This window comes from Marinobacter sp. SS13-12 (assembly GCF_030227115.1).
GTDB lineage: Bacteria > Pseudomonadota > Gammaproteobacteria > Pseudomonadales > Oleiphilaceae > Marinobacter.
In genome coordinates, this window is record NZ_JASSUA010000002.1 from 453648 (window position 1) to 568990 (window position 115343).

Sequence of the window (115343 nt, forward strand, 5' to 3'; positions counted from 1 at the left end):
AGATTGACGACATGGGACTGCATATCACCGTGACCCCGAAAGGGGCAGAGCAGGGCGAAGACCGGGTGTTACCGGTAGATACCATTGTGATCTGTGCCGGTCAGGAGCCGCTGCGTGAGTTGCAGGGTGGTCTGGAAGCGGCAGGGGTGCAGGTTCATCTGATCGGTGGCGCCGATGTGGCCGCTGAACTGGACGCCAAGCGCGCTATTGATCAGGGGAGTCGTCTGGCAGCGGAGCTCTGACAGCCAGAACCGTGGTTCATGCCCCATGATCACAAAACGTTGCAGTTTCCCCCTGTCCAGCGGGTATTGAACCGCTAGACTATTATCCGGAAGTCTGTCAGTTTGAAACCGGCCCGTACTGACCGTGCGTGGCCGGTTTTTGGTATCTGACGGTAAAACGGAACGCCCTGGTGGTGTTCACCGTGTTGCTGTCAGGTTTTCGGAGAGCGGGGAGTCTGCAATGGGGTCTGCCGACCAGGCAAATGATGGTTATTCGGCGGTAATTTTCATGGATGGCAGCAATGTGTCACGGCAGATGCGTGCGTCGGAGTTCGGTGCCTTTCTGGATGGCTATGTAGGGCTGTCAGACCTGGCGGATACCGACGTCAAGGCGGTGTACGTGCTCCTGGGCAAGGACCTTCTGGTGCGCTCCCTGGTGTTTTTCCGCATCTATTTCGATGAGGAGGGCCGGGCTGACAGCCACTGGAACCTGCCGGTAGAGAAGCTGGCGAAAAAGGGGGCCAAGGGGCCTGATATGGGTGCCGGCCCGATTCGCCTGGTATGCCGCAGTCAGTGCCCCAAATCCGCTAATGCGGAGGAGCTCTGGGATCCGGATATGACGCCGGGAAGTAACCATTTTCAGGCCATTCGCCGCGCCCTGGAAGCCAATAGCCTGAAACTGCGGAAAGTGGAGCCAGCGGCCGAGGAAGACATTCCCGTGCTGGGTGAGGACGCCCGCTCCGCGGAAGACACGGAGGCGCTTAATGACCGCGCACGCCTGGCGCAGGTTATCCGTGAGCAACGGCTTCGCATCAAGACCCTGCAAAGTGTTCACCGGGATGCCCTGTCTGACATTCAGCGCGAAAATCGCCATGAGATGCAGGCATTACGTAATGAAATGGCTGAGCTTCAGCAGAAGTTCGAACGCCAGAAACTCAGCAATGAGCAGCTGAAAAAGCGTCTGGCCGAGCGCAATGAACAGTATTTGTCGATGCAGGAGCAGATTGCTGGCGGTGATGAGCGCAAGCAGCGTGAGGATGCCACATCCGATGCAGAGGTTGTGTTATTACGGGAGCAATTGGAGCGTCGTCAGCGGGAACTGGAAATCCGGGACGAGAAAATTGTGGCGCTCGAGCAGGAAAACCACGATCTGCGTCACCAGACACCCGCCGAAAATTCGGTCATGGAGCACTTGCAGAGCCAGTCGGTGTTTCTGGTGGCCTACCACCCCGGGGTTGGGCATATCACTCTGCCGTATAATGATATCGAAACCTATTTCCGCAACCCGGTGGCCTATGCCGCGGAACGTTGTGGTCTGAACGAACCTGCCTACAAGCAGTGGCTGGAGCATTACGAAAAACCCGTCTGTCACCATCAGGATGATGACGGAACCCCCTGTGACGAACCGGTAATGAGGGTCAGCCAGCCCGCCGACTTCCGGGCGGGAATCGATGACCGCTGTGAAAAGCACCAGCCGCAGGCTGAGAATTAACGCCGCATTACCTGCCCTGAACGGGATCTTTTTTCAGAATCTGGCCGTATTTCGTTACTATGGTCTCCCAGACGTTTCCGGGAGACCAGCGAGATCAATCCCGGCCCATACAGATATCCACAGGAAGCTACATGGATCAATTCAGAAACATTGGCGTGATTGGCCGCATGGGCAGTGTCAAGGTGGTCGAGTCGCTGCGTCAGCTCAAACAGTACCTGACGAATAATCACTACCACGTGATCATCGAAGAAGACACGGCCAGTATGTTGCCGGGCCATGGCCTGCAGGTGGCAAGCAAAAAGCTCCTTGGGGAAATCTGTGATCTGGTGATTGTGGTTGGCGGCGACGGTAGCCTGCTCGGTGCAGCCCGGGAACTGGCAAAATCGAAGATTCCACTGTTGGGGGTGAACCGTGGCCGCCTAGGCTTTCTGACCGACATCTCGCCGTCCGATCTGGAGGAGCGGCTGGGCAAGGTACTCCAGGGCGAGTACATCGAAGAGACACGTTTTCTTCTGGACGGGCATGTAGAGCGTAATGGCCAGCCCCTCGGCTTTGGAACCGCGCTGAATGACGTGGTGCTCCATCCCGGCAAATCCACCCGGATGATCGGGTTCGACCTGTATATTGACGGACATTTCGTATACAGCCAGCGTTCGGACGGGCTTATTGTGTCCACTCCTACCGGCTCAACGGCGTATTCGTTGTCGGCGGGCGGGCCTATCATGCACCCCAAGCTGGATGCAGTTGTGCTGGTACCCATGTTTCCGCACACCCTGAGCAGTCGGCCTATCGTGGTAGACGGCAAGAGCGAGATCAAACTGGTGATTGGTGAGACCAACGAAACCTATCCGCAGATCAGTTTCGACGGGCAGATGAACATTGCCTGCGCACCGGGCGATATCATCCGTATCACCAAAAAGCCCTTCAAGATCCGCCTTATTCATCCCGCGGACCACAATTTTTACGCCACGTGCCGGGACAAGCTGGGCTGGGCCAGTGAGATTTCAGCGAGTTAAAAACATGGTAGGACAGGCAAGATCCGCTAGCCGCGGCTACGACATTATCGGCGATATTCACGGATGCGCGCATACCCTGGAGCGGCTGCTGAAGCAGATGGGTTATCGCAAGGTGAACGGTGTATACGAGCATCCGCGGCGGCAGGCCATTTTCATCGGCGATATAATTGACCGGGGGCCCCGCATTCGTGAGTCCCTGCACCTGGTGCGGGACATGGTAGAACATGGCTCTGCCCGTATTGTGATGGGGAATCATGAGTACAATGCCCTCGGTTACTGTACCCGTGCCCGGCCAGGCAGCGGCAGGAAGTTTCTTCGTGAGCATAACGCCCGTCACGACCGGCTGATCCGTGAAACCCTCGAGCAGTTCGAGCACCACCCCCACGAGTGGAACGAGTTTCTCGAATGGTTCTATACCATCCCGCTGTTTATCGACGAGCCGGACTTCCGCGCGGTGCATGCCTGCTGGGACAGCGAGCTGATCAGCAAATTCAAGGAAAGTCAGGGTGGGGCCTGTATCGATGATGACTTTCTCCACGCCTCCGCTGCGATTGAATCCTTCGCCGGCCAGGTGATGGACACTCTCCTGCGCGGCACCGACCTGCGGTTGCCGCCGGGGGTGAAAATCACCGGCAAGGATGGCTATACCAGGGAGTTTTTCCGCACCAAGTTCTGGGCGGACAACCCGAAAACCTACGCCGATGTGGTGTTCCAACCGGACCCTTTGCCGGAAGAGGTCGCCTGTCGTGAGCTGACGGATGCCGAGCGCAGTCAGTTGATCAGCTATCCGAGCTCAGCCCCTCCGGTCTTCGTAGGTCATTACTGGATGGAGGGCGAGCCGGCGCCGCTCAAGCACAACGTTGCCTGTATCGACTTCAGTGCCGTCAAGTACGGCAAACTGGTGGCCTATCGGCTGGATGGCGAACGTACACTCTCCCGTGACAAGTTTGTGTGGGTGGATGTGGAGCGCCCGGAACAGCCGGAATATCCCACCAGTGAAGACAGCGTGGCGAGGTAGCCTGTGTACCGGATCAAACAGATTGACACGACAGTAGACCTGGCCGGGTTCAGTAATTGGCTGAAAGAACAGGGGGTGAGGCACCGGATTACGGAGGAGGGCGGCTACCAGGTGTTGTGGCTGGAGAACCCGGAGCATACAGAGCCGGTTCTGCAGGCCCTTGAGCGCTTCCTGAACGAGCCGGACATCCAGCAGGCCGTGAACACCACCGCCCGGTCGCCGGTGTTTGTGGGAGGGCGCTGGCAGCCATCGCCCCGCCATGCACCGATTGTACTGGGCATGATTCTGCTGGCGCTGCTGGTAGCCTGGGTGACCGCCATGGGGCAGAATCAGCTCTCCACCCTGCTGATGTTTGTGGACCCCCGGTTTTACGACTTCGGCTCTCTGGCTGAGCGCACCCAGGCGCTGTCGTCGACATTGGCGAGTGGTCAGGTCTGGCGCCTCATTACCCCGGATTTCCTGCATTTCAGCTGGTCCCACATCATCTTCAACTCCGTGATGTTGTGGTTCCTGGGCAGTCAGATTGAGTGGTTTGATGGTCGTGTCCGGTTACTGGTGCTGTTTTTGGTCACCAGTCTACTGTCCAACGGGTTGCAGTACATTGTCTCCGGCCCGTTGTTCGGAGGGCTGTCAGGCGTGGTCTACGGCATTCTCGGTTATTGCTGGCTCAGTCAGCGGCGTGTGCCAAGGTTCCAGTTCCCTCCTGCGCTGGTGACATTTGCCGTCGTCTGGATGGTTATAGGGTTTACGCCCTTTCCTGAAATTCTTGGGTTGGGGCGCATGGCGAACGAGGCTCATCTGGGTGGTTTTGTGGCTGGCCTGGCGCTGGCGGTGATTTTGCCGGCACCAAAAAAAGCCCCGCGAAATCGCGGGGCATAAAAAGAGCATTCAGCTCCTGATGAGAGAGACCAAATGAACACGACCTCGGTCATTTGGTGAGGTAATGATAATCATTATCGTTTATTATTGTCAACGGGTTTGCTCACATTTTTTTGCTGTAAAGCAACTGAATAGTGACTGGAGAGTGAAATGACATACGAAGAGCTGATCAAGCGGCTGGATCCGGCGGTCTACCAGAACCTCAAGCGCGCCCTGGAATTGGGCAAATGGCCAGACGGCCGCAAACTGAGCGACGAACAGCGCTCGATCTGCATGGAGGCGGTCATTTATTACGAAGATCACCACCAGGTCCCCAGGGAAGAGCGGGTCGGATATCTTGATCGCGGCAAAAAGGCCGGGACTGCTTGTGATCCCAGCGTGGCACGCACGGCAGGAAACTCTGCCAATGGCGCAGCAGACGCGGATCAGTTCTTCGAGGTGAAGTCTTGACGGCACTGGTTGATGTCACCGGCCGCCTCCGTAAAATGCCGGCAGAGCCGGGCAACCCCGTGCGTTATAGCATCCGGGTGGGGGATACACTGGTTCCTCTGAACGAGATGGTAGGCTATCCGTTACAGCTGGATTTTGACGGCGTCATACGCTGTATCCACTGCGACCGTAAAACCAACAAGAGCTTCAGCCAGGGTTATTGTTATCCGTGCTTTCGTAAACTGGCTGCCTGCGACAGTTGCATCATGAGTCCGGAAAAGTGCCACTATCATGAAGGCACCTGCCGCGAGCCGGAGTGGGGCGAAACCCACTGCATGATCGAGCATGTGGTTTACCTGGCCAACTCGTCCGGCCTGAAAGTCGGAATTACCCGCGGTTCGCAAGTGCCCACACGCTGGATTGATCAGGGGGCGGTCGATGCCATTCCCATGGTAAGGGTCGCCACCCGTCAGCTGGCGGGATTTGTTGAGGTAGCCTGCAAGAAACACGTTGCAGATCGCACAAACTGGCAGGCGATGCTGAAGGGCCAGGTGCCAGAGCTGAATCTTGTGGAAGAGCGCCGCCGCATACTGGGGCTGATAGCCGAGGATCTGGACGCGCTGAGGGCCACCTATGGCGACAGCGCCATCCGGGCAGTCGAGGAAGACAGCCTTGGCTTGAGTTATCCCGTTCAGGTGTGGCCCCAGAAGGTGAAAACCCATAATCTGGACAAATCACCGACAGCGGAAGGCGTGCTGCAGGGGATCAAGGGCCAGTACCTCATCCTCGACACCGGCGTGATCAACATCCGTAAGTATACCGGTTACGAAGTCCGCTTCCGGGTCTATCCGAATCACTGAAACAGACCCAACATATTCTGGAGATAGCGAATGCGTACCAGCCAGCCACAGACCATTTACCTGAAGGATTACCGCGTTCCCGTTTTTCTGGTGGACCACGTGGACCTTCGTTTTGAACTGTTTGAGGAAGGGGCACGGGTACACAGTGTCCTGTCCATGCGCCGCAACCCCGACAGCGACAGCGCGGACAAAAGCCTGGAACTGAACGGCGACACCCTGACCACCCTGGAGTCGCTGAGCCTCGACGGTCGTGTGTTGGCAGAAGATGCCTACGACGATCGTGTCGACAGACTGGTGATCCACGACGTGCCCGACCGTTTCGAACTTGGTGTGGTCACCTGGCTCGAACCACAGAACAATACCCGCCTGGAAGGGCTCTACCAATCTTCCGGCATGTTCTGTACCCAGTGCGAGGCCGAAGGCTTCCGCTGCATTACCTACTTCCCGGATCGCCCGGATGTGATGGCCCGCTTCCGCACCCGTATTGAAGCGGACAAGGCCAGCTTTCCCATTCTGTTGTCCAACGGCAACGATGTGGATAAAGGCGATCTGGAAAACGGCAGGCACTTTGTGACCTGGGAAGATCCGTTTCCGAAACCCAGCTACCTGTTTGCCCTGGTGGCCGGTGACCTGGTGGAAAAACGGGACAGCTTTCACACCATGTCCGGTCGCGATATCGACCTGCGCATGTACGTGGAGCCGCGCAATGCCGAGAAGTGCGATCACGCCATGGATTCGCTGAAGCGCTCCATGCGTTGGGATGAAGAGGTGTATGGCCGCGAATACGATCTCGATATCTTCATGATCGTGGCGGTGGACGATTTCAATATGGGCGCTATGGAGAACAAGGGGCTGAATATTTTCAACTCATCCTGTGTGCTTGCCAGCCAGGAAACTGCAACCGACCTGGCCTTCCAGCGTATCGAGTCCATCGTTGCCCATGAGTATTTCCACAACTGGTCCGGTAACCGGGTTACCTGTCGCGACTGGTTCCAGCTGAGCCTGAAAGAAGGGTTCACCGTGTTTCGGGATTCCCAGTTCTCGGCCGATATGGGTTCGCCCACGGTCAAGCGCATCGAAGATGCTACCATGCTGCGCACGGCCCAGTTCGCTGAGGACTCAGGCCCCATGGCCCATCCGGTGCGCCCCGAGTCCTATATGGAGATCACCAACTTCTACACCCTGACCATCTATGAGAAGGGTTGTGAAGTGGTTGGCATGATCCATACGCTGCTTGGCCCCGACCTGTTCCGCAAGGGCAGTGATCTCTACTTTGAGCGCCACGACGGCCAGGCCGTGACCACCGACGACTTCGTGCGGGCCATGGAAGATGCCAGTGGCCGTGACCTGTCACAGTTCCGCCTCTGGTACGAGCAGGCAGGTACACCTGCGCTGACAGTGCAGGACGAATATGATCAGGCGGCCGGGATCTATCGCCTGACAATTGCTCAGACCATTCCGGACACACCGGGCCAGGGCAACAAAAAGCCGCAGCATATTCCGTTTGCTGTCGGGCTTCTTGGAAAGGGCGGTGAGTCCCTGCCACTGAAACTGAACGCCAGTGACACCGATGCACCAACAGATCGGGTGCTTGAGCTGACAGAAGCCAGTCACACTTTTGAATTCCATGATGTGCCGGAGCGCCCGGTCCCGTCACTGCTGAGAAACTTCTCGGCCCCGGTCAGGGTTTACTATCCCTGGACACGCGATCAGTTGGTATTTCTCATGAGCCACGACCCGGACGGGTTCAATCGCTGGGATGCAGGCCAGCGGCTGGCCGTTGATGTGATCAACGGACTTGTGGGAAGTGCCGGTAGCGAAGCCGTTGATTCCGGATTGACGGACGCCTATCGCGGCCTGTTGACCGATACTTCCCTGGATCAGGCACTGGTTGCGAAAATGCTGCAGCTGCCCTCCGAAGCCTATCTGATCGAACTGGCAGACAAACCCAACGTGCCTGCCATCCACCAGGCCCGCGAAACGGTGCTTGGGCACCTTGCGACCGCTCTGCGGGATGATCTGCTTGCCTGTTACCAGCGCAACACCGTTGAGGGCCGCTACGAAGTAACGCCAGAGGCCGTTGCCCGCAGGAGCCTGCGGAATACCGCGCTTGCCTGGCTGCTTCACACAGACGATGAGGAAGGTCGGGCCCTGGCAGTAAGCCAGTTTGCAAGCGCAGACAACATGACCGACCGCATGGGTGCGTTGCGGGCACTGGTGAATTCCGGTTATGACCAGGAGCGTGAACGCACCCTGAAGGCTTTCTATGAACAGTGGAAAGACGACCCACAGGTGGTGGAGCAGTGGTTTGCCGTTCAGGCTGGCAGCAGCCGCACCGGCGGGTTGCCCGCGATTCGCGAGCTGTTAGCTCACCCCGCCTTCGACTGGAAAAATCCCAACAAGATCCGCTCGGTGGTTGGCGTTTTTGCAGGCCAGAACCTGCCGGCATTCCACGCCGAGGATGGCTCAGGCTATCGGTTCCTGGAAGAGCAGGTGCGCCGGTTGGACGACAGCAATCCGCAAATTGCCGCCAGGCTGGTGTCTCCCCTGACTCGCTGGCGCAAATTTGCACCGGTGCACGGTGAGCAGATGAAGACAGCGCTGGAGTCCATCAGGGACAAGTCCGGCCTGTCACGGGATGTCTATGAGGTGGTTCACAAGAGCCTCGCCGGCCAGTAAAGGAATGCGGTTGGAGCAGTATTCGCCCGGGCATTTACAAAACCTGCCGCGGGCGGATACAAAATCGCACTTTCGGTCGATAGACAATATCGGCCAATCGGCTAACCTGTCAGGAGCCGATATTCCATGACAACACAATAAGAAAAGCCTTATACAAGGCTTTCAGACAGGTTTAAGGGTAAACAATGAAGTACAAAAACAATGTAATTCTGGGCAGTTTGTTTGCGTTTTCTGTCTTCGCCATGCCACTCAGTGCTGGTGTTTCCCCAAGTGAAGCCGCTCGCCTCGGGCAGGACCTGACACCGTTCGGCTCTGTAAAGGCCGGTAATGAGGCTGGAACCATCCCCCCGTGGACCGGCGGGCTGACTGAAGCACCTGCCGGCTACGAAGGCAGTGGACAGCACCACATCAACCCGTTCCCTGATGACGAAGTGCTGTTTACCATCAATGCGTCAAACATGGATCAGTACGACGAGTACCTGACGGACGGCCTTCGCGCCATGCTCGATACCTATCCCACCACGTTCCGTATCCCAATCTACAAGAGCCGGCGTACCCATGCGGTACCGGACTGGGTTGCTGAAAACACCAGAGAGAACGCGGTTGAGGCAGAGGTTGTCGGTGAAGGCGAGGGCATTGACGGCGCCTTTGCCGGATATCCGTTCCCGATTCTGCACGGTAACAATGAAGAAAAGGCCTGGCAGGTTATCTGGAACCATCTGACCCGCTGGCGCGGGGTTTCCATAACCCGTCGTTCCAGTGAAGTTGCGGTGCAGACCGACGGGGATTATTCTCTGGTCACCTCGCAGCAGGAAGCCTTCTTCAATTACTACAACCCGGAAGGCAGTGAAGACGAGCTGGATAACGTCATTTTCTATTATCTGTCGTTCACCCAGTCTCCGCCCCGTCTTGCTGGCGGCGCCATCCTGATTCACGAAACCCTGAACCAGATTATCAATCCGCGTAACGGATGGGGTTATAATGCCGGCCAGCGTCGTGTTCGTCGTGCGCCCAACCTGGGCTATGATTCTCCGATCGCGGCAGCCGATAACCTCAGGACCGCCGACGATACCGATATCTTTAACGGTGCGCTGGACCGGTATAACTGGAACTACGAGGGAATGCGTGAAATCTACATTCCCTACAACAACTACCGTCTTGGCGAGAAGGGTACTCCCTATTCAGAAATTCTGGGTATTTCCCACCTGAACCCGGACCTGACCCGTTGGGAGTTGCACCGTGTGCACGTGGTGGAAGCAACCCTGAAAGACGGTGAGCGCCACATCTACGGCAAGCGCCGTTTTTACGTGGATGCGGACAGCTGGAACACCGTTCTGCTGGACCAGTATGATGGTCGCGGTGAGCTGTGGCGCGTGACCATGGGCATGGCAAAGAACTATTATGAATTGCCGGGCGTCTGGACCGTTCTGGATGTGTATCATGACCTGCAGGCACGTCGCTACCACGTACTGGGTCTTGATACGGAAGAACCCTCCACCCGTAAGTTTACCAACGATGTACCCAACCGCCGTTATTTCTCCCCGGCGTCCCTGCGTCGCAGGAGTGTGCGTTAACGACCGCGCTTGTTGGCAGGAAAAGACTTTCGCCAGAGACGGATGGCGACGAATATACCGGTGGCCGCAAGGCCACCGGTATATTCATAGTATCGGCCGGTATTACCGGTGGAATCAGAGTGACACAGTTCAACACAACATATAGGCAATCTGAATGGCTACAAGGTTGATGTGCAAGACTCTGGGAGCGGCCTGTCTTGGACTATCCATGGCAATGTCCGCACCCTCGGTGTTTGCGCTTGCAGATATCATCGAAACCCCTTCCCGGCCCACTACGCTTGCACCAGAGAGTCTGCTCAATGATGCCGATCGCGCGGGCGAACGTATCGTGGCGGCTGGTGAGCGTGGTCATATCATTTTTTCTGATGATCAGGGTGAGACCTGGGTGCAGGCTGAGGTTCCGGTCCGCGCGACCCTGACCGGCGTTGACTTTGGTACAGATACCCACGGCTGGGCAGTGGGGCACAGCGGTGTGGTTCTCCATTCTGACAACGCAGGTGAAAGCTGGGAGCTACAGCTAACCGGTGTCCGTGCCGCGGAGCTGGCCATCGAAAGCCGCCAGGAGCAGATCGAAGAGCTGGAGCAGCAGATCGAGGAGGCCCCGGAAGAGGAGAAAGCCGACCTGGAATGGGCTCTGGATGATCTGTTCTTCTCGATGGAAAACCTGGAATCCGATCTTGAAATCGGTCCGGTAAACCCGTTTCTCGATGTCTGGTTTGAAAACGAAGACCACGGTTTCGTGGTGGGTGCCTACGGCATGTTTCTGCGCACCACAGACGGTGGCGAAACCTGGAGTGACTGGGCGCCCAGGATCGACAACCCCACCGGATTCCACCTTAACGGTATTACCCGGATCACCGGCGGTGCACTGGTGATTGTGGGTGAGGCGGGCCAGATTTTTGTCTCCGTTGATGGCGGCGAAAGCTGGGAAAAACGTGAAAGTCCCTATGAAGGTTCACTGTTTGGGGCCATTGGCACCGGCCAGGTGAATGAGGTTCTGGCGTTTGGTCTGCGCGGTAACATGTTCCTCTCCACCGATCTGGGCAAGAACTGGAAAGTGGTTCCGAATGAGGCCGGTGCGACACTCAATGATGGTGCGGTTGCGGATGATGGCAGGATCACTCTGGTTGGTAATGGCGGCACGGTACTGATGAGCACCAACGGTGGCGAATCCTTCCGGCCCTATTCCAGGGATGATCGGGAAGGCGTAATGGACGTTGTCCCGCTCTCCGGAACCAATCTTCTGATCGTGGGCGAGGGTGGCGTGAAGCATACCGACGCCCGCGGCAAGAACCTTCAATAACGCCCTGATGCGGCACCAACAGATCGAAAACGAGAGGGGCTTTTGAATGTCGAACCCGAAGCATGACAAGGGCGAGCATTATCTGACTACACCGAAGGCAGAACCGTTTCTGGAGCGGCTGATCTTCAACAATCGGGCAATTATCCTGATTGCATTTTTCTTCCTGACGCTGTTTCTCGGCTACAACGCCGTCAAAATCCAGCCGGATGCCAGTTTCGAGCGGATGATTCCGCTTGAGCATCCATACATCGTCAACATGCTGGAGCATCGGAACGACCTGGAGAACCTGGGCAACTTTGTGCGTATCGCCGTGGAAGTGGAAGAAGGCGATATCTTCACCCAGGAATACATGGAGACCCTGAAGCAGATCACCGATGAGGTGTTCTACCTCAACGGGGTTGACCGTTCAGGGCTGAAATCACTCTGGACCTCAAACGTTCGCTGGGTGGAAGTCACTGAGCAGGGATTCCAGGGTGGTACGGTTATTCCGGATAACTACGATGGTTCCCGTGCCAGCCTGGAGCAGCTGCGCCAGAACGTACTCAGGTCAAACGAAGTGGGCCGTCTGATTTCGGACAACTTCCGTTCCACCATCGTGTACGCACCGCTTTACGAGAATAACCCGGAAACCGGCGAGCCACTGGACTACGGCGAGTTCTCGCGACAGCTGGAAGAAAAGATAAGGGACAAGTACGAAGCCCAGAACCCGAACATTGATATCCACATTGTCGGTTTCGCCAAAAAAGTCGGCGACCTGATTGAAGGTATCGGCTCCATTGCATGGTTTGCCGGCATTACCATCATTCTGACCACGCTGCTGCTCTACGGTTATTCCCGCTGTATTACCGGAACACTGGTGCCGGTATTTACCTCCATCATTGCTGTGTTCCTGCAATTGGGAACCTTGCGCCTGCTGGGATATGGGCTGGATCCGTACTCGGTACTGGTTCCGTTCCTGGTGTTTGCCATTGGTATCAGTCACGGCGTTCAGATCGTCAACGCCATGGCAGTGGAAGCAGCGAAAGGGTTTGATTCCGTCACCGCTGCCCGCCTGGCCTTCCGGGCTCTCTACATTCCGGGCATGCTGGCTCTGATTTCCGACGCCTTCGGCTTCCTGACCCTGTTCTTTATCGAGATTGATGTTATCCGGGATCTCGCGGTTGCAGCCGGCATTGGTGTGGCGTTCGTTATCCTGACCAACCTGGTACTGCATGTACTGATCATGTCCTACCTGGGTATTTCCAAAGGTGGCGTTCGTCATGTGCAGAACCACGGCGAGAAGCAGGACCGCAAGTGGCGCATCATGTCTTACTTTGCGCACCCGGGTGTAGCTCCGATTTCGCTGCTGATTGCGGTGATTGGTCTTGGGCTTGGCCTGTATTACAAGCAGGACCTGAAGGTTGGTGACCTGGATCAGGGCGCGCCGGAGCTGAGGGCAGACTCGCGTTACAACAAGGACAATGCCTTCATCATCGACAACTACTCGACAAGTGCCGATGTCCTGGTGGTGATGGTAAAGACCGAAGAAGAGCAGTGTACCCAGTACAACACGCTCCGTGCCATGGACACGCTGCAGTGGGAGCTGCAGAACACCCCGGGCGTTCAGTCCTCCGCCTCGCTGGCGAATGTGTCCAAGCTGGTCACGAAGGCACTGAACGAAGGCAACTGGAAGTGGTATGAAATTTCCCGCAACCAGACCATCATCAATGCTTCCATTCGTGAGGCCCCGGCGGGTCTGATCAACACCAACTGTGACCTGACACCAGTGCTTGTGTTCCTTGAGGATCACAAGGCAGAAACGCTGAAGACGGTGACGGAGCGCGTGGAGGAGTTTGCCAGCAATAATAATAGCGATGAGCATACCTTCCTGCTGGGGGCCGGCAACGCGGGTGTGGAGGCTGCTACCAACGACGTCATCTCCAGCGCCAAGAACATGATGCTGATCTTCGTCTATGGTGTAGTAGCGTCGCTGTGCCTGCTGACCTTCCGGTCAATCCGGGCGGTATTGTGTATCCTGATCCCCCTGGGGCTCACGTCCATTCTGGCTGAGGCCATCATGGCGGTGTCCGGTATCGGCATCAAAGTGGCGACGTTGCCGGTTATCGCACTGGGTGTGGGTATCGGTGTCGACTACGGTATCTATATCTACAGCAAGCTCGAAAAATTCCTGCTTGAGGGCAAGACGCTCCAGGAGGCCTATTTCGAGACCCTCAGATCCACCGGCAAGGCGGTCATCTTTACCGGCGTCACCCTCGGTATTGGTGTGGTGACCTGGATCTTCTCTCCCATCAAGTTCCAGGCGGATATGGGGCTGTTGTTGTTCTTCATGTTCATCTGGAACATGGTCGGTTCCATCTGGCTGCTTCCGGCTCTGGCACGCTTCCTGCTGCGCCCGGACCGTATGGTTGCCAAGGCCCGCGCGAACAAATAAATTCGCAAACGCCTGATCAGAAAAGCCCGCATTGCGGGCTTTTTTGTTTTTCGCTCAAGTGGTTAGCGTGCTAATGCTGGCTTTATTTATGACCAGAATTGGTCTATGTTTTAAGGCGAACGTGGAAAGAGTCTGTGTGAATGCGCAGGCCAAAAAAAGCAATAACGAACACAAAAGGGAAAAGTCATGGCACTGAAACAGAAATTTTCCGCACTCGCGGTTGCAGCTGCAGTCAGCTTCGGAGCGACCTCTACAGCGGTAAGCGCCCAGGAGCAACAATTCGTCACCATCGGTACAGGTGGTGTAACCGGGGTTTACTATCCGGCGGGTGGTGCGATTTGCCGGCTGGTCAATATGGACCGTAAAGAACACGGTATCCGTTGTTCGGTAGAAAGCACCGGTGGCTCGGTCTATAACCTGAACGCGATTCGCCAGGGCGAGCTGGATCTGGCGGTTGCTCAGTCTGACTGGCAATACCATGCCTACAACGGCACCAGTGAGTTTGAAAAGGACGGCAAGAATGAGAAGCTCCGTGCCGTATTTTCGCTTCACCCTGAACCGTTTACCGTTGTAGCCAGCAAGGGCTCCGGCATCAAGACCTTTGAAGATCTCGAGGGTAAGCGGGTATCCGTTGGTAACCCGGGTTCTGGTCAGCGTGCCACTGCCGAGGTTCTGATGGATGAAATGGGCTGGACCATGGACAAGTTCTCCCTGGCGGCCGAGTTGAAGGCAGCTGAGCAATCCCAGGCCCTGTGTGACGGCAACATCGACGCCTTCTTCTATACCGTTGGTCACCCTTCTGGTGCCATCAAGGAAGCAACAACTTCCTGCGACAGCGTTATTGTCACTGTGGACAACGAGGCGACCAGAAAACTAATCGACGAGAACCCGTATTATCGGAAGGCCATTATCCCTGGCGGCATGTATCGGGGGAGCGACGATGACACCACCACCTTTGGTGTTGCTGCCACATTCGTGTCCTCAACAGACGTTTCGGAGAAAGTGGTGTATGAAGTGGTCAGTGCAGTATTCGAAAACTTTGACAGCTTCAAGCGCCTGCATCCTGCGTTCGGCGTCCTGAAAAAGGAAGAAATGGCATCTGACGCCCTGAGTGCGCCTCTGCATCCGGGCGCCGAGAAGTACTACAAAGAAGCCGGCCTGATCGACTGATCCTGTAACCGGTAAAAACAACACCGCAGGCATTCCAGCCTGCGGTGTTTTGATCTCCGACCCGCTATATTTTACAGGACCCAGCTATGGCCAATAGCGAACCGAGAGCCGGGGATAATATGGACAGCAAGAAGGTTGCAGAAGTTCTTCAGACCGAAACCGGTGGAAGAGCCGCAACTGGTATGGCTGCCAGGATACTTTTTGTTGTCCCCCTGTTCTGGTCACTTTTTCAGCTATGGATAGCATCACCGTTGCCTTATATCGTCGAGTTCGGCGTTTTTAATTCAACGGAATCGAGATCTATTCATCTTGCATTCGCTACCTTCCTGGCGTTTGCCGCTTACCCGATGATTCGGGGCAGGAATGTTGATCACGTTCCGTTCTATGACTGGATTCTTGCACTGGCCGCTGCTTTTGCAGCTTCCTATCTGTATTTTTTCTACGACGAGCTGTCTACCCGTCCGGGGTCACCGATAACCCAGGACCTGATTGTTGCCCTCGGCGGTATGGTGTTGCTGCTGGAAGCTACCCGTCGGGCGTTGGGTTTGCCGCTGACCATTGTCGCAGGCGTGTTTCTTGTCTATGCACTGGCTGGCCCCTATATGCCGGACGTTATCTCCCACAAGGGCGCAAGCTTCAGTAAGCTGTCGTCCCATATGTGGCTGGGTACGGAAGGTGTTTTCGGTGTTGCCCTGGGTGTTTCAACCAGCTTCGTCTTCCTGTTCGTCCTCTTTGGTGCACTGCTGGAGCGGGCAGGGGCGGGCAACTACTTCATCAAGGTTGCCTACGCCATGCTGGGCCACATGCGTGGCGGGCCGGCCAAGGCCGCCGTTGTATCCAGTGGCTTGAGTGGTGTCATTTCCGGCTCGTCCATTGCCAACGTGGTCACCACCGGTACGTTTACCATCCCGTTGATGAAACGGGTTGGCTTCCCGGCTACCAAGGCAGGTGCTGTTGAAGTGGCTGCCTCGACCAACGGCCAGCTGACCCCTCCCATTATGGGCGCTGCGGCGTTTCTGATGGTTGAGTATGTGGGGATTTCCTACCTGGAAGTTATCAAGCATGCAATATTGCCGGCGTTGATTTCCTATGTGGCGTTGATTTATATCGTTCACCTGGAAGCCTGTAAGCTGAAGATGAAGGGTATTGAGCGCCCGAATCGGCCGACTCTGGCTCAGCGTCTGTTGAACTGGGTTGTGATTCTGCTCGGCCTGAGTGCTCTTACCTTTGTCGTTTATTACGGTATTGGCTGGCTCAAGGTTGTGCTTGGTGAGTCAGCTATATGGGTTCTCGGGCCTTTGCTGCTTTTTGTCTACATAGGGCTGGTCTGGTACTCGACCCGCTTCCCGGAACTGGAACAGGACGATCCTGACTCTGCAATGGATACGCTTCCGGACGTCGCGCCGACGGTGAAGACTGGCCTCTATTTCCTTCTGCCGGTGGTGGTGCTGGTCTGGTGTCTGACGGTTGAGCGTTTTTCTCCCCAGTTGTCCGCCTTCTGGGCCACAGTATTCATGATTTTTATTGTTATCACCCAGCAGCCGCTGAAAGCCTTTTTTCACAAGAAGGGCAATTTCCTGACTGAAACAAAAACCGGCTTCGTCGACTTGTTGCATTCGTTGGTGACGGGCGCGCGGAACATGGTTGGTATCGGTGTGGCAACGGCGACCGCCGGCATAGTGGTAGGCACCGTGACACTGACCGGTATTGGTCTGGTGATGACTCAGTTCGTGGAGTTCATTTCGGGCGGTAACCTGCTACTGATGCTGATCTTTACCGCCATTATCAGCCTGGTCCTGGGCATGGGGCTGCCCACCACGGCCAACTATATTGTTGTTTCGACATTGATGGCGCCGGTGATCGTCACCCTGGGTGCTCAGAATGGCCTGTTGGTACCACTCATTGCGGTGCACCTGTTTGTGTTCTACTTTGGCATACTGGCGGATGATACGCCGCCCGTGGGGCTGGCCGCCTACGCGGCGGCTGCCATCTCGGGTGCCGACCCGATACGAACGGGTATCCAGGGTTTCACCTATGATATCCGGACGGCCATTCTTCCGTTCATGTTCATCTTCAATACCCAGTTATTGCTGATCGGGCTGACGGGATGGTTTGATCTGCTGGTCACCATAGCCAGTGCCGTAACTGCCATGCTGGTTTTCTCGGCGGCCACCCAGGGGTACTGGTTCACCAAGAGCTATAAATGGGAGTCCGCACTGTTGTTGCTGATCACCTTCACCCTGTTCCGCCCGGGCTACTGGTGGGATATGGTCTACCCGCCAACGGAGGATCGACCGGCAACTGAAGTGACGGAGCATGTCGAGAATGTGCCTGCGGGCGGGTCTATCGTCCTTCAGGCGTCTGGCATGTCCCTGAGTGGTGATGAGGTGTCGACCTACCTGAGCCTCGAGTTACCGGCCGGAGAGTCCCCGGAAGCAAGGCTCGCGAGCGCCGGCCTGGAACTGTCCCGTCAGGACGATGCCATGGTGGTGGACTTTGTCGGCTATGGCAGTGCGGCTGAGGATGCCGGTATCAGCTTCGGCTGGACTATTGACTCAGTGCAGGTTGAACTTGACCGCCCACCAAAAGAGCTGATGTTCATTCCCGCACTCATCCTCCTGGGGCTTGTTGCCTTTGGCCAGTTAAGGCGGCGAACGCCGGAAGAGGCCAGTGCCTACGGCTGATCATCACATGTGAAAACCCGGCATTAACCTGCCGGGTTTTTTTCTGTTAAACTCCTGCCCGCAACGGTCCGCGGTTTGTGTCGCGGCCAACCGTCAACATGTGGTCTTTGGTACGGATCACCTCTGGAACTCCAGGAGCTAATTATGCCAGTTGTAACCCTGCCTGATGGCAGTCACCGCAGTTTTGCCGAATCTGTAACCGTTCACGATGTCGCAGCAGACATCGGGGCCGGTCTTGCCAAGGCCGCTATCGCCGGCCGTGTTAACGGCAAGCTGGTTGATACCAGCTATCCCATTGACGAAGACGCCGATCTCGCCATTGTTACCGAGCGGGATGACGACGGCGTGGATATTATCCGCCATTCCACTGCCCACTTGCTGGCGATGGCTGTGAAGGAACTGTTTCCCTCTGCCCAGGTCACCATTGGCCCGGTTGTGGATAACGGGTTCTACTACGATTTCAAGTTCGACCGGCCGTTTACCAATGAAGACCTGAGCCGGATCGAAAAGCGCATGGAAGAGCTGGCGAAGCAGGACATTCCCGTTTCCCGCTCGGTCATGTCCCGTGATGAAGCCGTGCGTCTGTTCGATGAAATGGGCGAGGAGTACAAGGTTCGCATCATAGAAGACATTCCGGGTGATGAAGACCTGTCATTCTACCGCCAGGGTGACTTCATCGACCTGTGTCGCGGGCCCCACGTGCCCAGTACCGGCAAGCTCAAGGCCTTCAAGCTGACCAAAGTAGCCGGTGCCTACTGGCGCGGCGACACCAGCAACGAGCAGTTGCAGCGTGTGTACGGTACCGCCTGGGGCAACAAGAAAGACCTGAAAGCCTATCTCCACCGCCTGGAAGAGGCTGAGAAGCGGGATCACCGCAAGATCGGCAAGAAGCTGAGCCTGTTCCATATGCAGGAAGAAGCGCCGGGTATGGTGTTCTGGCATCCGGATGGCTGGTCCCTGTACCAGGAAATCGAACAGTACATGCGCCGCAAGCAGCATGACCACGGTTACCAGGAAATCAAGACGCCACAGGTGGTGTCACGGTCACTGTGGGAAAAGTCCGGGCACTGGGACAAGTTCAAGGACGACATGTTTACCACAGAGTCCGAGAAGCACGACTACGCCATCAAGCCTATGAACTGTCCATGCCACGTGCAGGTGTTCAATCAGGGCCTCAAGAGCTACAAGGATTTGCCCCTGCGCCTGGCGGAGTTTGGCTCCTGCCACCGCAACGAAGCCTCCGGTGCCCTGCACGGCCTGATGCGTGTGCGTGGATTCACCCAGGACGATGCGCACATTTTCTGCGAGGAAGATGCGATTCAGCAGGAGGTGTCGTCCTTTATAGAGATGCTTCACGAGATCTATGAGGACTTCGGATTTACTGAGATCCTGTACAAGCTCTCAACCCGGCCGGAAAAGCGTGTTGGCTCTGACGAAGTCTGGGACAAGGCGGAAGCGGCCCTGGAAGAGGCGCTGAATCGTGAGGGTGTAGACTGGGAGTTATTACCGGGCGAAGGCGCCTTTTATGGGCCGAAAATCGAATTTTCTCTGAAAGACTGCATCGGCCGGGTATGGCAATGTGGTACCATTCAGGTCGATTTTTCCATGCCGGGCCGCCTGGGTGCGCAATATGTGGCAGATAATTCAGAGCGCAAGACGCCTGTTATGCTGCACAGGGCGGTTTTGGGATCGTTCGAACGCTTCATCGGCATTCTTATTGAAGAATACGAAGGTGCTTTCCCGACCTGGCTGGCCCCGACGCAGATTGCGGTGCTGAATATTACCGATAATCAGCGTGATTATTGCCAGAATCTTGCAAAAAAATGGGATTCCCTTGGCTATAGGGTTAATGCCGACTTGAGAAACGAGAAGATCGGCTTTAAAATCCGCGAGCATACTATCAACAAAGTCCCTTTCCTTGTTGTTGTCGGCGACAAAGAAGTCGAGAACAACGCCGTTGCGGTGAGAACCCGCAAAGGCGAAGATTTGGGGACTTTATCGCTGGACGCGTTTGAGCAGCTAATGGCTGACGAAATCAATCGCAAAGGCAGAACCAAGACGGAGATCTGATTATTAAACAGCGAGCGAATCGGGGGCGTACACCAAAGGCGCCAATCAATGAGAATATTGACGCAACTGAAGTCCGTCTTATTGACGCAGAGGGCAACCAAGTCGGCGTAGTGTCGATCGAAGATGCAATCAAGCAGGCAGAAGAAGCGTCTCTTGACCTGGTTCAGGTTACGGATTCCGATCCGATCGTCTGTAAGATAATGGACTACGGCAAGAAAATCTTCGATGAGAAGAAGGCCAAGGCTGCTGCGAAGAAAAAGCAGAAGCAGACTCAGGTCAAAGAGCTTAAGTTCCGACCAGGAACTGAAGAAGGGGATTATCAGGTCAAACTACGCAACCTGGTACGTTTCCTTGAAAACGGGGACCGCGGCAAACTCACTATTCGCTTCCGTGGGCGTGAGATGGCACACCAGGAAATCGGTATGAAGCTCATGAACAGGATTGAAGAGGATATTGACGAGATTGCCCAGGTAGAACAGCGGCCGAAGATGGAAGGCCGCCAGATGACCATGGTTGTGGCTCCCCGCAAGAAGAAGTGAACCTGATCCGGTGAGATCCCCCGCGGTCGCGGGGGATTTGTCGTTCAGGGGCACATTGATATCACTTAAAAACAGAATGCGGAGTTTTAAAAAATGTCCAAGATGAAAACCAAAAGTGGGGCCACCAAGCGGTTCAAGAAAACCGCCACTGGCTTCAAGCACAAGCAGTCCTTCACCAGTCATATCTTGACCAAGAAGAGCCCCAAGCGTAAGCGTCAGCTCCGTGGTACCAAGCTGATCGCCAAGGCCGACGTGGCTTCCATCAAGCGTATGACAGCGTGCTGATTCAGCCGCTAACCATTCCTGCAAAGGTTTAAAGGTAGAAGGATTAAAGTATGGCTCGTGTAAAACGTGGCGTGGTAGCACGTCGTCGTCACAAAAAGATTCTCAGTCAGGCCAAGGGTTATTACGGAGCGCGCAGCCGCGTCTATCGTGTAGCCAAGCAGGCGGTTATCAAGGCCGGTCAGTATGCTTACCGTGACCGTCGTAACCGCAAGCGTTCATTCCGCGCACTGTGGATCGCCCGTATCAATGCTGGCGCCCGCGCCAACGGTCTGTCTTACAGCCGTCTGATTGCCGGTCTGAAAAAGGCCAATGTCGAGATTGATCGTAAAGTTCTGGCTGACCTGGCCATGAACGAGCAGCAGGCGTTTACTGCTGTTGTTGAGAAGGCAAAAGCGTCTCTGTGATCGCTTAGCTCTTTCATCGGTTACTGATCGATTCAGGCGTCCTCATGGGTTCATGACGACGCCTTCTGATAGGGGAAGGGCGCGCTCTTCCCCTATTTTTGTTTAGAGCGATTCCATTTCTGGATTGGAGCAGGGTCAATGGAAAACCTGGATCAACTCGTTCAGGACGGTCTGGCGGCAGTCGACAGCGCAGACAGCTTGCAGGCGCTGGACCAGATTCGTGTTGAATACCTTGGCAAGAAGGGTGTGATTACCCAACAGGCAAAAACACTGGGCAAACTGTCTGCGGAAGAGCGCCCGGCAGCCGGCCAGAAGATCAATGAAGCCAAGGGGCAGGTGGAGCAGGCAATTAACGCCCGCCGCACGGATCTTGAGCGAGCCGCCATAGAACTGAAGCTGGCCAGCGAATCCATTGATGTGACTCTGCCTGGCCGCGGCCAGGACCTGGGTGGTCTGCACCCGGTGACCAGAACCCTCCAGCGTATCGAACAGTTTTTCTCCCGTGCCGGCTATACCGTGGAGCAGGGACCGGAAATCGAAGACGACTATCACAACTTCGAGGCTCTGAATATTCCCGGCCACCACCCGGCCCGTGCCATGCACGATACTTTCTATTTCAATCCGGGCACCTTGCTGCGCACTCACACGTCTCCGGTACAGATCCGTACCATGGAAGCTGGCAAGCCGCCGTTCCGCATGATCTGCCCGGGCCGAGTGTATCGCTGCGACTCCGATATGACCCACACCCCGATGTTCCACCAGGTGGAAGGGTTGCTGGTCGAGAAAAACGTCAGCTTCGCCGACCTGAAGAGCACCGTGGAGGAATTCCTGAGGGTATTCTTCGAGCGGGACCTGGAAGTGCGTTTTCGCCCCTCTTATTTCCCGTTCACCGAGCCGTCCGCGGAAGTGGATATCGAGTGGGGGCGTGAAGAGGACGGCAGCATCAAGTGGCTGGAAGTGATGGGCTGCGGCATGGTCCACCCCAAAGTATTCGAGCATTGCGGTATCGACGCCGAGGAATACCGTGGTTTTGCGTTTGGTCTCGGTGTCGAGCGCCTGGCCATGCTTCGCTATGGCGTGAACGACCTGCGTATGTTCTTCGAGAACGACCTCCGCTTTCTGCGGCAATTCCGTTGAGCGCGTCATCAGGGCAGTTGAATTAACAGGCAAAACCGCATCAGGACAAGGCAGATACCATGAAATTCAGTGAGCAGTGGCTACGGGAATGGGTTAATCCGGCGAATGACACCCAGGCATTGATGGACCAGATCACCATGGCGGGTCTGGAAGTTGACGGATTCGAGCCGGTAGCCGGCAAGTTCAGTGGCATTGTGGTGGGTGAAGTGGTTTCCGTAGCGCCTCATCCGGATGCGGACAAGCTCCGGGTCTGTCAGGTTAGTGATGGCACCCAGACCGTACAGGTGGTTTGTGGCGCCCCCAATGTCCGTGATGGCCTAAAGGTGCCCTTTGCCGTTGTGGGCGCGGTGCTACCGGGCGATTTCAAGATCAAGAAGGCCAAACTTCGTGGGCAGCCGTCCGAAGGAATGCTGTGCTCGGAGGTCGAACTGGGCCTGTCTGAAAATCACGATGGCCTGATGGAATTGCCCGAAGATGCGCCGGTAGGCCAGGAGCTGGCTGAATTTCTCAAACTGAACGATGTCACTATCGATGTAGACCTGACGCCGAACCGCAGTGACTGCCTCTCGATTAAAGGCATCGCCCGTGAAGTGGGTGTGCTGAACAGTCTGGTGGTTGAAGGCCCGGAGATCGGTCCTGTGGAAGCGGTACACGCTGAGGTGCCGGAGATTACGGTCAAGGCCCCCGAAGGCTGCCCCAGATACCTGGGCCGTATTCTGCGCAACGTGGACCTGAGCGTTGAATCACCTCTGTGGATGCAGGAGAAGCTGCGCCGCTCCGGTATTCGCTCCATTGACGCGGCTGTGGATGTTACCAACTACGTCATGCTTGAGCTGGGCCAGCCCCTGCATGCGTTTGATCGCGACGAAATCGAAGGGGGGATTGTTGTTCGCATGGCGAAGCCGGGCGAAAAACTGGTACTGCTTGACGGACAGGAAGTGGAGCTGACCGTCGATACCCTGGTCATTGCCGATCACGCCAAACCCATTGCCATTGCAGGTGTGATGGGCGGAGAGCATTCGGGTGTGAGTGAGAAAACCCGTGACCTGATTCTGGAAGCGGCGTATTTCGATCCAATCACCCTGGCCGGCAAGGCCCGCCATTATGGCCTCCATACCGACGCCTCTCATCGCTTTGAGCGGGGCGTGGACTATGAGCTTGCCCGTGACGCCATGGAGCGGGCCACCGCATTGTTGATGTCGATCGTCGGCGGTGAACCCGGCGAAATTGTGGAGGTGGCCAGCAAGCAGGACCTTCCGGAAGACCGCACGGTGGATCTTCGTGAGCAGCGCGTTGCGGATGTTCTTGGGCTGGCAATTGACCGGACCACGGTTGAGGAAATCCTGACACGGCTTGGCCTGCATATCGACAAACTGCTGAAGAACGGCTGGCGCGTGCATGTACCCAGCTTCCGCCCCGATATCAGTATCGAAGAAGACCTGATTGAAGAGATTGGCCGAATCTACGGCTACAACAACCTGCCTGTAACAGAGCCGATCGGGGCCCTCGGCCTGCGACCTCGGGAAGAAGCCATTCGCCCGGTTTCCGCCATCCAGGATTACTTTGTTTCCTGTGGTTATCAGGAAGCGATCACCTACAGCTTCGTTGACCCGAAAGTCCAGACTCTGGTTGATCCGGAGCGGGAGGGTATCGCTCTGGCGAACCCGATTTCTTCCGACCTGTCGGTCATGCGTACCACCCTGTGGAGTGGGTTGCTGAAAACAGTGGCACACAACCAGAATCGACAGCAGCCACGCATCCGACTGTTCGAGACCGGCCTGAGGTTTGTAAAGGATGGCGACCAGATCGATCAGCAGCCAATGCTCGCTGGTGTGGTCGTTGGCAGTCAGCTACCCGAAAACTGGGCGAACGGTCGCAGAAATGCCGATTTCTTTGATGTAAAAGGAGAAATGGAAAGCCTTTTCCGACTTCTTGGGATCGAAGTGCAGTTTCTTGCCAGCCAGCACCCGGCTTTGCATCCAGGCCAGACGGCTGAATTGCTGCGGGATGGCGAACATGTAGGCTGGCTGGGCACGTTGCACCCACAAGTTCAGAAAAAACTGGAACTTAATGGCACGATTCTGATGTTTGAGCTATTCTTGAATTCGATCGTTTCTGGATATGTGCCTAATTTCAAAGATGTTTCAAAATTCCCTGAAGTTCGGCGTGATTTGGCTATTATTATCGGAAGCGATGTGGGGTTTGCAGATGTTGAGCGTGTGGCCAAAAAGCACGCTGGCGAGCACCTCACGGCTTTGCGTGCGTTTGATGTCTATGAAGGTGAAAGCCTGGGTGAAGGTAATCGCAGCCTTGCCCTCAGCCTGTTCTGGCAGCATCCTGAGCGCACACTAAATGAAGAAGAGGTGCATTCGCTCTTCAACGGTGTCATAGAGGCATTGCAGGAAGAGTTGGGGGCAACACTGAGGAGTTAACAGATGGCGGCTTTGACGAAAGCGGAAATGGCGGAGCGCTTGTACGAGGAATTGGGGCTTAACAAACGCGAAGCCAAGGAGATGGTAGAAGCTTTTTTCGACGAAATCAGGGGCGCTCTCAGCCATAATGAACAGGTCAAACTGTCAGGATTCGGCAACTTCGATCTGCGCGACAAGAAGCAGAGGCCGGGACGGAACCCGAAGACTGGTGAGGAAATCCCGATCAGTGCACGGCGAGTTGTTACGTTTCGACCGGGACAAAAACTAAAACAGAAAGTAGAAGCGTATGCTGGAACCCAGTCATAACAACGAACTACCCACAATACCGGGTAAACGTTACTTTACCATTGGTGAAGTCGCCGAACTCTGCGCGGTAAAAGCGCACGTTCTCAGGTATTGGGAGCAGGAGTTTCCTCAACTGTCGCCGGTCAAGCGTCGTGGTAATCGCCGTTATTACCAGCGTGCGGATGTGATTACCATTCGCCAGATCCGAAGCCTGCTTTACGATCAGGGCTATACCATTGGCGGGGCGAAACAGAAGCTCAGCAGCCACGAGGTAAAAGACGACACGTCCCAGTACAAGCAACTGATACGGCAGATGATCACCGAACTTGAGGAAGTTCTGGATGTGCTCAACACTCCGGTGAAGTGAACGCCCGCCCGGTTCAGACATCGAAAACCGAAGGTTCGCCTTCGGTTTTTTTGTTATCAGTGGCTATTTTCATGCAATGGCTCGTATAGCTATCTGCATCTATTATCAAACAGGAGACAAACAGCATGATCGGATACGTCACCATTGGTGTTAAGGACATGGCGAAAGCCAAGAAGTTTTACCTCGACCTGCTGGGTGATCTTGGCGCCAAAGAACTGCTGGATCTTGGTCGAATCGCCTTTATCGGTAAGGACATGAAGTCACCCATGTTGGCGGTTTGCACGCCGGCGGATGGCCAGGATGCGAACTGTGGTAACGGAAATATGTTCGCGATTCCGCCGGGTTCGAAAGCAGCGGTCGATGCCCATTACCAGCGCGCGATTGAGCTGGGGGGAACCAGTGACGGAGAACCGGGCCAGCGTATCCCTGACCAGTTCTACGGCGCCTACGTTCGCGACCCGGATGGCAACAAGCTGGCCTTTTTCCATTTCGGCTAGTCGCTCGTGAAACAGGGCGGGCAAGCAGATGACTCACAAGTACACCTTTACACTGGGAGCACGAACCTGGCACTTCAGGACCCTTGCGGACCTGTTGGCAAAGGCAACGCCGGCACGATCAGGTGACCGGCTCGCCGGTATTATGGCCGACTCCGCGGAAGAGCGTGTGGTTGCCCAGATGCGCCTGGCAGAGCTGCCACTCAGGGAGTTTCTCTCCGAGGCGCTGGTGCCTTATGAGCAGGATGAGGTCACGCGTCTGATACTGGATTCCCACGATCCGGTCGCATTCGCACCAGTAGCGCACCTCACCGTAGGGGACTTTCGTAACTGGTTGCTGAGCGATCACGCAACGCCGGAGTCCCTGGAAAAACTGCGCACCGGCCTGACTCCGGAAATGGTCGCGGCCGTAAGCAAGTTGATGCGGAACCAGGATCTCATCCTGGTAGCGAAGAAATGCCAGGTGACAACGGCCTTCCGGAACACCATCGGCCTGCCCGGCCATCTCTCAACCCGCCTGCAGCCGAATCATCCGACCGACGACGTTTCCGGCATTGCCGCGAGCATCCTGGACGGTCTTCTTTACGGAAATGGCGATGCGGTCATCGGCATCAACCCGGCCACAGACAACGTCAGCCAGGCCATCAAACTGATGGGCCTGGTGGATGATGTTATCCGGAAATACGACATTCCCACCCAGTCCTGTGTGCTTACCCATGTCACCAACACGCTTGAGGCAATAGAGCAGGGCGCACCGGTGGACCTGGTGTTCCAGTCCATCGGGGGTACGGAGGCCACCAACAGCAGCTTTGGCTTCAGTCTCTCGACACTTCAGGAGGCGCGGGAGGCGGCCCTGTCCCTGAAGCGGGGTACGGTCGGCAGCAACGTGATGTACTTCGAGACGGGGCAGGGCAGTGCCTTGTCTGCGAATGCCCACCACGGCATCGACCAGCAGACCTGTGAGGCGAGGGCCTACGCCGTGGCGCGGCGCTTCGACCCGCTGCTGGTCAACACGGTTGTTGGTTTCATCGGCCCGGAATACCTGTTCGACGGCAAGGAAATCATCCGCGCTGGCCTGGAGGATCACTTTTGCGGGAAGCTGCTCGGCCTGCCCATGGGGTGCGATATCTGTTACACCAACCATGCGGAAGCCGACCAGAACGATATGGACAACCTGCTTACCCTGCTGGGGGTCGCAGGCTGCACCTTCATCATGGGTATTCCCGGTTCCGACGACATCATGCTGAACTACCAGACCACCTCCTTCCACGACGCTCTTTACGCCCGCCGTGTCCTTGACCTGAAGCCTGCTCCCGAGTTCGAGGACTGGCTCGTTCGAATGCAGATCTTCGAAAACGACTCACGATACGAACCGAGCAGGCAGTTGCCTGACCGGTTCAGGGCGCCATTGAAAGCGTTGACCCGGGAGGTAGGCGATGAGTGAAGAGAAGCCGCTTGTTACCGGAAACGTCTGGCGAGTACTGCGCCAGTTTACCGATGCCCGGATTGGCCTCGGCCGGGCTGGCATCAGCCTGCCTACGCGCGAGCTCCTCAAGTTTCAGCTTGCCCATGCCCGGGCAAGGGATGCGGTTCACTTTCCGCTGGATGTGAAGCGCCTGGTGGAAAACCTGAGCGCATCACCAGCAGACTTGCCGGGCGACTCCCCGCTGTTGCTGAAAAGCCAGGCGCAAGACAGGCTGACCTACCTTCAGCGGCCGGATCTGGGGCGGGAGTTGTCGCAGGAGTCGCTAGAACAGCTTGTCAGGCATCGGGTCCGCGATCAGAGCGAGCCCGTGGTGGCCATTGTGATTGTCGATGGCCTGTCATCCTCCGCGATCCAGAACAATGCGGAGCCCATGGTCACGCAGCTTCTCAGGGATCTGAATGAAGAACCCGGGGGTTGGCGACTGGCGCCCGTGACCATTGTGGAGCAGGGGCGGGTGGCCATAGGTGACGAAATTGGCGAATGCCTGGGAGCCAGCGTGGTGGTTGTCCTGATCGGGGAACGCCCCGGCCTCAGCTCACCCGATAGCCTGGGGATGTATCTTACCTGGGGGCCGGAGAGGGGTTTGAGAGATGCTCGCCGCAATTGCATCTCGAATGTGCGGCCAGGCGGCCTGAGTTTTGAGCAAGCAAGCCAACGGCTTCGCTACCTGATGGAAGAGGCAAGACGACTCAGGATATCCGGAGTCAGTCTCAAAGATCGAACGGATGAGGTTGTGATCGAGACAACGGCTGACAGCACGACTTTCCTGACCGACTAAAAACAGCAAAGCCCGGACCTTCCGGCCCGGGCTTTGTGTAGGGAATTCTGGTCGGGACGGTAGGATTTGAACCTACGACCCCTTGCACCCCATGCAAGTGCGCTACCAAGCTGCGCTACGCCCCGATACTGCTATGGGCCAAAGAAACTTGAGATAAATCTCAGTGGCTTAGCGGGAGCGAAGTCTACACCAGCCCCCGCAAAAAATAAACATCCTTTCGGCAATTCCCCGGGTATTTCTATTGCAGCTTGGTTTCCCGGAGCTGACGGATAAATTCTGGTGGCTCAAAGCTGTTCGCCGTGGCGTCTGGCCAGTAAATATCGAATACCCGCTCACCGGTTTTTACCCCTGTCAAAAGGGCGCCGGGTTCGAGGAACGGAAACAGGTCCATATACGAATGGATTTCTGTTCTGGAGGTGCGGCGAATAATGTGCTCCGGCCCCAGTTCAGACGGATGACTGAGGCCCGAGGCCGCGAGCAGGTTCATGAGCGCATCCAGGGTGTTTCTGTGGTAGTTGTAAACCCGCTGGCTCTTGTCCCGCACATCGAGCTTGTTGCTGCGCCTGGGGTCCTGGGTGGCAACGCCGCTGGGGCATTTGCCGGTGTGGCAGTTCAGGGCCTGAATGCACCCCAGCGAAAACATATAACCGCGGGCTGCGTTGCACCAGTCGGCACCCAATGCCAGGGTTCTGGCAACGTTGAAGGCCGACGTGATTTTGCCGGCAGCGCCTATGGCGATGTCCTCTCTCAGATTGGTCCCCACCAGCGTGTTATGAACCAGCAACAAGGCTTCTTTCATGGGTGTTCCCAGCCGGTTAATAAACTCAAGGGGCGCCGCACCTGTGCCCCCTTCGCCACCATCAACAACGATAAAGTCCGGCTTCTTGCCTGTTTCGAGCATCGCCTTGACGATGGCAAACCACTCCCAGGGATGACCGATGGCCAGTTTGAAACCCACTGGCTTGCCACCGGACAGTTCACGTAGTCGCTCCAGGAATTCCAGTAACTCTATGGGGGTTGAGAAAGCTGAATGGCTGGCAGGGGAGACGACATCCTCCCCGGGTTTGACACCCCGCGCTTCGGCGATTTCCCGGGTTACTTTTTCTGCGGGCAAAATGCCACCGTGGCCGGGTTTTGCACCCTGAGATAGTTTGACCTCTATCATTTTTACCTGGTCAGTGGTGGCATTCTGGACAAACATTTCCTCATTGAACGTGCCGTCCTCGTGGCGACACCCGAAGTAGCCGGAACCGATTTCCCAAACCAGGTCCCCTCCCGGCTCCCGATGGTACCGGGAGATGGAGCCTTCGCCGGTATCATGATAGAAGCCGCCCAGTTTCGCGCCGGTATTCAGGCTCAGGATGGCATTGGCAGAGAGCGAACCGAAGCTCATCGCGGATATGTTGAAGACGCTGGCGTTATAGGGCTTGGCGCAGTGCTTGCCGATCACGATGCGAAAGTCGGAATTGGTCAGCTCCGCCGGCCTCAGCGAGTGGTTGATCCACTCGAAGCCCTCGTCATACATGCCCAGTTGGGAGCCGAAAGGGCGTTTGTCGAGAATATTTTTGGCTCGCTGGTAGATGATCGTTCGCTGTTCCCGGGAAAAGGGGCGCTCCTCAGTGTCTGACTGGATGAAGTACTGCCGTATTTCGGGGCCGATGGACTCGAGAAAGTACCGAAAATGGGCAAGGATCGGGTAATTGCGGCTGACTGTGCGCTTACGCTGCAACAGGTCCCAGGTGCCAAGCGCTGTGAAGGCAGCGAACACAAATGGCAGGGCAATAGTCCAGCCCTGGAGTAGAGCGCCCGCCAGCAGCGATAGCAGCAAGCCTGTCAGGCTCAGTACATAGACGGTGTAGCGGAAGGGGATGGTTCGGGTTTTTGCCATTGGATCCTCTGAGCGGAAAAGCGACGGGTTAGCTGGATGGTATCAATATTCAACCTGGGATTACGTATCGTGAGGTGAAATCACTTCAGATGGTTTTTTCTCGCGCTTATGAATATTGGTCTAAGCTTGGTTTTGGGGCGTACGTACGTGTTCTTTGATGTTTTGAGCTCAAAGCAATAAGATGGCGAGCTTGTAACGTTGGCATCCGAACATTGAATAGTTTTACTCAAACAGGAGGCTCAAAACGTGGGCGACGTTGTAAAAGACGAATACTCAACGGATTACGTCGCAGGCCAGGATAATGTAACTCCTTTTGGCCTCGATCTGCATGCGCCAGTATTCCCGATCACGGCGGTACTGGTGGTAGCGTTCGTTATAGGTACGCTGATCTTCCCGGCAGAAGCAAAAGAACTTCTTGACGGTGCAAAATGGTGGACAATCGCCCAATTTGACTGGTTCTTTCTGATCAGTGCCAATATTTTTGTGGTGGTTTCTCTCGCGCTGATTTTCATGCCTGTTGGCAAAATCCGCATAGGCGGCATGGACGCCAAACCGGACTTCTCGACGATGTCCTGGTTTGCGATGCTGTTCGCGGCAGGCATGGGTATCGGCCTCATGTTCTGGGCTGTTGCGGAACCGGTAGCCTACTACACTGGCTGGTATGAGACGCCTTTGGGTGTTGAGGCCAATACGCCGGAGGCCGCCAAGCTGGCCATGGGCGCCACCATGTATCACTGGGGCCTGCATCCCTGGGCAATCTATGCAATTGTGGCATTGTCACTGGCATTCTTCGCTTATAACAAGAATATGCCACTGACTATCCGCTCAGCCTTCTTCCCTTTGCTGAAAGACCGAGTGTGGGGCTGGCCCGGACACATCATCGATACCCTGGCGGTAGTGGCGACGATTTTCGGTCTTGCCACCTCCCTGGGTTTCGGTGCCCAGCAGGCCGCAGCCGGGCTGGATTACCTGTTCGGGATTTCGTCCGGCATAAACGTCCAGATGGCCATTATTACCGGCGTGACGGCCGCTGCCCTGATATCAGTGCTGCGTGGCCTGGACGGCGGTGTGAAGCTTCTGAGCAACATCAACATGTCGCTGGCGGCAATCCTGCTGTTTTTCATCATTTTTGCCGGCCCGACCATGACCATCTTCGAAACGTTCTGGGTCACATCGTCCAGCTACGTGGGTAATGCGTTGCAGTTGAGCAACCCCTTCGGGCGTGAGGACGAAGCCTGGTTCCACGGATGGACGGTCTTCTACTGGGCCTGGTGGATCTCCTGGTCACCGTTCGTCGGCATGTTCATCGCACGGGTTTCCCGGGGCCGTACAGTTCGTGAGTTTGTCACCGCGGTACTGATTGTTCCGACCGTTATTACCGTCGTCTGGATGAGTGCGTTTGGTGGCTCCGCACTGGAGCAAATCCAGCAAGGCATTGGCGCACTGGCCGAAGACGGTCTGACAGAGGTTCCCCTGGCTTCGTTCCAGATGTTGGCCAACCTGCCATTCGTGGCGATCAGCTCTTTCGTGGGTATCGTGCTGGTGCTGGTCTTCTTCGTGACCTCCTCAGATTCCGGCTCGCTGGTTGTCGACAGCATTACCGCCGGTGGTAAAACCGATGCGCCGACCGCGCAGCGTGTGTTCTGGGTGGTCATGGAGGGTGCGATTGCCGCAGCCCTGATCTTCGGTGGTGGTGGCGATGCCCTGGGTGCCATCCAGGCAGTTGCGATAACCGCAGGCCTGCCCTTTACAGCAGTGCTGCTGGTGATGACCTGGGGGCTGCTGAAAGGCCTCAGCCATGAGCGTAAGTTGTTGCTTGCGGAAGGCAAGCTCTGATCATGGCGCAATAAAAAAACCGGGGTGACTTCAAGTCACCCCGGTTTTTTTATGCCTGGATTTCGTGGCTCAGACTTTCGCGGTGAAGGTTTCCATCGCAAAAGCAGCCCGATCTTCCGGCGTAAAGTGTGGCTTGCGCAGGGCCTCGATCTGCCTGAGGCGTGGCAAAAGACCACGGCCATTGGCCATCTGGATAGCCAGGCCAGGGCGGGCATTCAGCTCAAGTAGCAGTGGGCCTTCGTTCACATCAACCACCAGATCAACCCCCATATAGCCCAGCCCGGTTGCCTCATAGCACCTTGAGGCCATGACCAGCATTTCCTGCCAGTCATCGATGGCGATGTCGTCCAGTGCCAGGCCCGTATCCGGGTGTAAAGTGATAGGACGGTTGAACTGCACCGCATTCAGGCTGCGGCCATTGGCAATGTTCAGCCCAACCCCAACAGCGCCCTGATGCAGGTTGGCCTTGCCATCAGAGGCTTTGGTGGCCAGCCGTAGCATCGCCATTACCGGATAACCCTGAAATACCACAATGCGGATATCCGGTACGCCCTGGAAAGAGTATCTGGCCAGTTCCGGAATGGATTCCACCAGATTTTCAACGATCGCAACGTCCGGTGTTCCGGCCAGTGAATAGAGGCCCGCAAGAATATTGGAGAGATGCCGCTCGAGGTAGGCCACCGATACCCGGGCACCAGAGGCCTTGACGTATTCGTCGCCATCGCGCCCGGTTATCACGGTAATGCCCTTGCCACCGGAACCCTTGGCGGGTTTTATGGCGAACCCGTTTAGATCTTCCGCCATTTGTCGGAAATGGGAAATCTCGTGCTGCTGGCGTACAACCTGGAGTAGCCTGGGTGTGCGGACATCGTACTCGGCCACCACCAGCTTGGTTTTAAGCTTGTTATCCACCAGCGGGTAGGACATACGGCTGTTGTACCGGGCAATGTAATCCACATTGCGCCGGTTCATGTTCAGCATTCCCAGCTGATTGAGCTTGAAGGGCGAAATCCAGCCCATCAGTCGTAGGCCTTCATGGGGTGAAACCGACGAAGCTCAGACAGTTTGTAGCCAGTGTACTGTCCCATCAGCAAGATTAGCCCCAGCACCACAAAGTGCAACTCGGGGAAATTAAACGTCAGGTGTTCGGCCAGGGGCGTACTCATCAACAGAAAAGCGCACACCGCCACAAACAGGCTGCCCGTGCTCTGCACCAGGACTTCACGGGCGCCTTCTTCCTCCCAGAGTATGGACATGCGTTCGATGGTCCAGGCAATAATTACCATCGGAAAGAAGGTCACTGTCATGCCGGTATTAAAGCCCATCTGGTAACCGACAATACTGAGACCGGCGGTGATGAAAATCACCAGAATAATGAGTGCTGATATTCGGGACACCAACAGCAGGTTCAGGCTGGAGAGATAGCCGCGCATCACCAGGCCGATGGCCACCACAGACACAAAGGCAATAAGCCCGGGAATCAGCGTCGTCTGCACGAATGCGACAGCGATCAGGATGGGCATGAAGGTGCCGGACGTCTTTATGCCCACCACGATACGCATGAAGGCAACAACAAGGGCCCCCAGCGGGAGCAGCAGAAGCATTCTGAACATACCCTGCTCTTCAATCGGGAGCTGGTACAGGCTGAGGAAGCCCAGGCCATTCTCGGAAGATTGGGACTGGGCCAGCTGCAGTGCCGGTACGGTTTGCCGCAGCATGGAAAAACTCACTTCCGAGTCATCCCCGCCGACCAAGTCAAGCAGGGAGGTAGCAGCCTGTCGCCACAGCAGTACGTTTTCCGGCAGCCCCTGTTCGGCGGTCCGGGGATCGAAGGTCAGCCAGCTGGTGCCGTCGTAGATCTGCAGGAATGGGCGAAGTTGTTGCCTGCGCCGCGCGTCTTCGAGGGCCAGCCCGTCAGCGATGCGTGCGGGAATGCCGGCGTGGTTGAGCATCCGGTTAAGCAGGTCAATGTAGTTGTCGTTGGAAACCAGCAAGGTTGTATTCTGTGCACCGCCGTCTGGCTGGAGCAGCTTGATCAGTTCCCGGGTCATACTCTCCGGTGTGCTTGAGCGGGCAGCAGCCTGTTGCAGCAGCTCTTCCACTGCCGTTGCCTGGGGCTCTTCCCAGAACACCGGTTCCGGTTTGGGCCGACGCCGGGGGTTGCCCGTTCGCACTCGTTCGTCGGGTACCAATTGCACCTTGAAATACAGGGTTTGAGGGCCGTTGATGTCACGCTTGGACCATTCTGCCCGGCGCTCACCGGAATCCTCCACAATGGAAAAGCCATAGCCCGGTGAGGCAGCCTGTTCGGAAATAATACGGAATCCGGGGGGCTGGTCCGGGATATTCATGCTCGCAAGCACCGGTTCACCGGTACCTGTAAAATCAATTCTCGCTTCTACCATCCATACCGGTTTCTGCTCGCCGGTAAACCAGGGGATGCCCAGTTCCACATGGCGCCAGACGGCGATCGAGATACCTGCCGCAATCAGCAGTAGAATGGCAACGAAAAAGGGTATACGGGAGCGGGAAGTCAAGACTCATCCCCATTGTCTTCTGCGGGTACGGATTCCGGCAGTTCAGTGGCGAATTCCTTGCCAACATCAATCAGCATCACATCTCTCAGTATGTTTCGCCCCACCAGCACGCTATGGGAAAGATGTTCGCGGTTTGTCAGGGTGAATTCAGCCTGTTGCCGATGATTACCAATCATGAATTGTAATTCGACTACCACACGCCTTTCTGACTCGTCTGTACTGGATTGTATGATCCTGACACGGCGGGAAATCTCCCGCTCAATGGTGACAAAATCATCGGTATCCGGCATGGGTACGTCAAACCGAACCCAGTTATTGCCGTCGCGTTCAAAACGGGTGATGTTCCTGGCATCCATTGACGAGGTTTCGGCGCCGCTGTCGATGCGGGCATCGTAAATCAGGCGGGGGCCGGCCAGGTAGAATTTTTCCACTTCGCCAACGATCACTTTGCCCTTGAGCCTGTCAGCGCGGCCATCACCGCTTTTATTCACTTCGCATGCGGGGACTTTGGGTGCCGGTGGACAGGCAGGCTTTTCCACCTGCTCTGTGATCGCTTGAAGAATGTTCTGGGTGGATTCCTCATTAAGGCGGGTCAATGCCTGAAAGCGCTCGCTGGTGCGGTCCTCAAGGGTGATGAGGTGCTCGCTCTGGTTGACCACCGATGAGTTCAGGGCGTCGAGGTCTTCCTTTTCCACCATAAGGTAGCGATTTGCGGTACAACCGGAAACAAAAATAAGAAAAACCACGGCCGCCGCCAGCTTTCCATAATCTGAACGCATAAAAAACATCCGAAACCTCTGAACCCGCGGCTTGAATTCTCGAATTCCGGAATGCCGCAATGGAAGTCGTTGCCCTTAAGGGCAAGCTATCTTATTCACAGGACGGAAGTATACAACAACATGACAGTTGTGAGGGTTTACAGATCATTAACGGCGGAATTATCTGTTTCAGGATGTCCGGGACAGGAAGTGGTTTTCGGCGAGCACTTCATCTGAGCGGAGGTATTCCTGAACAATGGGGGAGCAGTTGAGGTAAAAGAGCAATAGCTCCCTTTGAACATCCTGATCCTGAATGCGGGAGGCAAAATGGATCAGGTCGCGAATGGACTCATCGCCGCGGTTCTGAAAGCTCTTGCCATAACGTCCCTTCAGGATGCTGGTCAGTCGCTCCAGATGAAACTCCCCGGTGTGCGTCATGTGAGGCAGTATACGGAACTCGCCACGATTGCTTTGGGACCTGCAGTTATCGTGCAGTTCCGGCCAACCGGCAGGGGACAATTCAGATCCCAGTTTTCTCCAGAGCTCTTTAAGCATGATGAATTCCTGTCCTTTATACTGCCCAGAGACCGCGGCGCCGGATGTAACCTATCCACTATGACGGCAGACAACGTCTGTCTTCCGTTTTAGATGATATTACGCACCGAGTCCAGAGGCGGATGCATCAGGTTGAAATTTTTGCCAAGCAGTCGATAACCGAATGTGTAACAACAAGTATCCGACGGGGTGACGCGTCAAAAGGTTCCGCTAATACGGTAAACTGTTGCGGCATTGTCATTGTCGAGTAACCAGTCAAGGAGATCAGGGTGCCTGAGGCCGTTGTAGCTGTTATGGAAAATCAGCCGGAAATCATGGTATTTGCGGCAGTGCTGGCCCTGGTTCTGTGTCTGTTGGCTTTCCTTGTCGTAAAGGGGAACCGCGCTACCGAAAGCTGGCGCCAACGCGCCGCCTTACTGGATAACCAGGTTGCCGGGCTGGAGTCTGAGAGCCGATCTCGGCTGTCGCGCATTGAACAGCTGGAAGCTGAAAGAACAGTGCAACAACAGCGTGCCGATGAGCTTTCCAGGGAGGTCAGTGATGCAAAGGTTGCCCTGAGAGAGCAGGAAGTCACCCTGGCTAAGGAGCGCCGGGCAACCACGGAAAAACTGGAGCTGCTGGAGCGCAATCGTGATTCCCTGAAGCAGGAGTTCGAGAACCTTGCCAATCGTATTTTCGAACAGAAAAGCGAACGTTTCAGCCAGCAGACCCGCACCAGCATCGATACCCTGCTCAACCCGTTCCGGGATCAACTGCAGGATTTCCGCAAGCGGGTCGAAGATGTCTACACCAGCGAAACCCGTGATCGCCAGGCCCTGAGAAGCGAGATCAAGTCCCTGCAGGAGCTGAATCGCCAGATCACCGAAGAGGCCTCCAACCTCACAAAGGCGCTCAAGGGCGACAAGAAAATCCAGGGCAACTGGGGCGAACTGATTCTTGAGCGGGTGCTGGAACGCTCCGGTTTGCGCAAGGGCATCGAGTACGAAACCCAGGGTAGCTACCGCGACAGCGACAACCAGTTGTTACGGCCGGATGTGATCGTTCATCTGCCGGACCAGCGCAACCTGGTGGTGGATTCCAAGGTATCCCTGCTGGCTTATCAACAATGGGCAACCGAGGAAGATGACGCCGCCAGGGACGAAGCGCTGAAGCAGCACGTTGAAGCCGTGCGCAACCACATTCGCACATTGAGCGAGAAGGACTACAGCCAGCTTCACGGCTTGCACTCGCCGGACTTCGTGTTCCTGTTCATGCCCATAGAGCCGGCCTTCGTGGCCGCTTTTCAGCAGGACGAGAACCTATTCGCAGAAGCATTTGAGCGAAAGATTATTGTGGTTACACCAACCACCTTACTGGCCACATTGCGCACCATCGAGAACATCTGGCGATACGAGCGCCAGAGCCAGAACGCGCGGCGCATCGCAGACCGGGCCAGCGCGGTTTACGACAAGCTTCGAATATTTGTGGAGGCCATGGAAAAGCTTGGCAGCCAGCTGCACACCGCCCAGGGCACCTATGACTCGGCGATGAACACCCTGACCCGTGGCCGGGGGAATCTGATCTCCCAGGCCAATCGCTTTGTTGAGCTGGGCGTTCGTGTTAAAAAAGAACTTCCGAAAGCGATTATGGACCAGGCAGAAGTGGATGCCGAAGAAGACGCCGCCCGAGAAAACGAACAGGAGTAGATAAAATGGTGAAGATAACCCGAATCGGGCGCAGTTCAGTTTGCGGCCTTGTGTTGGCATCGCTGCTGGTGATCACCGGTCAGGCATACGCACTGGAACCAGAACATGAAATCCGCCGCTTGATGTTGGCCACTGAAGAGGCTGTTACCGGGGAAAACTGGGGCGAAGCGGGGGAATACCTGAACCGTCTTCAGCAACTGGAAGGTGAGAAACCGGCAGACTATTTCTATTTTCGTGGCCGGGTGATGATGGAATCTGGCCATTTCAATGAGTCGCGAGCGGCATTGGAAAAATACGTCAGCCAGGCCGGTGCCGAAGGCGAGCACTACAACGATGCACTCAAACTGATCACCAGCGTTGAAAAAGCCCGCAAGAAAGAGGGCGCCCTGGCCAGCAAGAACAGTCAGAACCAGAGTGAACCGGTTGCGATTATCGAGCCTGCGGGCGATGAATCGCTGGCGAAACTGAAGCAGCTTTACCTGGCGGAATCGGACGCACAGGCCCTGGTTATTCACGCCAATACCCTTCTCGAAGGCGCTGGGTGGCGGTCAGATCAGCGCATCGTAAGGCTTGATCAGCCGGCGGACATTTCCTACAAGGTCGACCGGCAGAACGACGAGATCAGTATTCAGGAGTCCCGCCGCGAGGACAATGGCCGGGTGGTGAAATCCACCGAGTCACTGGGTGTATTCGGCGTTAATCCGCAGATCGAGTGGAATTGCGAAAGTGCCACCGCCAGTTGCTGGATCTACGACCCGCGGGATGGTTCCCGGTTGATGAAACTGAGCCAGAACCGCGAACGGGCAGAAGAAATCGCCCGCACGCTTGGGCGCCTGATAAAGACCATGCAGGGCGTTGGTCAGCCCCGCAGCTGACCCCGTTCGCCCTCGCGGTAAGCCCCGGGGGTGACGCCCGTCCACTTCTTGAAGGCCCTATGGAACGTGGAAGGTTCGGTAAAGCCTACGCGGAATGCGATGTCGTTGATGGGCAGATCCGGGCGTGACAGGTAATAGATCGCCATATCCCGCCTCAGCAGATCCTTGATTTCCTGAAACGATGTATTTTCCTGCTTAAGCCGCCGCCTCAGGGTCTGGGGGCTGGTATGGAGCTCTGCGGCAATCCACTCAAAGTCGGGCAGGGAACGGGTAAAGTCCCGACCAATAAGCGCGCGGATGCGGCCAGTGAAGGTGTTGCTCTCATCCGGGCGCGACAGCAGATCCGCCGGTGAGGTTTTCAGGAACTGGCGCATTTCAGATTTGTCGCGAATCACCGGCGCCTGCAGAAAACGTTTTTCGAAGGTGAGCGCGGTCTCTTTGGCCTCAAACGACAGCGGGCAATGAAAGATGTGCCGGTACTCGTCGCCATGGGGCGGTCGGGGGTAGCTGAACTCTGCCTTGAGCAACTCCACCGGCTGCCCGATCAGCCAGCTGCCAAGCCGATGCCAGATCACCAGAATGCTTTCCCGCAAAAAGTACATCGGGTCGTCTATATCACCTTCTATCACCGTTACCAGCCGAGCAGCATCGTCATCAACTTCCAGCTTCATGGCCACCATGGGCTCGAAAAGCCGGCAGAACTCGAACGCCTGGCGGTAAACCGCTTCAAGGTTGGGGCAGTCGATCACCAGGGCACACATGGTGGCAAAAGTGCCGGTACGGCAGCGCCTCGGGCCCAGCCCCATGAACTCATCTTCCATCACATTCCACGTGGCCTGCATCAGCCGGCTGTACTGGGTACTGCTGACCCGGGCCATTTCGATCCTCAGCAAATCCGGTGAAATACCGGCTTCCTTGAGTATCTCGCGGGTATCCAGGCCGGCCTTCTCGGCGCCAGTCAGAGCGGCCTCTACGAAGTGCCTGGAAACAGTGAGTTCCGACATGTCATCCTTTATCCTTATTTGAATGAAGCCCATCATAAAACCCCCCGGTTACAATGCAACCATTGAGCCGCGCGCAAACTGGAAGAAATAGTCAATAGGAATGACGGAACCGGCGGTTGGCCCGGCGGGGAAAACAGGGCAGCATCAGGACTGAAAACACCACGATAGACGAATTACCACAGGAGAGCACCATGGCAGGTCCACTTACCTCATTGAAAGTCCTCGATTTCAGCACCCTGTTGCCAGGACCCTATGCCACCATGATGCTGGCGGATATGGGGGCGGAAGTACTGAGGGTGGAGGCACCGGACAGAGTGGATCTTACCAAGGTCATGCCACCGTTTGACGGCAAGATCAGTACGGCATTTTCCTACCTGACCCGGGGCAAGAAAACGCTGCCATTGAACCTTAAGCAAGCAGAGGCCATTGAGAAGGTAAAGCAGCTGGTTCAGGAGTACGACATCGTCGTCGAACAGTTCAGGCCGGGCGTGATGGATCGCCTTGGCATCGGCTACGAAACCCTGAAGGCCATTAATCCTCGGCTTATCTACTGCGCGATCACCGGTTACGGCCAGACCGGCCCCTACCGGAACCGCGCGGGCCACGACATCAACTACCTGTCGCTGGCGGGCGTCAGCAGCCACTGTGGTCGCGCAGACAGTGGACCGCCTCCGCTGGGCATTCAGGTGGCCGATGTGGCAGGTGGGTCCCACCATGCCGTTATGGGGGTTCTCGCCGCCGTTATCGAGCGACAGCAGACGGGGGCGGGTCAGTTTGTGGACATCAGCATGACCGACGCCGCTTTTGCGCTAAATGCCATGTCCGGTGCCGCCTGCCTGGCGGGTGGCCAGGAACAGGCGCCGGAAACCGCGCTGCTGAACGGCGGCTCCTTCTACGACTACTATCGAACCCAGGACAACCGCTGGCTGTCCATTGGGAGCCTTGAACCCCAGTTCTCCGCACGCCTGTGCGACACACTCGGTCTCGGCGATATGAAAAGCTTTGCCCTGAGCCAGAATCCAGAGCACCAAAAAGCTCTGAAGGCGGCGCTCAAGGAGAAGATATCAGAGAAGCCCTTGGCAGAGTGGCAGGAGGTATTCGCGGAACAGGATGCCTGTGTCGAGCCGGTATTGACCGTTTCCGAGGCGGCTGAACACCCTCAGTTGAAGGCGCGGGGAATGGTGGTTGAGGTTGATCGGGGGGATGGAGTGATGCAGAAGCAGATAGGTAGCCCGATAAAGCTAGGTTAGAATCCGAGATTAGTGCAGAGAAAGAAAAAACCCCGGCAATTGCCGGGGTTTTGGTTGGGTTGACCCTATTTTACTGGTCCTGATCCAGCGCTGAGTCCACCGTCGGGCTATCGCCTAGTACGCTGGAATTAACGACTGGGATTGCCTGTGATCTGATGTTGCCAATCACTTCAGCGGCCATTTCATTGAAAGCGTCACCAGTGCTCGAACCCTCTGGGCAAACCTGATCGTCCGGGTCAGCCGGTGTTGCAGGCGCGACAAACGTGCCGTGATTTGCTGTGGAGCAGGGTTGTGCACCGAAGAAGAACGACGCGGCGTTAGCGACAGAGGCAACCGGTGTCGGGTTGCTTGCGGAGATCAGAGAGCCAGAGGTCAATGGATCTACTCCGGCGCCCAGGTTAATCAGCGCCATCAGCGGCTCGGTTCCGGCCAGCGGCGCAGACAGGGCCTGGCCAAACGGTGCAACGTTAGCTTCATTAGGAACTGTCAGGTCACCGACCACCTCAGAGACCAGGATGCTGGTGGAGCCCTCTGCAGCGACACTGGCACCAAGGCTCTGGGAGTAGCTGACTGGATCCGTGGTATCGACCGCGGACTGCCATACGTAGAGGAACGTCTCCAAACTTGAGGTTCCCTGCACAACGGTTCCGCCGGTGGCAGCAGACAGGCCACCGAGGATTGCGCCCGAGAAAGCCGGGGAGTTCTCAGCCAATTTGCTCAGCTGAGAGCCGGTGTTCATCAGAGAGATAGAGCTGAGATTCGGGTAGCTCGCATCAATAGGTATCGCTGCGTAGGCGCCTCTCAGGGTTGCATTTTCGACCAGGCTGGCGAAGGTGGTGCCCGTGATCCCACCCAGCGAGTGTCCGACGAAGTGGAAGTTTGCGCCCTGTAGGCTGGTGTCGCCGTATGTAGCGTCGCCGTCGCCGTCAATGTCAAAGTTGCCTGATTTGATCGTGGCAGCGAGGTTTAGCAGGTCTACGACGCCTTGGCGAAGGGTATCTCGCGTTGTCTGGAGGCTGCCGACGTTGATGGCCAGGCTGCCTGACTCAACATCTGCAATATCAGCCTGCTGCTCCGGGGTAAGTGTTCCTGGAATTGCGGTGTAGTTAAAGTGCCGCTCTCCAACAAAGTCCGCATTCGGGAAGTCGGCTTCGTTCACATACGCGCCCAAAGGATTCAGGCCGGGGACCGTGCCCGCCGGGCTTCCACCCAGACCATGGAGAGGTTGGTCGATGGCAACTGTGGCAATACACTGACCAGGATCCGTAGCGTCGCCAATGTTTGCCGCCGGAGAGGCTTGGGCTGCAACTGTGATGGCGGGAATGGTTGCAACACTTCGGTCAACGGTAATGCCGTGCTGGAAAATGATGACGTCGTCGATTGACGTACAGCCAGAACCAGTATTCGGATAGAAAACAGTTACGGGCACTGCAACTTTGGCATTTTCCTGCGGGAACGGCATGTATTGAGTCAGATTAAGCGTGCCGTCAGTGTCTCGCGGAAATTCGAAGTTGGACAGTGAAGCATACTGTGGATCACCGCTGTCTCGGAATGCATCGATAGTAGCATTGAGCGTAGTCTCCAGTGTGGTGCTGCCGCGCCACATGCCTTCTACGAGTCCGGAACCATCGGTGCCCGGCAGCTCGGCGTAGTAAGGCAGCTCGATGGCGCCTTCAGTAACGTTCACCAAGGATGCTGCGGATTGAAGTTGGGCGTTACCCGATGCTTGAACTGCTGCCAGAGTATCTGCCGTGCGGGTAGTGTCACTGTAAAAAGCAGATGTCCTTGGCTGTGGGTAAGGCAGTCCGGGAATGGCTGATCCTACGACTTGCGGACCCAGATTGGGGTCAGTCTGGTAGGGAGCTACAGCAGCGCCAACTTTCTGTGCCAACTCAAGGTTTTCTGGCTCGGCACTGAGAGCGTCAGCCAAGGCCGCAAACACTTTGGAAGCAGTGGATCCAGCTGGCAGGTTGTCGCGAACAACTTGCAAAGCTGAATACAGAACGACCTCTTCACCCAGCTGCGTCAGGAAAGTGGCCGGTGAAGTAATGGCGTGCAGCGAAGTCTTGGTATTGGTAGTCGTCAGTGTGTAAGCCAGGGTGACATCGCTGTCGATGGAGTTGGCTGCCAACCAGGCCTCGGCCAGGCCTTGGCCGCCTTGAATTACGTCACGAATGGTTTGGAAGGCAGCGTTGCCGAGAGGGCCATCGCCGGCCATCTCAGAGTAGGGGACTGAGGGTGCGGTGGACTGTCCGTCTGCACCTTTCACTCCGTCCGTCACAATGACCAGGTACTTCGTTTGGTCTTCCAGCGGTTTCAGCGGAGTGATGCGAATAACATTGTCCGATCCACCGTCCAGTGAAATCACTTCTGTTCGGAAGTCCTGAGTAGCAAGTTTGGTGAGATCAAACGGATCTGACGTGTCAATGTAAGAAGGGTTGGCTGTCAGTTCAATGCTGGGCGTATTGGCTGAAACCGGCAGCATGTTGATCGGAACAAGGTGAACTGTCTGGCCAGCAACAACAGTGGAAGCTTTCAGAGATCCGTTGAAACGAACATTGATCTGGCCGGAGGTGGAGAAGCCGTCAAGGTCATTGATGGTATCGGAAGCCGGATCGGTGCCCGTGGTGAAGCCAGTAAAGTCGTAATTGGCACTTTGGCCCGCCCCAAGTAACAACACCAGATCAAAGTTTGCCGGAATGTCGAAATCGGGAGATGTAAGAATCGGATCGAAAATCGGACGCACCAAGCTCTGATCGATGGTTGTGTCAGTAATTTTATAGTCAGGATTCGCATTCTTAGACCCGGAACCGGCGCTGTCAAAGCACCCTGTTAGTCCAAGGGAGGACGCCACAGCAAGACTTATTAGAGTTTTCTTGAACATGGGTGTGAAACCTTTTCCTGTTGTTGTGTCGTTATTTTCGGCAGCTGACGGGGCCGGTCTGGTCCGGTAAACCCGTTGTCAGTGGCCTGTTCTGCTTATCTGTTGTCTGAATTTCTGGCCAGCGCTCTGTGCCAATTTTCTGTATCTCTGACTATAGCGACAGAAAGGCAACAGTTGATCCCTCTAAAGTGTGATTCTGGCCATTGGGAGCCTACCCGCACAGTCGGAGTTCGGCTTCATTGAAAAATAGTTGGCCCTGAGACGTTTGTCGAGTCCTTGGGGGCGCCAGTAACCCGCCTAACTGAAGTTTGAGAAGTCCGGCTTTCTTTTTTCCGTGAAGGCCTTAATGGCTTCGGCGTTCTCCGGGGATTTCAGGCGCTCAGCGAACAATTTACCCTCGGCCAGCATGGTGGTAGTCAGCGCTTCGCCGGTGGCCCTGTTCAGCAGTTCCCGGGTGGCGCGGATGGCGGCTGGGGGTTGGGCCGCAAGCCGGGCGCAGGCTTCAAGGGCTGTGGTTTCCGTTTGCGCAGGTTCGCACACTCTATTGATCAGGCCCATGCGCAGGGCGTCATCAGCGGTGAAGGCGTCGCCGAGCATCAGCAGTTCAGCCGCGCGTACCCGGCCAAACCAGGAGGGCAGCAGCAGGCTGGAGCCACCTTCCGGGCACAGGCCCAGAGTGGCAAAGGGCATCTGGAAGCGGGTGTTGTTACCGGCGAATACCAAATCACAGTGCAGCAGCATGGTGGTGCCGATGCCTACCGCCGGGCCGTTGACCGCGGCCACGATGGGCTTGTTCGTGGTGGCCAGCAGCAACAGGAAGCGGCCCACAGGGGTGTCTTCAAATTCGCCTGGAAGGCCGGCCGCGAAATCTCCCAGGTCGTTACCGGCAGTGAAGCAGTCGTCGCTGCCTGTATAAAGGACGCAGCGAATATCGTTGTCATCCCGGGCCTGTTCGATGGCATCGCCGAGGGCGGTGTACATAGCGTGGGTGAGGGCGTTCTTGCGGTCCAGGCGGTTAATGCGGACCGTTAGAATGTGATTGTTCTTTTCGGTGAGGACGAGGTCGGTCACGGTGTCTCCTGCGACAATCGAAGATAGCGACGATGTTACATTTTTTCGTGGCTGTTTAGCCAAGGTTCCCGTTAAAAACCTTCGCCGTCTGTCTGATCCCTCGTTTTCGGATTTTCTGGTAAACTTCGCGCTCCTGATTTTACAACCCCGATCTATAAACCAGACCTGATGAGACGCCTATGACCACCGTAATCCGCCAGGACGACCTGATTGAGAGCGTAGCGGACGCGCTGCAGTTCATTTCCTACTACCACCCGAAAGATTTTATTCAGGCAGTGTACGAGGCCTATCAGAGGGAAGAGTCCCAGGCGGCGAAGGATGCCATGGCGCAGATCCTGATCAACTCCCGCATGTGTGCCCAGGGCAAGCGGCCACTGTGCCAGGACACCGGCATCGTCACCGTGTTCGTTACTGTCGGCATGGACGTACAGTGGGATGCTGACATGGCGCTGGACGACATTATCAATGAAGGCGTCCGCCGGGCCTATATGCATCCGGATAACGTGCTGCGCGCCTCAATCCTCGCAGACCCGGACGGCAAGCGCACCAATACCAAGGACAACACCCCGGCGATCATCCACTACAAGATCGTGCCGGGCAATACGGTGGATGTGCATGTGGCCGCCAAGGGTGGTGGTTCTGAAGCCAAGTCCAAGTTTGCCATGCTGAACCCGTCGGACTCGGTGGTGGACTGGGTGCTGAAGATGGTGCCGCAGATGGGCGCTGGCTGGTGCCCGCCGGGTATGCTGGGAATCGGTATTGGCGGCACCGCCGAGAAGGCGATGGAACTGGCCAAGGAATCCCTGCTGGACCCGATTGATATCCACGACTTGCAGGACCGTGGCGCCTCCAATCGCGCTGAAGAGCTGCGCCTGGAGCTGTTCGAGAAGGTCAACGACCTGGGCATCGGCGCCCAGGGCCTGGGTGGCCTGACCACGGTTCTGGATGTGAAAGTGAAGGATTATCCGACGCACGCGGCCAACAAGCCGGTTGCCATCATTCCGAACTGCGCCGCCACCCGCCACGCGCACTTTGTGCTGGACGGCTCCGGCCCTTCACTACAAACCCCGCCTAGTCTGGAAGACTGGCCGGAGATCACCTGGGAAGTGGGTGACAGCGTTCGCCGTGTGAACCTGGATACGGTGACACCGGAAGACGTGAAAGACTGGAAACCGGGCGAAACCGTGCTGCTGTCCGGCAAGATGCTGACCGGCCGCGACGCTGCCCACAAGAAGATGGTGGACATGATCGAGCGCGGTGAGGAACTGCCGGTAGACCTGAAAGGCCGCTTTATCTATTACGTAGGCCCGGTCGACCCGGTCCGCGAGGAAGTGGTCGGCCCGGCCGGCCCCACCACGGCCACCCGCATGGACAAGTTCACCCGTACCATGCTGGAGAAAACCGGCCTCACCGGCATGATCGGCAAGGCCGAGCGTGGTCAGGTGGCCATCGATGCTATTCGCGAGTTCGGCGCTGTCTACCTGATGGCTGTGGGTGGTTCAGCCTATCTGGTGTCCAAGGCGATCAAGCACGCGGAAGTGGTTGCCTTCCCGGAGCTGGGTATGGAAGCCATCTACGAGTTTGAAGTGGAAGACATGCCGGTCACCGTGGCGGTAGATTCCAAAGGCTCCTCCGTCCACCAGACTGGCCCGGTGGAGTGGCACGACAAGATCATCGCTGCCAAAGCCGTCTGACGCTCCTGCCCGGAATTACGACGAACAACTGATGTTCAGGTGCTTCCCCCAGTCCGGGGGAGGCGCCGCGTATTCCTCGAATTCCGGCTGTTCATCGAACGGCTTTTTCAGCACCTTCAACAATTCCTTCATCGGTTTGTAGTCGCCGCCCTGCGCTTCCAGGATCACCTGCTGTGCCAGGTAGTTTCTCAGGATGTACTTCGGGTTCACCCTCCGCATCTGGAATTCCCGCTCGTCATGGGCTCGGGTTTCCGATTGCAGACGCTGTTCGTAGCGCTCCAGCCATTCGTCCGCCACGCTGCGATCCACAAACAGATCCCGAATCGGCGCAGAACCCTTCGAGGTGAGATTGGAGAGCCCACGGAAAAACAGGGTGTAGTCCACATGGTGCTCGTGCAGCATGCTGAAGGTATCCATGATCAGGCTCAGATCGGGCTCATCCTCCAGGCCCAGCCCCAGCTTGTCCCGCATGTTCTGCAAAAAACGCTCGTTGTAGGCCACCTCATAGCGCCGAAGCCCGCGCCGCACATCGTCTTCATTCATCACTGGAAGTAACGCATTGGCGAGATATTGGCAGTTCACGAAACCGATGTTGGGCTGGCGATTGTAGGCATAACGGCCACCCTGGTCGGTGTGGTTGCTGATGTAACCGGCATCAAAATCATCCAGGAAGGCGTAGGGCCCATAATCGAAGTTGTCGCCGATGATCGACATGTTGTCGCTGTTCATCACCCCATGGCAGAACCCCACTGCCTGCCAGTCAGCGATCATCCGAGCCGAACGCTCAACCACCTCCACAAACCAGCGCTGGTAACGCTCGTCTTCCGGCAGGTCGATCAGGTGAGGGAAGTGCAGTGAAATCACATGCTCTATCAGGGTTCGCAGGGCCTCCTCGCCCTCATGATGGGCCGCGAATTCGAAATGCCCGAAGCGGATGTGAGTTTCCGCCACCCGCATCAGCGCCGCCGCCGTTTCAATCGACTCCCGCCGCACCGGGTCCTTCGCACTCACCATGAACAGCGCCCGCGTCGTCCGAATCCCCAGCGCCGCCATCGCCTCACTGCACAGATACTCCCGAATGGTCGACCGCAGCACTGCCTTGCCATCGCCAAACCGGGAATAGGGCGTCATCCCCGCCCCCTTCAGGTGCCAGTCCCAACGCCGCCCGTCCGGACCAACCGTCTCCCACAACAACAACCCACGGCCATCTCCAAGGTCCGGGTTATACATCCCGAACTGATGCCCCGTGTACTTCATCGCCACCGGATCCATCCCCTCCAGCAGTTCCGTCCCGGCACCCACCCCGGTCCACTCTTCCGGATTCTGAGAATGAAACCCCATCTCCCGCGCCAGATCATGGTTAAAACACACCATCCGCGCGTCCTTCAACGGCGTTGGCTGCACCCGGGCATAGAAACTGTCCGGTAGCTCAAGATAACGATGTTCGACTTTAAAACTGTTGCTGCTCATATAACACCAGTGTCCCAGATAACTCCCAGCTCCCACAAACAAACCTAGCTCCTACCACCTATACTCCAATTGGTACAAAACCTGCAAAACCAAAAACAAACCAACAGGGAACCAACACAGTGTCCGCACCCGATCTGACTACCACCATCAAAACCCTGATCAACCAGGAATCCCTCCCCGATTCCTACGCCGACACCGTCAAAAAGACCATCCTCCCCCTGGCCCAACATATCCAGAGTCTCCGACAGGCCAGAGGCGAGCCAATCATCATCGGCATCCACGGCGCCCAGGGCACCGGCAAATCCACCCTCACCCTGTTCCTGAGGGAACTGCTGGCCACCCATTACCGCATACCCACCGCCAATTTCTCCCTGGACGACCTCTACCTCACCCGCGCCGAACGGGAAAAGCTGGCAGAAGACGTACACCCACTGTTTATCACCCGCGGCGTACCCGGCACCCACGACATCGCCCTGGGCCAGCAGGTTATAGAGCAACTGAAAGCCGCCGGCCCGGATACGGAAACCCCCATCCCCGCCTTCGACAAATCCCTTGATGACCGCTGCCCGCCTGACCTGTGGCCGGTATTCCGGGGCAGGGCGGACGTGATCCTGATCGAGGGCTGGTGCATCGGAGCAGTGCCGGCAGCCAGCGAGGCGGAACTGATGGAGCCGGTCAACGAACTGGAACGGTCGGAAGACCCGGAAGGTACCTGGCGCCAATACGTCAATCGCTGCCTCAAGGGCGAGTACGGTCAATTTTTCAACCAGGTGGACAGCCTGATCATGCTGCGGGCGCCGTCCATGGAATGCGTCCTGCAATGGCGCACCCTTCAAGAGCACAAGCTCCGGGATCGAACCAATGGCGCACCAAAAGAGGGCGGTAAGCACCGTGAGCCTGCGCAGCCATCGCGCATCATGAGTGACGAAGAGGTCGTCCGATTTATCATGCATTACGAGCGCATTACCCGCGCCAGCCTGGCGGAAATGCCGGCCCGTGCGGACTGCGTGATCAATGTTGGTGAAGACCACAGTTTCGGTGAACCGCTGATCCGTCAGCGCCAGTAGAGGACACAGCCATGCCCAAACCCCGCCTGATCCTGTTCTCAGACCTGGATGGCACCTTGCTGGATCATGACAGCTACGACTGGTCTCCCGCCAAGCCGGCACTGGCGAGGCTGGCAGCGGGCGAGATCCCGGTGGTGCTCAACTCCAGTAAAACCGCCGGCGAGATGCGCTCTATCAGGGAACAACTGGGCAACACCGCTCCCTTTATCGTGGAAAACGGCGCCGCAGTCATTATCCCCGCGAACTATTTTGGACCGGGCCCGGAGCAGGTGCAGAGTTTTGGGGCATCGCGGGATGAGGTGCTGGCGTTACTGGCGGAATGTCGGGCAGAGGGGTTCCGGTTCTGTAGTTTCACGGACATGAGCCCGGCTGAACTGGCAAGGCACTCCAGCCTCTCGGAGGCGGAAGCGGAACTGGCGAAAGACCGCGCCGGGACAGAGCCGCTTTTATGGGAGGGAGACGAGGAATCACTGGCCGAATTCCGCCAGAAACTGGGCGAGCACGACTGCCGCCTGGTGCAGGGCGGGCGCTTTCTCCACGCCATGGGCACCTTCGATAAAGCCGATGGGGTCCGGTTCTTGCTGGGCAAATACAGGGAACAACATCCCGTCGATAAAGTCATTGCCGTTGCATTGGGTGATAGCCCCAATGATCAGCACATGCTGGAAGAGGCGGATATAGCGGTGATTGTTCGGGGTGTGCAGTCCGAGAGCGTGTCCCTGCCGTCCCAGAGCCGGGCGATACGGTCTATCAAGACCGGCCCTGCCGGCTGGAACGAATGCGTGCTGAATCTGCTGATTGAGTACGGTTACTGAAACCGGGTTTTGAAACAACAGGAGAGCCGCCATGGGCGACTTTTATCAGAACGGCATCATCACAACCCTTCATAACCTTTGCCGGCGGCCGGTGGAGGAGCTGGAACAGGAGCTGATGAGCTTTCGCAAAGCCCGGCCCATGTCACTGGTATTGCCGTCGCTGTATTCGGAACTGGAAGGCCCGGCCCTGAAGAACATTGTGAAGGAACTGGTAAAGGTCCCGTACCTGGAACAGATCGTCATCGGCCTGGACCGCGCCAACGAACAGGAGTATCGCCACGCCCTGGAGTACTTCTCCGAGTTACCCCAGCATGTGCGGGTACTCTGGAATGATGGCCCGAGGCTGAGGGCCCTGGACCTCAAACTCCGGGAGCAGAACCTGGCGCCTACCGAAATGGGCAAGGGGCGGAACGTCTGGTATTGCTTCGGCTATGTGCTGGCCTCCGGAATGAGCAAATCGGTCGCTTTGCATGATTGCGATATCCTCACGTATTCCCGTGATCTGGTGGCGCGGCTGATTTATCCGGTGGCCAATCCCAACTTCAACTACATGTTCTGCAAAGGCTATTATGCACGGGTAGCGGACAGCAAAATGAACGGCCGGGTCAGTCGCCTGCTGGTGACGCCATTGATCCGAGCCCTCAAAAAGGTCTGCGGCCCCAGCGACTTCCTGGATTACCTGGACAGCTACCGTTACCCGCTGGCCGGGGAATTCTCCTTCCGTACCGACGTGATCAACGACCTGCGGATTCCCAGCGACTGGGGGCTCGAGGTGGGCGTGCTCTCGGAGATGAAGCGTAACTACGCTACCAATCGCCTGTGCCAGGTGGATATCGCCGACACCTACGACCACAAGCACCAGGAGCTGTCCCCGGAAGACGCCAGCCGCGGTCTTTCCAAGATGAGCACCGACATCAGCAAGGCCCTGTTCCGTAAGCTGGCCACCAACGGTGAGATTTTCTCCAATGAGAAGTTCCGCACCATCAAGGCCGCGTATTTCCGCATCGCCCTGGATTTTGTGGAGACCTACCAGAGCGATGCCGTGATCAACGGGCTGAGTTTTGACCGGCACAAGGAAGAGAAGGCGGTGGAACTGTTTGCCCAGAACGTGATGCGGGCAGGGGCCTATTTCCTGGACAACCCCATGGACACGCCGTTTATTCCAAGCTGGAATCGCGTCACCAGTGCCATTCCGGACATTAAGGAACAGCTGCTGGAAGCGGTGGAGCTGGATAACGAGGAGTATCGCTAGTGAGCAATACCCTGCACCACAAACTCGCCACCATGCTGGATGTGGTCTATCCGGCCATTGATACCGGTTTTCTGGCGGATAAGCTCCTTGAAACCATGGGGCTGGCGCCGGACACCCCCGCACCCCCGGCTCATCAGAATAACTGGGACGAAGCCGATGTCATGCTGATTACCTACGCGGATACGGTCCAGCGCAGCGACGAGAAGCCCCTCAAGACCCTGTTTCAATTCCTTGAAGACTGCCTGAAGGACACGGTCTCAGCGGTGCATATCCTGCCGTTCTTTCCCTACAGCTCGGACGACGGCTTCTCCGTGATGGACTATCTGGCCGTCAACGAATCCCACGGCGACTGGGAGGACATCGAACGCATCGCCGGCCACTACAAACTGATGGCGGACCTGGTGATCAACCACATGTCGGCCCGCAGCCGCTGGTTCGAGAACTTCAAGAAACGGGTTGATCCAGGCAAGGACTATTTCTTCGAGGCCCGGCCCACGGACGATCTCAGCGCCGTGGTCCGGCCCCGGACATCACCGCTGCTCAACGCAGTACAGACCGACGACGGTGAACGTTATGTATGGTGCACCTTCAGTGAGGACCAGGTCGACCTGAACTTCGCCAACCCCCAGGTGCTGAACGAGTTTGTCGGCATTATCCGTTATTACCTGGAGCGGGGCGTGAGCATCTTCCGGCTGGATGCGGTGGCCTTCCTGTGGAAAGAGGTGGGTACGCCCTCTATCCATCTGCAGCAGACCCATGAGCTGATCAAGATCCTGCGCCTGCTCATCGAGCATCACACCCCCCATGGCGTGGTCATTACCGAAACCAACGTTCCCAACCGGGAAAACCTGACCTACTTCGGCAACGCCAACGAAGCCCATGTGATCTACAACTTCTCATTGCCGCCGCTGCTGATCAACACGCTGGTCACCGGCAACTGCCGGCACCTGAAAACCTGGCTGATGAGCATGCCCCCGGCCCAGATGGGCACCACCTACCTCAACTTTATTGCCTCCCACGATGGGGTGGGTCTGCGCCCGACTGACGGCCTGCTTACCGAGGAGGAAAAGCAAAGGCTGATCAACACCATGGAATCCTTCGGGGGCAAGGTGTCCTACCGGCGCACGCCGGACGGCAAGGACCAGCCCTATGAAATGAACGTGGCGCTGTTCGATGCGCTGAAGGGAACAGCAGAGCGGGGTGCAGATCACTGGCAGCTGCACCGGTTTATCTGTGCCCACACCATTATGCTGGCCCTGGAAGGCATACCGGCATTCTACATCCACAGCCTGCTGGGCACGGAAAACGACCGCGAACGGGTAGAGCACACTGGTCGTTTGCGCTCCATCAACCGTGGCCAGTGGAACCTGGACAGCCTGGAGGCCGAGCTGGCGGACCCTTTGAGTCATCACCACAAAGTCTTCTCCGAGCTCAAGCGGCTGATCGCCATTCGCCGGCGGCAGACGGCGTTTCATCCCAACGCCACCCAGTTCACCCTGCATCTTGGGCTGCAGTTGTTCGGCTTCTGGCGCCAGAGCATGCGTCGGGATCAGTCCATCTTCTGCATCCACAACATTAGCGACGAGGTTCAGCAGGTCTCCCTGGGAGATATCAATCTGATTGGCACAGACCAGTGGCAGGATCTGATATCGGGCCTGAAAATCGATGACCTGTCCGGAAGCCTGACCCTCAAGCCCTACCAAAGTGTGTGGCTGTCCAACCGGGAATGATGGCAGAATGCGCGGATGTCATCGCACCTTCCATACCACCGGCCCCGCATCCTGCTTCTATCAGCTTACGACGCCGGCAGCCACCAGCGCTGGCGTGAACAACTGGTTGCCAGCCAGCCGGATTTTCACTGGGAGGTGCTGGCCCTGCCACCCCGGTTTTTCCGCTGGCGAATTCGCGGGAACGCGCTGACCTGGTTACAGGAGCCGGCGCTGAAAGCCGTTTATGACCTGCTGATCGTCACCTCCATGGTGGACCTGGCCTCGTTGAAAGGGTTTCATCCTCATCTTGCCCGCACGCCCACTATTCTCTACATGCATGAGAACCAGTTTGCCTACCCGGACTCCGGCCGGCAGCATTCCAGTGCCGAGCCGAAAATCGTCAACCTGTACAGTGCGGTTGCCGCGGATCAGGTGCTGTTTAACAGTGCCTGGAACCGTGACAGTTTTCTGGAGGGGGCTTACCGTTTTCTGGAGAAGATGCCGGATGGACTTCCCGACGGTCTGATCAGCAGTATTCGCGAAAAATCCCATGTGGTTCCTGTGCCCATTGAGGACCGGCTGTTTCTGGAGAGAAGAGAGTCCTGCAACGCACAATGCCCCCACCTGCTCTGGAACCATCGCTGGGAATACGACAAGGCACCGGACCGGTTGTCGCTGCTGCTGGACGCGTTGGTGAAAGCGGGCCAGGACTTCCGGCTAAGCGTGGTAGGTGAACAGTTCCGTAATCAGCCTGAAGCCTTTAACCTGATACACGAGCGGCATTGGGCTCGTATTGTGAACTGGGGATACCTCAAGAGCAGGGCGGACTATGACCGCCTGCTGGCAGAAGCGGATGTGGCGATTTCAACCGCCCTACATGATTTCCAGGGGCTGTCCGTGCTGGAAGCCATGGCGGCTGGCTGTATGGCGCTGGCTCCTGACCGCCTGGCTTATCCCGAGTATGTGCCGGCGACCCAGCGATACGCCAGCCATGCTGATGATCCGGCAACGGAAGCCGATGCGGCGGCCGGGCTGTTGCGCCAGTTGTTGCAGCGGCCGCCAGAGCCTTGCATGCCGCAAGCCTGGCGTCTCAGCGAACTGCAAAAGAAATATTACAAAGTGATCAGTGCAACCCTGGGCCAGCTGACGGTATCCTGAGCCTGACTTAACACATGGAGTAAGCGCAGATGATGAGAGCCATCAAGGTCAGTGGCGACACGTTGAGTTGGGAGGCGTATGACATCCCTTCCGAAGTGCCCGAAAATCATGTGGCTATTGATATTGCGTGGACCGCCATTAACCGTGCGGACCTGATGCAGCGGGCCGGCGTTTATCCGCCGCCACCCGGTGCTTCCGATATCCTGGGCCTGGAAGTCAGCGGAACCATCTCCGAAGTGGGTGAAGGCGTGGATCACCTCAAACCCGGTGATGAAGTGTGCGCCCTGCTCACCGGCGGTGGCTATGCCACTCATGTGGTGGTGCCGGCCGTTCAGGTATTGCCGATTCCGAAAGGGTACAGCCTGGAAGAAGCCGCGGCGATTCCTGAAGTGTTTGCCACCGCCTGGCTGAACCTCTATCACGAAGCTGCGCTCAAGCCCGGTGAAAAGGTGCTGGTTCACGCCGCTGCCAGTGGCCTGGGCACGGCGGTCATCCAGTTGGCAACGGCGCTGGGTAACCCGGTGTTCGCCACCGCCGGTGACAACGACAAGCTCGAAATCTGCAAAAAACTCGGCGCCAGTGGCGTCTGGAATCGCAAGGACGGTTCGTTCGTCGACGCCGTAAAGTCCTGGGGTGGTGTGGACATGGTGCTGGATCCGGTCGGTGGGAACTATATCGCTGACGACCAGAAAGTGCTGAACATGGATGGCCGGATCATACTCATCGGCCTGATGGGTGGCCGCATGGCGGAAGTAGATCTGGGGCTGATGCTGATGAAGCGCCATCGCCTGATTGGTTCGACCTTGCGGTCACGGCCAGTGGCCGACAAGGGCGACGTAATGAGCGCCCTGTACAAGCACGTCTGGCCGCTGCTCAGTGCCCGGCAGATTGATCCGGTGATCGACAGTTCCTGGCCCATCGAAAAGGCCGGTGAAGCCATGGCCTATGTGACGGAAAACCGCAATATCGGAAAGGTGTTGCTGCAGGTTGTCGGGTAAACCTCCTTCCCTGGAGGTTCAAGGCATCAGTCGGCGATGTGCACCAGCTGTTTGCCGAAGTTCTTGCCTTTGAGCATGCCTTTGAAGGCTTCCGGCGCGTTTTCCAGGCCTTCGGCGATGGTCTCGCGGTATTTGAGTTCACCGGAGGCGATGCGGTCCGTCAGGATATTGGTGATCTCCTGGTGCTTGTCCTGCCATTCCGTTACCAGGAAGAAGCGGTGCTCCGGCACCGGGTCCAGCGCTTTCAGCACGTGGAAGGGTGTTTCCACCGAGTTCATGTCTTCTGCGTTGTAGGCTGAGACAAAACCACAGATGGGTACCCGCGCGCCCGGGTTCAGCAGGGGCGCCACGGCCCGGGTTACGGCCCCGCCGACGTTCTCGAAGTAGATGTCGATGCCATCAGGGCAGGCGGCTTTCAGGTCGGCTTCCAGGTTGGCTGCCTTGTAATCCACACAGGCATCAAAGCCCAGTTCTTCCACCACGTAACGGCACTTCTCCGGACCACCGGCAACGCCGACTGCACGACAACCTTCTTTCTTGGCCGTTTGACCGACCACGGTTCCTACAGGGCCAGAAGCAGCGGAGACCACCACAGTTTCACCCGCTTTCGGCTTGCCCACGTACATCAGCCCGCAGTAGCCGGTACGGCCTGGCATGCCAGCCACACCCAGGTAGGTCTGCAGTGGCACATTGTCCTTCTGGTCAATCTTGTAGACCATTTCGGCATCGCCGGGGAACACTGCGTACTCCTGCCAACCGGAATAACAGGTGACCAGGTCGCCCACCTTGAGGTTGTCCGAGCGGGACTCGACAATCCGCGCAACACTCTCGCCGACGATCACCTCGCCAAGGCCGATGGGGTCCATGTAACCCTTGGCGTCGTTCATGCGTGGGCGCATGTAAGGATCCAGGGACAGCCACAGTACTTTGGCCAGGACTTCGCCATCCTCCAGCTCGCGGACCGGACGTTCTTCCAGCACCAGGTCGCCCTCCTGAATCTCGCCCTGGGGGCGCTGGTTAAGAATGATGGCTCGATTGGTATAGTTGCTCACAAATGATCTCCGGTTGCATAATGAAACCAGATTAGGGTGCAGCAGAATCGGTTTGAGGTCAACATCCCGGCTTGGCGAACGCGGGGTTACATTCTCCGGACTGATCGTTATAATCACCCAGGCTCAGGATGAGCCGTTTGTTGATTGACTCACATTCCAGACCTCTTCAGGGATCGAAGACATGCCCCAGGCAACCGGACTGCAGTTCACGGCCACCCTTGGCCAACTCCCCAAAGACCTGTTCGCGGTCGTCCGCTTTGAACTGACCGAAACCCTTTCGAAGCTGTGCCACTGCAAGCTGGAACTGGCCAGTACCTCGCCGACTATTGCCGCTGAGGAAGTGCTGGAACAGCCCGTGGAACTGGTGGTGTGGCAGGACGGCATCCCCCTGCGGCGCTTCCACGGCGTGGTCAACGAATTCGCCCGGGGCGACTCCGGCCATCGCCGCACCCGCTACGAAGTCATCGTCCAGCCCCCGCTGTGGCGCCTGGGCCTGATGCACAACAGCCGCATCTTCCAGACCCAGAGCACCGACGCCATCGTGCGCACCCTGCTGGAAGAGCGGGGCATCATCGATACCGTGTTTGACCTGAAACGTACCCCCGAAGAACGAGAATACTGCGTCCAGCACCGGGAAAGCGATCTGGACTTTATTGAACGACTGTCGGCCGAAGAAGGCTGGCACTACCGCTACAACCACGGAGATGTAGAAGGCAACGACCAACCCGCCCTGATCATCGCCGATCATCACGGAGACGCCCCCCGGCTCGACCCCGTCGAATACAACGGCAAGGCCGGTGGCAGCAGCCGCCAGAGCGCCGTCTTCCAGTTCAGCTACCGGGAACGCATCAGAGCCGCCTCCGTGGCCATGAAGGACTACACCTTCAAAAATCCGGCTTATGCCCTGATGCACGAACACCAGGCCGACAAGCTGGACGCCCAGCGCGAAGACTACCAGCATTACGACTACCCCGGCCGCTTCAAGGCCGACGCCAGCGGCCAGCCGTTCACCGAAAACCGCCTGGACGCCCTGCGAAACGACGCCATCACCGCCAACGGCCAGAGCAACCGCTCCGACTTCACCGTGGGCGCCAAAGTCGAACTCACCGAACACGACAACCAGAGCCTGAACCGGGAATGGCTGTTTACCAGCATCACCCACACCGGCCACCAGCCCCAGGCCCTGGAAGAGGAGAGCGGTAGTGGTGGCACCACCTACCACAACGCCTTCAATGCCATTCCCGCGGATCGCACCTGGCGGCCACAGATCAACCACCGCCCTCTAATGGACGGCCCCCAGATTGCCATTGTCACTGGCCCCGACGGGGAAGAGATTCACTGCGATGAACACGGCAGGGTAAAAGTGAGATTCCCCTGGGATCGCTACTCAAAGAATGATGAACATTCCAGCGCCTGGCTACGAGTCAGCCAGGGCTGGGCCGGCGGCCAGTATGGCTTCATGGCACTCCCGAGAATCGGCAACGAAGTCATCGTCTCCTTCCTGGACGGCGACCCGGACCAGCCCATTATTACCGGTAGAACCTATCACGCCACCAACACGCCGCCGTACGCGCTGCCGGAACACAAAACACGCACCACTCTGAAAACCCAGACCCACAAGGGCGAGGGCAGCAACGAACTGCGATTCGAGGACGAAGCGGACAAAGAACAGATCTTTATCCACGCCCAGAAAGACCTGGACCTGCTGACGGAAAACAACCGCACCGAGGTCATCAAAAATGACAGCCACCGAACGGTGGAGAACAACAACTTCAGTCACATCAAGGGCAACGATCACTGCACCGTAGATGGCGAGAAGCGCGAGTCCGTCGGCGGCGACTGCAGCCAGAACATCGGCGGCACCTTCCACCAGAAATCCGGCAAGGGCACCCTCAGTGAAGCCGGCACCGAAGTTCACCACAAGGCAGGCGCCAAGGTGGTGCTGGACGCCGGCGCCGAACTCACCATTTCCGCTGGCGGTAGCCTGCTGAAACTGGACCCGAGCGGCGTAACGCTGGCCGGCCCCGGCATAAAGATCAATTCAGGCGGTTCGCCGGGCAGTGGAAGTGGCCAACAATCTCGGCCCCCAGAAAAGCCGGAGGCCGTCGCTGCTAATGGTGGTAGAAGCGTGAGCGCTCCTGAACTAGCGGAAACTTCGATCAGACGCAATGCCGGTCCGGAATCTCGAGCTTTGCCAATGATTTGTAAGGAATGTTGGTTAAGAGCACTGAATCATGGATCACTTATGGTGAGTGGAGATTAGATGCATGATTGAGTGTGTGCCCAGAGAGTGGTTTGATAGCACAGATGAGAAACTGAATTTGTTCATGATTGTAGAACTTGGCTTCATCAAGCCGACCGAGCGTGCTGTAACTCTAGATCAGGTGGCAGGACAGATGTGGCCTCTCGTAAATGACGACTCACAGCTTCATTTGGTTAGCGAGGGGCCTTGGTTGATTCAGGTTGATTTAGATCGATGTGAACAGGCTGATATCAGTTCCTTGGCTGATGCCAGTCAGGCTTGGGTGGCCGCTTACTCTGAGGGGGAACAGCTTAGTCGCCAGTTAGCTCCGGCAATGTGTTGCATCTCTCCGACGCAAGAAGTGCGTTTGCTCAGGTTTTACTGCCCGGAGATTATCGAGATACTGAAAAACCAAGTGGAACACTCCTGGTTCGATGAGCTTTTCGCCAACTTGGAATCATGGCATTGGAGATCGGAGAGTGGAAAATTCCGAATGGCCTTTGAGTCTCCTCTGACTACGAAATCTGGCAATTCTGACGAATGGATACTAGAGGTGGATGAAAATTTGTGGTCTGAATTGGTCGGAAACCCAGAGGTAGATGTACTCATTAGCTGCCTTACCAAGGATGCACCCGAGGTGTTTGAGGGGTTGAATGGCTCAGTGAAACGGCAAAAGGTAAGGGATTATCTTGCCAAGGCTGACGAACTCGGTGTGATGGCAGCCGATGATCGAAAAATTTATGTGTACCTAGAGATGGCAACTGGTAATGGAGCCGAGTCGCCTGATGAAATTGCAGAGCTGGCAAAGCGCGCAGTTAGTATGCAGAAACCATTAGTCGAGTTACTTGAAAGTTATACAGAGCAGGGAAATCAATGATTGGCCGCTGGTTAATGAACAAGATTCTGGATCCACTGCCTGTTTGGCTTCAGGTGGCGATCGTTTTGGCCCTGTTTAGTCCGGTTGCATGGAACTATGTTTTTCCTTCCGAAGAAACCGCTTTTGTGTTGCACAATCATACAGAGCGACCTATTTCTGAGGCCGTCTTGGATGACATATGGGTTGGGAACTCACCAGCGTTTAATGGATATTCAACTGGAAGTGGGGTCATATGCTGCGCTGAGTTAAACAAGGAAAAGGTTGATGTTCGATGGAGGCTGAGTGTCACGCAAAATCAATACGACTCTGGGGTGAGGGGCGAGGATAGGGAAAAGGAAGTTCTTATCCCGGATCGCCGTGATGACGACTTCTATCTCCATGTTCATATTTACCCAGATAATGAAGTTCGGCTGGTTTGGAGCGAAACGAGGCAGTCTGAGTTACAGGTAATCAGAGGCAAGGAAGCACAAGATAATGTTATCGGGAAAAGCGGTTGACACCTGTCAGCGAATTCTAAGAGTTTCTAATGAAACAGCATGCGGTTCCGAGCTCAATCTGGGATTCTTTTTTGATGGGATAGCGTGCGAGCTTAATGGAACACAGTACGGCGACGCTCGCAGCAACATAGCGACGTTATGGACAGTATTTCGCAGCCCAGATGCGTCTAGCAGTTTGCAGCATTTTGATCGATTCTATTTTTCCGGACTGGGCACTGAGTTGAATGCATCCCTTGCCTCTGGCCTAGGGGGAAGTGCTCAACGCAGCCCTGAGGAGATTGCTGCTGGAGTTGAGGAGCAGTCGCGAGGGTCTGGAGTCGAGGCCGGCAAGGACACGCTAGCTAGCAAAGGCAGTAGCCCCTGGTACGAAACTTTTTCAAAAACCTTTAAAAATTCGTTTACAGACTGGAAAGGCTGGGTCAAAGAAATTCGCGATGGTGCGATTCGTGCTGGTGCTGAAGTCTTCGAGCCAATACGCGACAACTCTTTTGCCGCCCATCTATTGATGTCAGGTGCGCCTACCCGGCTTGATATGGCAGAGCAATCATTTCGCAATAAGGTAGAAGAAGTCGCATCAGTTGGAGGGGCACCATTACGCCTTATCAAAGTGTCAGTGTTCGGATTCGATTTTGGCGCAGCTATCGGTAAACGATTTATCCGGAACCTTTTGGAAGACGTCTGTACCCAGTCGAATGGGAAATTTTTATATAACGGTGTCGAAGTTGTTGTTGAGTTTGCGGGATTCTTTGATTGCGTTGATCGGACCCATCCTCAAATGGGGCCCCTTGATTGGATGCACCCATTGACGCCGGTGCTCGATGACGGAGGCGATTTGCACCCGGCTGTAGTGAAAGCACTCCATCTGGTGGCTGCTCATGAGCGCCGCTTTTATCGTCGTTCACGGACCTTGGGAGCATTGAATGACAATTGGCGTGAAGAACTCTTCCCCGGGATCAGTCCTGATGTTGGTGGCGGCCTGGAAGATGGCGATCAGAAGCCGAGCTCTGAGCTTTCCACGGTAGCTTTACATCGCATGTACAACTCCGCCTATCGAGCGGGGGTTCCAATTCCCCATATGGATGATCTTGCCCAAGCTGATCGTGGAATTGCTCAACAATTCGAGTTCCGTCATGTCGTAGGTCCACATACGATGTTCGGATTGGTTCGGCACTATGAGCGTTTCATGAGAGAGCATCGGTATCCGAGGGAAGCAGCATTCCGAGCACATATCATGCTGTACCTGTACTGGCAGTCCCAACGTTTTGCTGAGTACCGCCATGCGAAGAGTGTTCTTGAAGGCTCCCAGGAGGAATTGCCTGGGTGGGTGCAGAGTCGGGTTAGTGGCCTTGTTGCTGCGTTGACGGATTCTGACGAAGATCATTGGCATGCGGTAAAACAAGAGCGTGATAGATTGGACGCAGCAATAGAAGCGTTGGATGAGGCGTGGGGCTGGCTTAACCAGGTTGATGAAGAAGCAACGGATTTGATCCGTAGATTTGAATCCACAAGCCCGTCTGTCTCGAGGCATGCTCGATTGGTACTGCACAACGAATGCCTAATGGCGTATCGCTGGAAGGATTGGGTAGCTGGGAAAAATCGACCAAATGATGTGCCAGACGCTGTGATGCTCCTGTTTAGTCACGGTATGCACGATATGGTGCCAGAAAGAATGGATTTTCGCTCACACCAACAAACAAGCCTATTTCATGGCTATCGGTATTTCACTGTAAGGGGACTTGAAGTGCCCGCTTAGTTGAGCGCCGAGTAGCCCGGCTCCTTTTCTATTCCCGACACTGCGAATCCTCATCCTCAACAACCAGATACCGAACCGGAAAATCTGGCAGCGAAGAGTCAATCAACTCCTCCAGTCGGCCGGATTCCCGAAGCGTGCTCAAACCATCGTTAAACGCCTTCAGATACTGCTCACTCTCAGGCACCCGTCGGGACAGGATCAGGTAAAGGTAGTCTGATTGCAGCGGGGTGGAATGGAAGGTGATTTTGTTCTCCAGCTTTAATTCTTGCAGCATTTCCATGCCGACCGCTGGCTCCATAGGAAACAGGTCGATGCGGCCTGCGGCCAGTTTGCGGAAGTTGGCTATGTCGGATGTGGTCTTTTCCGCATTGATGGTGCCAGCGGCAACCGCTTCTTCGAATGTTTCACCGTAGTTGTAATCTTGGGTCAGGCCTATGCGATAGCTTTCCAGGTCTTCCACCTGGTCCCAGTCAAAGTCCATGCTTGCGCGGTGAAACAGTACATAGTTGTGGGCCACGATGGGGTCGCTGAAAAGAAAATGCCTGAGCATTTCCGGGCGGCAGGTCCAGGCGACGGAACCGTCCCAGAGACCTTTCTTGGCCAGCATGAGAGCGCGGGACCAGGGAAAGAAACCGTAGGTTACGGACGTGTCGTGTTTGGCGAAGGCGAGGGACACTATGTGTGAGATCACCCCAAAGTAGGGCGGGGTGTATTCCATGTACGGGGGCCAGTGCCCGGAGGTGAGTCTGACGCCAGGCGCTGTTTCATCGGCGTGAAGGTTCAGCGTCAGCGTGCAGGCTATGGCCATGCCGAGCAACACCCTGGGGAGGCGATTCACCAACCGTTTGTGATTGTGCGGTCCTTGCAGAGACATCTTTTTTTCCGGAACGGGGGGCAATAGGTGTCCCAAGGTTAGCAGGCGCGCCATTCTTTACAACTGATAAGCATTCGCGGGCTTCAGCGACTGCTCCCTCTCAGGTGTTTCACTCCGTCCTCCAATACGTCCGCATTCGCCTGCTGCCTGTAAAGATTTTCAGTTTTTTACGTTTGCGGTAAGCGGAATTGTGGTTTTCGGCGTAATCTGTTGGTAATTATTCCGGAAGTTGCCATTCATATGAGTCAGGCCAGGCCCACGTCTGCCAGAGAGCCCATCAGGGAGCGTCGCCCGCAATTCTGGCAGGTTGCCAAGCGCTGCTGTCAGATTGCTGCCTCGGTTGATGTGGCATTTTTCTTTCTTTTCCATCTTCTGGGTTCCCCCATCCTGGCCTGGGTGAATGTGGTCAGCGTTGCCATGTATGTGGTGGCTTACCGGGCGCTGGGCAGACAACAGAATGGCCTGGCCATCAGCCTGATCTGGGCGGAAGTCATTATCCACGCCGGGCTTGGCATTGTGCTCATCGGCTGGGAGAGTGGGTTTCATTATTACCTGTTGATGTTCATTCCCGCCCTGTTCGTCAGTATGCGATTGCGCGCAGCGGTGGTTGCGTTGGCCGGGCTGTGGAGCTATTACGTCGCGCTTCACCTTTTGATGTGGTTTATTGAGCCCCTTCAACCCATTGCGCCTGGTGCCCTGCTTGGCGTTTACCTGTTCAATCTGAGCGTGGTGTTCGCCATGTTCAGTTACCTGTCTTTTTTCTACCTCACCATGGTGACCGCGGCAAACAGGAAGTTGCGGCGAATGGCGACTACGGACTCGTTAACGGGCCTCTTTAATCGCCGGCATATGACATATCTGGTAGAGAAAGAACTGGCCCGTTTCCAACGAAACGGTCATCCGGTGGCGTTTCTGGTGCTCGACATTGACCACTTCAAGGCGATCAATGATCAGTACGGCCACGAAATCGGCGACCGGGTGCTGGAAGATGTCGCCGGTATTATCAAGGCACAGTTGCGTACCCAGGACCTGATTGCCCGCTGGGGTGGCGAAGAGTTCCTGGCCGTACTTCCGGACACCGGAATACAGAGCGCCCAGGCCAGCGCAGAGCGGGTACGGGAAGCGCTTATGACCCACGACTGGCGAGCACCCAACGGGGAGCGGATCGGTATCACTATCAGCGCTGGTGTCAGCGAGTTCCGCGGGGACGATGACCTGAATTCTGCCATCAGCAGGGCGGATCGCGCGTTGTATCTCAGTAAGGAGCGTGGCCGTAACCGGGTAGAGCTGGAGACGGTTTAGGCTGGCCAGGTGCCCGGCACCACGAAAATGCGCGATGTTTCCTGCCAGTAGCCGACCGCCGGTGCTGGTTCCAGCACGGCAAACAGGCGGGGAATACCGGCTGAACGGACAACCCCCAGTGCCTCTTCGGTTTCCTGGTAGTCGGGGGCCTCCCTCTGACGCCAGGGGCCCAGCCAGTGTGGCTTGATCAGAGGAACCCATCGCTTTGAGTCATCTGCCATCTTGTCCAGTTCGTCTATATAGAGCCAGTCACCTCTCAGGTGGTCTGCCGGGACATCCGTGGGTGGTGCCAGTGTTCTGTCCAATGGATAAAAAAGATAGCCAGGCATGAAGATCCGTGGCCGTGCCGGCGTCCCGATTCCCAGTGACTCGAGAAGGTTTCGGGCTTCGGGCCTTTCCGTCATCTGGCTCTGGTGGCTGATCAGCCGCTGAGTTTTGATATCCAGACGATCCCTTGCATTGGGCCCGTACCAGAGTGGTGTCTCCTGACCGTCGCCACGATAGCCAAGGTAGAACTTCACGGCGATTTCATGATGTTCAATGGCGTTATCGGCAGGATTGCGGACTAAAAAATCCAGCTCTCCCAGGGTGATGCCGTTGTTTCTGACGGGTTGGTTTTTAAGCAGAATCTCCCAGCCAAGCAGGTCTTCCAATAGGCATTGGTACAACCGCTCGAAGTAATGGCCAAGGCGCCGGGCAGGTTGCTCGGTCAGCACGGCGGGGCCGCTATGGGGGGCGTTGTCCCAGGCCCTCAGCCGTTCCTCGATATCTTCCGGCAGGTATTTTTCCGGAACAAATCCCATGGGAGAGCTGATAAGCTGGGGGGCATGACACATCCACGCCAGATGGCGCACGGCTGGAACCCGGTATTGAAGATGGGCTGTGGTTTCAGGACGTTGGCTCATGGTGGCAGGATAACCCAACAGGAGAAGCAATATGCAGTATCTTCACACAATGATCCGGGTGAGCAACCTGGATGAGACCCTGCACTTTTTCTGCGACTTGCTCGGCATGGTCGAAATCAACCGTAAGAGCAGCGAAAAAGGCCGCTTTACCCTGGTGTTCCTGGCAGCCGCGGACGATGAAGCGAGGGCCAGAGAGGACAAGGCCCCGATGATCGAACTCACCTACAACTGGGATCCGGAAGAATATACCGGTGGCCGCAATTTCGGGCACCTGGCCTATCGGGTGGACGATATCTACGGGTTGTGCAGTCACCTGCAGGCCAATGGTGTAACCATTAACCGGCCACCCCGCGACGGCCACATGGCCTTTATCCGCTCACCGGACGGCATTTCCATCGAACTGCTCCAGAAAGGTGAAGCCCTGCCTCCGAAGGAGCCCTGGGCAAGCATGGAGAATACCGGCACATGGTAACGGTGGTACCCAAAGTGAAACCGGTTTAATCGCCGCTGGCGGGACAACCCGGCGGCCTTTGGGGTAAAATTCGCGCAAATTCAAGACAAGGACGACCCATGCTTGCAGTGATTCTTTCTGGTGGTTCCGGCACCCGCTTATGGCCGCTTTCCCGTGAAGCCTATCCCAAGCAGTTCCTGCCGGTGGTGTCTGATGAAACCCTGTTGGCGGAAACCATTGACCGTGGGCTGGCTCTCGATGAGAAAGCCAGGGTAATGGCGATCACCAACGAGGAACATCGATTCGTTGTAGCCGCCCACCTGCAGTCCCAGGCGCCGGATCGCACTGCCGGTATCATCCTGGAGCCGGTAGGCCGAAACACCGCCCCGGCAATCGCCCTGGCGGCCCTGGCGGCGGCCGAGGAGAATCCCGAGGAATTACTGCTGGTCATGCCCTCGGATCACGTGCTGAAGAACCAGGCCGTCTTTCGCCAGGCCGTCAGCCAGGGCGCAGAAGCGGCCCGGGCGGGAAAACTGGTCACTTTCGGCATTGTGCCCAGCGCACCGCACACCGGTTACGGTTATATCAAGGCAGGCCAGGCCCACGAAGGCTTCAACGATGTCGTTGCCTTTGTGGAAAAGCCGGACGAACAAACGGCTCGCCGGTACCTGGAAGAGGGCGACTATTTCTGGAACAGCGGTATGTTCCTGTTCCGGGCCGACCGTTACCTGCAGGAGCTGGAAAGCCAGCAACCCGGAATGCTCAAAGCCTGCCGCGCTGCCTGGAAAGAGCGCAATGCCGACATGGATTTCACCCGGGTGGGAAGCGAGGCTTTCAAAACCTGCCCGGACGACTCGATTGACTACGCAGTGATGGAAAAAACCCGGGATGCCGTGGTGGTTCCTCTGGACGCCGGCTGGTCAGATGTCGGCTCCTGGTCTGCGCTCTGGGACATCCAGCCCCACGATGAGAACAACAACGTGTGCCGTGGCGATGTCATCACCGAAGACGTTTCCGGTTCCTATATCCACTCTGAAGGCCGCCTGATTGCTGCGCTGGGCATCACCGATCATGTCATCGTTGAAACCGATGATGTGGTGCTGGTGGCAGACCGTAACCGGGTTCAGGATGTCAAAAAGCTGGTTGCCCAGGTCAAGGCCCAGGGCCGCCATGAACACCGGTTCCATAAGAAGGTACATCGTCCCTGGGGCACCTATGAGGGCATTGCCATGGGCGAGCGCTTCCAGGTCAAACGCATTACCGTCAAGCCCGGCGCGTCGCTGTCATTGCAGAAGCACCACCACCGTGCCGAGCACTGGGTGGTGGTCAAGGGAACGGCAACGGTCAATCGTGGTGACGATGTGTTGCTGCTGACCGAAGACCAGTCCACCTATATTCCGTTGGGCGTCACCCATCGGCTGACCAATCCGGGCGTGATTCCCCTGGAACTGATTGAAGTGCAGACCGGCAGCTACCTCGGTGAGGACGACATCGTACGTTTCGAGGACACCTACAACCGGGTCTGAGCGCATCGGCATCGGCATCTGGAAGATGCCATCGACGAACACAAGGAGAAGTGAATGGATGACTGGCAAGGATGCCTGAGCCCCCTCTGTCAAACTGCACTGCAACGGGCACGGGACAACGTCGCCCAACGCGGTGGCTATGCCATCACCGTAGAGGATTTCCTGCTGGCGCTGCTGGATGGCGAGCCCATCATCTGCGATTTCCTCCGTGGTTGTGGCGTCGACCTTGATGAACTGACCCGCACCATCCAGTGTGAACAACCCATTGTCACCGAGGTGGGAGGCGAGGGCCTGCTGTCCTCGCAACTCATGTACTGGTTTTCGACTGCCCGTGAACTGAGCGATGCCCCCTGGCTGGACTGGCCAATGCTGTTATCGGTACTGACACGCAATGCCGAACGGTTGCAGGAAAAAGCCTATGTTGCCGTGCTGGAACTGGTGAGCCGTTGGCCGGCAACCGATGAAAGCCTGTGCGAGGTTGACGATACAACCGTTCCCGGAGATGCACCGGTGGTCATCACCGACCTTGAATGGCTGGCGTTGGCTGAAGATGTGGCGATTACCCTGGCTTCGGTGCCCGGGGCTCTGGTCTGGGTCCGGGGCGCAAGGGGCAGCGGAAAAACCAGCTGGTTGCAGGCGTTGCTGCCATTTCTGGAGTCCGGATTTGTCAGGCTCGATCTTCGTAACGAGGCGGAAGTGATGGCCAGCGACAGCCCGGCTCTGCCGGCCAATGGCCGAGATCGAAGAGGCTGTCCGGCTCTGATTCTGGACAACATTTCCCCGGTTGATCTGGCGGCCATGATGTCATCGGAGCACGGTCTGGCCAGAGGCTTGGTAACCGGCTACCCGGGCCCCGTCATCATGCTGGGACCGGACTCACCACGGGTTGGCGAAGCCATTGAGCAGCTGGAGCGCTCCCTGGGACGGGATTTTGATGTTTTCGACATGCCCGTCACCAGCCCGGGGCAGAAAACGGCCATTCTTACCGCCCATCAGCCGGCCATTGAGCGGCACTGGAACATCGAATTATCCCCGACACTTATCCATTATGCGGCGTCGAGCAGGAGCCGGCTGGTGGGTAGTCCGGGTGGTATGCTCCAGTGGGTTGAACGGGCTGCTGCCAGGCTGAAGCTGTTTGCCGATCGCGGCTCCGTTGAAAGCCTGGCATTGGCGGGAACAACGGATACGCTCAGGCGCCAGGCCCTGGTGGCAATGGCGCGGCAGCAGCCGCTGGAAGGTCTGGAACGGTCCCTTGAAAGCGTTGCCATTGAGCGGGCAGCGGCGGAAGTGGCGTGGCATGAGCGCGAGGCGGAGGGAACGCTTCGGACATTGAAAGTGGAAGACCTTCGCCATGAACTGGAGCGGTGGGTTGCAGCGCGTCTCGGCCCGGTTCACTATGTTGTCCATTGTGACCAACCGGCGGGAGAAACAGAGGGTGCGGGATCTCGAGATCTATATTCGTGACCTGGAGTCATCAGCAGTATCGGACTGGCTAGCCAACCATCTTGATGAAATTGAGCTTGCAGATGATTCGCTGGGTGACCGGGCAGTGAAGGGTGGGGCCTGGTACAGGGGAAATAGCGTGCGGGTCAGTCTGTATCCGGGAGCTGGCGGCAAGCGGTATACGTCAGTGATTCTGGAAGGGGAGGACCTTCCCTGGGCGTCAGACCTGGACTGTGCCCGCAGTGCATGGCGAGCCATGGACACCGAAATTCGCTGCAGCCCTGGTGACTGGAAGGAAGGGGAGCCAGTAGAGGAGGAGCGCTGGTGGCGGCTGGACCAGCGGGGTGAACAGCTGGCGGTCTGGAACTGATGAAACAAAAAAGGGGTAGCCAATGGCTACCCCTTTTTCGACGCATAGAGCCTTCGGAAATCAGTCGTCGCTCAGGATAGACACGTTATCTGCCTGAAGGCCCTTGTCCGCTTCCACCACGCTGAACCGGACCAGCTGGCCCTGGCGCAGAACCCGGCGGCCGCGGCCACGAATCGCACGGAAGTGCACGAAAACCTCATCGCCGCTGTCGCGAACGATAAAACCAAAGCCTTTCTTGACGTTGAACCACTTCACAGTACCCTCTTCGTCGCCTTCGGGGGTCGTGTCGTCGAAATCATCATCCTCGTCGTCGTATTCAGGCTGGGCTTGCTTGCGCGGTGCGGCTTGACGCGGTGCTGCACTGGCGCCGGAGGCCTGCTGTTTTACGGCTGACGGCTTTTTGGCGGCCAGGGCCACTGTCAGGAATCCCGCCAGGCCGAAAAGAACAACAGCAATAATATAGGCTGCAATGCCCTGAGGGCTGCCCAATACAAATGTGGTACTGGTTGCATCCTCGCTAGTGCCTGTCTGTGACAGAATCTGGAAGAGTTCCGGGGTGAAAGTCACCAACAGAAAGCCGAGGATAAACGGTGACGGAATGGCGACCAGGAGAGCAAGAACGATCGCTTTTGCTGGGTTTTGCATGGACTGAAGTTTCTCCATTAATCAAACGCTAACGATAAAGAACCGGATATCGGGTAAAATCGGGTTTCCGGTCGGTGAAAACCGCCAGGATTTTGTGAGGCATCAAAAATGCCTTGGAAATCCCCCGGCGGGCAAAAGCGGCATGATACCAGATAACAGGGAGCGCTGACCAAGCGGCATGAGCACATGAGCGATAAAGATCTACAAGCCAGGCTGGACGAACTGGAAACGCGGCTGGCATTCCAGGACGACGTCATCCATACCCTGAGCGAGCAGGTAGCCCGTCAGGAACTGGACATCCGGGAACTCTGGGAAGCGAAGAAGCAACTGAATACACAGCTGAAAGAAGTGTCGTCCTCAAATATCAGAACGGAGGAGGACGAAACGCCCCCTCCCCATTACTGATTTGCCCATTACTGATCTGATCAGGCAAGCAGCTCTACAAGAACCTGCTCGTAGATCTCTGACAACGTATCCAGGTCCGCCGCCTTCACGCACTCATTCACCTTGTGGATGGTGGCGTTGATGGGGCCGAGCTCCAGAACCTGTGCACCCGTCGGTGCGATAAAGCGCCCGTCCGAGGTGCCGCCGGAGGTGGACAGCTCGGTTTCCCGGCCGGTGACGGTACGGATGGCATTTTGCGCCGCCGACACCAGTGCGCCCCGGTCCGTGAGGAACGGGCGGCCACTCAGGTGCCATTGCAGGTCGTAGGTCAGTTGGTGGCGGTCCAGTACCGCAACCACCCGCTCTTCCAGGCTTTCAGCCGTGTTTTCCGTGCAATAGCGGAAATTGAAGTGCACCAGGCATTCACCGGGGATGATGTTGCTGCCGGTACCGGCCTCGATTTTGGTGATCTGGAAGGTGGTGGGCGGGAAGAAGTCATTGCCGTTATCCCAGAATTCGTTCGCCAGGGCATCCAGCGCCGGGGCAACGGTATGCACCGGGTTCTCCGCCAGATGCGGGTAGGCCACGTGGCCCTGGGTGCCGTGCACCGTCAGGTAGCCATGGAGCGAACCCCGGCGGCCGTTCTTGATAACATCCCCCACCTCACGGGTGCTGGATGGCTCACCAATCAGGCACCAGTCGATCTTCTCGTTCCTGGCCTCCAGGGTTTGCACCACTTTTACGGTGCCGTCCTGCGCGGGGCCTTCCTCGTCGCTGGTGACCAGCAGGGCGATAGAGCCCCGATGGTCCGGATACTTGTCTACGAAACGCTCGCAGGCAGTCACAAACGCCGCCAGGCTGCCTTTCATGTCCGCAGCGCCCCGCCCATGGAGGTAACCATCGTCAATCACCGCATCGAACGGCGGATGCCGCCAGTTCTTCTCCGGGCCGGTGGGGACAACGTCCGTGTGGCCGGCAAACGCCAGCAGCGGGCCCTCCGAACCCTTGCGGGCCCAGAGGTTATCGGTCTCGCCGAAGCGCAGGGCCTCTCCCTTGAAGCCGAGAGCGGAAAGCCGCGACATCATCAGCTCCTGGCAGCCGGCGTCGTCCGGAGTAACGGACGGCCGACGGATCAGGTCAATGGCGAGGTCAAGAGTGGGGGAATTAGTTGTTTGCATGCAGCTCTTCGTTCAGCTCAATGGCGGTCTTGTTGGTTTTGCATTCAACCGCGCCGGTCTGGCTGTTACGGCGGAACAGCAGGTCCGGCTTGTTGGCCAGGTCCCGTGCCTTGATCACCTCAACCAGGTCGTTGTTGTCATCCAGCAGCGCCACCTTCGTGCCGGCGGTGATGTACAGACCGGCTTCCACCTTGCAGCGGTCCCCCAGCGGGATTCCAATACCGGCGTTGGCGCCGATCAGGCAGTTTTCACCAACGGAAATGATGATGTTGCCGCCACCGGAAAGGGTGCCCATGGTGGAACAGCCGCCGCCCAGGTCGGAGCCCTTGCCGATCATTACGCCGGCAGAGATGCGGCCTTCAATCATGCTGGTGCCTTCAGTACCGGCATTGAAGTTGATAAAGCCTTCGTGCATTACGGTGGTGCCTTCGCCCACATAGGCGCCGAGGCGAACGCGGGCGGTATCGGCGATGCGTACGCCCTTCGGCACCACGTAGTCGGTCATCTGCGGGAACTTGTCCACGGACTTCACTTCCAGGGTGCGGCCTTCAATCCGCGCATTGAGCTGGCGGTCCGGCAGTTCGTTCAGGTCAATGGCGCCCTCGCTGGTCCATGCCAGGTTAGGCAGCAATCCGAAGATGCCGTCCAGCTTCAGTTCGTGAGGTCTGGCCTGGCGGCTGGAGATCAGGTGCAGCTTGAGATAGACCTCCGGAGTGCTGGAGGCGGTGTCGTCGGTCTCCAGCAGGGTAACCACAACCGGGCGGCGGCTCTCGGCGGCTTTGCCCGCCAGGGTTGCCTGCTCCATCTGGCCAAGCTGGCGCAGGGCGGCCGAGAGTGACTTAAGCTGCTCTGGTGTTACCGATACCGCCTGGTTGCCGCCGTGGTATTCAAGTACGTTCTGAACCACTTCGATGAGGCCGTTATCGGGGGTGATGACCGGCTGCTGGTAAAACACTTCCAGCCACTCGCCCTTTTTGTTCTGGGTGCCGATACCAATTCCGAATGCAAAACTCATTGATGTGCTCCTGGTTCTCAGTGTTTGAATCGTTCGGCCCATTCACCGGCGTTAAAGCCGACGCTAACTGTGTTGCCGTGCTCAACCACGGGCCGTTTGATGATGGACGGGTTGTCGAGCATCAGGCGATGGGCGGATTGGGCGCTAATATTATCACGAACCTCGTCCGGAAGTTTGCGCCAGGTGGTGCCGCGGCGGTTCAGCAGCACTTCCCAGCCGGCTGATTGCTCCCATTGGCTGAGCCGGTCGGCATCCAGGCCATCCTTCTTGAAGTCATGGAATTCGTAGTCGATACCAGCGTCATCCAGCCATTTGCGGGCTTTCTTGACGGTGTCGCAGTTCCTGATGCCGTAGAGCTTCATGCCTTGTTTGCCTTAACAAATGTCACAATGCGTTTTGCGGCTTCGACGCATTCCTCGATCGGGGCTACCAGGGCCATGCGTACCCGGTTCTCACCCGGATTGTGGCCATCCACCGTGCGGGACAGGTAGCGGCCCGGCAACACGTGGACGTTCTGCTGTGCGGACAGTTCCCGTGCGAAGGTTTCGTCGTCCATCGGGGTCTGCGGCCAGAGGTAGAAACCGGCATCGGGGAAGTCCACGCCCATCACTTCCCGCAGGATGGGCACCACGGCTTCGAATTTGGCGCGGTAGGCGGCCCGGTTTTCCCGCACATGATCTTCATCGTTCCAGGCGGCAATACTCGCCAACTGGTTGTGTATGGGCATGGCGCAGCCGTGGTAGGTGCGATACTTGAGATAACCCTTCAAGATATCTGCATCGCCGGCCACGAAACCGGAGCGCAGGCCCGGTAGGTTGCTGCGTTTGGACAGGCTGTGGAACACGATGCAGCGTGCAAAGTCGTTGCGGCCGATGGCGGCGCAGGTCTGCAGCAGCCCTTCCGGTGGCCGGCTTTCATCGGGGTAAAGCTCGGAGTAGCACTCATCAGACGCGACAATAAAGTCATGCCTGTCTGCCAGCCCGATCACCCGTGCCAGGGTTTCCCGGGGAATCACCGAGCCACTGGGGTTGCCCGGCGAGCACAGGAACAGGACCTGACAATCTTTCCATACTGAATCCGGCACCTGCTCAAAATCCGGTATGAATTTGTTGCTGGCATCGCAGGCCAGATAATGGGGCGTTGCTCCGGCAAGGAACGCGGCGCCTTCGTAGACCTGGTAGAACGGATTGGGGCTGACCACGGTGGCGGGCCGGGTCGAATCCACTACCGACTGAACCAGCGAGAAAATGCCCTCCCGGGTGCCATTGACCGGAACGATGTGGTGCTCCGGCGTCAGTGTTTCCGGTGCCAGTTCAAAGCGCCGGGTGGCCCAGCGTGCGATGGCCTGGCGCAGTTCATCGGTGCCTTTGGTGGTGGGGTAATTGGCAAGCTTGTCCAGGTTATCCGCAATCACCTGTTTCACGAATTCCGGGGAGGGGTGCTTGGGCTCGCCGATCCCTAATGAAATCGGGCTCAGGTCTTGCGGAACACGGATGCCGGCCTTCAGTTTGCTCAGCTTCTCGAAGGGGTAGGGGTGTAGTCTGTCCAGGTCCGGGTTCATTGGGTGTCGTCCAGCATTTGGCAAAGATCCTGCTGCAGAGCCTGGCAGGCAGCAGGATCACTGATCTGCTCGCCATGCTCGTCGGTTACAAAAAATACGTCTTCTACCCGTTCGCCGAGGGTGGCTATCTTGGCGTTGGTCAGCCGCACGCGATGCTCCAGCAGCACCTGCCCGACCCGTGCCAGCAAGCCCGGGCGGTCCGGGGTGACCACTTCCACCACCGTGCGCTGGTTGACGGTGTCGCTGGAGAAGGTCACCTCGGTAGGGAAGGCAAAGTGTTTGAGTTGCCTGGGGGTGCGCCGGTGGATGATATCCGGGTAATCCTCAGGGTCGTCCAGTTCCTCGATCAGGCGCCTGCGCACACGGTCCTTCCGGGCCGGGTCGATGCCCAGCGGCTTGCCTTTCTCGTCCAGCACAATGTAGGAGCTGATGGAGAAGGGGCCTTCGCTGGAACTGATGCGGGCATCCACGATGTTCAGGTTCAGCTGCTCCAGCACCGCAGTGGTGGCGGCAAACAGGTCGATGCGATCGCTCATGTAGATGATGATCTGGGAATAGCCGTCGGTGGGTCCGCCACGGGTATCGCGGATCAGCACCAGCGGGTCCGGGTCGTCGCCGTGGCGGATAATAGCGGCGGTCTGCCAGGCGATATCCACCGTGGAATCCTGCAGGAAGTAGTCTTCGTCCAGGGTGTCCCAGATGTTGTCGATCTGCTCGTCGGTCATATTCTGGGCGTGGAGAATCTCCCGTGCCTCCGATTGGGTGGCCCGCACCCATTCCTGACGGTCCACCGGCGTTTCCGAGCCGCGCCGCAGTGCCCGTTTGGTCTCGATATAGAGTTGACGCAGCAGCGACGCCCGCCAGGTATTCCAGAGTTTCGGGTTGGTGGCACTGATGTCGCACACCGTCAACACATAGAGGTAGTCCAGGTGAATCTGGCTGGGCACAGACTGTGCAAAGCCGTGAATGATGTCAGGGTCGGAGATGTCCTTGCGCTGGGCTGTCATGGACATCAGCAGGTGGTTTTCCACCAGCCAGGACGCCAGTTGGGTGTCCCGCTCACTGAGATGATGGCGTTGGCAGAAGTCCTCCACGTCGATGGCGCCCAATTCTGAATGGTCGCCGCCCCGGCCCTTGGCCACGTCGTGGTAGAGGCCGGCGATATACAGTGTTTCCAGCTTCGGCAACCGGTGAATAAGCCGGGACGCCAGGGGGTAATCATTGCGTGCTTCGGCACTGTCCAGCCGCACCATGTTGCGAATCACCCGCATGGTGTGGGCGTCGACTGTGTAGATGTGGAACAGGTCGTGCTGCATCTGGCCGATAATCTGGCCAAATTCCGGCAGGTAGCGGCCCAGCACATTGTATTTCTTCATCGCAGACAGGGTCTGGTCGAGGGCGTGCGGGGTTCGCAGCAGTTCCATGAACAGGGAAGTGACCGCCAGGTCCGAGCGGAAGGCGTCGTCAATCAGGTGGCGGTGTGCCCGCAGGGAACGGATCGTGGTTGCCCGAATGCCCTTGATCTCCGGATGCTGGGCCATCAGCACGAAGATTTCCATAATGGCGTAGGGGGCGTAGGCGAAAACCTGGTTGTTGACCGCCTCAATATAGTAATTGCGAATCTGGAAGCGTTTGTTCAGGGGCAGTATGTCGTCATCGCTGCCGGAACCCAGAATGGCCTCGTCGTAGTACTGCAGGATCACATCCGCCAGTTCGGCCAGCGCCAGTACCGTGCGGTAATAGGACTGCATCATCAGCTCGACGCCAAGCCGTTTGCCTTCATCCCGGTAACCCAGCATCTCGGCAAGGGCGCGTTGATGATCAAACAGCAGGCGGTTTTCATTGCGGTCGGCGATCAGTTGCAGGCCATAACGCAGACGCCACAGGAAGGTTTCACCCTGAAGCAGAATCTGGTGTTCTTCCTCGGTCAGTATGCTGAAGCGGGTCAGATCGGCGATGTTCTGCAGGCCGAAGTGCCGCTTGGTAATCCAGCCGATGGTCTGTATGTCCCGCAGGGCCCCGGGAGAGCCTTTCACATTTGGCTCCAGGTTGTACTCCGTGTCTCCGTACTTCGCGTGCCGGCGTTTCTGCTCTTCCCGTTTGGCGATGAAATAGTCGCGGTCGGAGCTTATGGCGTCGGAATACACCTGTTGGCTGAGCTCGTTACGCAGTTCATCCGGCCCGGCAATGGTGCGGGTTTCCAGCAGGTTGGTCAGGATGGTGACATCTTCCCGGGCGGCGCTCAGGCTCTCTTCGATGCTGCGAACGCTATGGCCAATGTCCAGCTTCAGATCCCACAGCAGGGTCACGAAGGCGCCCAGGTCTTCCTGCCAGCCTTCTTCTATACCGTTGCGGGTCAGAATCAGCAGATCGATATCGGAATGGGGGTGGAGCTCGCCCCGGCCATAGCCGCCGACGGCGATCAGGGAAATGTCCGGGGAGGAGGCAAAGGCATAACGGTTCCAGATCAAAGCCAGCACGGTGTCCAGGGTGCCGGACCTGGAATGCACCAGGGCACGAACATCGGCTCCCTGCCGGAACGCTTCCGCATCTGCGTTGTAGCGTTCCTTCAGCAGCTCCCGGGCTGCCCGCACGGGCGAGGCATCATTGCTGATCCTGGCTTCAAGTTCGCTGAAGTCCACCTAGAACGACTCTTCCGTACGTTTGGTCAGTACCTCGTGGCCGTCTGCGGTGACCAGTATGGTGTGCTCCCATTGCGCCGAGAGTTTGTGATCCTTGGTGACCACCGTCCAGCCATCCGGTAACAGCTTGGTGTGGTACTTGCCCTGATTGATCATCGGTTCGATAGTAAAGGTCATGCCTTCCTGCAGCTCCATACCGGTTCCCGGCTTACCGTAGTGCATTACCTGAGGGTCTTCATGGAAGACCTGGCCAATGCCGTGGCCGCAGTAGTCCCGCACCACGGAATACCGATGTTTTTCGGCATGCTGCTGGATAACGTGGCCGATGTCCCCGAGCCGGGTGCCCGGTTTCACCAGTTCAATACCTTTATATAGGCATTCCTGGGTAATCTGGATCAGGCGCTCGGTGCCCGGCTTGGGCTTGCCGACAATAAACATCTTGCTGGTATCGCCGTGCCAGCCATCCTTGATGACGGTGACATCAATATTGAGGATGTCGCCTTCCTTTAACACCTTCTTTTCGGAAGGGATGCCGTGACAGACCACGTGGTTCACCGACGTGCACACTGATTTCGGGAAACCCTTGTAATTCAGCGGTGCAGGAATGGTTTTCTGCTCGTTTACCATATAGTCGTGGCAGATGTTGTCCAGTTCCTCGGTGGTGACGCCGGGCTTGACGTGTTCCCCGATCATTTCGAGAACTTCAGACGCCAGGCGGCCGGCGACACGCATCTTTTCGATTTCTTCCGGAGTCTTGATTGATACCTGCATTGGGTTTCCCGTTGATTTGGATCAAACAGGCATTTTAAGGGGGAGTGTGGCCCGGTACAAGGAAGAGCCGGTCGCCGACCCATTACCCGAGCCACAAATTAATGGAATCAGGCGGCCGATTTATGGTATAAACGCGCCCGCTGGAAACAAATCCGGCAAATTCGCACACACGTCGGCACGTTGTCCCAGGGTGCCTGCTTCTGTTGCTCACATAAAAAGCAACGGGTTCAGGTTGGGTCAATCGGACGTGTGGAGGACTAACCCGAAGCTAAAAAGGTAAATATCATGGCTCAGGTAAATATGCGTGACCTGCTGAAGGCAGGCGCTCACTTCGGTCACCAGACCCGTTACTGGAACCCGAAAATGTCGAAGTTCATCTTCGGCGCCCGTAACAAGATTCACATCATCAACCTTGAGCAGACTGTTCCTGCGATGAACGATGCGTTGAACTTCGTTCATAACCTCGCAAACAGCAAGAACAAGATCCTGTTCGTTGGCACCAAGCGTGCAGCGGCCAAGATCATCAAGGAAGAAGCACTGCGCTCCAACCAGCCTTACGTGAACCATCGCTGGCTCGGCGGCATGCTGACCAACTACAAGACCATCCGCCAGTCGATTCGTCGCTACCGCGACCTGGAAGCGCAGAGCCAGGACGGTACCTTCGACAAGCTGACCAAGAAAGAAGCCCTTGATCGCACCCGCGAAATGGACCGCCTTGAGCGCTCTATCGGTGGTATCAAGGATATGGGCGGCCTGCCGGACGCCATGTTCGTTATCGACGTGGACCACGAGCGTATCGCCATCAAGGAAGCCAACAAGCTGGGCATTCCTGTTATTGGTGTTGTTGATACCAACAGCGACCCGGACGGCGTTGATTACGTGATCCCGGGCAACGACGATGCCATCCGCGCGATCCAGATTTACGTGCAGGCCGTTGCTGATACCTGCCTTGAAGCATCCCAGGCAGGTGCTGCCGGCGCTGACGAGTTTGTAGAAGTCAGCGAAGGCGCGGAAGGCGCTGCTCCCGCCGCGGAGTAATACCTTCTTCGCAAATGGGTTGTAGGGTGTGCCCGTGGTTTACCGCCGGGCACACCGGTACAGAATTTGGATTGGAACAGTTAAGAGGAATGAACATGGCTGCAATTACTGCCGCAATGGTCAAAGAGCTCCGTGAGCGCACGGGCCTTGGCATGATGGAGTGCAAGAAAGCACTGGTAGAGGCTGAAGGCAGCGTTGACGCTGCAATTGAAGAGCTGCGCAAGTCTTCCGGTCTGAAGGCTGCCAAGAAAGCGGGCCGTACCGCCGCTGAAGGTGTTTCCCTGATCAAGGTGTCTGACGACAACACTGTCGCCTACATCCTGGAAGTGAACTCCGAAACTGACTTCGTTGCCCGTGATGACAACTTCATGAATTTCGCCAACGACGTTCTGAATGTTGCCTTCGAAAACGGCAAGACCGACGTTGCCGAACTGATGGAAGGCGATCTGGAAGCCAAGCGTGAAGCGCTGGTTCAGAAGATCGGCGAGAACATCACCGTTCGTCGCATCGTGCGTGTGGAAGGCCCGGTTGTGGGCGCTTACGTACACAGCACCAACAAGATTGCGTCTGTTGTGGCCCTCACCGCTGGTGATCCGGAAGTTGCACGGGACGTTGCCATGCACGTTGCCGCTGTTAACCCACGGGTTGGCAAGCCGGAAGATATGCCGGCCGACGAACTCGAGAAAGAAAAGGCCGTGATCAAGGCCCAGCCGGACATGGAAGGCAAGCCTGCCGAAATCGTCGAGAAGATGATGGGCGGCCGCATCAAGAAGTTCCTGGCGGAAAACAGCCTGGTCGAGCAACCGTTCGTCAAGAATCCTGACCAGACTGTCGGTCAGCTGATCAAGGAAAACGGCGCCGATCTGGCCAGCTTTGTTCGTCTGGAAGTCGGTGAAGGTATTGAGAGGGAAGAAGTGGACTTCGCTGCCGAGGTCGCTGCTGCAGCGGGCACCGGTAAGTCCTGATCCTTCTGACAGGTGCGCTGACGCACCGTTCGAGTCTGCCACGTTGGCTGGAGTAGTCCGGCTCTCGTGGCGGGCTTGTATCTGAGATACCCCTTTTTACGAGGAGTATGTCAGATACAAGCCTGACAAGCTTGTCCTGCCAGACACCAAGCCAGACACAAAGAAGGGGATCCTCATGCCGAAGTCGTCCAATACCCAGCCCAGATACAAGCGTGTTCTGCTCAAGCTCAGTGGCGAAGCCCTGGTGGGCGACCATGGTTTTGGTATTGACCCCAAAGTGCTTGATCGTATGGCGCTGGATATTGGCTCCCTGATCGGCATTGGTGTCCAGGTTGGCCTGGTGATCGGTGGTGGTAACCTGTTCCGGGGTGCTGCACTGAATGCTGCCGGCATGGACAGGGTGACGGGCGACCACATGGGAATGCTGGCAACCGTGATGAACGGGCTGGCCATGCGCGATGCCCTTGAGCGTTCCAACATTCGTACCCGGGTTATGTCTGCCATCCCCATGAGTGGTATTGTTGAACATTACGACCGCCGCCGCGCCGTGCGTGATCTGAAAGACGGCGACGTGGTGATCTTCTGTGCGGGGACGGGAAATCCGTTTTTTACAACCGATTCAGCGGCTTGTCTGCGTGGCATCGAGATTGAAGCTGATGCCGTGCTGAAAGCCACCAAGGTTGATGGTGTTTACTCCGCGGACCCCTACAAAGACCCGACCGCGGAAAAGTACGAGCACCTCACTTACGATGAAGTGCTGGACAAGAAACTGGGCGTGATGGATCTGACCGCCATCTGCCTTGCCCGGGACCATGGCATGCCCCTTCGGGTCTTCGATATGAACCGGGCTGGGGCGCTGACCCGGATTGTCACCGGGGAATCTGAAGGCACATTGATTGAGTAATCTGATTGGGACATTTTGAACAACGAATCCGAGGATGCTGCAGTGATTGACGATATTAAAGCTGATGCCGAAAAGAAGATGAAGAAAAGCCTTGAGTCCCTGAACTCGGCTTTCAACAAGATCCGTACCGGTCGTGCCCACCCCTCCATTCTGGACAGCGTGATGGTTGATTATTACGGCCAGGAGACACCGCTGAAGCAGGTTTGTAGCGTGAACGTGGAAGACAACCGTACTTTGTCTGTTTCGCCCTGGGAAAAGCCGCTGCTACCGAAGATCGAGAAAGCGATCATGATGTCGGATCTGGGCCTCAACCCGTCGAACAACGGTGAAGTCATTCGTATTCCCATGCCGATGCTGACCGAAGAAACCCGTAAGGAAATGGTCAAGCAGGCCAGGGCAGATGCGGAACATGGCAAGGTTTCCGTCCGCAACGCGCGTCGGGATGCCAACAGCGCGCTGAAAGAACTGCTGAAAGAAAAGGAAATCAACGAAGACGAAGAGCGCCACGGTGAGGATGAAATCCAGAAATTGACCGACCGCTATATCGCCGATATCGAGAAGCAGCTAAAGGCCAAGGAAGAGGACCTGATGGCTGTCTGAGCAGCTGGTCAATTTCAGCAACACGATCAGTCAGCATCGGCACCGTTGCCGGGTGCTGGCTGGACAGGGGATTGCATGACGGAAAGTGTATCCGCAGAGATTCCGGTAGCGGCTGGCAGCCAGCCCCGGCATGTGGCCATTATTATGGATGGAAACAACCGCTGGGCCAAAGCCCGGCGGTTGAAGGGCGTTGCCGGCCATAAGGCCGGTGTGAAGGCCGTCAGGTCAGTGGTGGAAACCTGTGCCCGGGAAGGGGTGGAGGTACTGACACTTTTCGCGTTCTCCAGTGAGAACTGGCGCCGCCCCGAGGACGAAGTATCGGCGCTGATGCGTCTGTTCCTGTTTGCCCTGGAGCGGGAAGTGAAAAAGCTCCATCGCAATGATATCTGCCTACGCATTATCGGCGACCGCTCGGCCTTCAGTGCGAACCTTCAGGAACACATGAACCGTGCCGAAGAGCTCACCCGTGACAATACCCGGATGACTCTTGTCATAGCCGCAAACTACGGTGGCCACTGGGATATCACCCAGGCCAGCCGCAAAGTGGCCGAGAAGGTTCGCAAGGGTGAGCTGGCGCCTTCGGATATCACCGACGACCTGATACAGCAGCACCTCTCCATTGGCGATTTGCCCATGCCCGACCTGATGATCAGGACGGCAGGTGAGCAACGCATCAGCAATTTCATGCTCTGGCACCTGGCTTACACCGAGTTGTATTTCTCTCCTGTTTACTGGCCGGATTTCCGTGAACAGGAAATGAGCCAGGCGCTACAGGCGTATGCGGGCCGGAAACGCCGATTTGGTCAGACCGATGACCAGATCGCCAGCGTGTCATCGGAACAATAACGACAAGATAGCGAACGATACCGTGCTTAAAACCCGTATTATTACCGCGCTGATACTGGCGCCTATTGCCATCGGCGGCATTTTCTTCCTGCCGCCCCTGGGCTTCGCCCTGTTTACCGGTGCTATCATCACGATTGGCGCCTGGGAGTGGGCCAATATGTCCGGCATAGTGGCGCCTGCGGCCCGTATAGCCTATGCCCTGGTGGTTGCTGCGGTTCTCTATGGTCTGCTGAATGTACCGGCCGTGGCTGTTCTTTGGCTGGCCCTGTTCTGGTGGGTTCTGTGTTTTTTGCTGGTGCGACGCTATCCGGCCGGTTCCGAGCGCTGGGGCAGTGTGCCGGCCCGGGCTATCATGGGGCTTCTGGTACTGGTTCCCGCTTGGGTCGGGCTCAACCATATCCGCACCGGCGGCTTTGAGTTTGGTGAAATCACCAACAGCCTGTTGGTGATTCTCTACGTTTTCTGCGTGGTGTGGGTAGCGGATATTGGTGCCTATTTCTCTGGCCGTGCTTTCGGCAAGGCCAAGCTTGCGCCACGGGTCAGTCCTGGCAAGTCCTGGGCCGGTGTATGGGGTGGCCTGGTGGCTGTTGCCGTGTTCGCGGTCATTATCAGCACGCTGGCCTCGGCAACCGTGGCCCAGTCTGGTCTGCTGGTTATCGCCAGCCTGGTGACCGGTGCTGTTTCGGTGCTGGGCGACCTGCTTGAAAGCATGCTCAAACGTTTCCGCGGCATCAAAGACAGCAGCCAGCTGTTGCCGGGCCACGGTGGCATCATGGACAGAATCGACAGCCTGACGGCAGCCATTCCTGTATTCGCGCTGCTTGTTACGCTGCTTGGTTGGCTGACCACGGGGCAATGGTGACCCCTGTGAAGCGATCCATAACGATACTGGGTGCAACAGGCTCCATAGGCCTGAATACGCTGGACGTCGTCCGCCGGCATCCGGATCGTTTTGCGGTGCATGCGCTGACCGCTAGTACCAGTGTCGAGAGCATGGCGGAACTGTGCCATGAATTTCGCCCCCGCTATGCGGTGATGGCGGATCAGCAAGCCGCCCGGGCGTTAATCGAGGTACTTTCAGATCTGCCATCGGTAACCGTTCTCAGTGGTAATGAAGCGCTGGGCCAGGTGGCGGCAGATGCCGAAGCCGATACCGTGATGGCCGCGATTGTTGGCGCGGCCGGCCTGCCACCCACATTGGCGGCTGTGCGGGCTGGCAAGCGTGTATTGCTGGCCAACAAGGAAGCGCTGGTGATGTCCGGCAAGCTGTTCATGGACGCGGTCGCTGCCTCCGGGGCGGAAGTGCTGCCAATCGACAGCGAGCACAATGCGATTTTTCAGTGCATGCCCCCCGACAAAATCCGCAATACTGGCAGCGCAGGCATCACCCGCATTCTGCTGACGGCATCGGGTGGCCCTTTCCGTACCCATTCTGCCGAGGCGCTGCGTCATGTGTTGCCGGCAGAGGCCTGTGCGCATCCCAACTGGTCCATGGGCCAGAAAATCTCGGTGGATTCGGCAACACTGATGAATAAAGGGCTGGAATTAATCGAGGCCTGCTGGCTGTTCAATACCACGCCGGAAATGATCGAAGTGCATGTGCATCCGGAAAGCATCATTCACTCCATGGTTGAATACGCCGATGGCTCCGTGCTTGCCCAGCTCGGCAGCCCCGACATGCGCACGCCGATTGCCAACGGCCTGGCCTGGCCTGAGCGAATCGACGCCGGGGTGGCACCGTTGGATCTTTTCCGTATCGGGCAGTTCAATTTCGAAAGGCCCGATCTTGAGCGCTTTCCCTGCCTGCGGCTTGCTGCCGAGGCTTTTCAGCAGGGCGGAACCGCGCCAGCTGTACTGAATGCGGCGAATGAAGAGGCGGTGGCAGCGTTTCTTGCTGGTAAACTGGGTTTTGCCGACATTCCCTTTATCATTGAGCAGACCCTGGCGGCCACCGAGGTTGTGCCGGCCGACAGTTTCGAAACCATCTTTGCCAAGGATGCCGAAGCCCGCGCCCTGGCCCGGGAACAGATCCTGGGGCGGGCTGTCTGATTCAGGCGGGCCCGGCGGGCGGGCTGATCAAACTCAACAGAGAACACTATGCAGATAGTTGAAACCATACTGGCGCTGGTACTGACGCTGGGCATTCTGGTAACCCTTCATGAGTTCGGTCACTTCTGGGTGGCGCGGCGCTGTGGGGTAAAGGTGCTGCGTTTTTCGGTGGGTTTTGGCAAGCCATTGTTCTCCTGGTACGACCGCCAGGGTACCGAGTTTGCGGTTGCCGCCATTCCGCTTGGTGGCTATGTAAAGATGCTGGACGAGCGGGAAGGGCCGGTACCTGAGGACGAGAAGCATCTGGCCTTCAACTCCAAGCCGCCGTCAAAACGCATAGCCATTGCAGCGGCCGGCCCGGTGGCCAACTTCCTGTTTGCCATATTTGCGTACTGGCTGCTCAGCGTAGTGGGTTTCACCACCGTCGCGCCCATCATCGGAGAGGTTAACGAGGGCAGCGTTGCTGACCGCGTGGGGCTCGCCTCTGGTATGGAAATCCACGAGGTTGACGGGCACCGGGTAACGTCCTGGCGTGACGTGAACATGCGCCTGCTTGAGCGGACCGGCGAGTTCGGTGAAATAACCATTGATGTCTCCCGTGACGGAAGCCGGGGCACGCTGACAGGGTCCCTGGACGGATGGCGCCTCAATGACGAGAACCCTAACCCTTTGGGTGAATTCGGCGTCACGCCCTGGCGGCCGGATGTACCGCCTGTCCTGGGACAGATTGTCGCTGGAGGAAGGGCTGAAGCTGCGGGCCTGAAGTCCGGTGACCGGGTGGTTGCGGTAGATGGAGAACCGGTGTCTGACTGGTTCGAGCTGGTCTCGTTTATTCGGGAAGCCCCCGAAACACCACTGGAGCTAACGGTTGAGCGTGACGGCCGCACTCAGCAGATTGTGGTAACACCTGCAGAAAACAAGGCAGACGACGGCACGGTTACCGGGCTTGTGGGGGCCGGCGTCAGTGAAGTGACATGGCCCGATGAAGTGCTGCGGGATGTCAGCTACGGGCCCCTGGCCGCGATCCCCAACGCCGTATCCGAAACCTGGGGTGACACCCGGCTGACCCTGGTTGCTATCAAAAAAATGGTGACCGGGCTGCTGTCTCCCTCTAACCTTAGTGGCCCGATTACCATTGCAAGGATAGCCGAAGCCAGTGTAAGTTCCGGCTTTGAAGATTTTGTACGTTTTCTTGCCTACCTCAGTGTCAGCCTCGGGGTGCTGAATCTGTTGCCAGTACCGGTTCTGGATGGTGGGCATATTGTCTATTACACCATCGAAGCCATCCGTAAAAAGCCGCTTTCCGAACAGGCACAGGCTTTCGGGTTACGTATTGGTATGGCAATGATCCTCACATTAATGGTGTTTGCACTTTACAACGACCTGATGCGGTTGTGAGAATTGCGAACTCCTTACGCGCATCAACAGGCGAAATTATTGAATGAGACGTTCTTTTCTGGGTTTAGCTGTAGGTCTGGCAATCGCCACTTCCGCCATGAAACCGGCTCTGGCTGATGAATTCACCGTATCTGACATTGAGGTAGAAGGCCTTCAGCGGGTATCCGCAGGAACGGTATTCTCTGCATTTCCCGTATCCATCGGCGAGCCTGTTGATGAAGTTGAACTGGCTTCCGCCATCAAGGACCTGTTTCGTACCGGGCTGTTTACCGATATCGAGGCGAGCCGGGACGGTGGTGTGCTGATCCTGACCGTCAAGGAGCGGCCATCAATCACCTCCATCGACATTGATGGCAACAAGAACATCGAAACCGACATGCTGATGGACGCGCTGTCCGGTGCCGGCCTGCAGGAAGGCCAGGTGTTTCGCCGCGCCACCCTGGAGCGGCTGGAACTGGAGATTCTGCGGTCTTATATCAGTCAGGGCCGTTACAACGCCCGCGTAAAGGCAACGGCCGAAGATCTCCCGCGCAATCGGGTTGCCATCCGGCTGGATATCAATGAAGGCACAGTGGCAGCCATTCAGCATCTCAACATTGTTGGCAACGACGCCTTCGACGATGAAACCCTGCTGGATCTGTTCGAGCTGAGAACCACCAGCTGGTGGAACTCCATCACCAACTCCGACAAGTACGCCCGAGAGCGCCTGAGCGGCGACCTGGAGTCCCTGCGGTCTTTCTATCTTGATCGTGGCTATATCGACTTCAACGTCGAATCCAGCCAGGTGTCCATCTCGCCTGACAAGAAGCAGGTGTTCATTGCGATCTCCCTGAATGAAGGGCCCCAATACACGGTTTCCGACGTCAATCTGCGTGGCGAGCTCATCGTTGATGAGGAAGAGCTGCGCGAGCTTATCCCCATTGAAGAGGGTGACGTATTTTCCCGTTCCCGCATGACGGCGATTTCCGAGTCGCTGTCCAGGCGTCTCGGCCGTGAAGGTTATGCCTTTGCCAGCGTAAACGCCGTGCCGGAGCCAGGCGAGGATGACACCGCATCAGTCACCTTCTTTGTGGAACCCGGCAAGCGGGCCTACGTCCGGCGCATCAATTTTGATGGCAACGTTTCCACAAGAGACGACGTGCTGCGCCAGGAAATGACCCAGATGGAAGGCGGTGTGGCGTCAACAGACAGAATCGAGTTTTCCAAAACACAACTGGAGCGGCTTGGTTTCTTCCAGACCGTGGATGTGGAGACGGTTCCGGTCCCCGGTACCGACGACCTTGTAGACGTCAACTACTCGGTGGCGGAGCAGGCAACGGGCAGCCTCTCGGCGTCTGTTGGCTTCTCCCAGGCTTCCGGCGTTATCCTCGGGGCCAACGTGTCCGAGAACAACTTCTTCGGCAGCGGTAAGCGGGTATCCTTTGGCGTAAATGTCAGCGACTCCATCAAGAGCGCCAACTTCTCCTACCTGGATCCTTACTACACCGTGGACGGCGTAAGCCGGGGCTTCAGCGTGTTCGCCCGTGAAACCGATTTCGAAGAGCAGGATATTTCATCCTACCTGCTGGATGAGTATGGCGGCCGGGTCACTTTCGGGTACCCCACCGACAACGTCACCCGGCTGAACTTTGGTCTTGGTTATACTCTCTCCAAGGTCAAGGAGGGCGCGTTTACCTCCGAGGAAGTGCGCACCTTTATCGACGAAGAAGGTAACGACTTCAACAACTACTTCCTGTTCGGTTCATGGCGCCGCAGTACTCTGAACCGGGGCGTTCTGCCGACTGATGGTTACAGCGTTTCCCTGTCCACGGATATTGCCGTGCCCGGCAGTGACCTTACGTTCTATAAAGTGAACCAGAAAACCGAGTTCTATCAGCCGTTCAATGAGAACCAGACCTGGGTCTTCCGCGCACGTTCAGAAATCGGCTATGGTGATGGATACAGCGGACGAACAGTGATGCCGTTTTACGAGCACTTCTATGCCGGCGGTTATGGTTCGGTGCGCGGATATGAGGCAAACTCTCTGGGGCCTCGGGCCACAAATGCGCCCAACGACTTCTCTGACCCGGACCCGTTCGGCGGCAGCCTGCTGACGGAGGGCAGTCTTGAGCTGATCTTCCCCACGCCGTTTGCCGGCGATACCCGCTCAATGAGAACGGCGTTCTTCGTGGATGCGGGGCAGGTGTTTGACGCTGACCGCAACTTTGACCCGGCTCTGGATGAAGTCCGGCTGTCGGCTGGTGTAGGATTCCAGTGGATCACAGCGGTTGGTCCGCTGGCATTCAGTCTTGCCAAACCTCTGAACGACAAGAGTGGCGACGATACCCAGATATTCCAGTTCTCCCTGGGGCAGACATTCTGATCAGAGAGCGAACGGAAACGCGGTAATAATTGAAAAACAGGAGAAATAACATGTTCCGATTGTCCATGGCAGTATTGTTGGCTGCTCTGATGGCAACCACCACGGTTGCAGCTGAAACTCGTATTGGCGTGGTTGATTTGCGCCAGGCACTGTTCTCGTCCAAAGATGCAAAAGCATTCAGTGAGCAGATGCAGCGGGATTTTTCCGCTGAGGAAGCAAAGGTCAGGGAGGCTCAGGAGGCCGCCCGAAATCTGCAGGCGCGCCTGGAGAAAGACGGCGCCATGATGAATGAGTCTGAACGCACCAAAATGACCGCCGAATTCCAGGAAAAGGTCAAGGAGTTCAACTTTCTCAAGCAGCGCCTGGATTCCACTGTGGCAAACCGCAAACAGCAGTTTCTGGAAGACGCCCGCCCGGAAGTGGATGCAGCCGTCAAGGAATTGCTGGACGAGCATGATCTCGACCTGATTCTACCCAGTGAGGCCGTTGTGTACGTCAAGCCCGACATGAATCTGACGGAAGAGCTGCTGGAGAAGCTGGACCGCTGATAACGGCGGGACTGGTAATGGCCAGCCCGGAAAAACCTTGTGGAGCTGATAATGACTAAGCGTTCATACCGGCTGGGCGATATTGCCTCTGAGCTTGGGGCGGAACTCAGGGGCGATCCCGATACCGACATCGGCGGGATTGCCACGCTTCAGGCGGCGGCTCCGGGCCAGATCGCATTCCTGGCTAATCCCTCCTACGCACGTTATCTTGCAGACACCAGGGCTTCGGCGGTTATCGTCTCTCCATCGGTCGCTGATCAGTGCTCTACCAATGTCCTGTTACTGGACAATCCTTACCTTGGATATGCTCGTCTGAGCCACTGGTTTGATCCTGCGCCTGTACCACGGCCTGGTGTTCACAAGTCTGCGGTGGTTGACCCGTCAGCGCAGGTATCGCAAAGCGCCAGTATCGGGCCACAGGCCGTTGTCGAGGCCGAGGCGGTTATTGGTGACCACGTGGTGATCGGTGCCGGCAGTATCATTGGCGCCCGCTGCACGGTTGGTGAACATTCAGTGCTGCGCCCGCGCGTTACCCTTGCTCACGACATTGTGCTGGGCAAGCGTTGTCATATTCTGAGTGGTGCAGTTATCGGTTCGGACGGCTTCGGGTTTGCCAATGAAAAAGGCGCCTGGCACCGGATCGCGCAACTTGGCCGGGTAGTCCTTGGCGATGATGTTGAAGTCGGGGCGAATACCACGATTGATCGCGGTGCGCTCGACGACACCGTCATTGGCAATGGTGTGAAGCTCGATAATCTCATTCAGATAGCACATAACGTGAGTATTGGTGATCACAGCGCCATGGCGGCAATGGTTGGAATTGCCGGCAGCACCCGGGTCGGCAGCCATTGCGTCTTCGGTGGCCAGTCGGGAGTGGCAGGCCATCTGACGATTGGTGATCAGGTACACCTGACGGGCATGACCCTGGTTTCGAATGATATAGCGGAACCTGGCGTGTATTCATCGGGAACCAGTGCCGACACCAACCGGCAATGGCGCAAGAATGCCGTGCGTTTTCGTCAGCTCGATGCCATGGCGCGTCGGCTAAAAGAACTGGAAAAGAAAATAGAAGGCTGAGGCCGTTACTGATGATTATGAACATCAAAGACATCATGGAATACCTGCCCCACCGTTACCCCTTTTTGCTGGTTGACCGGGTGACCGAGTCGGAAAAAGGGCAGTTCATCAAGGGATACAAGAACATTTCCCTGAACGAGCCATTTTTTAACGGCCACTTTCCAAACAATCCCATTATGCCGGGCGTGCTTATTATCGAAGCCATGGCGCAACTCTCGGGCATTCTCGGCTTCCTGACGGTTGGCCGGAAGCCGTCGGATGGCGTGGTACAATACCTCGCTGGTTCCAGCAAGGCGCGCTTCAAACGCCCGGTTGTGCCGGGGGACAGACTGTGCCTGGAATCCCGGATGATCTCGGGTAAACGTGGAATCTACAAATTCGAGTGCCGCGCACTGGTAGATGACGAAGTCGTCTGTGTGGCAGAAATACTGACCGCTGAGAGAGAAGTCTGATGGCGACAAAAGAATGGTCGGGAGTCCATCCTCAGGCGATCGTTGATCCGTCTGCCAGGCTGGCTGACAACGTCGTTGTTGGTCCCTGGAGCTATATTGGCCCGGATGTGGAGATCGGTGAAGGTACCGAAATCATGTCCCATGTGGTGATCAAGGGCCCCACCAGAATTGGCCGCAATAACCGCATATTCCAGTTCTCCAGTGTGGGTGAGGAGTGCCAGGACAAGAAGTACGCGGGCGAGCCGACCACGCTGGTGATTGGCGACGACAATACCATCCGTGAAAATTGCACCATTCACCGGGGGACTGTCCAGGACCGGGGTGAAACCAGCATTGGTAGCGGCAACCTGCTGATGGCCTACGTTCACGTTGCCCATGACTGCATCATTGGTGACAACACCATCCTGGCCAACTGTGCCACTCTGGCCGGGCATGTATCGGTAGGTGACTATGCCATCCTTGGCGGCGGCACCATGGTCCATCAGTTCTGCCACATCGGCACCCACAGCATGAGCGCCGGCGGAAGCATCGTACTCAAAGACATTCCTGCCTACATCATGGCCAGTGGCCAGTCCGCCCAGCCATTCGGCATGAACGTGGAAGGACTGCGGCGCCGTGGCTTCAGCAAGGAAGTTCTGCTGATTCTTCGGCGCGCCTACAAGGTCATCTATCGTCAGGGCCTGACCACCGAACAGGCGGTAGTGGAACTGGAAAAAGCCTATTCCGATATCCCCGAAGTGCAGCCTCTGATTGAATCTCTTCGTGTTGCAGACCGCGGCATTATCCGCTGACCAGGGAGCGGCTATCCCGGTGACGGACCATCCCGAAAATCCCGTAATCAGTACCCGCAAAGTCACCTTTGCCATCGTGGCCGGAGAAGCCTCCGGCGATATCCTCGGCGCGGGCCTGATTCGCTCGCTCCGGCACCGATATCCTCATGCCCGTTTCGTGGGCATTGGCGGCGAGGAAATGGTGGCTGAAGGCTTTCACTCGCTGGTGCCCATGGAACGGCTTTCCGTTATGGGGCTGGTGGAAGTGCTTGGCCGCATCCGTGAGCTGTTCAGCATTCGTGCCCGTTTGATGGACTATCTGCTGGCAACGCCGCCGGATGTGGTGATCGGCATCGATTCCCCGGATTTTACCCTGGGCATTGAACGGCGATGCCGTGATGCCGGCATGCTCACCGCCCACTATGTCAGCCCCTCGGTCTGGGCCTGGCGCCAGAAGCGTATCTTCAAGATTGCCAAATCCGTCAACCTCATGCTGACGCTGTTTCCCTTCGAAGCGCGATTCTACGAAGAGCACAACATTCCCGTGGCCTTTGTGGGCCACCCCCTGGCAGACAGAATCCCGATGACGCCGGATACCGCCGGCGCCCGCAAGGCGTTGGGGCTGCGCGACGACGCACCTGTGCTGGCCATCCTGCCCGGAAGCCGGGGAGGGGAGGTTGAACGCCTTGGCACCCTGTTTCTGGAAGCCGCACGCTGGATCCAGGGCAAACGTCCTGACCTGCAACTGGTGATTCCGTGCGTCAACCGGGAGCGGGAGCAGCAGGTCCGGGCGCTGGTGGAGGCCCTGGATGTGAAGCTGGAGGTGACCATTGTGCGTGGCCGTTCGCGGGAAGTGATGGCATCGTCGGATGTGGTCCTGCTGGCCTCCGGAACCGCAACGCTCGAAGCCATGTTGCTCAAGAAGCCCATGGTCGTCGGGTACCGGTTAAGCGGCCTCAGTTTTGCGTTGGTATCGCGGCTGGTGAAGGTGCCCCACGTGGCGCTGCCCAACCTGCTTGCCCGTGAGCCTTTGGTGCCGGAATTTCTGCAGGATGACGCCACACCAGAGACCCTGGGCGAAGCCGTTCTCGAGCGCCTGGAAAACGAAACCGAACGCGCCCGCCTCACCGAAGCCTTCTCCCACCTGCATGAACAGTTACGGCAGAATGCTGACGAGCAGGCAGCAACTGCTCTTTCAGCATTGATCGAAGGTAAGCAGCCATGAGCAAAAGACCGCTACCACCCTTTGAGTGCCGTTATCAGGGCCGGCTGCTGGCCGGCGTGGACGAGGTCGGCCGCGGGCCGCTGGTAGGCGCCGTGGTCACAGCGGCCGTGATACTGGATCCGGAAAAGCCGATACCGGGCCTGGCGGACTCGAAAAAGCTGACAGAAAAACGCCGTGAGGCCCTGTACGAACAGATCATCGAACGCGCCGCTTCCTGGAGCCTTGGCCGCTGTGAAGCCGACGAGATCGACCGCCTGAACATCTTCCATGCCACCATGGTGGCGATGGAGCGGGCGGTAGCCGGGCTTCATATCCCCCCCGAATACGTGCTGGTGGACGGCAACCGCTGCCCGAACTGGCATTGGCCATCGGAGCCGGTGATAAAGGGCGACAGCCGGGTGGAAGCCATCAGCGCGGCCTCAATACTCGCCAAGGTAACCCGAGACCGGGAGATGGCAACACTTCACGAAACTTATCCCCACTACGGATTTGCCAGCCACAAGGGCTATCCCACGCCAGTGCACCTGGAAGCACTCGGCAGGCTGGGGGCCACTACCCAGCACCGGCGTTCATTCAGGCCGGTTCAGGAAGCCATAGAGGCGGTCGGCATGATCAGCACGGGTTCCGCCGACGAACTGTTGTATCCTTCCGATCTCTTTGAAAATATCGATTGACAGACTGCCAGCGGATCCTTACTATACGCGCACGTTGATCGGGGGTTGCCTCGAAAACAACAGCCAGTTTATTGCGGGGTGGAGCAGTCTGGTAGCTCGTCGGGCTCATAACCCGAAGGTCGTAGGTTCGAATCCTGCCCCCGCTACCATATAAAGAAAGGCAGATCAGTATTATACTGGTCTGCCTTTTTTCGTTTCTGTCTCCAGAACTTCCTGACCAGGAGAAGCCCTGATGGAGAATCGCTCACCGCGAACAACGAGCTTCGAAGTCACCAGCCTCGAAGAGCTGGCGCCGATGGCTGACTACTCGCTGATGGATAATCTGAACTGTGATCCCGAAGCAGATCCGGATGGCGTCGACCACATGCCGAGGCAGGTCTTTACGGGGCATTATGTGCCAGTCAGGCCAACGCCAATCGAAGCCCCGGAATACGTTGCTCACAGCGAAGATCTGTTCCGCGAGTTGGGCTTTGCTGACAGCCTGGCTCAGTCCACGGACTTTGTCCGGATGTTTTCTGGGGACCTTGCACAGGTTCCGGAGCCGATGCGCAAGGTCGGTTGGGCGTGTGGCTATGCGCTGTCCATCTACGGCACTGAATACACCCAGCAGTGCCCGTTTCAGACCGGCAATGGCTATGGTGATGGGCGAGCAATTTCGGTGCTTGAGGGTGTTTTCAACGGTCGACGTCGGGAAATGCAGTTAAAGGGGGGCGGCCGGACACCATACTGCCGCGGCGCTGATGGCCGGGCTGTTCTAAGATCGAGTGTTCGCGAGTTCCTGGCACAGGAGCATATGCACGCGCTGGGCGTGCCGACCTCCCGATCCTTGAGCCTTTACGTATCGAAAACCGAAAAGGTGATGAGGCCCTGGTATTCGGAGGGCTCCCGTATGAGGGATCCGGACCAGATGATTGCAGAGCCAGTTGCAATTTCCACCCGTGTGGCACCGTCATTCATCCGGGTGGGCCAGCTCGAGCTCTTCAGTCGTCGTGCCCGGAGGCAGGAACATCCCAAAGCGATGGAGGAGCTCGAGCAGCTCGTACTTCATCTGATCGATCGGGAGTACGCTGGTGTCATTGATCAATCACTCGATACTCCCACAAAAGTCGTGATGCTGGCGCGTGAGTTTCGCGGCCGTCTTGCCTCCCTGGTTGCGAACTGGATTCGTGTCGGTTATTGCCAGGGCAACTTTAATAGTGACAACTGCGCCGCTGGCGGCTTCACGCTGGATTATGGTCCTTTCGGGTTCTGCGAAGTATTTGACCCTCTCTACCAACCATGGACGGGTGGAGGACAGCACTTCTCCTTCCTGAATCAACCTGTGGCAGCGGAACGGAACTTCAGGATGTTCTGTTTGGCCCTGCAGCCTCTACTGAACGCCCATCAGAGGGAGATGGCTCAGCTCGAGGAAATTCATGCAGGTTTCCCGGAGGTGATGAAGGCGGAAATGGAAAAGATGTGGGCAGCGAAGCTGGGGCTTGACGCCTTTGACGCCGGCCTCTTCAGGGAGCTTATGGCGCTGATGACGCAAACGCCAGTGGACTACACCCTCTTTTTCCGGGAGCTGTCTTCGATACCTGACGACATTGAGCCACTCAAGAAGAGTTTTTACAGGCCGCCGAATGAAGCAGGGGCAGCCGATTCAGCAGCGCTGTTCAGGCGCTGGGCACAATGGCTCACTGAGTGGAAATCGCGTATCGGGCGCACCCGGGAGATGAAAGTCGTCAATCCGAAATACACGATGCGGGAGTGGTTGGTCGTGCCCGTCTATCAACAGGCAGCCGAGGGCCACTACCAGCCACTCAAAACGCTGCAGGGAGTATTGACACAACCATACGCCGAGCAATCAGAAAGGGCCGAGGAGCAATACTACAGACTGAAGCCGTCAGAATTGTTCGATCTCGGCGGGTTTTCCTATTACAGCTGTTCGTCGTAACCAGATAATTGAGAACAGGATTCGCTGTATGGAGGCCAGATAGCTACAGAGCCAATGGTGGGCAGTCTTCGCGCTGGTCGCGTAATAAGCGTAAGATGATGTGACTGCCCGCACTGGTCGGCTTGGCAAGCCCGAGAAAACAGTATCCAAAGGAGCGGAGTAGCGGCAAAGATCCAGATCAACCGAACTCACTCAGGATAACTCGCGTCATGATGTATTTAACGCACGAAATGAGCCGTCTTGCCCTGACCCCGGCCCGCCTGCTGGCCAGTGGTCATAGCAAAATCCTTCGTCACCCGCTGAATCCCTGGTCCAGGGTTCCTGGCACCCGCAGTATTGCCTCGGCCCTCAACGTGTTTGGGGACCTGACCAGGCGTTATCCCAAACCGTCCTTCAATCTGGACACAACGGTTTGCGACGGCGAGACGGTTCTGGTCAACGAAACCATCGTCAAGCGCAAGCCCTTTTGTCAGCTGAAGCATTTCCAGCGCAACGTTGATCGTCCGGATGACCCCAAGCTGCTTATCGTAGCACCGCTGTCCGGCCATTATGCGTCGCTTCTCAAGGGCACTGTAGAAACCATGTTGCCGGGCCACGATGTGTACATTACCGATTGGCGTGATGCCAGTATGGTGCCCATTTCGGAGGGCAACTTCGGGCTCGACGACTATATTGATTATGTGATTGATTTTATTAATCACATCGGCCCCGACACACACGTTTTGGCGGTCTGCCAGCCAGTAGTGCCGGTGCTCGCGGCCACCGCCTTGATGGCCCAGGATAATCATCCGTCAGCGCCGCGTTCTCTGGCGCTGATGAGCGGCCCGGTAGACGGACGGGTTGATCCGACAGAACCCTGCGAACTGGCCAAGAAACATAAACTCTCGTGGTTCAAGCGCAACCTGATCCATACCGTGCCGGCGCCTTACCCGGGCACCATGCGCAAGGTTTATCCCGGCTTTTTGCAGCTGACGGGGTTCATCAACATGAACTTCGACCGCCATCTGGATGCCTATCGGGGACTGTTCAGGTCCATTCGGGATGATGACGCGGAAGAGGTCACCCGCCACAGGGAGTTTTACGACGAATATCTGGCGGTGATGGACCTTCCTGACGCCTACTACCTGGAAACCATTGAGCGGGTATTCCAGGAATTCCATCTGGCTCGGGGCTGTTTCAAGCATCGTGGCAGGCTGGTAGACCCCAGTGCGATTGAGAAAACCGCGTTGATGACCATAGAGGGCGAAAAAGACGACATTTCCAGCCCGGGCCAGACCCGCGCAGCCCACAAACTCTGCACCAATATTCCCGACGACCGCCGGGCGCACCACCTGCAGCCGGGAGTTGGCCATTATGGCACCTTCAACGGCCGCCGCTGGCGCGACGAAATCGCCCCGAAGTTGCAGAAGTTCATTCGCAGCGCCTGAGCAGACCATCGCTCAGGCATCTTGTTGCCCTCGTTTCCCTCTGCTAATTTGAGGGCAGTGCTTTCAACAATCTAGCAGTGGTGAATCGAGGGAATGTGTCCATGTCCACTAAACCTGTCAAGTCGCCGTCCGGCGGTGATGAACAACAAACGGTGCCCAAAGCTCTGGTCAGTGCGGGGGTACATGGCACCCGCCTGATCACGCGCTCAGTGTTAAGGCGCCTGAAAGGCGGCCGGCCCAATCCGGTCAGCCTCAAGAGCATGGCGAAACCCTTCGTGCGCTTCACCATAAAATTTGCCACCCAGCCGGATGCGGTCATTACTTCCCAGATGCGTCTGGTGCAGAACACGGCCATCCTGGGTAGCGGTGCGGCAATGAGTCTGATCAGCCGGGAGCCGATGCGAGTGGCGGCCCCTGAGCGGGGTGACGGTCGCTTCAAGGACATCGCCTGGACCGATCGCGCCTATTTCAACTTTCTCCAGCAGGCTTACCTGATGTCGGATCGCTGGATCATGGACACCATTGACGATGTCCGTGGTCTTGATGAGCACGACCGCCATAAAGTCCGCTTCTTTACCAGCCAGGTTACTGCAGCGTTGTCACCCAGCAACTTTGTTCTGACCAATCCCGAGGTGCTGCGCACGACTGTGGACACCAGGGGTCGCAACCTCGTGCGTGGCCTCGCCAATTTTCTGCGGGATCTTGACGACGCCGATGGCCAGATGTTCTTCAGAATGTCGGACCCGAAAGCTTTCGAGGTTGGCAGAAACCTGGCCGATACGCCGGGCGATGTCATCTACCAGAATGATCTGATGCAGCTCATACAGTATCGACCAACAACCGAGACCGTGCATCGTCGGCCGCTTATGGTAGTACCGCCCTGGATCAACAAGTATTACATTCTGGACCTGGGTGCGAAAAAGTCGTTTATCCGCTACTGGGTCGAGAAGGGCCACACGGTTTTCGTCATTTCCTGGGTAAACCCGGGCAAGGAGCATGCCGACAAGGGCTTCGAGGACTACATGCTTGAGGGCCCGGTAGCCGCCCTGGATGCCATTGAGAAAGCCACCGGTGAGCGTGAGGTCAACGCCGTCGGCTACTGTATTGGCGGCACATTGCTGGGTTGCGCGCTTGCCTGGCTGGCAGCCCGCGGCGACGACCGAGTGAAGAGCGCCACCTTCTTCAACAGCCTGTTGGATTTTTCAGACGTTGGCGATATAGAGGTCTTCATTGATGAAGACATGATCAGCAAGATGGAAAAGGCCATGAAGAAGCAGGGCTATCTTGATGGCGTCTCCATGGCCACTGCGTTCAGCATGCTGCGCGCCAACAGCCTTATCTGGTCTTTCTATATCAATAATTACCTGCTGGGCCGGGAAACACCCCCCTTCGACCTGTTGCACTGGAACACAGACTGCACCCGGCTGCCCGGTGCCATGCACAGTTTCTACCTGCGCAACATGTATCTTGAAAATCGTCTGGGCAAGCCTGGCGGCATTACCCTTGCCGGAACACCGATTGACCTCTCGCAGGTGAAAGTGCCTGCCTATTTTGCCTCCGCCATCGAGGATCACATTGCACTCTGGAAGTCCTGCTACAAAGGCTCACGCTATCTCGGCGGGCCGGTTCGCTTTGTGTTGGGTGGTTCTGGCCATATTGCCGGAATCATCAACCCGCCTTACCAGAACAAATACGGTTATCGGATAAACGAGAACACCGACCTGTCACCGGATGAGTGGCTCTCCGGAGCGGAGGAATTCGAAGGCTCCTGGTGGCCAGATTGGGTCAAGTGGGCAGAGCAGTTCAGTGGCGGTGAAGTGCCGGCGCGAACCCCGGGCGACGGAGAACTACCTGTTATCGAGCCTGCACCCGGCTCCTATGTGCGCAATGAGCCGGCTCCGGAGGCACCCAAACCACGCAAACGCAATACCACCGCCGCCAGGCGCACAACCCGCAAGCCGGCAGCGGGCAAATCCCCCCAGCGCCAAAGAAGCCGAAAACCCGCCAAAACGGGTTGACCCGCTGCCTGTTGCCATCCAGAATACTGTACATATAAACAGTGTTCCGGGTGGCCGGTTTTTGCAGGCGCTCAAGCGGGGAGAATGGTCATGGCAGGGCAAAGCCCGGTTTCGTTTGTCACGGTAAGGCGCCAGTTCGAGTTCCGCAGCATCGAAGTTGGTCGCTGGGTAACGCCGCAGGAACGGGACAGGGCAGCAGGCCGGTTTTACCAGGCTCTGTGTGACCTGATGACCATCCTGCGGGGCCCGGAAACCCTGATTTCACTGCGCAGTACCCTGGGCCTGCAATACGGCATTGGCGGCCGGCCGGGGGTAGCGGCCCACTATATCCCCGCAACCCGACAACTGGCCCTGGCCAAGAACGCGGGCGCGGGCAGCCTCGCCCACGAGTGGTTCCACGCCTTTGATCATTACATGGGGAACAAGGCGTTCCGCAAACTGGAGAAGCACGGATTCGCCTCCAGCGCCTGGCTGAGCAGTGCAAACCAGAAAGACCACCCGTTGAATGAACGCTTGGGTATCTGCTTTCAGGCCATCCTCCTGAACGAAGACGGCACCGCACCCAGCCCACTGTTCCGCGCTTCACAGAAGGCGGATGCAGGGCTGAAAGTCCTTTACTACGCCAGGCCGGAAGAGCTTTGTGCCCGTGCCTTTGAAGCTTTTGTGGAAGACTGCGAGCCCCGAAACAGCTTCCTGGTGCGGGGGACGGTGTATTCCGACGAGGCAAAAGCGGGCCTGTATCCGGAATCTGCCCAGCGACAGCGGATCAACGATGCTTTCCGGCACTATTTTGAAGCACTGGGCGCCGCGCTGTTTCGGGAACAGGCCAAAGCCGGCTAAACTTGCCCACGATTTCGAAATGATCCGGGGAAGGTGGTATGCCAAAGTTTTTACACACGGCAGACTGGCAAATGGGGCGGGCGTTCAGCCGCTTCGAAACAGAAGACGGTGCCGCTCTGGTTGAGGCCCGCTTTGAGGCCATTGAAAAACTCGCACGGCTGGCCAACGAACATCAGTGCGATGCGGTGCTGGTGGCCGGGGACGTGTTTGACGCCCAGACCGTCGCCGACCGGACCATTCGCCGCGTGTTCAACGCCACCAGAGCATTCACCGGCCCCTGGGTAATGCTGCCCGGCAATCATGATGCCGCGCTGGCGGAAAGCGTCTGGACCCGGGCCAGGCGCCTTGACGCGGTACCTGACAATGTCCATCTTGCCCTGGAGCCGGGTGTCATCAACCTGGAGCCACAGGGTCTGGCGCTTCTCTGCGCCCCTCTGACGCAGCGCAACACCTACAGTGACCTCACCGAAACCTTCGATAATTGTGAAACCCCGGAAGGTCTGGCCCGGGTTGGTCTGGCCCACGGCAGTGTGCAGGGCCTGCTGCCCGACGAGATCGACTCCACTAACCCCATATTGCCGAACCGTGCAGAAACCGCCCACCTGGACTACCTCGCCCTTGGCGATTGGCACGGCACCAAACAGATTGATGAACGCACCTGGTACAGCGGCACACCGGAACCGGAGCGTTTCCGCAACAACGGTGCCGGTTACGCCCTGATCGTTAATGTGTCGGGGCCGGGTGAATCGCCAACTGTCACGCCCGTCGAAACCGCCCGCTACCAATGGCACCAGTGGCGGGAAAACCTGACGGTTGAATCGGACCTGGACCAGCTGCTGGACAAGCTACAGGCATTGCCCGAGCCCTCCGTGGTGGATCTTCGTCTGGAAGGCTCGGTGACCCTGGCCGGTGAAGAGAAGCTGATCAATGCGCTGTCCGTGGCCGAGGCCAGGTTCCGCAGCATCCAGTGTGATCGCAGTGGACTGCAGCTCGAGCCCACCGATGACGATATTGCCGCCCTGAAGGCGGATGGCTACGTAGGGGAGGTGATCGAACATCTCAGAATCCGACAGCAGGATGACGATGCCGAAGCCGCACGGGATGCACTCGCCATTCTGGCAGGCTTGCTGAAAGACCGGAAACAGGAGGCCAGCGAATGAAACTCCGTCGCCTGAAGGTGGAGCAACTTCGCCAGTTCCGGCAGCCGTTTGTAATGGACGACCTGCAGCCGGGGCTCAACCTGATCCACGGCCCCAACGAATCCGGCAAGAGCACCCTGGTGCGCGCAATCCGTGCGGCCTTCTTCGAGCGTTACCGGACCAGCTCGGTTGATGATCTTCGCCCCTGGGGCGATTCTGCCGCTGCCCCGACCATAACACTGGATTTTGACGCCCAGCAGAAGTCCTGGCACCTGGTGAAGAGCTTTCTCCAGCGCAAGCGCTGCGACCTCAAGATCGATTCGGACAGCTACAGTGAAGACGAAGCCGAGGAAAAACTGGCCGAACTCCTGGGCTTCCAGTTCTCCGCCAAAGGCGTCAGCAAACCCGAGCACTGGGGCGTGCCCGGGTTGTTGTGGGTCGAGCAGGGCACCGGCCAGAACATCGAACAGGCGGTAGAGCATGCCGGCGACCACCTCAAATCCGCACTCAATTCCCTGGTGGGCGAAGTCGCCAGTACCGGTGGCGACGAGCTGATCGAACAGGTCAAAGCCCGCTGGAGTGAACTGTTTACCCCCACCGGCAAACCCCGCGGCGATTACCAGAAGCTGGAGAAAGAGCGGGAAGAGCACCAGCAGGAAATCGACGACCTGCAGGCCCGCATCCAGAAATACCAGGAGCAGGTAGATCGGCTGGGCAAGCTCACCCAGGACTACGAACGCACCCGGCACGAGCGCCCCTGGGAAGAGGCCGAGCGGCAGCTTGAGCAGGCCAAGGAACGCTACCGGCAAGTCGAGAAGCTGGAACAACAACAGGCCCGGGAAAAAGAAACCCTGACCCACCTGCAGGACAACCAGCAACTGTTACGGCAGAACCAGGAACAGCTGCAGAGCCTGAACAAAAAACTGGACGTTCGCAAAACAGAGCTGGACAAAGCCCAGCGGGAACTGGAACAGGCCGACGCCCGCACCCCCTCCATTGCGAGCAAGGTCCGGGAGGCAAAAACAGCCTACGAGGCCGCCGCAAAACAGGTCGACCAGGCGCGCCTGCAGGAAACCCGCTCCCGCCTGGAGCAGGACATTCGCCGGCTGGAACAGCAAAACCACACGCTGACCCAGAACCTGGAGAAAGCCCGGCAATATCAGCAGGAACTGGAGCAGGCGAGGGCGCAGTCCCGGCAGAACCAGATTGATGCCAGGGCAGTGAAAACCCTCAAGAACACCGAGCATCAACTGAAAGAGGAAAACATCCGCTCGCAAACCATCGCCACCCGATTAACCTGGCAGCTGGAGCCGGGCGCGAGACTGGCGCTGAATGACGAAAATCTCGAGGGGCAGGGCGAGCGACAACTGCTTGAGGAGTCCAACCTGGTAGTGCCGGGTGTGGGCACGCTGGGCATTACCCCCGGCGGCGAGGATCTCGCCAGTACCCGACGCAAGCTTTCCACGCTGGAACAGAGCCTGGCCGAACAGATGAAAACCCTGGCGGTGGACTCCGTCCAGCAGGCAGAACATCGCGTGGTCGCTTACGAAGCCGCCGAAAGAACGCTGCAACATACCCGCGAACTGCTCAAGTCGGTTGCACCTGTGGGTATCGACCAGCTGCTGGCGGACCAGAAAGAAACCCAGTCCCAACTGCAAAAAGCAAAAACCGAACTGGAAAACAGCCCCGCGCCAGAGCCCGGCCAGCAGGCGCAGTTAACCGATGTTGCTTCTGCAGAAGCCGGGCGTGCCCAGGCCGAAACCCGGTTGGCCGAAGCAGAGGCCGAGGAACGCAAGCACCAGACAGAGCTCCTGACCCGCCGCCAGACCCGCGACAACGCGAAATCCGAGTGGCAGCAACTGCAGGACGAAGTGCAGAATCCGGAACACCAGAAGCAGCTGCAGAAGCTCTCAAAAGAACTGGCTGAAATCGAAGATAAACGGGGCAGCCTGGAAGCCACTCTGCAGGCCCGTGAGCAGGAAATACAGCAAGCCCGCCCGGCTATCCTGCGCCAGGACATCGAACGGTATCAGCGCAGCATTAGCACCCTGCGCCAGACCCAGGAGGAACGGCAGCGGGAACTGAGGGATATACAGGTCAGGCTGGAAGCCTGGGGCGCCGAAGGCCTGGAAGAGCAACGCAACGACAAGGTCGCCGAGCTCGAGCAGTGCAACCGTCGCTACCAGGAACTGCATCGTCGTGCCCAGGCGCTGGATCTTCTGCTCACCCTGCTGACTGAAAAACGCCAGGCCCTGACCCGCCGCCTGCAAGCCCCGCTGCAAAAGCACCTGGACCACTACCTGTCATTGCTGTTCCCGCAAGCCACCCTGGAAGTGGATGAACACCTGAGGCCAGGCACGTTCACCCGGGGCACCGAACTGGGGCAGATCGCCGAGCTGAGCTTCGGCGCCCGCGAACAGATGGGTCTGATCAGCCGACTGGCCTACGCAGACCTGCTACAGGAAGCCGGAAGGCCCACACTGGTGATACTGGACGACACGCTGGTGCACAGCGACACAAACCGCCTGGAAGACATGAAGCGCATCCTGTTCGACGCGGCCAACCGTCACCAGATACTGCTGTTCACTTGCCATCCGGATAAGTGGAGTGATCTGGGTGTGCCGCCGAGGGATATTCAGGCGATGAAGGAGCAGGGTTCTCCTCGGAATCTATAACTGGAAGTTCGCAATGAAGCAGTACTGCCCATTTTGCGCCGTCAATGACGCATCAGATCAAGGCCGTCCAAAGCCCATCGCTGGATACAGACAGTGGCCGGGGTCATGAATAGGCTGGTCGAGGAGGGCGAGTGAGTCTTAATCGTGTAGGTGTGTATGGCACTCTCAAGAAAGGCTATTCAAACCACCATTTTCTGACCAAAGCCCACTTTGTCGGACGCTGCAGGCTGAAGCAGATCACCCTCTACGACATCGGGCCTTTTCCCGGTGCCAAGCTGCGCCCCAGTCATGGAATTGAGGTTGAAGTCTACGACGTCACCGACGAGCTGTTTGTCCGGCTGGATGGGCTTGAAGGCCATAAACCGCGGGCGCCCAGGTCTGGCGAGTATGACCGTCGTCAGCTTGAGACGCCTTTCGGGCCAGTGTGGATCTATATATACAACCCGGATGTTTTCGGTCTGCCGGAGATCCGAAGAGGTGGCTGGCCTGATTCATTCACTTCGCCGCAGTCGCGATAGCTTCTCACGGGATTTGGTCTTTAATCGCTGCAACCCTTTCTTTGAACTATCAAGCCCTGAACCAAGTCCGTTGAGTGTGGATTTGCCAAAGCGCGAAACCTGCTTCACACCAGCCCTGGCTGACTCTGAGAGGTTTGTGGTGATGGAATTGATCTCTTCAAATATCGCTTCCACCTTCTCAGCCGCTTCTGCTTCGCGCTTGTCCAGATAGCCGTCTGCTTCGGCGATGCCATTCAGGAAGGTGATGATCTCTCTCGACATAGAGCGATAATTGCAATCCGGGTTGGCTTTCTTGAAGCGGGCCAGTTGTTCGGTGATCTGTTCTATCGAGTGTTGATCGGACTGCTCTTCTATCAGCTTCAGGCCTTGTTGAACGAAGAGCGGGTCATACCCCCATTCCTCTACGAAATAGCGTGTGATGAAGTCACGCTCTTGCTGGACGAACTCGCCATCAATCTCGGCAAGTTTTACTCCAAGCGTCGCGATCATGTCGAAGAGCCCGGTTGCCAGAACATCCATCGGCGTATTGATGTAGTCGGGGATCTGTTTTACGCGGTCAGAGGAGCCTCTTACAAACCGCTTGCCGATGATCAGGCTCAGGCCTGCGCCGGCTACCCCTGCCCCGATCGCCCAGCCCACCGGGGTGACGGCGGTTCCGATGCCCAGTGCGCCGAGAAACCCTGAAGGCGCGAAAAACGTGGATGCGACCAGGGATGATTTTGCGAAGATGAACCCGGTGGCCGCTCCGTTCGCGGCATCGACGCTGTCCAGGAGGTGCTTCTTCAGGCGCAGGGAGGAATAGGCTTGGTCACCGATGTCGAGTTTCAGCTTGAACCGCAAGGGGTCGCGCACAACGGTCTCGACATCCTGCATCCCGTCGCTGGGTTCGAATTGAGCCATATTCCTTGTTCCTTCACGCAAAAAGGCAGATCGGGGATTATGATCTGCCTTTTGTCGTTCGGATGTCTACTGCTTCTTGCAGGTTCTGACCCCGATCAGCGAGTAAGCCGGGCAGTTACCCATCAGTGCTGTTGCCAGCGGGATGATACCAATCCAGCCCCAGGCTGTCTGTGGTCCGACAAAGACCAGCGCCAGCAAAACGACGCCTACGATTGCCCGTATGGTGCGGTCTGCGGTTCCCATGTTTCTCGTCATTTTCCGTCTCCTTTGCTGAGTGATGACTTGATGGTAGAGCAGCACCATTCCCGCCTTCAGTGATAAAGTCACATTCAACCCCAAATTGCCGCCGCACAGGATCAGGTTTTATGGCCCGCCACAGCATTCTCGACAGTCTGAGTGACACTCTGCGCAAGGAAGCCCTGGAAAAAGCCCGCTTGATGCAGTTTCCGCCCGGGCAAATTCTGTTCAGCGCGGGGCAGCACTGCCAGGGGCTGCCACTGGTTGTGGACGGCAGGGTCAAGGTGCAGATGACGGGAGTCTCCGGCCACAGCATTGTTCTCTACCGGATGGAGGCAGACGACATCTGTACGCTTTCCATCGGCTGCCTGATGACGGGGCGGGCATACCGTGCCGAGGCGGTGGTAGAGGAAGATTCCGAGGCGCTGATGATTCCCCGTGGGGTATTCGACCGGTTGATGGACCAGTCTGCCGGGTTCCGGCTGGGGATCATGGAGTCCTATGGCCGCCGGCTGGATGATCTGATGCTGCTGGTGGAAGAGGTTGCTTTCCGCCGCATGGACAAGCGGCTTGAAGAGTGGCTGCTGGGCCGCGCCGCCCGTGGGCCGGTGGTCATTACCCATCAGGAACTGGCGGTGGAGCTCGGGACTGCCAGGGAGGTGGTAAGCCGACTGCTGAAAGAGCTCGAAAGGCGCGATATGGTCAGATTGTCCCGTGGAAAGATTGAAGTGACAGGCCTGCTTCTCTGATCCGTTAATACTTTCGTAGTGCGTTTCCCCTCTGGTTTACTCCCTTCCGGGCAATAAATTGCCCAATTATCAGTACTTTCCACTAATTAATTACAATTAACTGTCGAGAAATTGACGATTTTTTAATTGGCATAATGACACCCTTCACATCGATACTCGCCAGCGTTTTATACAATTTCACAACAACGACGAGATATTGGTGTTAGATGAATACGAAACGCGTCATTAATATGTCCAAGGCATGGATCGCCGCGTTTTTCATGGGAGTCGTGCTTACCGGCTGTGTGAGCGACAGTTCTTCGGACAGTTCTGGCTCGAGTTATTCCCAGGGCCAGCAGTTTGCCGAGCGTTCGGCTTCACTGAGCTGGAATGCGCCTGCAACCCGCGCTAACGGGGAGGGCATCAAGATGGGCGAGTTGTCCGGGTACGTGATCAGTTACGGTCAGGATCCGGACGAGCTAACCGAGGCAGTTCGCATTGATGACGCCAATGTCATGGACTACACCATTAACAACCTGGATTACGGCACCTGGTATTTTACGATTCAGGTGGAAGACGTTGACGGCCTGGTAAGTGCGCCTTCAGAGCAGGTCAGTAAAACGATTTGATGGGGTGGGTGACCGGCAGTTTCAGGGTGAAGGCCGAGCCTTCTCCCAACTGGGACTGGACATGAATTTCACCCCGGTGCTTTTCAACGACCACGTTGACGAACGAGAGCCCAAGACCGGTGCCATGGTTGCCGGAAAGCTCACTGCTTTTCTGGCGCCGGTATCGGTCAAACAGATGGGGGAGCTCTTCCGGCGCAATGCCTTCTCCTTCATCACTCACGGTGAGGCACGCCTGATGGCCGGCCTGGTACACCTGGATATTGATGGTGGACTGCGGCGGGCTGTACTGCACCGCGTTGGTCAGCAGGTTGATGACCGCCCGTTCCAGCAATTCTGCGTTGCCCTTTAACCACAAGTCTTCGGTTCCCTGCAGTATCAACTGGATACCTTTCTCTGCCGCCTGCTCGCTGACGCTGTCCCGGGCGTTTTCAACAATGGCCAGGAACTCACATTCGTAGAAGCGGGTTTCGGTCAGCTGTTCGGCCCTGGCCAGTTGCACGAACTCTTCCGCCAGGTGATAGCTGCGCCTGGCCAGCCTGCCGAGCTGGTCCAGTTGTTCCGGTTCCACCTGGCCCTGGTTTCTTTTCAGTTGTTCAATCAGTGCCAGCTGTGACACCAGTGGGGAGCGCACATCGTGGGAGATGAAGTCGATGGCCTCCCGGTGCTGGCGCTGTTGTTCCCGCAGTTCGGAGATGTCGGATATGTTGGCGATGATGCCGCTCTGGTCGCTGTCTGGCAGCGAGAACGGTGCAAAGTGGATCAGGAAGTCCTTGTGGTGGATGCGCAGGTCCACGGTGCGGCTCTGGGCCAGGGTCAGCGTCTCGGAGACGGTTTCGTGCCAGGGCGGGGTTTCTCTCGGGTCGTGACCTTCCAGAAGCCGGGCCAGGGGAAGGCCATTCAGGCTTGGCATGGGTTCGCGGAACCATTCTTCGATGTGGCCATTGGCAAAGCGGATTACCCCCAGCTCGTCGGTGACGATAATGCCGTCAGGCATGCGCTCGAAGCTGCGGCGTATGAACTTCTGCATCTGGCTCATGCGCTCTGTTGCAAGCCGTACGCGTTCGATTCGGGCAGATATGTTCTCTCTTGGACGGGGCTGGCCGTCCGGTGTGTTGATGGCTGTCAGCGGCAGGCGGCGCAGGTATCGCTGAGTGGCCTCGCGGCTCAGATCGTGGGATAGCTTCAGGCCCAGTTTGTAGGTGAGGCCGCCGCGGGTCAGGCTGATCCAGCTCTGGCCGCCGACATGAACCCATTCGCCGGGCTTGTCCAGGTGTGGAATGTCGGCTTCGGTCAGTCCGGAGGCGGTCAGTACGTCATCACCCTCAGTCAACAGCCAACCTTCAGGCTGAAACAGGGCCTGGAAGTGGTTGAGCAGTTGTGGCGGGTGCCGGCGAGAAGGTTCCTGGAGGGTCATGGTAGGCCCTCTGGCCAGTTCGTCCAGTTGCCGGTTCAGAAAACGGTTGGTCATCGACAGCCGCAGGGCGCTGGTCACTGGCAATGCCAGCAGCGGGACAATGATGGCATGGGATACCGGCAGCCATAGCCGCCCGTAGAACAACAGCAATGCGTGTACGATGGCCAGTACGGCTACGCTCGCAAGGCACAGCGCCATGCTCCTTGCCGGGCGCATGCGGGGCAGGGCAATGGCCAGAACAATAATGGTGAACAGGGCCAGGCCAATGGCCGTGGATGCGGGTACCTTTGATATCAGCTCATCCTGAACCAGCGCCGAGTAGTTGTTGGCATGGAACTCCACCCCCGGCATGGGTTGGTGGAGCCCGGAAAACGGGGTGGGCAGGATGTCGCCGAACCCTGGTGCCGTTGCGCCAACGAAGACGGTTTTGTCCCGGAAGGCTTCCGGCGCGGGCGGGCGCTCCAGTATTTCGGTGTAGGAATAAGACGGCAGTGTGCCGGCGCCACCGGCCAGTGGGATGGCCCTGTAATGCTGTCTTACATTGGTGTACGGCGCTGTTTTGCCGGGTTCTTTGGCAGGCAGTGCTTTCCCGGAGGCGGCCAGGGCCAGGCTGGGCCATAGCTGGTCGCCAAGCCCGTTCAGCTGGTAAATGCCCCGTGCCAGGCCGTCTTCATCCAGCTCCACATGGGCATGCCCGAGTGCCGCGGCAGCGTCCGCCAGTTCGGCCACGGGTAGCTGTTCGCTGATCAGGTAATTGTGGGTCGGTGGTGACAGGTGCAGCGGCAGGATAACGTTGCCATGGTTGCGTATGGCGCTCGCCAGTTCGGGATCGTCCAGAGACGGTTCCGGGAACAGGATATCAAAAACGATGGTCTTCGCGCCGGCCTGGTGGAGTTTTTCGATAAGCCGGGCGTGGGTGGTGCGCGGCCAGGGCCAGCGGCCGAGGCGGTCCATGCTCTGTTCATCGATGGCGACCAGTACAACGTCGTCAGAGGCTTCCACCGGGTTGGCAGTAATCAGGGTGTCGTAAAGCCAGAAGTCCAGCCTCTGGGGAATGGAAGTGGCCTGCAGTAACAACAGTATGGTCAGCAGTGGCAGGCCGAGTGTCCACGGTGTTGTTTTTATTGGAAGCCAGTTCCGGGTCATGTGGCCTGCTGTCGGATGTCTAGGTGCAATAAGATGCGCAATGGATTATTCCAGGAATAATTCCCTCCCTGGTCCCCAGCGACTTTCAAGAGGGCCATCAGAAAGCGCTTTCAGGCGCACAAAATACCGTCTTCCGGGAATCAGGCGCAAGGCCGCCGTGGTATCCGAGAGGGTAGCCTCTTTGATGATGTTGTTGAATCGGGGTTCTTCAGACAGCTGCAGGCGATACTCGGCAGCGGTATCTACCTTCTGCCAGAACACCCGCACCTGGCTGTCCACATAGTTCACGCTGATGATGCGTACCGGCGGCAGCGTGCCGTTAACCACCAGGGTACGGGGTTCGCTGGTGGCAACGGAATTGCCTCCGGCTTCAGTAACCACGCGCCAGTAATATTGCCCCGGCGAGAGCGGGCGTGATGGCAGTGCGCTCTGGTCTGGCGCCCACTCGCTGGTGGCCACGAGGTTGCCAAAGTCCTTGTCTGCCGCAATTTCAACCCGCGCCACTTCGTTCTCGCCATGGACCTGCCAGCGGAATTCGGGCATGTCATCGTTCACGGTGGCACCGGCCTCTGGCTGTTCCAGGGTAGCTGTGCGCGCCTGCAGATCCACCTCTACGCTCAGGATGCCGGGCATGCCGGCAATGCCACGGCTGTCCAGCGCTGCCAGGTGAATGTCGTAGTTGCCGTTGTCCAGCAGGTCAATATTGAAACTGTCGCCGTTCACCCGGCGGCTATCCATCCAGCGGCCGGATTCGGCATCGAAAATGTCCAGCCGATGTGCACTGGCGCCATTGGGCTGCCAGCTCAACTGCGCCGGCAACTGTTTCAGCTGGGGCGGCAGCGGATTGATGGCCGGTGCGGGCGGGAGTTGGCGGATACTCATACCACCGACGCCCACGGTGGAAACGCTGGCGCTATAGCCGGCAGGAATGCGACGGGTTTTGCCGGGCGGGCCAAATGAGACTTCCCCTTCGGTGACTCTCAGATCGGTCTTGCCGGGTGAGGTTCTCAGGGTAAACATGGTGCCTCTGACAGCGGCTACGGCAGAGGGTGTTTCGATCTCGAAGCGGGAACCGCCTTCAATCACCGGTTTTACCTGGGTTTCGATTTCACCACGGTCCAGGCGCAGCCTGGTGTCCACCATGCCGGATTTGCCGTACTGGGTGAGCCGGTTGAACGCCAGGCGTGAATTCGGGGAGATTCGCACTACCGAGCCGTCGGCCAGTTCCACGGTGGCCGTGCCGGAGTGGGAGAGTATTTCATCACCAACCCGCACCAGCATGTCGCTGGTCAGGGGGCGCTTGCGGCTATCGCTGCCGGAAATCAGCTGTACCTGCCCGGCAACAGAGCGCACGCGCGCCGGGTCGGGCTGGCGCTGGAGCCAGGCCAGCGGTATGCGCAGACTGTCGCTACTGCCTACTGTGGCCGCGTTGTCGATGCCGTTGTGCTGAAGCAGCCGGTTTGCCGGTACATTTCGTGCGAGCAGGATGTCGACGATCTCGTCAAAGCTTTCGCCCGGTCGCACGGTATAGATCCATTCAGGAACCGGAGTGGATTCGGTCATGTTGTTACCCGGTTGCGAACCACGGGTAACGGGCAGCTCAGCCTGCGCGGGAAGCGCGAACCAGAGGCTGCTCAGTAGCATAAACTGAACCAGAGTGCGGGTGGAGCGTTGAATCATTTCAGGCCTGTTCCGTAGCAACTGCGTGTGCATCCGGGCCGGTGGCCTTCATGGCTTCGAGGCGATAACCCCGCTGGTAGATGGTCTTGATCCGGAACCCGTTCTCCGGGTTAAGGCCAAGCCTGCGCCGCAGACGGCTCATATGAGTGTCCACGGTGCGGGTGTTGATATCCCGGGCCAGTCCCCACACGCGCTCAAGCAGCATTTCCCGGGTCAGCAGCCGGCCCTGGTTCTGGAACAGGAACAGGGTCAGGTCGAAATCTTTGTCGGTCAGGGTCAATACGTCTCCGTGAAGCGAAATGGTCCGCAGCTGGGTGTTGATTTCAAACGGGCCGTAGACCAGCACTTCTTTCTCGTTATCCGGGTTGGTACGGCGGGCCAGGGCGTTGATGCGTGCCACCAGTTCCGCTTCCCGTGCCGGCTTGCAGAGGTAGTCGTCAGCGCCGGCGTCCAGTGCCCGCACGATGTCGGTTTCGCTGTCGCGCTGGGTCAGGAATACCACCGGTATCTGCCAGTTAAGCTGCGCACGTACGTGTTCCAGAACCTCAATGCCGGTCATGTCGGGAATCTGCCAGTCCATCACCAAAAGGTCATAGCTGCGGTGCAGTACGGCGCTCAAAAACGACTGGCCGGAGGGAAAGCTGTCACAGTGATGGCCGCGTTCAGACAGAATGGACTGAATGTGCTGTGCCTGTTCGTGTTCGTCTTCAAGCAAAGCGATACGCATTACACGTCTCCCGACATTAAAAAAGCACTGTGAAGCTGAGGGCCCCGAATACACGCGGGGATAGAAATTATTGAATACCGCGTCACATTATTACAAATTCGCAATTCGGCTTCAGTGTCGTTATGTAGTGTTGCGTAAACGGAGCGCAGGCTTGCCGTTGTCGTCGTCCACTGTTTGTCGGCAGCCAGGGAAATTACTGCACCCCCAGAACCAGCCATTTTTGCCTTTTCTGCGAACCAGTGGTGAAAAACAGTGCGGACAGGGCACCGGTTTGTCGCTGGTGCCGTCTTGCGGGCTCTGATCTTCAATCTGCCGGGTGCCCTTGCAGTCCGGAAAACGTACGCAGGCATAGAAGGTGCCGAACTTGCCCTCTCGTTGGCGCATGGGGGAGCGGCATTTCGGGCAGTGGGGTTGCCCTTCGGTGGGCGCAGTGCTTTTTGCCTCCGGGCTCGGGGTGTTGATGAAGCCCCGGATCTGATCCTTGAGGTCTTCGATAAACTGTTTCGGGTTACCTTCGCCGCGGCGAATGCTCTCCAGGGTGGCTTCCCAGATTGCCGTCATGTCCGGTTTGCTGATGGATTCCGGCAGGGAATCGATCAGCGCCTTGCCCTTGGGTGTCGAGCGGATATGGCGCTTGTCCCGGTACAGGTAGTCGCGGCGGAACAGGGTATCGATAATGGCCGCCCGGGTTGCTTCCGTGCCCAGGCCATCGGTTTCACGCAGGGTTTTGCGCAGCTCCGGGTCGCTGACAAAGCGGGCGATGTTGGTCATGGCCGACAGCAGGGTGGCGTCGGTGAAATATTGTGGTGGCTGGGTTTTGCGCTCGGCGATCTCCACCGAGTCACACAGAATCGGGTCGCCTTTTTCCAGCCGGGGAAGGGGCGGTTTGGCCACTTCCTGCCGGCTTTCCCGTTGGCGGATTTCCAGGTCTTTCCAGCCCGGCTGCAGTATCGCGGTTTCAGTGGCCCGGAAGGCATGCTCGCCAATCTGGATGGCCAGTTTGCCTTCCCGGTGGATGGCATCGGCGCTGAACTGCATCAGGTAATAACGGCTGATCAGTTCGTAGATTTTCTGTTCCGCTTCGCTCAGTCGCCCGGAGGGAGCCTGCCTGGCGGTAGGGATAATGGCGTGGTGAGCATCCACCTTTTTATCGTTCCAGGCTTCGGTGCGGCGGTTCAGGTCTGTTGCCGCGCAGGCCGGTGCCAGTTCGCCCGCAACTTTCCCGATCGCCTTTATGACATTTTGGCGCTGATCAAAGTGCCCCTCCGGCAGATAGCGACAATCGGAGCGGGGATAGGTGATCAGCTGGTGGCGTTCGTACAGGTTCTGGGCGGTATCAAGGACATCTTTCGCACCCATGCGGAACAGCCGGCCGGCCTCAATCTGCAGGGCGGAAAGTGAGAGCGGCAGAGGCGGGGCTTCGTTGCGGTCCCGGAAGCGGGATTCTGTAACCTTGCCTGGCCGTCCCTCAACGGCGGTGGCAATCTGCCTGGCCACGTCGCCATCCAGCAGGCGGTCTTCTTCATCCAGATATTCCCGGTAGTGCTCCGAAGGCTGCCATCGTGCGCCGAAACTCTGCTGGTCTGCCTCTTCATCGACCCCATGACAGAGCGCCTGGATGCGGAAGAAGGATTTGGGCTGGAAGTTCTCGATGGTGTTGTCACGCGCCACCACCAACCCCAGCACCGGTGTCTGTACCCGGCCTACAGAATAGACGCCCTGTTCGCCCTGCTGTTGATAAGAGAGGGTGTAAAAGCGCGTGAGGTTAATGCCGTACAGCCAGTCTGCGCGCTGGCGCGCCAGTGCGGAGTGGGACAGGCGGCGGAATTCACGGTTGTCTTTCGGCGCATCGATGGCTTTTGCCACGGCCGCCGGAGTCAGGTCGTTGATCAGGATCCGTTGCACCGGGCAGGTGGCGCCGGCATAACGAATCACTTCGTCCACCAGCAACTGGCCTTCCCGGTCCGGGTCGCCGGCGTGGATAATGGTCTCTGCCTTGCGGATCAGCGACTCCAACACTTGCAGTTGCTGGCGCACGGTATCCTTGGGCGTTACCTCCCAGCGACCGGGGAACAGGGGCAGGTCTTCCTGGCGCCATTTTTTCCAGCGTGGGTCGTACTGGGCGGGTTCCGCCGGCTCCAACAGGTGGCCAATGCACCAGCTGACGGTGCAGGCGCTGCTTCCTTCGCCACAACGGATCCAACCGTTGCCCTTTTGATGGGGGGTAGGGAGGGCGGCGGCGATAGCCCGGCCCAGGCTTGGTTTTTCAGCAATATAAAGGCGCATAAGTTGGAAGCAATTGTCAGGTGGGGACGGAAGATGGCGCTTTGCCCCGATCCTGTCAAGGTAACACAGCGCTACGTGTAGTAGACTGTTCCGTAACACATTCAATCAGGAGCAGGCCTGTTTATGTCTTTACAACAAGCCATTGAGCAAAAGCTCTCAAACGCGTTCGCCAGCCACCACCTCATGGTTGAAAACGAGAGCCACAAACATAACGTGCCACCCAATTCGGAAACCCACTTCAAGGTGACCCTTGTGGCTCCGGAGTTCGAGGGGCAGGGCAAGGTGAAGCGGCACCAATCAGTCTACCGTGTGCTGGCAGAAGAAATGGCCGGTGGCGTTCACGCGCTGGCGCTTCATGTCTATTCACCTCAGGAATGGGAAGCGTCTGGCCAGCCAGCACCCGAGTCCCCCAACTGCATGGGTGGGTCGAAGAAGGATCCGGCGTTTGCATCCGGGGGTGGCCAATGAGCCAGTTTTTCCAGATCCACCCGGTAACGCCGCAAAAACGCCTGATTAACCAGGCCGTGGATATTCTGCGCCGGGGTGGGGTTATTGTGTACCCCACGGATTCGGCCTATGCCATTGGCTGTCAGTTGGATGACAAGCAGGCGGCGGACCGTATCAAGCGTATTCGCAAGCTGGATGACAAACACAACTTCACGCTGATGTGCCGGGATCTTTCGGATATCGGTGTATTCGCGAAAGTCGATAACACCCACTTCCGTTTGCTCAAGACGTTTACCCCGGGGCCTTACACCTTCATTCTGGATGCCACCAGTGAGGTGCCACGGCGCCTGTTACATCCCAAGCGCAAGACCATTGGCATGAGGGTGCCAGACAACGCCATCGTCCAGGCGCTGCTGGAGGCGCTTGGTGAGCCCATCATGAGTAGCACGTTGATACTGCCGGGCGAAGAGGATCCGATGACCGATCCGGAAGAGATTCGGGATGCCCTGGAGCACGAACTGGATTTGATCATCGACGGCGGTTTCTGTGGACTTGAGGCAACCACCGTGGTGAACATGACTGGCCCGGCTCCGGAAGTGACCCGCGTTGGTAAAGGTGACCCGGAGCCTTTCCGGATTTAACCGGTTCAGGCCCGGGTATTCAGGCTGAGGGCGAAGTCCTTGCGCTCTGGATAGCCCGCCGTCTGGTCGGTATTGATGGTACGGCGCATGCTGTCGTAGCGGTGCGCCAGATCCTGCAGGCCGTTGAACTGCTGGTTGTCGCTGACCAGGGTGTCCAGCAGTGAGTTGTTCACGCCATAAGCCTTGTTCAGCTTCAGCGCATTGTCGACAAAGTGCAGTGTCGGCTCGCTGGCGCTGAGGCGGCTGAAGGCTTCGCGAAACGGCTTGCTGTTGTTCAGATCCTGTTCAATCCGGCTGCGGGTCTGTTCCTGTATCCCGCCGCCCAGGCTGATGTTGCCCCCTTCGTTCTTTGACACTTCCACACTGGTCGCCGGGTTGAGCTTGTACTCGGCAAGTTTGTGCCGCAGCGTTTCCCGCATGTAGGCAAGGTCCTGCCCGACGGTTTGCTTGTATTCCGCCATCGACAGTTTGGTGGCCTTGGGGCGGGCTGTATCAAAACCCGCCCGCTCAGACATGGTGAAACGGTCATCAGTGGCAGACGCCGGAGCCTCAGGCGCCGCAGGCTTTGCGGCAGCATTGCCCGGCGCTGACGGCGGGCGCTTTTCCATGGCTTGCTGGAACTGGGTACTGGCTTTGATCAGCGATGTAAGCAGCGACATGGCACTTTTGCCCTCCCATGGTCACTGAGGAAATTTTGACGGTCCTCTGTGCTTAAGCACAAAACGGGCCACCAGCAAAAAGGGCACCCGGTGGATGCCCTTGCTCTGGGGAAGTGGAGTAGCCGGCTCAGCGGCCGTGCCGACCCTTACCCGGCGCGCTGTAGTTGCACACACCGTTCGGGAAGATCTCTTTCAGGCGGTTGATTTCCTGTCTGGTGAAGTTGACGCTGCCATAGATGCCACGTGCAAGCGCCGCGGGCACTGGTGTCAGTTTGCACTGGAAAACGCTGCCTTCAATAGGGCCGCCGGCAACCATGCGGGACGTGGTGTAGGTCGGGAACCGCTCGGTACAGGTACCGGCCCGGCCCTCGTCCAGAATGCCGTTCCAAACCCCATCACCGGATTCGATCAGGTCACCGTTGGTTTCAAAACAGGCGTCGACAGCCGTGCCGGGGCGATTCTCGGCAATGCTTTGGTCGGGGTTTTCCTGGATGTTGGTAATCCATTCATCCAGCACCTCCAGGGCCATCCAGGTCTGGTTGAATTCTTCCCGGGGGCGTGGCCGTGACGGGTCCGAATAGTCGGTAGGGCGGGCATCCGTGAACCAGATGACCTGATTGCCGGCGTCGCCCATCCGGTTGATGATGCGCTGGCGGGCAGAGAAGGACTGGTGGCTGTTGTGCATGTCCAGCACTTCCTCCAGGTAATGGCGCCAGTCGATGACCGGCATGTTCAACTGGCCATTGAACACCAGGCCCGAAGTATAGGCCGCCTTGATAGCCTTACGATCGCCCCTGGTCCTTGGCGCCGGGGTGTTATCGCCTTCCGGGCTGAGGTTCATGTTCCGTGAGCTCCAGGGATCGAAGGCCGTGGGATCGGCCATGACGTCTGACAGTGACCCGATAAACGGAAATCCCTCCTGAACCATTTCCGAAGGCTGCTTCCAGCCGCCAATTTCAGCGTTCAGCTTGAGGAATTCGGCCTTGGTAAGGTGCCTGTCTTTCAGTGCTTTCAGACCATACTGCACGCCAACGTTGTCATACAGGGTGCGTGGTTCACCGCTACGGTCCACGCCGTAGATGTTTTTGGCATCCGAGTAGTGGCTCCAGCGCACGTCGTTCATGACGCCGTCCGGTTGCATCAACTCCTGGTTGTCCGCCATGCCAAACTTCGGGTTCATCACCAGCGGCGTCAGCCCGCGCCAGGCGGGAATACACTCGGTCATGCCCGGGGCGGTGCTGTAACCAAGCATGGTTTTGATTTCAGCGAACGGGTCCGGGTATCTGTCGTTGGAGTTCAGGCCAACCAGCAGGCTGCGGTTCTCGGTGGTTTGCCATTTCGGATTATTGCGGTCCGTGGCATCCATGTAGTACTCCAGCAATTCACAGTCGCCGACGTGGATGATCTGGGTGACCATGTCCGGATAGGAGTACTGGGGCACACCACCGTCCAGCAGGTCCGGATGGTTCTGGGAGTAGACGTACTGCTGAATACCGCCGCCGGAGCCGCCAATGGCGACGGTGTAGTCCGGTACGCCGAAGCGTTTAACGAAGTGCTCCTTCACCATCAGCGCGGTTTCCCCACCCACCTGGAGATTGTAATGGGTACCGGTGCGGGTGCCGCTGGAATAGATAACGGCATAGCCCATCTGCAGGGTGTCGGGCTGCAGCGCCCGGCTGTTACTGATGTCACCCTGTGAGTGGCCAATGCCAACGCCGCCGTCGAAATGGAACAGCAGGCGGCCATTCCAGTTCTCCGTGGAAGCCTCCCAGGGGTCATCGCCCAATTCTGCCAGGGTCGCAAAGCTGTAGATGAAGCGGTTGATGGTGCCACGCTCCTGGCGGACGATGAAGTCCACGGTGCGGCCGTCCGACAGTACTGTGGTGGACATATCGTCCGGGCGGCTGCCGTCCTCCGGTAACGGCGCCCAGTTCCCGTCAATGGTTCGGTAATGGAAAGTGACATAAGGCTCGATCGAGCAGTCCTTGCTCAGGCCAATCTGGTTGCCGCTGTCGTCCATCACGGGAAAGCCGGTGTCGCCATCAGTATCTACCAGTGGCTGCTTGCCCAGTTCCGTCGTCACGGTGCAGACAAAGGGATATTGTTGCGGGCCCGAGAAGATCGGGCCGGTGACGGGGTGAGCGGTGAGCGCCACGGCATCCACGGGGCCATATTCGGTGTGGTGAACTTCAAACCGGTTGGCGCCCTCGACCAGTCCGGTGACCAGTATTTCAGGGCCGCTGCGACCAGTCCGGATGGTGGGCTGGATCTCCGAGTTGTTCAGCCAGAATTCGAGTTGGTCAGTGTCGGAAAAGCTGTCTGCATCTTCGCCGGCCAGTCCCAGCAGCACATTTTCGCCGC

The 115343-nt window shown here is 57.4% G+C and carries 98 protein-coding genes and 2 tRNA genes (2 of these 100 cut by a window edge); 72 read left to right on the plus strand and 28 right to left on the minus strand.

What is annotated here, in order from left to right; all coding sequences use genetic code 11:
• The 24 genes from QPL94_RS15115 to eutC form a co-directional block, all read left to right on the plus strand.
• Positions 1-242, plus strand: partial view of an NADPH-dependent 2,4-dienoyl-CoA reductase gene (locus QPL94_RS15115; RefSeq protein ID WP_285358483.1) — the final stretch only. 1825 nt of this gene lie to the left of the window's left edge; the window shows 242 of its 2067 coding nt (coding positions 1826-2067); its start codon lies off the left edge, out of view; the stop codon is at positions 240-242.
• Positions 243-462: 220 nt separating this feature from the next.
• Positions 463-1713: a DNA repair protein gene (locus QPL94_RS15120; RefSeq protein ID WP_285358484.1), complete on the plus strand. Its 1251-nt coding sequence runs from the start codon at positions 463-465 to the stop codon at positions 1711-1713.
• A 131-nt stretch (positions 1714-1844) separates the two neighbouring features.
• Entirely contained in the window at positions 1845-2729 is an 885-nt protein-coding gene (locus QPL94_RS15125) for an NAD(+) kinase (RefSeq protein WP_137437754.1), read from the plus strand.
• Positions 2730-2733: 4 nt separating this feature from the next.
• The gene (locus tag QPL94_RS15130; protein WP_285358485.1) at positions 2734-3747 is read left to right on the plus strand and encodes a metallophosphoesterase; all 1014 of its coding nucleotides are present in this window, start codon (positions 2734-2736) and stop codon (positions 3745-3747) included.
• Between the two features lie 3 nt (positions 3748-3750).
• Positions 3751-4626 carry a rhomboid family intramembrane serine protease gene (locus QPL94_RS15135; protein ID WP_285358486.1) on the plus strand — a complete coding sequence of 292 codons (876 nt, stop codon included), beginning with the start codon at positions 3751-3753 and terminating at the stop codon, positions 4624-4626.
• A 150-nt stretch (positions 4627-4776) separates the two neighbouring features.
• Positions 4777-5076 (plus strand): YeaC family protein, encoded by a 300-nt coding sequence (locus tag QPL94_RS15140; RefSeq protein WP_285358487.1) that lies wholly within the window; start codon positions 4777-4779, stop codon positions 5074-5076.
• A complete protein-coding gene (locus QPL94_RS15145) occupies positions 5073-5915 on the plus strand; it encodes a DUF2797 domain-containing protein (RefSeq protein ID WP_285358488.1) in 843 nt (280 codons plus the stop codon). Before QPL94_RS15140 ends, QPL94_RS15145 begins: the two co-directional genes overlap by 4 nt.
• A 30-nt stretch (positions 5916-5945) precedes the next feature.
• Positions 5946-8594, plus strand: a complete 2649-nt coding sequence (pepN, locus tag QPL94_RS15150) for an aminopeptidase N (protein WP_285358489.1) — start codon at positions 5946-5948, stop codon at positions 8592-8594.
• Positions 8595-8779: 185 nt separating this feature from the next.
• Positions 8780-10168, plus strand: coding sequence for a DUF1329 domain-containing protein (locus QPL94_RS15155; protein WP_285358490.1), 1389 nt, complete (start codon positions 8780-8782; stop codon positions 10166-10168).
• Between the two features lie 154 nt (positions 10169-10322).
• Positions 10323-11471, plus strand: coding sequence for a YCF48-related protein (locus tag QPL94_RS15160; protein WP_285358491.1), 1149 nt, complete (start codon positions 10323-10325; stop codon positions 11469-11471).
• A 46-nt stretch (positions 11472-11517) separates the two neighbouring features.
• Positions 11518-13902 (plus strand): efflux RND transporter permease subunit, encoded by a 2385-nt coding sequence (locus QPL94_RS15165; RefSeq protein ID WP_285358492.1) that lies wholly within the window; start codon positions 11518-11520, stop codon positions 13900-13902.
• A gap of 186 nt (positions 13903-14088) precedes the next feature.
• A complete protein-coding gene (locus QPL94_RS15170; protein WP_285358493.1) occupies positions 14089-15072 on the plus strand; it encodes a TAXI family TRAP transporter solute-binding subunit in 984 nt (327 codons plus the stop codon).
• An 86-nt stretch (positions 15073-15158) separates the two neighbouring features.
• Positions 15159-17756 carry a TRAP transporter permease gene (locus tag QPL94_RS15175; protein WP_285358494.1) on the plus strand — a complete coding sequence of 866 codons (2598 nt, stop codon included), beginning with the start codon at positions 15159-15161 and terminating at the stop codon, positions 17754-17756.
• 144 nt (positions 17757-17900) lie between these two features.
• A complete protein-coding gene (gene thrS, locus QPL94_RS15180; RefSeq protein WP_285358495.1) occupies positions 17901-19826 on the plus strand; it encodes a threonine--tRNA ligase in 1926 nt (641 codons plus the stop codon).
• Positions 19823-20365, plus strand: coding sequence for a translation initiation factor IF-3 (gene infC, locus QPL94_RS15185; RefSeq protein ID WP_137437765.1), 543 nt, complete (start codon positions 19823-19825; stop codon positions 20363-20365). Before thrS ends, infC begins: the two co-directional genes overlap by 4 nt.
• Before the next feature lie 93 nt (positions 20366-20458).
• A complete protein-coding gene (rpmI, locus tag QPL94_RS15190; RefSeq protein WP_114613684.1) occupies positions 20459-20650 on the plus strand; it encodes a 50S ribosomal protein L35 in 192 nt (63 codons plus the stop codon).
• Between the two features lie 50 nt (positions 20651-20700).
• Complete coding sequence (gene rplT / locus QPL94_RS15195; RefSeq protein WP_135955804.1) at positions 20701-21054, plus strand: 50S ribosomal protein L20; 354 nt, start codon at positions 20701-20703, stop codon at positions 21052-21054.
• A 138-nt stretch (positions 21055-21192) separates the two neighbouring features.
• A complete protein-coding gene (gene pheS / locus QPL94_RS15200; protein ID WP_285358498.1) occupies positions 21193-22191 on the plus strand; it encodes a phenylalanine--tRNA ligase subunit alpha in 999 nt (332 codons plus the stop codon).
• A gap of 59 nt (positions 22192-22250) precedes the next feature.
• Positions 22251-24623: a phenylalanine--tRNA ligase subunit beta gene (gene pheT, locus QPL94_RS15205; RefSeq protein ID WP_285358499.1), complete on the plus strand. Its 2373-nt coding sequence runs from the start codon at positions 22251-22253 to the stop codon at positions 24621-24623.
• 3 nt (positions 24624-24626) lie between these two features.
• A complete protein-coding gene (gene ihfA, locus QPL94_RS15210; protein WP_007151838.1) occupies positions 24627-24929 on the plus strand; it encodes an integration host factor subunit alpha in 303 nt (100 codons plus the stop codon).
• Complete coding sequence (locus QPL94_RS15215; RefSeq protein WP_027831420.1) at positions 24910-25275, plus strand: MerR family transcriptional regulator; 366 nt, start codon at positions 24910-24912, stop codon at positions 25273-25275. The genes ihfA and QPL94_RS15215 overlap by 20 nt, the downstream gene beginning before the upstream one ends.
• Positions 25276-25400: 125 nt before the next feature.
• Positions 25401-25772, plus strand: coding sequence for a VOC family protein (locus tag QPL94_RS15220; RefSeq protein ID WP_285358502.1), 372 nt, complete (start codon positions 25401-25403; stop codon positions 25770-25772).
• A 28-nt stretch (positions 25773-25800) separates the two neighbouring features.
• The gene (locus QPL94_RS15225; RefSeq protein WP_285358503.1) at positions 25801-27213 is read left to right on the plus strand and encodes an ethanolamine ammonia-lyase subunit EutB; all 1413 of its coding nucleotides are present in this window, start codon (positions 25801-25803) and stop codon (positions 27211-27213) included.
• A complete protein-coding gene (gene eutC, locus QPL94_RS15230) occupies positions 27206-28033 on the plus strand; it encodes an ethanolamine ammonia-lyase subunit EutC (protein ID WP_285358506.1) in 828 nt (275 codons plus the stop codon). The genes QPL94_RS15225 and eutC overlap by 8 nt, the downstream gene beginning before the upstream one ends.
• Before the next feature lie 48 nt (positions 28034-28081).
• Here eutC and QPL94_RS15235 read toward each other — a convergent pair.
• Both QPL94_RS15235 and QPL94_RS15240 read right to left on the minus strand, forming a co-directional pair.
• Positions 28082-28158: transfer RNA gene (locus QPL94_RS15235), tRNA-Pro, on the minus strand.
• 113 nt (positions 28159-28271) lie between these two features.
• Positions 28272-29921 carry an FMN-binding glutamate synthase family protein gene (locus QPL94_RS15240; RefSeq protein ID WP_285358508.1) on the minus strand — a complete coding sequence of 550 codons (1650 nt, stop codon included), beginning with the start codon at positions 29919-29921 and terminating at the stop codon, positions 28272-28274.
• Between the two features lie 246 nt (positions 29922-30167).
• Between QPL94_RS15240 and QPL94_RS15245 the strand changes: the two genes are divergently transcribed.
• Positions 30168-31757 carry a BCCT family transporter gene (locus tag QPL94_RS15245; RefSeq protein ID WP_285358510.1) on the plus strand — a complete coding sequence of 530 codons (1590 nt, stop codon included), beginning with the start codon at positions 30168-30170 and terminating at the stop codon, positions 31755-31757.
• A gap of 69 nt (positions 31758-31826) precedes the next feature.
• Here the strand turns inward: QPL94_RS15245 and QPL94_RS15250 are convergent, their stop codons facing one another.
• The 4 genes from QPL94_RS15250 to QPL94_RS15265 all read right to left on the minus strand — a co-directional run bounded on the left by QPL94_RS15250 (position 31827) and on the right by QPL94_RS15265 (position 35607).
• The gene (locus QPL94_RS15250) at positions 31827-32777 is read right to left on the minus strand and encodes an alpha-L-glutamate ligase-like protein (RefSeq protein WP_285358511.1); all 951 of its coding nucleotides are present in this window, start codon (positions 32775-32777) and stop codon (positions 31827-31829) included.
• Positions 32777-34294: an inactive transglutaminase family protein gene (locus QPL94_RS15255; protein ID WP_285358513.1), complete on the minus strand. Its 1518-nt coding sequence runs from the start codon at positions 34292-34294 to the stop codon at positions 32777-32779. The genes QPL94_RS15250 and QPL94_RS15255 overlap by 1 nt, the downstream gene beginning before the upstream one ends.
• Positions 34291-35073, minus strand: coding sequence for an ATP-dependent zinc protease family protein (locus QPL94_RS15260; protein ID WP_285358514.1), 783 nt, complete (start codon positions 35071-35073; stop codon positions 34291-34293). The genes QPL94_RS15255 and QPL94_RS15260 overlap by 4 nt, the downstream gene beginning before the upstream one ends.
• A gap of 168 nt (positions 35074-35241) precedes the next feature.
• On the minus strand, positions 35242-35607 hold the full coding sequence (locus QPL94_RS15265) for a hypothetical protein (protein WP_285358515.1): 366 nt from the start codon (positions 35605-35607) through the stop codon (positions 35242-35244).
• Between the two features lie 269 nt (positions 35608-35876).
• Between QPL94_RS15265 and QPL94_RS15270 the strand changes: the two genes are divergently transcribed.
• On the plus strand, positions 35877-37292 hold the full coding sequence (locus QPL94_RS15270) for a DNA recombination protein RmuC (protein ID WP_285358518.1): 1416 nt from the start codon (positions 35877-35879) through the stop codon (positions 37290-37292).
• Positions 37293-37297: 5 nt separating this feature from the next.
• Positions 37298-38167: a hypothetical protein gene (locus QPL94_RS15275; protein ID WP_285358520.1), complete on the plus strand. Its 870-nt coding sequence runs from the start codon at positions 37298-37300 to the stop codon at positions 38165-38167.
• Here the strand turns inward: QPL94_RS15275 and QPL94_RS15280 are convergent.
• Positions 38152-39171, minus strand: coding sequence for an AraC family transcriptional regulator (locus QPL94_RS15280; RefSeq protein WP_285358522.1), 1020 nt, complete (start codon positions 39169-39171; stop codon positions 38152-38154). The genes QPL94_RS15275 and QPL94_RS15280 overlap by 16 nt on opposite strands.
• Positions 39172-39362: 191 nt before the next feature.
• On the opposite strand from QPL94_RS15280, the gene QPL94_RS15285 reads away from it, so the two are divergent.
• A complete protein-coding gene (locus tag QPL94_RS15285; RefSeq protein ID WP_285358523.1) occupies positions 39363-40421 on the plus strand; it encodes a CaiB/BaiF CoA transferase family protein in 1059 nt (352 codons plus the stop codon).
• Between the two features lie 70 nt (positions 40422-40491).
• Here QPL94_RS15285 and QPL94_RS15290 read toward each other — a convergent pair whose 3' ends face one another.
• Both QPL94_RS15290 and QPL94_RS15295 read right to left on the minus strand, forming a co-directional pair.
• On the minus strand, positions 40492-43305 hold the full coding sequence (locus QPL94_RS15290; RefSeq protein ID WP_285358526.1) for an MECDP-synthase: 2814 nt from the start codon (positions 43303-43305) through the stop codon (positions 40492-40494).
• A gap of 297 nt (positions 43306-43602) precedes the next feature.
• A complete protein-coding gene (locus QPL94_RS15295; protein WP_285358529.1) occupies positions 43603-44376 on the minus strand; it encodes an enoyl-CoA hydratase in 774 nt (257 codons plus the stop codon).
• 179 nt (positions 44377-44555) lie between these two features.
• Here QPL94_RS15295 and QPL94_RS15300 point away from each other — a divergent pair, with 179 nt between their 5' ends.
• Positions 44556-46070 carry a fumarate hydratase gene (locus QPL94_RS15300; protein WP_285358530.1) on the plus strand — a complete coding sequence of 505 codons (1515 nt, stop codon included), beginning with the start codon at positions 44556-44558 and terminating at the stop codon, positions 46068-46070.
• Positions 46071-46085: 15 nt separating this feature from the next.
• Here QPL94_RS15300 and QPL94_RS15305 read toward each other — a convergent pair whose 3' ends face one another.
• Positions 46086-47540: a protein adenylyltransferase SelO gene (locus QPL94_RS15305; protein WP_285358533.1), complete on the minus strand. Its 1455-nt coding sequence runs from the start codon at positions 47538-47540 to the stop codon at positions 46086-46088.
• A 119-nt stretch (positions 47541-47659) separates the two neighbouring features.
• On the opposite strand from QPL94_RS15305, the gene QPL94_RS15310 reads away from it, so the two are divergent.
• Genes QPL94_RS15310 through QPL94_RS15335 form a run of 6 tightly spaced genes read left to right on the plus strand, consistent with a single transcriptional unit; the run spans position 47660 to position 54539 of the window.
• Entirely contained in the window at positions 47660-48607 is a 948-nt protein-coding gene (locus QPL94_RS15310) for a hypothetical protein (protein WP_285358535.1), read from the plus strand.
• Between the two features lie 11 nt (positions 48608-48618).
• Positions 48619-49422, plus strand: a complete 804-nt coding sequence (locus QPL94_RS15315; RefSeq protein ID WP_285358536.1) for an HAD-IIB family hydrolase — start codon at positions 48619-48621, stop codon at positions 49420-49422.
• A gap of 31 nt (positions 49423-49453) precedes the next feature.
• Entirely contained in the window at positions 49454-50674 is a 1221-nt protein-coding gene (locus tag QPL94_RS15320; RefSeq protein WP_285358540.1) for a glycosyltransferase family protein, read from the plus strand.
• 32 nt (positions 50675-50706) lie between these two features.
• A complete protein-coding gene (locus QPL94_RS15325) occupies positions 50707-52404 on the plus strand; it encodes a sugar phosphorylase (protein ID WP_285358725.1) in 1698 nt (565 codons plus the stop codon).
• Between the two features lie 15 nt (positions 52405-52419).
• Positions 52420-53541, plus strand: coding sequence for a tRNA-queuosine alpha-mannosyltransferase domain-containing protein (locus tag QPL94_RS15330; RefSeq protein WP_285358542.1), 1122 nt, complete (start codon positions 52420-52422; stop codon positions 53539-53541).
• A gap of 32 nt (positions 53542-53573) precedes the next feature.
• On the plus strand, positions 53574-54539 hold the full coding sequence (locus tag QPL94_RS15335) for an NAD(P)H-quinone oxidoreductase (protein WP_502881555.1): 966 nt from the start codon (positions 53574-53576) through the stop codon (positions 54537-54539).
• A gap of 26 nt (positions 54540-54565) precedes the next feature.
• On the opposite strand, the gene QPL94_RS15340 is transcribed toward QPL94_RS15335, so the two are convergent.
• Positions 54566-55591, minus strand: coding sequence for an NADP-dependent oxidoreductase (locus tag QPL94_RS15340; RefSeq protein ID WP_285358547.1), 1026 nt, complete (start codon positions 55589-55591; stop codon positions 54566-54568).
• Positions 55592-55772: 181 nt separating this feature from the next.
• Between QPL94_RS15340 and QPL94_RS15345 the strand changes: the two genes are divergently transcribed.
• From QPL94_RS15345 to QPL94_RS15360, 4 genes are read left to right on the plus strand one after another with little or no spacing between them, the layout of a single operon-like run.
• Complete coding sequence (locus QPL94_RS15345) at positions 55773-57854, plus strand: type VI secretion system Vgr family protein (RefSeq protein ID WP_285358549.1); 2082 nt, start codon at positions 55773-55775, stop codon at positions 57852-57854.
• 4 nt (positions 57855-57858) lie between these two features.
• A complete protein-coding gene (locus QPL94_RS15350) occupies positions 57859-58710 on the plus strand; it encodes a DUF4123 domain-containing protein (protein ID WP_285358551.1) in 852 nt (283 codons plus the stop codon).
• Positions 58707-59207, plus strand: coding sequence for a DUF3304 domain-containing protein (locus QPL94_RS15355; protein WP_285358553.1), 501 nt, complete (start codon positions 58707-58709; stop codon positions 59205-59207). The genes QPL94_RS15350 and QPL94_RS15355 overlap by 4 nt, the downstream gene beginning before the upstream one ends.
• The gene (locus tag QPL94_RS15360) at positions 59185-60960 is read left to right on the plus strand and encodes a T6SS phospholipase effector Tle1-like catalytic domain-containing protein (RefSeq protein ID WP_285358554.1); all 1776 of its coding nucleotides are present in this window, start codon (positions 59185-59187) and stop codon (positions 60958-60960) included. Before QPL94_RS15355 ends, QPL94_RS15360 begins: the two co-directional genes overlap by 23 nt.
• Positions 60961-60988: 28 nt before the next feature.
• On the opposite strand, the gene QPL94_RS15365 is transcribed toward QPL94_RS15360, so the two are convergent.
• Positions 60989-61834: a substrate-binding periplasmic protein gene (locus QPL94_RS15365; RefSeq protein WP_285358556.1), complete on the minus strand. Its 846-nt coding sequence runs from the start codon at positions 61832-61834 to the stop codon at positions 60989-60991.
• A gap of 240 nt (positions 61835-62074) precedes the next feature.
• Between QPL94_RS15365 and QPL94_RS15370 the strand changes: the two genes are divergently transcribed.
• Complete coding sequence (locus QPL94_RS15370; RefSeq protein WP_285358557.1) at positions 62075-63136, plus strand: GGDEF domain-containing protein; 1062 nt, start codon at positions 62075-62077, stop codon at positions 63134-63136.
• On the opposite strand, the gene QPL94_RS15375 is transcribed toward QPL94_RS15370, so the two are convergent.
• Positions 63133-64041, minus strand: coding sequence for a DUF1853 family protein (locus QPL94_RS15375; protein ID WP_285358558.1), 909 nt, complete (start codon positions 64039-64041; stop codon positions 63133-63135). The two genes, QPL94_RS15370 and QPL94_RS15375, sit on opposite strands and share 4 nt — an antisense overlap.
• A 31-nt stretch (positions 64042-64072) precedes the next feature.
• Here QPL94_RS15375 and QPL94_RS15380 point away from each other — a divergent pair, with 31 nt between their 5' ends.
• The 4 genes from QPL94_RS15380 to QPL94_RS15395 all read left to right on the plus strand — a co-directional run bounded on the left by QPL94_RS15380 (position 64073) and on the right by QPL94_RS15395 (position 67831).
• Positions 64073-64513, plus strand: a complete 441-nt coding sequence (locus QPL94_RS15380) for a VOC family protein (RefSeq protein ID WP_285358559.1) — start codon at positions 64073-64075, stop codon at positions 64511-64513.
• 98 nt (positions 64514-64611) lie between these two features.
• Entirely contained in the window at positions 64612-66018 is a 1407-nt protein-coding gene (locus QPL94_RS15385; protein WP_285358560.1) for a mannose-1-phosphate guanylyltransferase/mannose-6-phosphate isomerase, read from the plus strand.
• A gap of 54 nt (positions 66019-66072) precedes the next feature.
• Positions 66073-67482: a Clp protease N-terminal domain-containing protein gene (locus QPL94_RS15390; protein ID WP_285358562.1), complete on the plus strand. Its 1410-nt coding sequence runs from the start codon at positions 66073-66075 to the stop codon at positions 67480-67482.
• Positions 67454-67831: a hypothetical protein gene (locus QPL94_RS15395; RefSeq protein WP_285358564.1), complete on the plus strand. Its 378-nt coding sequence runs from the start codon at positions 67454-67456 to the stop codon at positions 67829-67831. The genes QPL94_RS15390 and QPL94_RS15395 overlap by 29 nt, the downstream gene beginning before the upstream one ends.
• Before the next feature lie 60 nt (positions 67832-67891).
• On the opposite strand, the gene QPL94_RS15400 is transcribed toward QPL94_RS15395, so the two are convergent.
• Entirely contained in the window at positions 67892-68476 is a 585-nt protein-coding gene (locus tag QPL94_RS15400; protein WP_285358566.1) for a cold-shock protein, read from the minus strand.
• A gap of 186 nt (positions 68477-68662) precedes the next feature.
• On the opposite strand from QPL94_RS15400, the gene QPL94_RS15405 reads away from it, so the two are divergent.
• Complete coding sequence (locus QPL94_RS15405) at positions 68663-68881, plus strand: SlyX family protein (protein WP_137437802.1); 219 nt, start codon at positions 68663-68665, stop codon at positions 68879-68881.
• 20 nt (positions 68882-68901) lie between these two features.
• On the opposite strand, the gene dapE is transcribed toward QPL94_RS15405, so the two are convergent.
• Genes dapE through map form a run of 6 tightly spaced genes read right to left on the minus strand, consistent with a single transcriptional unit; the run spans position 68902 to position 76027 of the window.
• Positions 68902-70038 carry a succinyl-diaminopimelate desuccinylase gene (dapE, locus tag QPL94_RS15410; RefSeq protein ID WP_285358568.1) on the minus strand — a complete coding sequence of 379 codons (1137 nt, stop codon included), beginning with the start codon at positions 70036-70038 and terminating at the stop codon, positions 68902-68904.
• A complete protein-coding gene (gene dapD, locus QPL94_RS15415) occupies positions 70025-71053 on the minus strand; it encodes a 2,3,4,5-tetrahydropyridine-2,6-dicarboxylate N-succinyltransferase (protein ID WP_285358570.1) in 1029 nt (342 codons plus the stop codon). Before dapD ends, dapE begins: the two co-directional genes overlap by 14 nt.
• A 17-nt stretch (positions 71054-71070) precedes the next feature.
• Entirely contained in the window at positions 71071-71415 is a 345-nt protein-coding gene (locus QPL94_RS15420) for an ArsC family reductase (protein WP_285358572.1), read from the minus strand.
• On the minus strand, positions 71412-72614 hold the full coding sequence (gene dapC, locus QPL94_RS15425; protein WP_285358573.1) for a succinyldiaminopimelate transaminase: 1203 nt from the start codon (positions 72612-72614) through the stop codon (positions 71412-71414). Before dapC ends, QPL94_RS15420 begins: the two co-directional genes overlap by 4 nt.
• Positions 72611-75256, minus strand: a complete 2646-nt coding sequence (locus QPL94_RS15430) for a [protein-PII] uridylyltransferase (protein WP_285358574.1) — start codon at positions 75254-75256, stop codon at positions 72611-72613. The genes dapC and QPL94_RS15430 overlap by 4 nt, the downstream gene beginning before the upstream one ends.
• Positions 75257-76027: a type I methionyl aminopeptidase gene (gene map / locus QPL94_RS15435; protein WP_285358575.1), complete on the minus strand. Its 771-nt coding sequence runs from the start codon at positions 76025-76027 to the stop codon at positions 75257-75259.
• Between the two features lie 285 nt (positions 76028-76312).
• On the opposite strand from map, the gene rpsB reads away from it, so the two are divergent.
• From rpsB to QPL94_RS15550, 23 genes are all read left to right on the plus strand, one after another.
• Positions 76313-77065: a 30S ribosomal protein S2 gene (rpsB, locus tag QPL94_RS15440; protein WP_285358576.1), complete on the plus strand. Its 753-nt coding sequence runs from the start codon at positions 76313-76315 to the stop codon at positions 77063-77065.
• 95 nt (positions 77066-77160) lie between these two features.
• A complete protein-coding gene (gene tsf / locus QPL94_RS15445) occupies positions 77161-78030 on the plus strand; it encodes a translation elongation factor Ts (RefSeq protein WP_285358578.1) in 870 nt (289 codons plus the stop codon).
• 175 nt (positions 78031-78205) lie between these two features.
• Positions 78206-78934: a UMP kinase gene (gene pyrH, locus QPL94_RS15450; RefSeq protein ID WP_285358580.1), complete on the plus strand. Its 729-nt coding sequence runs from the start codon at positions 78206-78208 to the stop codon at positions 78932-78934.
• A gap of 42 nt (positions 78935-78976) precedes the next feature.
• Positions 78977-79534, plus strand: a complete 558-nt coding sequence (gene frr, locus QPL94_RS15455) for a ribosome recycling factor (RefSeq protein WP_285358581.1) — start codon at positions 78977-78979, stop codon at positions 79532-79534.
• Positions 79535-79609: 75 nt separating this feature from the next.
• Positions 79610-80380, plus strand: coding sequence for a polyprenyl diphosphate synthase (uppS, locus tag QPL94_RS15460; RefSeq protein ID WP_285358582.1), 771 nt, complete (start codon positions 79610-79612; stop codon positions 80378-80380).
• Positions 80381-80402: 22 nt separating this feature from the next.
• Positions 80403-81242 carry a phosphatidate cytidylyltransferase gene (locus QPL94_RS15465; protein WP_285358726.1) on the plus strand — a complete coding sequence of 280 codons (840 nt, stop codon included), beginning with the start codon at positions 80403-80405 and terminating at the stop codon, positions 81240-81242.
• Entirely contained in the window at positions 81236-82429 is a 1194-nt protein-coding gene (gene ispC / locus QPL94_RS15470; RefSeq protein WP_285358584.1) for a 1-deoxy-D-xylulose-5-phosphate reductoisomerase, read from the plus strand. Before QPL94_RS15465 ends, ispC begins: the two co-directional genes overlap by 7 nt.
• Positions 82430-82477: 48 nt before the next feature.
• Positions 82478-83827, plus strand: coding sequence for an RIP metalloprotease RseP (gene rseP, locus QPL94_RS15475; protein ID WP_285358585.1), 1350 nt, complete (start codon positions 82478-82480; stop codon positions 83825-83827).
• Between the two features lie 43 nt (positions 83828-83870).
• Positions 83871-86189 (plus strand): outer membrane protein assembly factor BamA, encoded by a 2319-nt coding sequence (gene bamA, locus QPL94_RS15480; RefSeq protein WP_285358586.1) that lies wholly within the window; start codon positions 83871-83873, stop codon positions 86187-86189.
• 50 nt (positions 86190-86239) lie between these two features.
• Positions 86240-86737 (plus strand): OmpH/Skp family outer membrane protein, encoded by a 498-nt coding sequence (locus QPL94_RS15485; RefSeq protein ID WP_137437818.1) that lies wholly within the window; start codon positions 86240-86242, stop codon positions 86735-86737.
• Positions 86738-86788: 51 nt separating this feature from the next.
• Positions 86789-87814 carry a UDP-3-O-(3-hydroxymyristoyl)glucosamine N-acyltransferase gene (gene lpxD / locus QPL94_RS15490; RefSeq protein WP_285358587.1) on the plus strand — a complete coding sequence of 342 codons (1026 nt, stop codon included), beginning with the start codon at positions 86789-86791 and terminating at the stop codon, positions 87812-87814.
• A 14-nt stretch (positions 87815-87828) separates the two neighbouring features.
• Entirely contained in the window at positions 87829-88266 is a 438-nt protein-coding gene (fabZ, locus tag QPL94_RS15495; RefSeq protein WP_137437926.1) for a 3-hydroxyacyl-ACP dehydratase FabZ, read from the plus strand.
• Positions 88266-89057, plus strand: a complete 792-nt coding sequence (lpxA, locus tag QPL94_RS15500; protein WP_285358589.1) for an acyl-ACP--UDP-N-acetylglucosamine O-acyltransferase — start codon at positions 88266-88268, stop codon at positions 89055-89057. The genes fabZ and lpxA overlap by 1 nt, the downstream gene beginning before the upstream one ends.
• A gap of 19 nt (positions 89058-89076) precedes the next feature.
• Positions 89077-90261, plus strand: coding sequence for a lipid-A-disaccharide synthase (gene lpxB, locus QPL94_RS15505; protein ID WP_285358590.1), 1185 nt, complete (start codon positions 89077-89079; stop codon positions 90259-90261).
• Positions 90258-90935, plus strand: a complete 678-nt coding sequence (rnhB, locus tag QPL94_RS15510; protein ID WP_285358591.1) for a ribonuclease HII — start codon at positions 90258-90260, stop codon at positions 90933-90935. The genes lpxB and rnhB overlap by 4 nt, the downstream gene beginning before the upstream one ends.
• Positions 90936-91007: 72 nt before the next feature.
• Positions 91008-91084: transfer RNA gene (locus QPL94_RS15515), tRNA-Met, on the plus strand.
• Positions 91085-91167: 83 nt separating this feature from the next.
• Positions 91168-92871 carry a protein adenylyltransferase SelO gene (locus QPL94_RS15520; RefSeq protein ID WP_285358593.1) on the plus strand — a complete coding sequence of 568 codons (1704 nt, stop codon included), beginning with the start codon at positions 91168-91170 and terminating at the stop codon, positions 92869-92871.
• 209 nt (positions 92872-93080) lie between these two features.
• On the plus strand, positions 93081-94298 hold the full coding sequence (locus QPL94_RS15525) for a polyhydroxyalkanoate depolymerase (protein ID WP_285358595.1): 1218 nt from the start codon (positions 93081-93083) through the stop codon (positions 94296-94298).
• 101 nt (positions 94299-94399) lie between these two features.
• Positions 94400-96316 carry a PHA/PHB synthase family protein gene (locus tag QPL94_RS15530; protein ID WP_285358596.1) on the plus strand — a complete coding sequence of 639 codons (1917 nt, stop codon included), beginning with the start codon at positions 94400-94402 and terminating at the stop codon, positions 96314-96316.
• Positions 96317-96406: 90 nt separating this feature from the next.
• The gene (locus QPL94_RS15535; protein ID WP_285358598.1) at positions 96407-97156 is read left to right on the plus strand and encodes a CLCA_X family protein; all 750 of its coding nucleotides are present in this window, start codon (positions 96407-96409) and stop codon (positions 97154-97156) included.
• A 38-nt stretch (positions 97157-97194) separates the two neighbouring features.
• Positions 97195-98316: a metallophosphoesterase family protein gene (locus QPL94_RS15540; RefSeq protein ID WP_285358599.1), complete on the plus strand. Its 1122-nt coding sequence runs from the start codon at positions 97195-97197 to the stop codon at positions 98314-98316.
• On the plus strand, positions 98313-100970 hold the full coding sequence (locus tag QPL94_RS15545; RefSeq protein ID WP_285358600.1) for an AAA family ATPase: 2658 nt from the start codon (positions 98313-98315) through the stop codon (positions 100968-100970). Before QPL94_RS15540 ends, QPL94_RS15545 begins: the two co-directional genes overlap by 4 nt.
• A 131-nt stretch (positions 100971-101101) precedes the next feature.
• A complete protein-coding gene (locus QPL94_RS15550; RefSeq protein ID WP_285358601.1) occupies positions 101102-101488 on the plus strand; it encodes a gamma-glutamylcyclotransferase family protein in 387 nt (128 codons plus the stop codon).
• Here the strand turns inward: QPL94_RS15550 and QPL94_RS15555 are convergent.
• On the minus strand, positions 101462-102388 hold the full coding sequence (locus QPL94_RS15555; RefSeq protein WP_285358602.1) for a TerB family tellurite resistance protein: 927 nt from the start codon (positions 102386-102388) through the stop codon (positions 101462-101464). The genes QPL94_RS15550 and QPL94_RS15555 overlap by 27 nt on opposite strands.
• A 66-nt stretch (positions 102389-102454) precedes the next feature.
• Complete coding sequence (locus tag QPL94_RS15560; protein ID WP_285358603.1) at positions 102455-102643, minus strand: YgaP family membrane protein; 189 nt, start codon at positions 102641-102643, stop codon at positions 102455-102457.
• A 110-nt stretch (positions 102644-102753) separates the two neighbouring features.
• On the opposite strand from QPL94_RS15560, the gene QPL94_RS15565 reads away from it, so the two are divergent.
• On the plus strand, positions 102754-103374 hold the full coding sequence (locus QPL94_RS15565) for a Crp/Fnr family transcriptional regulator (RefSeq protein WP_285358604.1): 621 nt from the start codon (positions 102754-102756) through the stop codon (positions 103372-103374).
• 206 nt (positions 103375-103580) lie between these two features.
• Positions 103581-103982 (plus strand): fibronectin type III domain-containing protein, encoded by a 402-nt coding sequence (locus tag QPL94_RS15570; RefSeq protein ID WP_285358605.1) that lies wholly within the window; start codon positions 103581-103583, stop codon positions 103980-103982.
• Here the strand turns inward: QPL94_RS15570 and QPL94_RS15575 are convergent.
• The 4 genes from QPL94_RS15575 to QPL94_RS15590 form a co-directional block, all read right to left on the minus strand.
• Positions 103966-106542, minus strand: a complete 2577-nt coding sequence (locus QPL94_RS15575) for a CHASE2 domain-containing protein (RefSeq protein ID WP_285358606.1) — start codon at positions 106540-106542, stop codon at positions 103966-103968. The genes QPL94_RS15570 and QPL94_RS15575 overlap by 17 nt on opposite strands.
• 45 nt (positions 106543-106587) lie before the next feature.
• Entirely contained in the window at positions 106588-108222 is a 1635-nt protein-coding gene (locus tag QPL94_RS15580; protein WP_285358608.1) for a FecR family protein, read from the minus strand.
• Between the two features lies 1 nt (position 108223).
• Positions 108224-108949: a response regulator transcription factor gene (locus QPL94_RS15585; RefSeq protein ID WP_285358609.1), complete on the minus strand. Its 726-nt coding sequence runs from the start codon at positions 108947-108949 to the stop codon at positions 108224-108226.
• A 120-nt stretch (positions 108950-109069) separates the two neighbouring features.
• Positions 109070-111235, minus strand: a complete 2166-nt coding sequence (locus QPL94_RS15590; RefSeq protein ID WP_285358610.1) for a DNA topoisomerase III — start codon at positions 111233-111235, stop codon at positions 109070-109072.
• A gap of 123 nt (positions 111236-111358) precedes the next feature.
• Between QPL94_RS15590 and QPL94_RS15595 the strand changes: the two genes are divergently transcribed.
• Positions 111359-111703, plus strand: a complete 345-nt coding sequence (locus QPL94_RS15595) for a BolA family protein (protein WP_285358611.1) — start codon at positions 111359-111361, stop codon at positions 111701-111703.
• On the plus strand, positions 111700-112323 hold the full coding sequence (locus QPL94_RS15600; RefSeq protein ID WP_285358613.1) for an L-threonylcarbamoyladenylate synthase: 624 nt from the start codon (positions 111700-111702) through the stop codon (positions 112321-112323). Before QPL94_RS15595 ends, QPL94_RS15600 begins: the two co-directional genes overlap by 4 nt.
• 5 nt (positions 112324-112328) lie before the next feature.
• Here the strand turns inward: QPL94_RS15600 and QPL94_RS15605 are convergent, their stop codons facing one another.
• Positions 112329-112982, minus strand: a complete 654-nt coding sequence (locus QPL94_RS15605; protein WP_285358616.1) for a hypothetical protein — start codon at positions 112980-112982, stop codon at positions 112329-112331.
• A gap of 127 nt (positions 112983-113109) precedes the next feature.
• Positions 113110-115343, minus strand: the 3' portion of a protein-coding gene (locus QPL94_RS15610; protein WP_285358618.1) for a DUF6351 family protein. It continues 124 nt past the right edge of the window; 2234 of the gene's 2358 nt are visible here — the last part of the coding sequence; its start codon lies beyond the right edge, outside the window; it ends in the stop codon at positions 113110-113112.

Bases quoted from the DNA above. Each gene is read 5' to 3' on its own strand.
- QPL94_RS15125 (WP_137437754.1), top strand. From the start codon at position 1,845: ATGGATCAATTCAGAAACATTGGCGTGATTGGCCGCATGGGCAGTGTC.
- dapC (WP_285358573.1), bottom strand. From the start codon at position 72,614: ATGAACCCGGACCTGGACAGACTACACCCCTACCCCTTCGAGAAGCTG.
- QPL94_RS15240 (WP_285358508.1), bottom strand. From the start codon at position 29,921: ATGGCAAAAACCCGAACCATCCCCTTCCGCTACACCGTCTATGTACTG.
- QPL94_RS15605 (WP_285358616.1), bottom strand. From the start codon at position 112,982: ATGTCGCTGCTTACATCGCTGATCAAAGCCAGTACCCAGTTCCAGCAA.
- QPL94_RS15385 (WP_285358560.1), top strand. From the start codon at position 64,612: ATGCTTGCAGTGATTCTTTCTGGTGGTTCCGGCACCCGCTTATGGCCG.
- QPL94_RS15170 (WP_285358493.1), top strand. From the start codon at position 14,089: ATGGCACTGAAACAGAAATTTTCCGCACTCGCGGTTGCAGCTGCAGTC.
- QPL94_RS15165 (WP_285358492.1), top strand. From the start codon at position 11,518: ATGTCGAACCCGAAGCATGACAAGGGCGAGCATTATCTGACTACACCG.
- QPL94_RS15315 (WP_285358536.1), top strand. From the start codon at position 48,619: ATGCCCAAACCCCGCCTGATCCTGTTCTCAGACCTGGATGGCACCTTG.
- QPL94_RS15160 (WP_285358491.1), top strand. From the start codon at position 10,323: ATGGCTACAAGGTTGATGTGCAAGACTCTGGGAGCGGCCTGTCTTGGA.
- QPL94_RS15540 (WP_285358599.1), top strand. From the start codon at position 97,195: ATGCCAAAGTTTTTACACACGGCAGACTGGCAAATGGGGCGGGCGTTC.
- pheS (WP_285358498.1), top strand. From the start codon at position 21,193: ATGGAAAACCTGGATCAACTCGTTCAGGACGGTCTGGCGGCAGTCGAC.
- rplT (WP_135955804.1), top strand. From the start codon at position 20,701: ATGGCTCGTGTAAAACGTGGCGTGGTAGCACGTCGTCGTCACAAAAAG.
- QPL94_RS15225 (WP_285358503.1), top strand. From the start codon at position 25,801: ATGACTCACAAGTACACCTTTACACTGGGAGCACGAACCTGGCACTTC.
- QPL94_RS15345 (WP_285358549.1), top strand. From the start codon at position 55,773: ATGCCCCAGGCAACCGGACTGCAGTTCACGGCCACCCTTGGCCAACTC.
- map (WP_285358575.1), bottom strand. From the start codon at position 76,027: ATGCAGGTATCAATCAAGACTCCGGAAGAAATCGAAAAGATGCGTGTC.
- QPL94_RS15575 (WP_285358606.1), bottom strand. From the start codon at position 106,542: ATGACCCGGAACTGGCTTCCAATAAAAACAACACCGTGGACACTCGGC.
- thrS (WP_285358495.1), top strand. From the start codon at position 17,901: ATGCCAGTTGTAACCCTGCCTGATGGCAGTCACCGCAGTTTTGCCGAA.
- QPL94_RS15285 (WP_285358523.1), top strand. From the start codon at position 39,363: ATGGCAGGTCCACTTACCTCATTGAAAGTCCTCGATTTCAGCACCCTG.
- QPL94_RS15535 (WP_285358598.1), top strand. From the start codon at position 96,407: ATGGCAGGGCAAAGCCCGGTTTCGTTTGTCACGGTAAGGCGCCAGTTC.
- QPL94_RS15290 (WP_285358526.1), bottom strand. From the start codon at position 43,305: ATGTTCAAGAAAACTCTAATAAGTCTTGCTGTGGCGTCCTCCCTTGGA.
- QPL94_RS15305 (WP_285358533.1), bottom strand. From the start codon at position 47,540: ATGAGCAGCAACAGTTTTAAAGTCGAACATCGTTATCTTGAGCTACCG.
- rpsB (WP_285358576.1), top strand. From the start codon at position 76,313: ATGGCTCAGGTAAATATGCGTGACCTGCTGAAGGCAGGCGCTCACTTC.
- QPL94_RS15155 (WP_285358490.1), top strand. From the start codon at position 8,780: ATGAAGTACAAAAACAATGTAATTCTGGGCAGTTTGTTTGCGTTTTCT.
- pheT (WP_285358499.1), top strand. From the start codon at position 22,251: ATGAAATTCAGTGAGCAGTGGCTACGGGAATGGGTTAATCCGGCGAAT.
- ihfA (WP_007151838.1), top strand. From the start codon at position 24,627: ATGGCGGCTTTGACGAAAGCGGAAATGGCGGAGCGCTTGTACGAGGAA.
- QPL94_RS15140 (WP_285358487.1), top strand. From the start codon at position 4,777: ATGACATACGAAGAGCTGATCAAGCGGCTGGATCCGGCGGTCTACCAG.
- rnhB (WP_285358591.1), top strand. From the start codon at position 90,258: ATGAGCAAAAGACCGCTACCACCCTTTGAGTGCCGTTATCAGGGCCGG.
- QPL94_RS15220 (WP_285358502.1), top strand. From the start codon at position 25,401: ATGATCGGATACGTCACCATTGGTGTTAAGGACATGGCGAAAGCCAAG.
- dapE (WP_285358568.1), bottom strand. From the start codon at position 70,038: ATGCAAACAACTAATTCCCCCACTCTTGACCTCGCCATTGACCTGATC.
- QPL94_RS15330 (WP_285358542.1), top strand. From the start codon at position 52,420: ATGTCATCGCACCTTCCATACCACCGGCCCCGCATCCTGCTTCTATCA.
- pyrH (WP_285358580.1), top strand. From the start codon at position 78,206: ATGCCGAAGTCGTCCAATACCCAGCCCAGATACAAGCGTGTTCTGCTC.
- QPL94_RS15555 (WP_285358602.1), bottom strand. From the start codon at position 102,388: ATGGCTCAATTCGAACCCAGCGACGGGATGCAGGATGTCGAGACCGTT.
- QPL94_RS15300 (WP_285358530.1), top strand. From the start codon at position 44,556: ATGACCACCGTAATCCGCCAGGACGACCTGATTGAGAGCGTAGCGGAC.
- eutC (WP_285358506.1), top strand. From the start codon at position 27,206: ATGAGTGAAGAGAAGCCGCTTGTTACCGGAAACGTCTGGCGAGTACTG.
- QPL94_RS15375 (WP_285358558.1), bottom strand. From the start codon at position 64,041: ATGAGCCAACGTCCTGAAACCACAGCCCATCTTCAATACCGGGTTCCA.
- dapD (WP_285358570.1), bottom strand. From the start codon at position 71,053: ATGAGTTTTGCATTCGGAATTGGTATCGGCACCCAGAACAAAAAGGGC.
- QPL94_RS15600 (WP_285358613.1), top strand. From the start codon at position 111,700: ATGAGCCAGTTTTTCCAGATCCACCCGGTAACGCCGCAAAAACGCCTG.
- rpmI (WP_114613684.1), top strand. From the start codon at position 20,459: ATGTCCAAGATGAAAACCAAAAGTGGGGCCACCAAGCGGTTCAAGAAA.
- QPL94_RS15390 (WP_285358562.1), top strand. From the start codon at position 66,073: ATGGATGACTGGCAAGGATGCCTGAGCCCCCTCTGTCAAACTGCACTG.
- QPL94_RS15570 (WP_285358605.1), top strand. From the start codon at position 103,581: ATGAATACGAAACGCGTCATTAATATGTCCAAGGCATGGATCGCCGCG.
- QPL94_RS15485 (WP_137437818.1), top strand. From the start codon at position 86,240: ATGTTCCGATTGTCCATGGCAGTATTGTTGGCTGCTCTGATGGCAACC.
- QPL94_RS15320 (WP_285358540.1), top strand. From the start codon at position 49,454: ATGGGCGACTTTTATCAGAACGGCATCATCACAACCCTTCATAACCTT.
- QPL94_RS15590 (WP_285358610.1), bottom strand. From the start codon at position 111,235: ATGCGCCTTTATATTGCTGAAAAACCAAGCCTGGGCCGGGCTATCGCC.
- ispC (WP_285358584.1), top strand. From the start codon at position 81,236: ATGGTGACCCCTGTGAAGCGATCCATAACGATACTGGGTGCAACAGGC.
- QPL94_RS15120 (WP_285358484.1), top strand. From the start codon at position 463: ATGGGGTCTGCCGACCAGGCAAATGATGGTTATTCGGCGGTAATTTTC.
- QPL94_RS15325 (WP_285358725.1), top strand. From the start codon at position 50,707: ATGCTGGATGTGGTCTATCCGGCCATTGATACCGGTTTTCTGGCGGAT.
- QPL94_RS15520 (WP_285358593.1), top strand. From the start codon at position 91,168: ATGGAGAATCGCTCACCGCGAACAACGAGCTTCGAAGTCACCAGCCTC.
- QPL94_RS15260 (WP_285358514.1), bottom strand. From the start codon at position 35,073: ATGCGTTCAGATTATGGAAAGCTGGCGGCGGCCGTGGTTTTTCTTATT.
- tsf (WP_285358578.1), top strand. From the start codon at position 77,161: ATGGCTGCAATTACTGCCGCAATGGTCAAAGAGCTCCGTGAGCGCACG.
- QPL94_RS15215 (WP_027831420.1), top strand. From the start codon at position 24,910: ATGCTGGAACCCAGTCATAACAACGAACTACCCACAATACCGGGTAAA.
- QPL94_RS15355 (WP_285358553.1), top strand. From the start codon at position 58,707: ATGATTGGCCGCTGGTTAATGAACAAGATTCTGGATCCACTGCCTGTT.
- QPL94_RS15595 (WP_285358611.1), top strand. From the start codon at position 111,359: ATGTCTTTACAACAAGCCATTGAGCAAAAGCTCTCAAACGCGTTCGCC.
- QPL94_RS15560 (WP_285358603.1), bottom strand. From the start codon at position 102,643: ATGACGAGAAACATGGGAACCGCAGACCGCACCATACGGGCAATCGTA.
- QPL94_RS15280 (WP_285358522.1), bottom strand. From the start codon at position 39,171: ATGTCGGAACTCACTGTTTCCAGGCACTTCGTAGAGGCCGCTCTGACT.
- lpxA (WP_285358589.1), top strand. From the start codon at position 88,266: ATGGCGACAAAAGAATGGTCGGGAGTCCATCCTCAGGCGATCGTTGAT.
- QPL94_RS15565 (WP_285358604.1), top strand. From the start codon at position 102,754: ATGGCCCGCCACAGCATTCTCGACAGTCTGAGTGACACTCTGCGCAAG.
- QPL94_RS15175 (WP_285358494.1), top strand. From the start codon at position 15,159: ATGGCCAATAGCGAACCGAGAGCCGGGGATAATATGGACAGCAAGAAG.
- QPL94_RS15580 (WP_285358608.1), bottom strand. From the start codon at position 108,222: ATGATTCAACGCTCCACCCGCACTCTGGTTCAGTTTATGCTACTGAGC.
- QPL94_RS15585 (WP_285358609.1), bottom strand. From the start codon at position 108,949: ATGCGTATCGCTTTGCTTGAAGACGAACACGAACAGGCACAGCACATT.
- QPL94_RS15525 (WP_285358595.1), top strand. From the start codon at position 93,081: ATGATGTATTTAACGCACGAAATGAGCCGTCTTGCCCTGACCCCGGCC.
- QPL94_RS15350 (WP_285358551.1), top strand. From the start codon at position 57,859: ATGATTGAGTGTGTGCCCAGAGAGTGGTTTGATAGCACAGATGAGAAA.
- QPL94_RS15365 (WP_285358556.1), bottom strand. From the start codon at position 61,834: ATGTCTCTGCAAGGACCGCACAATCACAAACGGTTGGTGAATCGCCTC.
- QPL94_RS15265 (WP_285358515.1), bottom strand. From the start codon at position 35,607: ATGCTTAAAGAGCTCTGGAGAAAACTGGGATCTGAATTGTCCCCTGCC.
- QPL94_RS15400 (WP_285358566.1), bottom strand. From the start codon at position 68,476: ATGCAAAACCCAGCAAAAGCGATCGTTCTTGCTCTCCTGGTCGCCATT.
- uppS (WP_285358582.1), top strand. From the start codon at position 79,610: ATGACGGAAAGTGTATCCGCAGAGATTCCGGTAGCGGCTGGCAGCCAG.
- QPL94_RS15545 (WP_285358600.1), top strand. From the start codon at position 98,313: ATGAAACTCCGTCGCCTGAAGGTGGAGCAACTTCGCCAGTTCCGGCAG.
- QPL94_RS15420 (WP_285358572.1), bottom strand. From the start codon at position 71,415: ATGAAGCTCTACGGCATCAGGAACTGCGACACCGTCAAGAAAGCCCGC.
- QPL94_RS15130 (WP_285358485.1), top strand. From the start codon at position 2,734: ATGGTAGGACAGGCAAGATCCGCTAGCCGCGGCTACGACATTATCGGC.
- QPL94_RS15335 (WP_502881555.1), top strand. From the start codon at position 53,574: ATGAGAGCCATCAAGGTCAGTGGCGACACGTTGAGTTGGGAGGCGTAT.
- bamA (WP_285358586.1), top strand. From the start codon at position 83,871: ATGAGACGTTCTTTTCTGGGTTTAGCTGTAGGTCTGGCAATCGCCACT.
- QPL94_RS15405 (WP_137437802.1), top strand. From the start codon at position 68,663: ATGAGCGATAAAGATCTACAAGCCAGGCTGGACGAACTGGAAACGCGG.
- rseP (WP_285358585.1), top strand. From the start codon at position 82,478: ATGCAGATAGTTGAAACCATACTGGCGCTGGTACTGACGCTGGGCATT.
- pepN (WP_285358489.1), top strand. From the start codon at position 5,946: ATGCGTACCAGCCAGCCACAGACCATTTACCTGAAGGATTACCGCGTT.
- lpxD (WP_285358587.1), top strand. From the start codon at position 86,789: ATGACTAAGCGTTCATACCGGCTGGGCGATATTGCCTCTGAGCTTGGG.
- QPL94_RS15530 (WP_285358596.1), top strand. From the start codon at position 94,400: ATGTCCACTAAACCTGTCAAGTCGCCGTCCGGCGGTGATGAACAACAA.
- QPL94_RS15380 (WP_285358559.1), top strand. From the start codon at position 64,073: ATGCAGTATCTTCACACAATGATCCGGGTGAGCAACCTGGATGAGACC.
- QPL94_RS15250 (WP_285358511.1), bottom strand. From the start codon at position 32,777: ATGGGCTGGATTTCGCCCTTCAAGCTCAATCAGCTGGGAATGCTGAAC.
- QPL94_RS15360 (WP_285358554.1), top strand. From the start codon at position 59,185: ATGTTATCGGGAAAAGCGGTTGACACCTGTCAGCGAATTCTAAGAGTT.
- QPL94_RS15370 (WP_285358557.1), top strand. From the start codon at position 62,075: ATGAGTCAGGCCAGGCCCACGTCTGCCAGAGAGCCCATCAGGGAGCGT.
- QPL94_RS15275 (WP_285358520.1), top strand. From the start codon at position 37,298: ATGGTGAAGATAACCCGAATCGGGCGCAGTTCAGTTTGCGGCCTTGTG.